Source organism: Candidatus Poriferisodalis sp. (genome assembly GCF_965198245.1).
In the GTDB taxonomy this organism is placed as follows: domain Bacteria; phylum Actinomycetota; class Acidimicrobiia; order Acidimicrobiales; family Poriferisodalaceae; genus Poriferisodalis.
In genome coordinates this window covers 515,621-630,963 of the sequence record NZ_OZ240249.1, presented here as the reverse complement: position 1 = coordinate 630,963, position 115,343 = coordinate 515,621, and the positions used below count along the sequence as shown (strand labels likewise).

93 protein-coding genes and 2 tRNA genes (2 of these 95 running past the window's edge) are annotated in these 115,343 nt (G+C 66.8%); 19 read left to right on the top strand and 76 right to left on the bottom strand.

Going from position 1 to position 115,343, the window contains the following annotated elements:
• The 6 genes from ACOCMM_RS02910 to ACOCMM_RS02885 all read right to left on the bottom strand — a co-directional run.
• Nucleotides 1-303 carry the 5' end (the start) of an enoyl-CoA hydratase-related protein gene (locus tag ACOCMM_RS02910; protein ID WP_419551699.1) on the bottom strand. Its footprint begins 528 nt before the window's first position, so the window shows 303 of its 831 coding nt (coding positions 1-303); it begins with the start codon at nucleotides 301-303; the stop codon falls past the left edge of the window.
• 78 nt (nucleotides 304-381) lie between these two features.
• Nucleotides 382-1,962: a S1C family serine protease gene (locus ACOCMM_RS02905; RefSeq protein ID WP_419551698.1), complete on the bottom strand. Its 1,581-nt coding sequence runs from the start codon at nucleotides 1,960-1,962 to the stop codon at nucleotides 382-384.
• Nucleotides 1,963-1,981: 19 nt separating this feature from the next.
• The gene (locus ACOCMM_RS02900; protein WP_419551697.1) at nucleotides 1,982-3,001 is read right to left on the bottom strand and encodes a phosphotransferase family protein; all 1,020 of its coding nucleotides are present in this window, start codon (nucleotides 2,999-3,001) and stop codon (nucleotides 1,982-1,984) included.
• On the bottom strand, nucleotides 3,002-3,856 hold the full coding sequence (locus tag ACOCMM_RS02895; protein ID WP_419554811.1) for a 3-hydroxybutyryl-CoA dehydrogenase: 855 nt from the start codon (nucleotides 3,854-3,856) through the stop codon (nucleotides 3,002-3,004).
• A gap of 79 nt (nucleotides 3,857-3,935) precedes the next feature.
• Complete coding sequence (locus ACOCMM_RS02890) at nucleotides 3,936-4,349, bottom strand: cobalamin-dependent protein (protein WP_419551696.1); 414 nt, start codon at nucleotides 4,347-4,349, stop codon at nucleotides 3,936-3,938.
• Between the two features lie 9 nt (nucleotides 4,350-4,358).
• Nucleotides 4,359-8,063: an adenylate/guanylate cyclase domain-containing protein gene (locus tag ACOCMM_RS02885; protein WP_419551695.1), complete on the bottom strand. Its 3,705-nt coding sequence runs from the start codon at nucleotides 8,061-8,063 to the stop codon at nucleotides 4,359-4,361.
• A 102-nt stretch (nucleotides 8,064-8,165) separates the two neighbouring features.
• Between ACOCMM_RS02885 and ACOCMM_RS02880 the strand changes: the two genes are divergently transcribed.
• Together ACOCMM_RS02880 and ACOCMM_RS02875 are read left to right on the top strand one after the other, a co-directional pair.
• Nucleotides 8,166-8,948, top strand: a complete 783-nt coding sequence (locus ACOCMM_RS02880; RefSeq protein WP_419551694.1) for an ABC transporter ATP-binding protein — start codon at nucleotides 8,166-8,168, stop codon at nucleotides 8,946-8,948.
• Between the two features lie 15 nt (nucleotides 8,949-8,963).
• Nucleotides 8,964-11,516: an ABC transporter permease gene (locus tag ACOCMM_RS02875; RefSeq protein ID WP_419551693.1), complete on the top strand. Its 2,553-nt coding sequence runs from the start codon at nucleotides 8,964-8,966 to the stop codon at nucleotides 11,514-11,516.
• Nucleotides 11,517-11,854: 338 nt separating this feature from the next.
• Here the strand turns inward: ACOCMM_RS02875 and ACOCMM_RS02870 are convergent, their stop codons facing one another.
• The 5 genes from ACOCMM_RS02870 to ACOCMM_RS02850 are packed head-to-tail and all read right to left on the bottom strand — an operon-like array spanning nucleotide 11,855 to nucleotide 19,837.
• The gene (locus ACOCMM_RS02870; protein ID WP_419551692.1) at nucleotides 11,855-12,073 is read right to left on the bottom strand and encodes a DUF5615 family PIN-like protein; all 219 of its coding nucleotides are present in this window, start codon (nucleotides 12,071-12,073) and stop codon (nucleotides 11,855-11,857) included.
• Nucleotides 12,074-12,088: 15 nt separating this feature from the next.
• Nucleotides 12,089-12,562 carry a hypothetical protein gene (locus ACOCMM_RS02865; RefSeq protein ID WP_419551691.1) on the bottom strand — a complete coding sequence of 158 codons (474 nt, stop codon included), beginning with the start codon at nucleotides 12,560-12,562 and terminating at the stop codon, nucleotides 12,089-12,091.
• A 51-nt stretch (nucleotides 12,563-12,613) separates the two neighbouring features.
• A complete protein-coding gene (locus tag ACOCMM_RS02860) occupies nucleotides 12,614-17,431 on the bottom strand; it encodes an Lhr family helicase (protein WP_419554810.1) in 4,818 nt (1,605 codons plus the stop codon).
• Nucleotides 17,401-17,604, bottom strand: coding sequence for a CDGSH iron-sulfur domain-containing protein (locus ACOCMM_RS02855; RefSeq protein ID WP_419551690.1), 204 nt, complete (start codon nucleotides 17,602-17,604; stop codon nucleotides 17,401-17,403). Before ACOCMM_RS02855 ends, ACOCMM_RS02860 begins: the two co-directional genes overlap by 31 nt.
• Entirely contained in the window at nucleotides 17,597-19,837 is a 2,241-nt protein-coding gene (locus ACOCMM_RS02850; protein ID WP_419551689.1) for a HelD family protein, read from the bottom strand. Before ACOCMM_RS02850 ends, ACOCMM_RS02855 begins: the two co-directional genes overlap by 8 nt.
• Nucleotides 19,838-20,544: 707 nt before the next feature.
• Here ACOCMM_RS02850 and ACOCMM_RS02845 point away from each other — a divergent pair.
• A complete protein-coding gene (locus tag ACOCMM_RS02845; protein ID WP_419551688.1) occupies nucleotides 20,545-21,096 on the top strand; it encodes a hypothetical protein in 552 nt (183 codons plus the stop codon).
• 53 nt (nucleotides 21,097-21,149) lie between these two features.
• On the opposite strand, the gene ACOCMM_RS02840 is transcribed toward ACOCMM_RS02845, so the two are convergent.
• The 4 genes from ACOCMM_RS02840 to hemE all read right to left on the bottom strand — a co-directional run bounded on the left by ACOCMM_RS02840 (nucleotide 21,150) and on the right by hemE (nucleotide 27,192).
• On the bottom strand, nucleotides 21,150-22,547 hold the full coding sequence (locus tag ACOCMM_RS02840; RefSeq protein WP_419551687.1) for an ammonium transporter: 1,398 nt from the start codon (nucleotides 22,545-22,547) through the stop codon (nucleotides 21,150-21,152).
• Nucleotides 22,548-23,021: 474 nt separating this feature from the next.
• A complete protein-coding gene (lnt, locus tag ACOCMM_RS02835; protein ID WP_419551686.1) occupies nucleotides 23,022-24,491 on the bottom strand; it encodes an apolipoprotein N-acyltransferase in 1,470 nt (489 codons plus the stop codon).
• Nucleotides 24,488-26,056 (bottom strand): protoporphyrinogen oxidase, encoded by a 1,569-nt coding sequence (gene hemG, locus ACOCMM_RS02830; protein WP_419551685.1) that lies wholly within the window; start codon nucleotides 26,054-26,056, stop codon nucleotides 24,488-24,490. Before hemG ends, lnt begins: the two co-directional genes overlap by 4 nt.
• 50 nt (nucleotides 26,057-26,106) lie before the next feature.
• Nucleotides 26,107-27,192, bottom strand: a complete 1,086-nt coding sequence (hemE, locus tag ACOCMM_RS02825; protein ID WP_419554809.1) for a uroporphyrinogen decarboxylase — start codon at nucleotides 27,190-27,192, stop codon at nucleotides 26,107-26,109.
• Between the two features lie 200 nt (nucleotides 27,193-27,392).
• Here hemE and ACOCMM_RS02820 point away from each other — a divergent pair, with 200 nt between their 5' ends.
• From ACOCMM_RS02820 to ACOCMM_RS02810, 3 genes are all read left to right on the top strand, one after another.
• Nucleotides 27,393-28,742 (top strand): glycosyltransferase family 4 protein, encoded by a 1,350-nt coding sequence (locus tag ACOCMM_RS02820; protein ID WP_419551684.1) that lies wholly within the window; start codon nucleotides 27,393-27,395, stop codon nucleotides 28,740-28,742.
• Nucleotides 28,742-29,524, top strand: a complete 783-nt coding sequence (locus ACOCMM_RS02815; RefSeq protein ID WP_419551683.1) for a class I SAM-dependent methyltransferase — start codon at nucleotides 28,742-28,744, stop codon at nucleotides 29,522-29,524. Before ACOCMM_RS02820 ends, ACOCMM_RS02815 begins: the two co-directional genes overlap by 1 nt.
• 86 nt (nucleotides 29,525-29,610) lie before the next feature.
• On the top strand, nucleotides 29,611-30,696 hold the full coding sequence (locus ACOCMM_RS02810) for a prenyltransferase (RefSeq protein WP_419551682.1): 1,086 nt from the start codon (nucleotides 29,611-29,613) through the stop codon (nucleotides 30,694-30,696).
• On the opposite strand, the gene ACOCMM_RS02805 is transcribed toward ACOCMM_RS02810, so the two are convergent.
• The 4 genes from ACOCMM_RS02805 to ACOCMM_RS02790 all read right to left on the bottom strand — a co-directional run bounded on the left by ACOCMM_RS02805 (nucleotide 30,677) and on the right by ACOCMM_RS02790 (nucleotide 32,863).
• Nucleotides 30,677-31,306 carry a class I SAM-dependent methyltransferase gene (locus ACOCMM_RS02805; RefSeq protein WP_419551681.1) on the bottom strand — a complete coding sequence of 210 codons (630 nt, stop codon included), beginning with the start codon at nucleotides 31,304-31,306 and terminating at the stop codon, nucleotides 30,677-30,679. The genes ACOCMM_RS02810 and ACOCMM_RS02805 overlap by 20 nt on opposite strands.
• Nucleotides 31,306-31,737: a GtrA family protein gene (locus ACOCMM_RS02800; RefSeq protein WP_419551680.1), complete on the bottom strand. Its 432-nt coding sequence runs from the start codon at nucleotides 31,735-31,737 to the stop codon at nucleotides 31,306-31,308. Before ACOCMM_RS02800 ends, ACOCMM_RS02805 begins: the two co-directional genes overlap by 1 nt.
• 58 nt (nucleotides 31,738-31,795) lie before the next feature.
• The gene (locus ACOCMM_RS02795; RefSeq protein WP_419551679.1) at nucleotides 31,796-32,299 is read right to left on the bottom strand and encodes a DoxX family protein; all 504 of its coding nucleotides are present in this window, start codon (nucleotides 32,297-32,299) and stop codon (nucleotides 31,796-31,798) included.
• A 63-nt stretch (nucleotides 32,300-32,362) separates the two neighbouring features.
• Nucleotides 32,363-32,863, bottom strand: coding sequence for a GNAT family N-acetyltransferase (locus tag ACOCMM_RS02790; RefSeq protein WP_419551678.1), 501 nt, complete (start codon nucleotides 32,861-32,863; stop codon nucleotides 32,363-32,365).
• A gap of 70 nt (nucleotides 32,864-32,933) precedes the next feature.
• Between ACOCMM_RS02790 and ACOCMM_RS02785 the strand changes: the two genes are divergently transcribed.
• A complete protein-coding gene (locus tag ACOCMM_RS02785) occupies nucleotides 32,934-33,797 on the top strand; it encodes a PAC2 family protein (RefSeq protein WP_419551677.1) in 864 nt (287 codons plus the stop codon).
• Between the two features lie 97 nt (nucleotides 33,798-33,894).
• Here ACOCMM_RS02785 and ACOCMM_RS02780 read toward each other — a convergent pair whose 3' ends face one another.
• The 5 genes from ACOCMM_RS02780 to ACOCMM_RS02760 all read right to left on the bottom strand — a co-directional run bounded on the left by ACOCMM_RS02780 (nucleotide 33,895) and on the right by ACOCMM_RS02760 (nucleotide 40,927).
• Nucleotides 33,895-36,183, bottom strand: coding sequence for a [protein-PII] uridylyltransferase (locus ACOCMM_RS02780; RefSeq protein ID WP_419551676.1), 2,289 nt, complete (start codon nucleotides 36,181-36,183; stop codon nucleotides 33,895-33,897).
• Nucleotides 36,180-36,722: a hypothetical protein gene (locus tag ACOCMM_RS02775; RefSeq protein WP_419551675.1), complete on the bottom strand. Its 543-nt coding sequence runs from the start codon at nucleotides 36,720-36,722 to the stop codon at nucleotides 36,180-36,182. The genes ACOCMM_RS02780 and ACOCMM_RS02775 overlap by 4 nt, the downstream gene beginning before the upstream one ends.
• A complete protein-coding gene (gene larE / locus ACOCMM_RS02770) occupies nucleotides 36,722-37,612 on the bottom strand; it encodes an ATP-dependent sacrificial sulfur transferase LarE (protein WP_419551674.1) in 891 nt (296 codons plus the stop codon). The genes ACOCMM_RS02775 and larE overlap by 1 nt, the downstream gene beginning before the upstream one ends.
• A gap of 51 nt (nucleotides 37,613-37,663) precedes the next feature.
• Nucleotides 37,664-39,529 carry an acyl-CoA dehydrogenase gene (locus ACOCMM_RS02765; RefSeq protein ID WP_419551673.1) on the bottom strand — a complete coding sequence of 622 codons (1,866 nt, stop codon included), beginning with the start codon at nucleotides 39,527-39,529 and terminating at the stop codon, nucleotides 37,664-37,666.
• A gap of 135 nt (nucleotides 39,530-39,664) precedes the next feature.
• Nucleotides 39,665-40,927, bottom strand: coding sequence for an ATP-binding protein (locus ACOCMM_RS02760; protein ID WP_419551672.1), 1,263 nt, complete (start codon nucleotides 40,925-40,927; stop codon nucleotides 39,665-39,667).
• Between the two features lie 435 nt (nucleotides 40,928-41,362).
• On the opposite strand from ACOCMM_RS02760, the gene ACOCMM_RS02755 reads away from it, so the two are divergent.
• Both ACOCMM_RS02755 and ACOCMM_RS02750 read left to right on the top strand, forming a co-directional pair.
• Nucleotides 41,363-42,526, top strand: a complete 1,164-nt coding sequence (locus tag ACOCMM_RS02755; protein WP_419551671.1) for an RNA-binding domain-containing protein — start codon at nucleotides 41,363-41,365, stop codon at nucleotides 42,524-42,526.
• Entirely contained in the window at nucleotides 42,523-43,536 is a 1,014-nt protein-coding gene (locus tag ACOCMM_RS02750) for a ParA family protein (protein WP_419551670.1), read from the top strand. Before ACOCMM_RS02755 ends, ACOCMM_RS02750 begins: the two co-directional genes overlap by 4 nt.
• A gap of 74 nt (nucleotides 43,537-43,610) precedes the next feature.
• Here the strand turns inward: ACOCMM_RS02750 and ACOCMM_RS02745 are convergent, their stop codons facing one another.
• From ACOCMM_RS02745 to ACOCMM_RS02715, 7 genes are all read right to left on the bottom strand, one after another.
• Nucleotides 43,611-44,303 (bottom strand): chlorite dismutase family protein, encoded by a 693-nt coding sequence (locus tag ACOCMM_RS02745; RefSeq protein WP_419554808.1) that lies wholly within the window; start codon nucleotides 44,301-44,303, stop codon nucleotides 43,611-43,613.
• An 18-nt stretch (nucleotides 44,304-44,321) separates the two neighbouring features.
• The gene (gene fdhD, locus ACOCMM_RS02740) at nucleotides 44,322-45,170 is read right to left on the bottom strand and encodes a formate dehydrogenase accessory sulfurtransferase FdhD (protein ID WP_419551669.1); all 849 of its coding nucleotides are present in this window, start codon (nucleotides 45,168-45,170) and stop codon (nucleotides 44,322-44,324) included.
• A 57-nt stretch (nucleotides 45,171-45,227) separates the two neighbouring features.
• Entirely contained in the window at nucleotides 45,228-45,500 is a 273-nt protein-coding gene (locus ACOCMM_RS02735; RefSeq protein ID WP_419551668.1) for a hypothetical protein, read from the bottom strand.
• Entirely contained in the window at nucleotides 45,487-45,693 is a 207-nt protein-coding gene (locus ACOCMM_RS02730; protein WP_419551667.1) for a hypothetical protein, read from the bottom strand. Before ACOCMM_RS02730 ends, ACOCMM_RS02735 begins: the two co-directional genes overlap by 14 nt.
• A 108-nt stretch (nucleotides 45,694-45,801) precedes the next feature.
• Nucleotides 45,802-47,421, bottom strand: a complete 1,620-nt coding sequence (gene groL / locus ACOCMM_RS02725; RefSeq protein ID WP_419551666.1) for a chaperonin GroEL — start codon at nucleotides 47,419-47,421, stop codon at nucleotides 45,802-45,804.
• A 180-nt stretch (nucleotides 47,422-47,601) separates the two neighbouring features.
• Nucleotides 47,602-48,639, bottom strand: coding sequence for a glycerate kinase (locus ACOCMM_RS02720; protein WP_419551665.1), 1,038 nt, complete (start codon nucleotides 48,637-48,639; stop codon nucleotides 47,602-47,604).
• Nucleotides 48,640-48,644: 5 nt separating this feature from the next.
• Entirely contained in the window at nucleotides 48,645-49,268 is a 624-nt protein-coding gene (locus ACOCMM_RS02715) for a LytR C-terminal domain-containing protein (protein WP_419551664.1), read from the bottom strand.
• 223 nt (nucleotides 49,269-49,491) lie between these two features.
• Between ACOCMM_RS02715 and upp the strand changes: the two genes are divergently transcribed.
• On the top strand, nucleotides 49,492-50,121 hold the full coding sequence (upp, locus tag ACOCMM_RS02710; RefSeq protein ID WP_419551663.1) for a uracil phosphoribosyltransferase: 630 nt from the start codon (nucleotides 49,492-49,494) through the stop codon (nucleotides 50,119-50,121).
• On the opposite strand, the gene ACOCMM_RS02705 is transcribed toward upp, so the two are convergent.
• Nucleotides 50,118-51,068, bottom strand: coding sequence for a PfkB family carbohydrate kinase (locus tag ACOCMM_RS02705; RefSeq protein ID WP_419551662.1), 951 nt, complete (start codon nucleotides 51,066-51,068; stop codon nucleotides 50,118-50,120). The genes upp and ACOCMM_RS02705 overlap by 4 nt on opposite strands.
• Before the next feature lie 4 nt (nucleotides 51,069-51,072).
• A complete protein-coding gene (locus tag ACOCMM_RS02700) occupies nucleotides 51,073-52,224 on the bottom strand; it encodes an aromatic ring-hydroxylating oxygenase subunit alpha (protein WP_419551661.1) in 1,152 nt (383 codons plus the stop codon).
• A 91-nt stretch (nucleotides 52,225-52,315) separates the two neighbouring features.
• On the opposite strand from ACOCMM_RS02700, the gene ACOCMM_RS02695 reads away from it, so the two are divergent.
• Nucleotides 52,316-53,437: an alcohol dehydrogenase family protein gene (locus tag ACOCMM_RS02695; RefSeq protein ID WP_419551660.1), complete on the top strand. Its 1,122-nt coding sequence runs from the start codon at nucleotides 52,316-52,318 to the stop codon at nucleotides 53,435-53,437.
• Between the two features lie 21 nt (nucleotides 53,438-53,458).
• On the opposite strand, the gene ACOCMM_RS02690 is transcribed toward ACOCMM_RS02695, so the two are convergent.
• The 4 genes from ACOCMM_RS02690 to ACOCMM_RS02675 all read right to left on the bottom strand — a co-directional run bounded on the left by ACOCMM_RS02690 (nucleotide 53,459) and on the right by ACOCMM_RS02675 (nucleotide 55,779).
• A tRNA-Thr gene (locus ACOCMM_RS02690) sits at nucleotides 53,459-53,531 on the bottom strand.
• Between the two features lie 33 nt (nucleotides 53,532-53,564).
• The gene (gene rlmB / locus ACOCMM_RS02685; RefSeq protein WP_419551659.1) at nucleotides 53,565-54,497 is read right to left on the bottom strand and encodes a 23S rRNA (guanosine(2251)-2'-O)-methyltransferase RlmB; all 933 of its coding nucleotides are present in this window, start codon (nucleotides 54,495-54,497) and stop codon (nucleotides 53,565-53,567) included.
• Nucleotides 54,494-55,072, bottom strand: coding sequence for a 2-C-methyl-D-erythritol 2,4-cyclodiphosphate synthase (gene ispF, locus ACOCMM_RS02680; protein WP_419551658.1), 579 nt, complete (start codon nucleotides 55,070-55,072; stop codon nucleotides 54,494-54,496). Before ispF ends, rlmB begins: the two co-directional genes overlap by 4 nt.
• Before the next feature lie 11 nt (nucleotides 55,073-55,083).
• Entirely contained in the window at nucleotides 55,084-55,779 is a 696-nt protein-coding gene (locus tag ACOCMM_RS02675) for an IspD/TarI family cytidylyltransferase (RefSeq protein ID WP_419551657.1), read from the bottom strand.
• Nucleotides 55,780-55,946: 167 nt separating this feature from the next.
• On the opposite strand from ACOCMM_RS02675, the gene ACOCMM_RS02670 reads away from it, so the two are divergent.
• Nucleotides 55,947-56,873, top strand: a complete 927-nt coding sequence (locus tag ACOCMM_RS02670; protein WP_419551656.1) for a hypothetical protein — start codon at nucleotides 55,947-55,949, stop codon at nucleotides 56,871-56,873.
• 852 nt (nucleotides 56,874-57,725) lie between these two features.
• Here ACOCMM_RS02670 and ACOCMM_RS02665 read toward each other — a convergent pair.
• The 6 genes from ACOCMM_RS02665 to ACOCMM_RS02640 all read right to left on the bottom strand — a co-directional run bounded on the left by ACOCMM_RS02665 (nucleotide 57,726) and on the right by ACOCMM_RS02640 (nucleotide 66,102).
• Nucleotides 57,726-59,321, bottom strand: coding sequence for a fibronectin type III domain-containing protein (locus ACOCMM_RS02665; RefSeq protein WP_419551655.1), 1,596 nt, complete (start codon nucleotides 59,319-59,321; stop codon nucleotides 57,726-57,728).
• A gap of 460 nt (nucleotides 59,322-59,781) precedes the next feature.
• Nucleotides 59,782-60,216 (bottom strand): retropepsin-like aspartic protease, encoded by a 435-nt coding sequence (locus ACOCMM_RS02660; protein WP_419551654.1) that lies wholly within the window; start codon nucleotides 60,214-60,216, stop codon nucleotides 59,782-59,784.
• Between the two features lie 12 nt (nucleotides 60,217-60,228).
• A complete protein-coding gene (locus ACOCMM_RS02655; RefSeq protein ID WP_419551653.1) occupies nucleotides 60,229-60,471 on the bottom strand; it encodes a hypothetical protein in 243 nt (80 codons plus the stop codon).
• Nucleotides 60,472-60,867: 396 nt separating this feature from the next.
• Nucleotides 60,868-62,400: a fibronectin type III domain-containing protein gene (locus ACOCMM_RS02650; protein ID WP_419551652.1), complete on the bottom strand. Its 1,533-nt coding sequence runs from the start codon at nucleotides 62,398-62,400 to the stop codon at nucleotides 60,868-60,870.
• Nucleotides 62,401-62,593: 193 nt separating this feature from the next.
• Entirely contained in the window at nucleotides 62,594-63,517 is a 924-nt protein-coding gene (locus ACOCMM_RS02645) for a hypothetical protein (protein ID WP_419551651.1), read from the bottom strand.
• An 83-nt stretch (nucleotides 63,518-63,600) separates the two neighbouring features.
• Complete coding sequence (locus ACOCMM_RS02640; RefSeq protein WP_419551650.1) at nucleotides 63,601-66,102, bottom strand: ATP-dependent Clp protease ATP-binding subunit; 2,502 nt, start codon at nucleotides 66,100-66,102, stop codon at nucleotides 63,601-63,603.
• Nucleotides 66,103-66,267: 165 nt separating this feature from the next.
• On the opposite strand from ACOCMM_RS02640, the gene ACOCMM_RS02635 reads away from it, so the two are divergent.
• Together ACOCMM_RS02635 and folP are read left to right on the top strand one after the other, a co-directional pair.
• Nucleotides 66,268-67,287: a polyprenyl synthetase family protein gene (locus ACOCMM_RS02635; protein ID WP_419551649.1), complete on the top strand. Its 1,020-nt coding sequence runs from the start codon at nucleotides 66,268-66,270 to the stop codon at nucleotides 67,285-67,287.
• 2 nt (nucleotides 67,288-67,289) lie between these two features.
• A complete protein-coding gene (gene folP / locus ACOCMM_RS02630; RefSeq protein WP_419551648.1) occupies nucleotides 67,290-68,180 on the top strand; it encodes a dihydropteroate synthase in 891 nt (296 codons plus the stop codon).
• A gap of 859 nt (nucleotides 68,181-69,039) precedes the next feature.
• On the opposite strand, the gene ACOCMM_RS02625 is transcribed toward folP, so the two are convergent.
• The 15 genes from ACOCMM_RS02625 to ACOCMM_RS02555 form a co-directional block, all read right to left on the bottom strand.
• Nucleotides 69,040-69,639, bottom strand: a complete 600-nt coding sequence (locus ACOCMM_RS02625) for a hypothetical protein (protein ID WP_419551647.1) — start codon at nucleotides 69,637-69,639, stop codon at nucleotides 69,040-69,042.
• 341 nt (nucleotides 69,640-69,980) lie between these two features.
• Nucleotides 69,981-71,243 (bottom strand): hypothetical protein, encoded by a 1,263-nt coding sequence (locus ACOCMM_RS02620; protein ID WP_419551646.1) that lies wholly within the window; start codon nucleotides 71,241-71,243, stop codon nucleotides 69,981-69,983.
• Nucleotides 71,240-71,962: a hypothetical protein gene (locus ACOCMM_RS02615; RefSeq protein WP_419551645.1), complete on the bottom strand. Its 723-nt coding sequence runs from the start codon at nucleotides 71,960-71,962 to the stop codon at nucleotides 71,240-71,242. The genes ACOCMM_RS02620 and ACOCMM_RS02615 overlap by 4 nt, the downstream gene beginning before the upstream one ends.
• Nucleotides 71,934-72,398, bottom strand: a complete 465-nt coding sequence (locus tag ACOCMM_RS02610; protein ID WP_419551644.1) for a hypothetical protein — start codon at nucleotides 72,396-72,398, stop codon at nucleotides 71,934-71,936. Before ACOCMM_RS02610 ends, ACOCMM_RS02615 begins: the two co-directional genes overlap by 29 nt.
• Nucleotides 72,367-73,623 (bottom strand): glycine betaine ABC transporter substrate-binding protein, encoded by a 1,257-nt coding sequence (locus ACOCMM_RS02605; RefSeq protein WP_419551643.1) that lies wholly within the window; start codon nucleotides 73,621-73,623, stop codon nucleotides 72,367-72,369. Before ACOCMM_RS02605 ends, ACOCMM_RS02610 begins: the two co-directional genes overlap by 32 nt.
• Before the next feature lie 77 nt (nucleotides 73,624-73,700).
• Complete coding sequence (locus ACOCMM_RS02600) at nucleotides 73,701-75,239, bottom strand: hypothetical protein (RefSeq protein WP_419551642.1); 1,539 nt, start codon at nucleotides 75,237-75,239, stop codon at nucleotides 73,701-73,703.
• On the bottom strand, nucleotides 75,236-77,641 hold the full coding sequence (locus tag ACOCMM_RS02595; protein WP_419551641.1) for a DVUA0089 family protein: 2,406 nt from the start codon (nucleotides 77,639-77,641) through the stop codon (nucleotides 75,236-75,238). The genes ACOCMM_RS02600 and ACOCMM_RS02595 overlap by 4 nt, the downstream gene beginning before the upstream one ends.
• Before the next feature lie 85 nt (nucleotides 77,642-77,726).
• Entirely contained in the window at nucleotides 77,727-79,181 is a 1,455-nt protein-coding gene (locus ACOCMM_RS02590; protein WP_419551640.1) for a hypothetical protein, read from the bottom strand.
• Nucleotides 79,182-79,462: 281 nt separating this feature from the next.
• The gene (locus ACOCMM_RS02585) at nucleotides 79,463-82,378 is read right to left on the bottom strand and encodes a hypothetical protein (protein WP_419551639.1); all 2,916 of its coding nucleotides are present in this window, start codon (nucleotides 82,376-82,378) and stop codon (nucleotides 79,463-79,465) included.
• Nucleotides 82,379-82,533: 155 nt separating this feature from the next.
• On the bottom strand, nucleotides 82,534-83,094 hold the full coding sequence (locus tag ACOCMM_RS02580) for a hypothetical protein (RefSeq protein ID WP_419551638.1): 561 nt from the start codon (nucleotides 83,092-83,094) through the stop codon (nucleotides 82,534-82,536).
• Between the two features lie 51 nt (nucleotides 83,095-83,145).
• On the bottom strand, nucleotides 83,146-84,432 hold the full coding sequence (locus tag ACOCMM_RS02575) for an IS256 family transposase (protein WP_419551637.1): 1,287 nt from the start codon (nucleotides 84,430-84,432) through the stop codon (nucleotides 83,146-83,148).
• 60 nt (nucleotides 84,433-84,492) lie between these two features.
• Complete coding sequence (locus ACOCMM_RS02570) at nucleotides 84,493-85,584, bottom strand: hypothetical protein (RefSeq protein ID WP_419551636.1); 1,092 nt, start codon at nucleotides 85,582-85,584, stop codon at nucleotides 84,493-84,495.
• Nucleotides 85,585-85,928: 344 nt separating this feature from the next.
• Nucleotides 85,929-87,494: a hypothetical protein gene (locus tag ACOCMM_RS02565; protein WP_419551635.1), complete on the bottom strand. Its 1,566-nt coding sequence runs from the start codon at nucleotides 87,492-87,494 to the stop codon at nucleotides 85,929-85,931.
• Complete coding sequence (locus tag ACOCMM_RS02560; protein WP_419551634.1) at nucleotides 87,491-91,252, bottom strand: hypothetical protein; 3,762 nt, start codon at nucleotides 91,250-91,252, stop codon at nucleotides 87,491-87,493. Before ACOCMM_RS02560 ends, ACOCMM_RS02565 begins: the two co-directional genes overlap by 4 nt.
• A gap of 176 nt (nucleotides 91,253-91,428) precedes the next feature.
• Nucleotides 91,429-92,757 carry a 3-hydroxyacyl-CoA dehydrogenase family protein gene (locus ACOCMM_RS02555; RefSeq protein WP_419551633.1) on the bottom strand — a complete coding sequence of 443 codons (1,329 nt, stop codon included), beginning with the start codon at nucleotides 92,755-92,757 and terminating at the stop codon, nucleotides 91,429-91,431.
• Nucleotides 92,758-92,991: 234 nt separating this feature from the next.
• Here ACOCMM_RS02555 and ACOCMM_RS02550 point away from each other — a divergent pair, with 234 nt between their 5' ends.
• A complete protein-coding gene (locus ACOCMM_RS02550) occupies nucleotides 92,992-94,170 on the top strand; it encodes an ATP-binding protein (protein WP_419551632.1) in 1,179 nt (392 codons plus the stop codon).
• 31 nt (nucleotides 94,171-94,201) lie between these two features.
• On the opposite strand, the gene ACOCMM_RS02545 is transcribed toward ACOCMM_RS02550, so the two are convergent.
• Nucleotides 94,202-95,356 carry an acyl-CoA dehydrogenase family protein gene (locus ACOCMM_RS02545; protein ID WP_419551631.1) on the bottom strand — a complete coding sequence of 385 codons (1,155 nt, stop codon included), beginning with the start codon at nucleotides 95,354-95,356 and terminating at the stop codon, nucleotides 94,202-94,204.
• 87 nt (nucleotides 95,357-95,443) lie between these two features.
• Between ACOCMM_RS02545 and ACOCMM_RS02540 the strand changes: the two genes are divergently transcribed.
• A complete protein-coding gene (locus ACOCMM_RS02540; protein ID WP_419551630.1) occupies nucleotides 95,444-96,145 on the top strand; it encodes a PaaI family thioesterase in 702 nt (233 codons plus the stop codon).
• 32 nt (nucleotides 96,146-96,177) lie between these two features.
• Here ACOCMM_RS02540 and ACOCMM_RS02535 read toward each other — a convergent pair whose 3' ends face one another.
• From ACOCMM_RS02535 to ACOCMM_RS02495, 9 genes are all read right to left on the bottom strand, one after another.
• Nucleotides 96,178-96,492: a type II toxin-antitoxin system PemK/MazF family toxin gene (locus tag ACOCMM_RS02535; protein WP_419551629.1), complete on the bottom strand. Its 315-nt coding sequence runs from the start codon at nucleotides 96,490-96,492 to the stop codon at nucleotides 96,178-96,180.
• Complete coding sequence (locus tag ACOCMM_RS02530; protein WP_419551628.1) at nucleotides 96,479-96,718, bottom strand: hypothetical protein; 240 nt, start codon at nucleotides 96,716-96,718, stop codon at nucleotides 96,479-96,481. The genes ACOCMM_RS02535 and ACOCMM_RS02530 overlap by 14 nt, the downstream gene beginning before the upstream one ends.
• A 24-nt stretch (nucleotides 96,719-96,742) precedes the next feature.
• A complete protein-coding gene (folK, locus tag ACOCMM_RS02525) occupies nucleotides 96,743-97,258 on the bottom strand; it encodes a 2-amino-4-hydroxy-6-hydroxymethyldihydropteridine diphosphokinase (protein ID WP_419551627.1) in 516 nt (171 codons plus the stop codon).
• A gap of 27 nt (nucleotides 97,259-97,285) precedes the next feature.
• Nucleotides 97,286-97,723, bottom strand: a complete 438-nt coding sequence (folB, locus tag ACOCMM_RS02520; protein ID WP_419551626.1) for a dihydroneopterin aldolase — start codon at nucleotides 97,721-97,723, stop codon at nucleotides 97,286-97,288.
• A gap of 8 nt (nucleotides 97,724-97,731) precedes the next feature.
• Nucleotides 97,732-98,250: a hypothetical protein gene (locus ACOCMM_RS02515; RefSeq protein ID WP_419551625.1), complete on the bottom strand. Its 519-nt coding sequence runs from the start codon at nucleotides 98,248-98,250 to the stop codon at nucleotides 97,732-97,734.
• An 80-nt stretch (nucleotides 98,251-98,330) separates the two neighbouring features.
• Nucleotides 98,331-98,882 carry a hypoxanthine phosphoribosyltransferase gene (hpt, locus tag ACOCMM_RS02510; RefSeq protein ID WP_419554807.1) on the bottom strand — a complete coding sequence of 184 codons (552 nt, stop codon included), beginning with the start codon at nucleotides 98,880-98,882 and terminating at the stop codon, nucleotides 98,331-98,333.
• 91 nt (nucleotides 98,883-98,973) lie between these two features.
• Complete coding sequence (gene tilS / locus ACOCMM_RS02505) at nucleotides 98,974-99,906, bottom strand: tRNA lysidine(34) synthetase TilS (protein WP_419551624.1); 933 nt, start codon at nucleotides 99,904-99,906, stop codon at nucleotides 98,974-98,976.
• On the bottom strand, nucleotides 99,890-100,975 hold the full coding sequence (locus ACOCMM_RS02500) for a zinc-dependent metalloprotease (RefSeq protein WP_419551623.1): 1,086 nt from the start codon (nucleotides 100,973-100,975) through the stop codon (nucleotides 99,890-99,892). The genes tilS and ACOCMM_RS02500 overlap by 17 nt, the downstream gene beginning before the upstream one ends.
• Before the next feature lie 8 nt (nucleotides 100,976-100,983).
• Nucleotides 100,984-101,118 carry a hypothetical protein gene (locus tag ACOCMM_RS02495; RefSeq protein WP_419551622.1) on the bottom strand — a complete coding sequence of 45 codons (135 nt, stop codon included), beginning with the start codon at nucleotides 101,116-101,118 and terminating at the stop codon, nucleotides 100,984-100,986.
• Nucleotides 101,119-101,197: 79 nt separating this feature from the next.
• Between ACOCMM_RS02495 and ACOCMM_RS02490 the strand changes: the two genes are divergently transcribed.
• Nucleotides 101,198-101,269, top strand: a tRNA-Thr gene (locus tag ACOCMM_RS02490).
• A 37-nt stretch (nucleotides 101,270-101,306) separates the two neighbouring features.
• On the opposite strand, the gene ACOCMM_RS02485 is transcribed toward ACOCMM_RS02490, so the two are convergent.
• From ACOCMM_RS02485 to betC, 7 genes are all read right to left on the bottom strand, one after another.
• Nucleotides 101,307-102,590: a hypothetical protein gene (locus ACOCMM_RS02485; protein WP_419551621.1), complete on the bottom strand. Its 1,284-nt coding sequence runs from the start codon at nucleotides 102,588-102,590 to the stop codon at nucleotides 101,307-101,309.
• A gap of 10 nt (nucleotides 102,591-102,600) precedes the next feature.
• Nucleotides 102,601-103,323, bottom strand: a complete 723-nt coding sequence (tmk, locus tag ACOCMM_RS02480; RefSeq protein WP_419551620.1) for a dTMP kinase — start codon at nucleotides 103,321-103,323, stop codon at nucleotides 102,601-102,603.
• Complete coding sequence (locus ACOCMM_RS02475; protein WP_419551619.1) at nucleotides 103,320-104,774, bottom strand: MFS transporter; 1,455 nt, start codon at nucleotides 104,772-104,774, stop codon at nucleotides 103,320-103,322. Before ACOCMM_RS02475 ends, tmk begins: the two co-directional genes overlap by 4 nt.
• Before the next feature lie 85 nt (nucleotides 104,775-104,859).
• Nucleotides 104,860-107,661, bottom strand: a complete 2,802-nt coding sequence (gene topA / locus ACOCMM_RS02470; protein WP_419551618.1) for a type I DNA topoisomerase — start codon at nucleotides 107,659-107,661, stop codon at nucleotides 104,860-104,862.
• A gap of 66 nt (nucleotides 107,662-107,727) precedes the next feature.
• Complete coding sequence (locus tag ACOCMM_RS02465; protein ID WP_419551617.1) at nucleotides 107,728-108,636, bottom strand: DUF368 domain-containing protein; 909 nt, start codon at nucleotides 108,634-108,636, stop codon at nucleotides 107,728-107,730.
• A gap of 101 nt (nucleotides 108,637-108,737) precedes the next feature.
• Entirely contained in the window at nucleotides 108,738-110,111 is a 1,374-nt protein-coding gene (locus tag ACOCMM_RS02460) for an ammonium transporter (RefSeq protein WP_419551616.1), read from the bottom strand.
• 193 nt (nucleotides 110,112-110,304) lie between these two features.
• Nucleotides 110,305-111,855, bottom strand: a complete 1,551-nt coding sequence (betC, locus tag ACOCMM_RS02455; protein ID WP_419551615.1) for a choline-sulfatase — start codon at nucleotides 111,853-111,855, stop codon at nucleotides 110,305-110,307.
• A 235-nt stretch (nucleotides 111,856-112,090) separates the two neighbouring features.
• Here betC and ACOCMM_RS02450 point away from each other — a divergent pair, with 235 nt between their 5' ends.
• Together ACOCMM_RS02450 and betA are read left to right on the top strand one after the other, a co-directional pair.
• Nucleotides 112,091-113,125: a glycine betaine ABC transporter substrate-binding protein gene (locus ACOCMM_RS02450; protein ID WP_419551614.1), complete on the top strand. Its 1,035-nt coding sequence runs from the start codon at nucleotides 112,091-112,093 to the stop codon at nucleotides 113,123-113,125.
• A 123-nt stretch (nucleotides 113,126-113,248) separates the two neighbouring features.
• On the top strand, nucleotides 113,249-114,922 hold the full coding sequence (gene betA, locus ACOCMM_RS02445) for a choline dehydrogenase (RefSeq protein WP_419551613.1): 1,674 nt from the start codon (nucleotides 113,249-113,251) through the stop codon (nucleotides 114,920-114,922).
• Here betA and ACOCMM_RS02440 read toward each other — a convergent pair.
• On the bottom strand, nucleotides 114,874-115,343 hold the 3' portion of the coding sequence (locus tag ACOCMM_RS02440) for a TetR/AcrR family transcriptional regulator (protein WP_419551612.1). It continues 223 nt past the right edge of the window; the window shows 470 of its 693 coding nt (coding positions 224-693); its start codon lies off the right edge, out of view; the stop codon is at nucleotides 114,874-114,876. The two genes, betA and ACOCMM_RS02440, sit on opposite strands and share 49 nt — an antisense overlap.

Genomic DNA, 115,343 nt, shown 5'->3' with positions numbered 1-115,343 from the left:
GCTGCGCCGCTGATTGTGCACCCGGGCGTCGTACTGCAGCGGGCTGCCGCCGCCCTCGCCGCCAGCGGCGGCCATGCCCTTGACGTCGCCGCCGGCGCAGAAGGCCCCGCCGGCCCCGGTCAGCACCAGTGCGCCCACATCGGAGGCCACCTCGGCGTCGGCGATCGCAGCGATCAGTCCGTCCATCATCGGAGTGGACATCGCATTGCGGCGTTCGGGGCGGTTCAGCGTGATGGTCATCACGCCGTCGGTCACCTCGACGATGATGTCGTCGGTTCCGGTGTCGAAGACTCGATCTGTCATGACGCTCCCTTATTGGTCGTGGCCTGCAGTATCGCGAACAGGTGCGAGACGCGCTGAGCGACTCACCGGCCGGAGCATCTACTCCTCTGACTCGAAGGAACCCAGTTCCAGCTCGACCGACCGCAGCCTCCCGTCGAGGCCGATCACGCCCATCTCGACCCGATCCCCCGGCAGCCGCGCCAAGATCTCCACCACTAGGTCGTTGCTCGTCCGGATTGTCTCGCCTTCGAATTCGACAATCACGTCGCCCCGCTCGATACCCGCCCGACCGGCAGCTTCGCCAGGGTCGATGCCGACGACGAGCGCCCCGTACGTGACCTGGGGCGCAACCTCGATATCGGCGAGCTCGTCGTCGGGGTCGGGTCCCGGCTCCACCGTCTCCGGACCCAAATCGCCGATCCCGCCGTCCGGCTCCGGCTCCGTGTCGTCGGCATCGGGCGGGCCGTCCCGGTTGATCCAGTCCTCGACCGAGACGATGCGCACACCGAGGTAGGCCTTGGCCTGCACCACGCCCTCGAGCAGCAGGTCGATGATCGGTCGAGCATGATCGATCGAGATGGCGTATCCAATGCCTTCGGCGAATCCGATGCCTGCGGAGAGCCTCCGGGCAATCGCCGTATTGACCCCGATGACTTCTCCGGCGGCGTTGACGAGCGGTCCACCTGAGTTGCCGGGGTTGATGGCAGCGTCGGTCTGGATGAGACGCACCAACCGCTTCCCGTCCTCGAATTCGATGTAGCGGTTGAGACCCGACACGATTCCCGACGTGACGGTCGGCTCGCCGATGATGTCGAGGGCATTGCCAATGGCAATCACCTCGTCGCCGACTTCCACGCCGTCAGTGGAGCCGAGCCGCACCGTCGGCAGGCCGTCCCGGTCGACTTGAAGCACCGCGAGATCCCGCGCGGGATCGGTGACCATGACCCGAGCAGGCACCAGCTCGCCCCCGAAGAACCGCACGTCCACCCTGTTCGAGTTCTCGACCACGTGGGCGTTGGTGACGATGCGCCCCTGCGGGGTCACGATGAAGCCGGAGCCTGTGACGTCGCCCTCATCGGTTGTGACCTTCACGATGACGACCGATTCCTGGACCGCCTCGAGAACGGCCTTGATGTTGATGCCTTCGATGCGGCTTCCCAACGGCGAGCCTGGCTCGATCTCCTCACCGGTGAGCAGCCGCGCCCAGTACTCAGCGACGACAGTGGGTTCAAGCGCCGGGTAGGCATCGTCCCCCAAGACAGGAGCGCTGTCGCTTACCGGCTCGTCATCGGCGGCGGCCGAATCAGGACTGGTCGACTCGGGCGCCGTCTCGGCCCGTGTGGTGCTGGTTGGCTCGGACATCTCGGACGTGTCGGCGGCAGCCGGCGACGCCGAACCGGCCTGCGTCTCGGCCACCGTGACCGTGCCGGTCGGCCTGGCGACATCCGAGTTGTCGCCGCTCAATGCCACCAGCAGGATCAGTCCCGCGATCAGCGCACCCGCCAGCGCGCCCACCGCACCGGCAATTCCTGCCAGCAGGCATCCCGGGCGCGCCAGCGGCTCTTGCACCGACGCACCTCGGGACGGCCCATCCTGCGTCTCGGCTGCCGGCTCAGCATCGGGCTGGGGATCCCGCGCCGGGTCGTCGGGTTCGGGTCGGCTGTCGGGACCCTGTTCCATCAGCGATCAGCCGTCACCGTCACCTGATGGCGAGCCGCTCGGCTGCGCTCGCCGACAGGAAATCGACGTTTTGGCGGAACACGTCTGTGTCGGTTTCTTCAGCGTCGGCCATCACGCCGCGCAGGTACCGGTTCAGCACTCCTTCGGATATAGCAGCCAATCGCCAGTACGAGAACGCGCGGTAATAGTCGATTTTCGACACGTCGCGCCCGGACGCGTCGGCGTACCAATCCAGCATGTCGCTGCGGGCCGCAAAGCCGCCCGCCTGCGTGGGCGCAGACGTGCCAGCCGACTGCTCGTCGGGTGCCACCCAGTTGTTCATCAGGAATCCCACGTCGGCCATCGGGTCGCCCAGGGTGCACAACTCCCAGTCGAGCACCGCCACGATGTCCCCGGCGCTCGACAGCATGTTGCCCAGCCGGTAGTCGCCATGGACGATGGCCGAGCCGATCTGTTCGGGCTTGCGGGCGTCCAGCTCGGTGGCCAATTCGTCCATGATCGGCAGCTCGCGCGTCTTGGACTGCTCCCATTGACGGGCCCAACGTCGCATCTGCCGCCCGAGGTAATCCTCCCGGCGCCCCAAGTCGCCCAGGCCCACGTCATCGGGTTCGATCGCGTGCAGTTCGGCCAGCACGTCAGCCACCCGGCGACTCAACGACATGCGCTCGGCATCGAGAACGAGCTCGGATTCGTCCGCCGAATGGAGCACGGCGCCTTCTTCGTAGCTCATGAGGTAGAACGGCGCCCCGTTCACCTCCTCATCAGTGCACAGCGCGATCGCACGAGGCACCGGTACGTCGGTCTGCCCCACTCCCGAAATGATCTTGTGCTCACGGGACATGTCGTGCGCTGTGGCCAGCACGTGCCCTAGCGGCGGGCGGCGCAGCACCACCGAATCGCCGTCAGCGCAATGCACTCGGTAGGTCAGATTCGAATGCCCGCCCGCGATGAGCTCGAAGCGAAGCGGCTGGGCAGCCTGCGGGACATGGCGGGCGAACCAGCCGCTCACCGCCGGGGCATCGATACCAGCGGGAGACATCTAGCCGCCGTAGGTGTAGAAGCCCCGGCCGGTCTTGCGACCCAGCAGGCCGGCGTCGCACATGCGGCTGAGCATCGGCGGCGGTGCGTAGAGCTGCTCGCGGAACTCCTCGTACAGCGACTCTGCCACCGCCTGCGTCGTGTCGAGGCCGATGAGATCGCACAGGGCCAGCGGGCCCATCGGGTGATTGCAGCCCAGGACCATGCCGGCGTCGATGTCCTCGGTCGAGGCGAAGCCGGATTCGAGCATCCGGATGGCGGACAGGATGTAGGGGATCAGCAGGGCGTTCACCACGAAGCCGGCCCGGTCCTGGCTGTCCACCACTCGCTTGCCGAGCCGATCCGAAGCGAACTTCCGGCACTTCTGGGCAGTCTGCTCGGCTGTCAGCAGCGACGAGATGACTTCGACAAGCCCCATCACGGGCACCGGGTTGAAGAAGTGCATGCCGATGACGTGCGAGGGCCGGTCGGTTGCCATCGCCAGCTTCATGATCGGGATGGCAGAGGTGTTGGACGCCATCACGGCGTTGGGATCGGTGAGCACTTTCGACAGCCGCCCGAACACATCCAGCTTGGCCGCCTCGGATTCGACGATCGCCTCGATCACGAACTCTCGATCGGCCAGATCGTCGAGGTCGAGCCCGAACGACATGGCGCCGAGCGCTGTTTCCCTCCCGGCGTCGTCGAGCTTGCCGGCGTTGACCGCACGGTTCAGGCTCTTTTCGATGCGCGCCATGCCGGCCGCGAGTGCAGCCTCGTCGACTTCGACAATCTTGACGTCGCAACCGCTGCGAGCAGCTACTTCGGCGATGCCGGACCCCATCAGGCCGCAGCCCACCACCCCAATTCGCTCCATAGGCACGACGGGCAATCTACCGGTCTGTTTGCGTTTGCCTGCCGGTAGGTCGGTCTTTGCTCAGCCAACGCTCGGGTTGTCACCCGCGAGATCGGTCGATGGCGCCACGAACGGCGGCCACCACTTCATCGGAGGTGGCGCCCGGGGTCAGCACCGCTGCCACGCCGGCCGCAGCCATCGCCTCGAGGTCAGCACCGGGCACGATGCCGCCAAGAATGACCGGGATGCCCTCGGCGCCCGCTTCGCGCAGGCGTTGGACAACCAGCGGCATCAATGCCTCATGGGCGCCCGACAGCATGGAAACCCCGATGGCGTCCACGTCCTCGTCGATGGCAGCCGCGACCACACTCTCGGGGGTCTGGAACAGGCCGGTGTAGATCACCTCGAAGCCGGCGTCGCGCAGCATCCGGGCCACGACCTTGACCCCGCGGTCGTGGCCGTCGAGACCGAGCTTCGCAATCAGCACCCTTCCGCCCTGAACCTGCGCAGACATGCGGCGACCCTACAGGTCCGTCTCTCCGGGAAACGGAATCGCCTCGGGCAGCGGGCCGGTGATAGCGGGTGCCGCTGCTTCGAGGCCCGCGGCCAGCCGGAACGCCGTTTCCCAGCCGCTCGGGCGTGCACCGAGCTGGGCCATCGCCACCTCCGCTTCGGAGCGCAACGCAGTCGTGTCGGGCGCTTCGAAAGACTCGTGGCCGATGGCGCGGGCCAGCCGCACCACCGCTTGGCTGAGCCGGCTGTCGGTGGCGTCGATGAGCACCAGGGCCTGCTCGAACGCAGCCTCCATCGCCGGGCGATCGGCGTCCCGGGCATGCGCCAGAGCGCGGGCCACGAGGGCGGTGCGCATGTCGAGATAGGTGCCGGTGCCGCTTGCCATGGCGAACCGGGACTGCTCCAACGCATCGATGGTGCGCCCGACGGCCGCATACGCGATGGCCAAGCTGGAGTGCAGGTAGGTGGACGGCAGGTCGTCCGAGCTCACGGCTTCGAGTGCTGTGATCGCGTCCTCCGGCCGGCCCAGCTGCAACAGCGCGAGCCCTAGGGAGACCTCCAGGTCGAGCAGGCCGATCACTGCGGTCCGCTCGGCTCGCTTCGTGGGCTCAGGCTGGCTCGCCCCAGCGTGCGGATCGCGCCCAGACGTCCGGTCCCAGCCGGCGCGCACCAGATCGTCTGTGACCGTCTCTGGGTGCCCCATCTGGACCGCTGCGCCCGCTCGGACCGCCCGGGCGAATCCTTCGAGCGGACGACCGGGCATGTCGCTGGCCCGCTGGAAGCACTCCGCCAGCACCGCCCGGCTGCGCTGGAGTTCGCCCACTGCGGCGTACGACCGGCCCAGCAGTCCCAGCGCCTGCACGACGCCGAAGTCGCTGTGGACATCGCGGAAGACCTGTTCGGCGGCACGGGCCCGCTCCACAGCTGCAAGCGCCCGGCCCGACCACAGCCCGAGTGACGCCAGCAGCAGATCCATCATCGCCTCGGTGAACCGCTCACCCCGCTCGTGGGCAATGGTGTACACCGAGCCGGCCAGCTCCTCGGCCTCGTCGCGATCGCCAGAGTGGAAGCGCAGGAACGCCAGCAGGCCTTCGGCGGTTGCCAGGCCGACGGTGTCGCCCAGGTCGATGAATCGTTCGATTGCGGTGGTCAGCCGGCGACCGGCCTCGGAGATCAAGCCCTGCTCGAATGACAGCCACGCCAGATTCTGCAAGCACCACGCCACGCCGCTCTCGTCGCCCAGATGGGCGAACGTGCCGTTTGCCTCGTTGATATAGCGGTCGGCACGTGCGTAATCGCCGGCCCGCAGCGACGCAAGTCCTCGCAGGCGCAGCGACTCGGCGGCCTCGCGCACTTCGCCCATGGTGCGGAATTGGTCCAGCGCGTCCGCCAGCAGCTTGTCGGCGGCGCCATGTTCGTCGCCGGCGAGCGCAACCTCGCCCAGCACACGCAGACCATGCGCCGCGGCGATCCGGTTGCCGTTCAGGGTTGCCATGGCCCGTGCCAGCTCGGCATCGGCCCGGGCGCCATGCAGCTCGCCGAGCCTCAGCCGGGCCGCGGCCCTGCCCAGTGCCATGTCGATGAGCCGCGGGTCGGCGTCACCGAGCATTTCGATGGCGCGGCGGTAGAACTGCGCCGATGCGTAGTGACTGTCGCGGGCCGCGGCCCACCGGCCGGCCCGGCCGAGCCACTCGATCGCCACCTCAGTCATGCCGCCTTCGAAGGCGTCGGCGTCTCGGTTGTCTCGATCGTCGGCACTTACGCCCAGCTCGACGGCCGAAGCGAAGTGATCGGCGATCAGCCCGACCGACTCGCTGGAAGGATCCTCGCGGTTCTGTGCCAGCCACAGCGCGACATCGAGGTGCCGCTCTGCCCGCCCGGCCTTGGTCAGCATGCTGTAGGCGACATCGCGGACCACGTCGCTGCGAAATGTCCAGCCGTCTGCCTCGCTCGTGAGGATGTCCTTGTCGACCAGACGCTGAAAAACCGCTGAGTCCAATTCTGCGTTGGGGTCGGGTTCGGGTGATGCCGTCATCTCCAGCAGCTCGCTGATCGAACCGCCGCCGCCGATCACCGACGCGGCGTCCACCAACCGACGTTCGGGTGGGCTGAGCGTGTCGAGGCGAGCTGCAACCAGTCCCCGCAGCGTGTCGGGCATTTCGGCCAGCGAGCGCTCCTCGTGGTCTGGCCGAGCGCCGGGACCCACCACGCCCGACTCACGCAGCAGCACGCACATTTCCTCCAGGAAGAACGGGTTGCCCCCGCTGCGCTCATAGAGCTGCTCTGCCACGTGATTGGGAACGCTCACGCCCAGCAGCTCGGTCACCAGATCGGCGGTGGCCTCGCGGCTGAGCGCGTCGAGGTTCAGCACCACCGTGCTGTGGCGGCCCGGCGGGACCGTCCAGCGATGCTCGTCCATGTTCCAGCGGGCCGTCGTGATGACGATGAAGGGCTGGTTGGCCAGTGCCGCCAGCAGCTGTTCGAGCACCTTGAGCAGTCGTTCCTCTGCCCAATGCACATCGCTGAGCAGCAGCACCACGGGCTGGCGCCGCGCCAGCGCACCAAGGAATCGGCGCAGGGAGCGGAACGTCGCCTCTGCGCGCCATTCGATCTCGGCGGGATCGCCGGTGCCGACCCGCCCGAGCACGGCCAGCACCACATCGGTGATCTCGTCGATCTCCTCGAAGGTGACGGCGTCGGAGGAGCTGGCAACGCCGTTCGGGTTGCCGTTTGTGCTCTGCAGGACATCGGCCACGAGCGACGAGATGCGTCTGGTGGCCAGCACCGTCGAATCGCTGGCGTTCACCCCCGCAGCGGCCGCGATGGCATCGCCCAGGCAGCGCAGCGGGTTGGTCTCGTCATAGGGCAGCGCCATGCTTTCGAGCACCATCGCGTTATGGCGCTCCACGGTGCCCTCCGCCGCTTCACGAGCCAGGCGTGTCTTGCCCATGCCGGCTTCGCCCACGATCTGGCACAACTGAGCGCGCCGGCGGGCCACGGAGGTGTCGATCGCGGAATCCAGCAGGGCGCTCTCGAGGTGACGTCCCACCAGCGGCGACAGCGACGCGCTGCGGCGGCGGCCGGGCGGCGCCAGCTCGCCGCTGGCCGCGAACACCGTCACGGGCTCGTCGCGACCCCGTAGGCCGATCTCGCCCCGCGGCGTGTATTCGACGATGCCAACGGTGGCTGCTTGGGTGGCGTCTCCCACCAGCACCTCGCCCGCTTCGGCGATGGTCTGGAGACGGCTCGCTATGTTGACGGTGTCACCCATTGCCGTGTAGTCGCCGCCGGCTCGCAGGGCGCCCACCAGCACTTCACCCGTGTTGATGCCGATGCGCATCTGGAGGTCCATGCGGCGCTCGGCACTGAACGCCTCCAGCGATCGACGCATCCGGAACGCGGCGCGCAGCGCCCGCTCGGGATCGTCCTCGTGCGCTGTGGGCGCGCCGAACAGGGCAAGGATCGCGTCGCCGATGATCTTGTCGACGGTGCCTCCGAACGCGGTGACATCGCCCACGAGCCGCCCGAAGCATTGGTCGACGAGATGCTTCAGTGCTTCGGGGTCAGCCGACTCGCCCATCGAGGTGAACCCGACCAGATCGGCGAACAGCACCGTGACCACACGACGTTCTTCGGTCTGCACGAGCAGGTTGCCGCAGCTCGGGCAGAATCGTGCGCCCTGCGGGACCTCAGTAGCGCAAGCAGGGCACCTCATCACGGCATTCTAGAAACGGCGCAGGAAACGGACGGCATGAGAGTCTGCTGAGAACGCTGTGGCCGCGAAGGACGCTGGTGAAACGCGCAGTAGCGTTCCGCCATGCCTCGCCCTCGAACAGCCACTGCACCGCATCACGCCGTGCAATTCGCCGACGATTCCGCCGTTGCCGCGCAGGCGGTGGATGCCGTGAAGATCTACGGCTCGGGCCCCACGGCGGTGCGAGCCCTCGACGGGCTCGACGTGAGCTTCGCACGGGGCGAGTTCACCGCCGTGATGGGGCCATCGGGTTCGGGCAAGTCGACGCTCATGCACTGCATGGCCGGCCTGGACGCGCTGACCTCGGGCGGGGTCGTCATCGACAACGTGCCGCTCGCCGAACTCTCCGAACGCGAGCTGACGCTGCTGCGACGCGACCGGGTGGGCTTCATCTTCCAGGCCTACAACCTGGTCCCCACGCTGACGGCGTACGAGAACATCGTGCTGCCGCGCCGGCTCGGCGCGGGCGAAGTCGACCGTGAATGGCTCGACGAGGTGGTGGACGCAGTGGGGCTGACCGACCGCCTCAGCCACCGGCCCAGTGAGCTCTCAGGCGGCCAGCAGCAACGCGTCGCAGTGGCCCGGGCGCTCGCAGGACATCCTTCGATCGTCTTTGCGGACGAGCCCACCGGCAACCTCGACAGCCGAACGGGCGACGAGATTCTGCAATTCATGGGGACCGCCGTGCGGCGATTGGGACAGACGATTGTGATGGTCACCCACGATCCTGTGGCGGCGTCATACAGCGACCGGGTGGTGTTCCTCGTCGATGGTCGCATTGTGAACGAGATGAGCAACCCACAGGCCGACGACGTGCTCGACGTGATGAAGCACCTCGGCGACTGAGGCTGCGCCAGATCGATGCTGAAGCTCACCCTCAGGTCCTTCTTCGACCGCAAGATCCGCCTGGCACTCACGACGTTCGCCGTGGTGCTCGGTGTGGCCTTCGTGTCAGGATCGTTCGTGCTGGCCGACAGCCTGCGAGCGGTCTTTGACGACATCGCGGAGGAAGTGGGCGCGCCGATCTCGGTGCGGGTGCGCGGCATTTCTGCGATCGAGAGCATCGACCTCACCCGCCCTCCTTCGCCGGACTCCCTCGTCGATGAGCTCGCAGGCGTCGACGGGGTGGCCAGCGTCAGCGGCATCGTCGAGGGCTTCCCATTCGTCAGCACCGCCGATGGCGAGTTGGTGCGCAGTCAGGGACCCACGCTTGCCTACAACTACGAAGCTGACGCCGTCTCAGCAATCGAGATTGTGCGAGGCGATGCACCGGGGACCGGCGAGGTTCTCTTCGACGAATTCGCCGCCGATCGATACGACATTGCCATCGGCGACGTCGTCAATGTCCGCACCCTTGCCGAGCCCGAGGACTTCACGGTTTCGGGCATCGCGAGCTTCGGCGAGGAGGATTTCGGCGCTGTATTCGTGCTGTTCGACACGCCGACGGCCCAGCGACTGTTCGGTCTTCCCGACAGCTTCTCCTATATCAATGTGAGTGCAGCGGGGGCCTTGAGCCCCGACGAGTTGGCCGAACGGGTCAATGCAACCCTGCCCGCAGACTTCGAGGCCGTCACCGGCGAGGTCGTCTCCGACGAGTTCAGTGCGTTCTTCGACGTCATCATCACGGTATTCCAGAGCGCGCTGCTGGCGTTCGCGGCCGTCGCGCTTGTGGTCAGCGCCTTCATCATCAACAACACGTTCTCGATTGTGTTGGGGCAGCGCATCAAGGAGTTGGGACTGCTGCGCTGCCTGGGCGCGTCGGGCCGACAGGTGCGCACGTCGGTGCTGGTGGAGGCACTGCTGATCGGCGGCGTGGCCTCGGTGGCAGGTCTGTTCGGCGGTCTCGGCGTGGCGGCGCTCATCAACCAGATCATCAGTGCTGCCGGCGATGGCGGCGGGTTGCCGAGCGGGGGGATCATCTTGGCGCCGCGTACCTGGATCGTGGCCATTGTTGTGGGTGTCGGAGTGACACTGCTGGCATCGCTGTCCCCGGCGCGACGGGCGGCCAGCATCCCGCCGATTGCCGCCCTCACCGACGACTTCGTACTGTCCGCGACGCGCACCCGCCGACGCGTGCTCGTTGGCCTGGCATTTGCCGTTGTGGGCGGGCTGGCAGTGATCCTGGGAGTGCTCGGTGCAGGAGACACCACGACACGCCTGCTCGCGCTGGGAGCTGGGGCACTCTTGCTTTTCATTGCGGTGGCGCTGCTCAGCCCGCAGGTTGCCGCGCCGATCGCTCGGGCGGTGGGTGCGCCCATCGCCTGGATAGGCCGCATCTCGGGAACGCTGGCGCGCAACAACGCTGCGCGCAACCCGCATCGCACCTCGGCCACTGCTGCCGCGCTCATGGTGGGCCTGGCGCTGGTCACGATGGTGCTGGTGGTGGGGACCAGCTTCAAGAAGACGGTGACCTCGCTGCTGGAGACGTCGATCACCGCCGACTACTACGTCGCACCCGCACAGCAACAAGGACCGAGCGTGTTCAGCCGCCAGCTCGCAGTCGAGTTGAACGGGCTGCCAGAGGTAGATCTGGCGATCAGCTTTCGCGGCGGGCCGGGCACAGGCGCGCGGGCGCTGATCGGCGGCGCTGGGCGTGACATTGTCGGGGTCCCCCGTGCCGCCTTCGGTTCGGTCGTGCATGCGGGCATCGTCGATGGCGCCTACGACGGACTCGAGAACGACGGTGTGCTCGTGCATGCCGACCCGGCGACTGATCTCGGGCTGTCGCCTGGCGACACGTTGACCGCGGTATTCCCTGACACCACGCGAACCCTCACCGTTGTCGGCGTCTACGACGACGCCAGCATCGTGGGCAACTGGGCGGTTGACCTGTCGACCTACGAGGAGGTGTTCGGGTCATCAATGCAAGATGACGTCTTCGTCGCCGCCTCGGTGGCGCCTGGCATCGATCCCGCCAGCGTCCGTCCTGCGATTGAGACCGTCACCGATCGCTACCCCGAAGTGACGCTGCGGGACGCCGACGAGTTCGCCCAGAACACCGAGGACCAGCTGAATCAGCTCCTGCTCACCGTGAACGCCTTGCTGCTCTTTGCCGTCGTCATTGCAGCGCTCGGCGTGGTCAACACGCTCATGCTGTCGGTGTTCGAGCGGACACGCGAGATTGGGCTGTTGCGGGCCGTGGGCATGACGCGTCGCCAGACACGGCGGATGATCCGCTGGGAAGCCGTGATTGTGGCGGTATTTGGCGGGTTGATGGGCATCGTGCTCGGCCTGGTGCTCGGCGTCGTCTCAGTGGCGGCGATGCCCGAGTCGTTCGTGAGCGAGTTCGGCGTTCCCATCGGACAGTTCGTCGTGATCTTGCTGCTCTGCGTGGTGATGGGCATCGTCGCGGCAATCCTGCCCGCCCGCCGCGCCGCCCGCATGGACGTCCTGCAGGCCATCTACCACGCTTGATCAGCGGTTCGCCGCGTCGCGCTAGCTCAGATCGCTACGGGACGATGTGACACCCTGAGGCGAGACTCACGTTGTCCATTCGCGATGTCTCGGCGCAAATCTCGATGCCGAAGAGGAAAGCGAGCAGCTCCAGCGGTACCGCGAGGCACTGCCCAATCTCATCCTCACCGACTACTTGGAGTTCCGTTGGTTCGCGAACGGACAACTGCGCGCCAAGGCAAGGCTTGGACAGCTCGACACACTCACCCCACGCTAAAACGCGAAGAGCCGGTTATCTGGCAGATCGCCTAGCGATGGCCGGCCCGGGAGCCGGCAGTCCCGATCTGTGCCGGTGTTGTTCAGGACCGCTGGTCCACGTGCGGAACACGCAGGCGCCCACGCTTCGCTAACTCGTCCTCGGTCACCACAATTCGAGCTTGTTCGACGGCAGTTGCGTACACGCTGTCATCGGAAGCAGTTCGCAAATCGATGTCCACGACGCTCACGGCATCGTGGCCTCGCTCGTTGAGTGCATCTACGGCAGCGCGAGGCAGCATTTCGTCGAGCAGCCACCGCATGGCTCGGTCAGGACTTCAGGTCCGCGGAGCGACATCGTGCGGCGGCCTGAATCGCTGCACGACCTGTCCGCCTGCAATTGCTCGCTCGCGTTCTGAGATCATCTCGTCGATGCGCTTTGCGGCAGCGCGGTTGTCGGCGATCTTTGCTTCGACCTCGTTTGGGTATGCCTCGTAGAACTGCATCGCAAGTCTGACCTGTCGAACACACAAATCGGCCTCGATGCACACTGTTTCGACAGGGTCGTGCTCGTCGGAAGGCACTTCGTGCAGTGCTCGAATGACCTGCCAAACATCGGGACCGTCGGCCAAGCTGGCCCGGCGTCCCGACGGACCGTCCATGTACACGATGCCGGGGAACTGGCGGGTCTTCAGGCCCTCATCCATGAGCGAGGCGGCCAACACAGGCGGCGGTAGGTCGCTCGCCTCACCCTCGGCGCGCAGACGTTCAGCGAGATCCTCGGAAATCGGAAGAGACACCGCGCGTGCCATGACAAAGAGCGTAGGCGTGTGCCTCGTGCCTCAGCTAACGGTTTTTCGCGATCAAGCGCGCAGGGTGGGGCCTCGGTAGCCGGGGGTGAAGCCGTTGGCCGTCAGGGTGTCGTGGATCGGGTGCTCGGCGGCGGGTGTGGCATCGATGCGTGCCAGCTCGACCCTGGTGAGTCGGCCGGTGGCGAGGGCGTCGCGCAGTGCATCGATCCAGCGCAGGTCAGTGTTGGCGTGCTCGAAGGTGTGCAGGGTGCGACCGCCCCGGTCGAGCATGACGAGCGGGAATCCGTCGCAGAGCACCACATGGCCGCCAGCGGTTCGGCTGGGACGGCCGTCGCTGGGTGGCCAGCCGAGGGCGGCGCCGTAGGGCTGGGCCGGGTCTGCCGCTCCAAGGACGACCATGTCGCCGGATCCCTCGCGGTGGTCTCGCAGGCGCTCCACTGCCGCGGCGGTGGCGAACTGGGCGGCACCGAGGCCTTCCACGAAGTGACCCCGCCGCACGCTGCCCCGCTCCTCGAGCGCACGCAGGATGCCGTAGGCCGCGGCGAAACCTCCTGGGTGACCCTCAGCCAGCACGCCGGGGCGGGTGACGATGCCGTGGCGTTCCAGCAGCGCTTGCGCCGCGCCGTGGGCACGCTCGGTCGGCGACGGTGCGGGTTCGCGCAGCAGCAACACCAACGACCAGCGGCCCGCCGCGCTCGGCGGTCCCCCAGCACGCAGGCGTCCCGGGCGGGGCCGATGACCAGGACCCGAGCGTGTCAGCACACCCGATCGGCCTCGTGACGCACCAGCTGCGCGCCTGCCGGGCCGTTTGGCCTTCGCCGCTCGGCCCCTGCGTGGACCGAGCGCTCGCAGCGGGGCGAAGGTGTCGTTGGTGACCAATCCCGCCCACACCAGGTCCCACAAAGCTGCCAGCACCCGCTCGGACAGTCCGGACAGATCGGCTGGCGCATCGCCTGAAGTGGCAGCGTGCACTGCTGCGAACAGGTCAGTCCAGAACGCGGCGCCGCGCTCTGCGAGGTGGGTGAGCACGGCTGCCGCCACAGGGTCATCGGGCTCGTCGTCGGGCGGCGGCACCAGGGTGGCGATCTCGTCGCGCCAGTAGAGACGGATGCGGCCGTCGTTGGGGCCGAGCGATCCCGCGCCGATCCACACCAGTTCTCCGCTGGCCAGCAGCGCGTCGAGATCGGCCCCGCCGTAGCGGGCCAGGCGAGCCGGCAGCACGTCGGCCTCCAAGATCGACGCTGCGACTGGCGCACCCGCCAACTGGGTGATGGCATCGGCCAGCGCATCGGCACCCCGCCGGGGCCGGTCGATACTGTGCCAAGCGGACAGGAAGCGAGCGTAAGCCTCGGGCGGCACCGGTTCCACCTCGCGACGCAGGCGGGCCAGCGAGCGCCGCCGCACCGTTCGCAGCACCGACATGTCGCACCATTCAGTGCCGGTGCCATCGGGCCGGAACGCGCCCCGGGTCACCCGTCGGGTCCCCTCGAGGCGGTTGAGCGCCGCGGTCACCCGGACCAGCGGGATGCCCAATCTTTGCGCGGCCGACTCGGTCTCGAATGGCACATGCGTTGCTGCGAAGCGAGCCACCAGCTCGTCAAGTGGATCGGTGCCTTGATACGCATCGACTGTCAGCGCAGCCGGCAAGCCCACCGGCAAGGCGCATCCGAGCGCGTCACGGCAGCGCGCTGCGTCCTCGACGGCGACGTAGCGGGTCTCATCGGCGATACGGACTTCGACCGCACGGCGCTCGGCCAGCAGCTCGGCCAGCCAGCGCTCGCCCGGCGGCGAACCCGACGCGTCTGGTTCGCAACGGTGCGTGATTTCCAGTGCCGTGAGATCGCCAACTCGGCTCAGCACATCAGCGAGTTCGTCGGCATCGCGGGCACGGCGATCATCGGCCAAGCGCTGAAGCTCCAGTTCGAGGGTTGCCAGCACCTCGGCGTCGAGCAACTCGCGCAACTCCTCGGCACCCAGCAAGTCGGCCAGCAAGTCGCGATCCAGTGCCAGCGCCGCGGCCCGACGCTCGGCCAGCGGGGCATCGCCGCCGTACATGAACACTGAGATCCAGTCGAAGAGCAGGCTCTGGGCCATCGGTGAGGCACCGTCGGTGTCGACAGTCACCATGCGGATCTTGCGGGACTTGATGTCGCCCAGCACCTCCGACAACGCCGGCACGTCAAACACCTCCTGCAGGCACTCGCGGGAGGTCTCCAGCAGCATCGGGAAGCTCGGATACTTCGCCGCAACCTCCAGCAGTCCCGCCGAACGCTGACGCTGCTGCCAGAGCGGGACCCTCTCGCCCGGCCGTCGGCGCGGCAGCAGCAGGGCGCGGCCGGCAACCTCCCGGAAGCGGGACGCGAACAGTGCCGTCGACGGCAGGTGGTTCACGATGGCTTCGCGCACCTCGTCGGGATCGAGCGCCAGATCGGGAGCATCGAGGCCAGGCCTGCTTTGCAAGGCCGCCTCGTCGTCTGGAGACCAGACGTCACCCAATCGAAGCACGATGCCGTCGTCGCTCCACAACAGCTCGACTGGTCCTTCGCCGCTTGGGGCAGCCCCTTGCGCGAACTTGGCCTGCAGCGCGATGCCCCACGGGGCATGCACCCGGGCGCCGAACGGGGTGAGGATGCAGATCCGCCAGTCGCCGATCTCGTCGCGGAACCGCTCCACGACGATCGTGCGGTCATCGGGCACAACGCCAGTCGCAGTCCGCTGCGCGTCCAGATACCGCAGGATGTTCTCTGCCGCGGTTCGGTCCAGGCAGTGCTCGCGCTGCAGACGGCTAATCAGCCCAGTGACCGCATCGTCAGAGCTGTCCGTGGCGAAGTCGGGCGTCAGCGGGTCGGGCAACTGGTCGCCGACGGTGCGGATGAACGCCCCTACCGCCCGGCCCAGCTCGAGCGGTCGGCCAGGGCCGTCGCCGTGCCAGAACGGCATCTTGCCCGGCTCGCCCGGCGCAGGCGTGACCACGACACGGTCGAAGGTGATCTCGGCAATCCGCCACGTCGACGCCCCCAGCAGGAACGTCTCGCCCACGCGGGCCTCGTACACCATCTCCTCGTCCAGCTCGCCCACACGCGATCCGTCGGTGGTGAACACCGCGTACAGACCCCGGTCGGGAATGGTGCCGGCGTTGGTGACCGCCAAGCGGCCGGCCCCCTGGCGAGCACGGAGCATTCCGGTGGTGCGGTCCCAGACGATGCGCGGCCGCAGCTCGCGGAATTCCTCTGACGGGTATCGGCCGGCGAGCAGGTCCAGCACCGAGGAGAACACCTCTTCGCTGAGCTGTTCGTAGGGAGCGGCACGGCGCACGACGCCAAGCAGGTCGTTCACCGACCAGTCGTCGACGGCGACCATCGCCACAACCTGCTGGGCCAGCACGTCGAGCGGCTGGCGGGGGAAGCGGATCGATTCGATCTCGCCTGTGCCCATTCGCTGTGCCACCACTGCCGCCTCGACGAGGTCGCCGCGGTGGCGGGGGAAGATCTTCCCCACACTCGGCGCACCGACGTGGTGACCCGCGCGCCCGATGCGTTGCAGTCCTGCCGCCACCGACGGGGGCGAGGCCACCTGGATCACCAGGTCCACCGCTCCCATGTCGATGCCCAGCTCCAACGATGAGGTGGCCACGATGGCGCGCACACGGCCCGACTTCAGGTCGTCTTCGATGGTCAGCCGCTGCTCGCGGCTGAGCGACCCGTGATGCGCTCTCACCAGCTCCTCACCCTCCGGCGGCGAGGTGCCTTCGGCCTCGGCAGCGCGGTTCAGCCCGTCGAGATGCAGTTCGTTCAGCCGCGAGGCCAGCCGTTCGGCCAGCCGGCGGGCGTTGGTGAAGATGATCGTGGATCGGTGCGCGTAGACGAGTTCCAGCAGGCGCGGATGGATGGCGGGCCAGATGCTGTTGGAGCGGGTCTGCGGTGCTGGACTGCCTGGGACTGTCGGCGCTGTGTCTGATGGCGCCGCCGCAAGCTCCGGCGCTGTGTCTGATGGCGCCACCCCACGCGGCGCTGCGAAATCATCGTCGTGATCGACTCGCACGTTGCCGTTGGGCGTTCCCGCAGCGCTGGCGACTGCCAGGTCGCCCATGTCGGACACCCCGACGATGACCTCCACGTCGAGCTGAGAGCTCATGCCCGCATCGGTGATCACGACGTGTCTGGAGGCCGGCTGGTCAGGATCGTTGCCGCCGAGGAACCGGGCGACTTCAGACAGGGGTCGTTGGGTGGCCGACAAGCCGATCCGCTGCGGCGGCTCGACGGTCAGCTCGCACAGCCGCTCCAGCGACAGCGTCAGGTGCGTGCCCCGCTTGGTGGCGGCCACCGAGTGGATCTCGTCGACGATGACCCAGCGCACCCATCGCAGCGTCTCGCGCGCCTGCGAGGTCAGCATGAGATACAGCGACTCAGGCGTGGTGATGGCGATGTCGGGTGGCCGGGTGATCAGCCGCCGCCGCTCAGCGGCGCTGGTGTCACCGGTGCGCACGCCCACGGTCGGTGTGTGCACAACGGTGCCAAGGCGCTCGGCGGCCAGGCCGATGCCAGCCAACGGCGCTCGCAGGTTCTTGTCGATATCGACTGCCAGCGCCCGCAGCGGCGACAGGTACAGCACCCGAGTGCGTTCGGCACGTGGCGGCTCGGGCTCGGACATGACCCGATCGATGGCCCACAGGAACGCGGCGAGTGTCTTGCCCGAGCCGGTCGGCGCAGCGATCAGGCAGTGGCTGCCCGCCGAGATGCTCTCCCATCCCGAGACCTGACATTGCGTCGGCGCGGCAAATGTTGAGGAGAACCACGCCGCAGTGGACGTGGAGAATGCCGCGAGCGAAGGGTGCGTGTCTAGCTCGGGGGGTTGAGGGAGCCGTCGAATCCCTGATTGTGGCTGCCGTCGCACATCGGCTTCGTGCCCGACTGGCCACAGCGGCACAGAGCCACGACCGAATCGCTGTCGGCCACCGAGTTTCCTTCGTGGTCGTCGATCTGGCACAAACCGCGGACCAGCAGCGGTCCGTTGTTCAGCACTGTCACCGTGACATCAGCCATGTGATTCTCCCGAGTTCACCTCAACCGCATCGGCGTTTGCGGCGGTGCGGCCAGTGTTGCACGACTCGGCACCGCGCATGATCTCCGCCCGGAGCGGATCGGGCAGCGGCTGTGAGTACACCACCGCAACTCTCTTGGTCGCGCGAGTCAGCGCTACGTAGAGAGCCCGCAGGCCCTGGGGTTCCTCATCGACCATCGCGCCGGGTTCCACCACCACGACTCCGTCGGTTTCGAGGCCCTTGCACAGGCGCACGGGCGCCAAGGTGACGCGCGGGTGCAGCGCACCGGTGGCGTTGCGGCTGGCCGCGGTGGCGCGGCCGAAATCCACACCAGCATCTGCCAACAGCGCCGCGATCTCGTCCATGAACTGGGTGGGCGACACCACGAGCATGCTCCCGCCGTCGAGCGCGACAACCTCGGAATTCACCGTCTCCAGCACGGTGTGAGCCAAGCTCTGGGACGCCGAGACAAAGCGAGGCGGCGACCCGTCGATGCGCACGGCAGCTGGCGGCGCGAGACCGGGCGCAGCTGCCGCGAGCACACGATTGGCGAGTTCAAGGCTGGGCTGGGGAATGCGGTAGCTGAGGGTGAGCTCAGCCAGCCGCGGAGGCACCGGACCCGACGGCAGGTGAGCGAGGATTTCCTGCCAACCCGATGGCGCGTGCGCAGACGTGGCCTGGGCGATGTCGCCGACCAGCGTCATCGAGCCGTTGAGCGAGCGCCTGGCAATCATCCGCAGCGCCATCGGTGGCTGGTCCTGGCACTCGTCGACCACGATGTGCCCGTACGTGCGCATCTCGGTGTCGCTGCGTCGCTTGCGTGAGCGCGACCGGGGCCCCAGCACGGCATAGGCCTCATCGAGCAGCGCAACGTCGGCATCGCTCCACTCGTAGTCAGCTTCGCTGTCGCCGCGGGGCCGATGCAGCGATTCCCATTCGACCTCACGCAGCACGCCGGCAGCCGCTGAACGAAGCAGCGCGCGTGAACCGAACAGGTCGCGCAGCAGCTGTGCCGGCGTCAACAGCGGCCACATGCGCTCGAACGCCGCCATCACCTCAGGGTGACGGGCAAGTCGGTCACGCAGCTTGACGGGGTCGGGCCGACGCCGGTGAGAGGCCGACATGGCCGCGTAGACCTCCTGCTCCACGAAGGCACGACCGGCGTTGTGATGGCGGAACCGGCGGCGAGCCTCGGCCACGATGGCGCGTGACGTGCTTGCGGCAAGGGTGACGTAGCTCAGCCCGAACTCCAAGCGAAGGTCGCTGCGGAGAGCTCGTTGGCGGTCCCGCACGGCGTTCACGATGACCTGCGACATGCGGGCATCGCCCTTGGCGCGGGCGACGTCGGGTGCGTCTGCAAATCGGATCCGCACCTCGGGGAAAATGTCGTTGAACAGATCGGCCAGCACGAACAGGTGCACGCCGACCTCGCCCAGGCTGGGGAGCACGCGCTCGACGTAGCGCAGGAAGAGTCGATTGGGGCCGACAACCAGCACGCCTTGGCCTGCGAGCGGGAAACGGTACGTGTAGAGCAGGTAGGCGGCACGGTGCAATGCCACGATCGTCTTGCCGGTACCGGGGCCGCCCTGGCAGACCAGGATGCCTTTGCGTGGGCTGCGGATGATCTCGTCCTGCTCGGCCTGAATGGTCGACACGACCTGCCGCAGCTGGCCGTCTCGGCGCTCTTCGAGGGCCGCATAGAGCGCCCCGTGGGCGTTCAGCCGCGGTCGGCCATTATCGGAGCCATCGCCGTCGAGAGCGTCGAGGTCGAAGACCTCGTCTTCCAAGTCTGCGAGGACGCGGCCACGGCACACGAAGTGGCGGCGCCGCAGCAGTCCCAGCGGGTCGCCGCCGGTCGCACGGAAGAACGGCTCCGCGACCGGGGCCCGCCAGTCCACCACGACGGGCTCCTGCCGCTCGTCGGCAACGGCCAGCCGGCCGATGTAGAAGGTCTCGCTGGGACCGGTGGCATCGGGCTCGGGGGCGTCGTCGCTGGTCTTGGCCGGCCGGTCGATGCGGCCGAACACCAGCGACGACGAACCCAGCTCGAGCTGGCTGAGGCGACCTGCCACGGCGTCCTCGATGACGTCGCGTTCGAACCTCGCCTGCCGGGTGCCACCGCGGCCGACCTCGACCATGTCGCGCAGCCGCGTCGCTCGCTCCCGGGAAGACTCCAGAAGCGCATGCGCGCGGTCGATATGTGCTTGTTCTGCCTGGATTTCCGGATGGCTCACGCTTGGCTCGTCACCGTTTTTGAGGCTGATCAAGGCTACTGGGGGCGGGTGGTACCGGCGCGCCTCTTGGCGCGCGTTCGGGCTCAAGCCCCATCTGGTGGACGACTACAAGGCGTCCACCGACCTGTTCGCAGCCCTCGACACCGGCGCCGGCTCTCCGAGCCCGCCACCAAATGGCTCCGCCGCGCAACCCACCGCTGCGCCGCCGAGCCCAAAGACTCCATCAACCAATTGTGTCGCCACGGCAGTGCGCAGGGTGTTGTCGAGCATCTGGCAGTGCTGGCGGGGGAATCGCCGCTAGTCGGCCAATCGTCAAAGGCTGCAACGGCTGATCACCGGGCACGTGAGACATAGCGCATCCGAACCGAGTGCGGCCCGCTGGCCCATCGCTCGGAGTCATCTATGTCTGCTTCATGTCTCACCGGGCGACGAGCGGCCCGTTTCTGGGACTTGCCAGCTGCGGCCGGTCCGGAACGAGCGACGTGACCTCATAGGAACCTGTGCCCAAAGATGCCTCATCACTGCATTGTCCGTCCCGTCCAGGCACGCGAGCCGCTCCGAGCCGACTCCGCCACCCTCACAATCCGCACTTGACAACCAGAGAAACGTCCCGGGGTGAATCAAGGCTGGGCACTCCGGCATTCGTCGAGTCGTAGTCAAGCGTCTACTGTTGTTCGCCTCAGCCATCCAACGAAGCCGGGATCGACATGCACCTGTTCCATGATCTTGAGCGAAAGGCGTCCGCAGGCGGCTACGGCGTCGACGGTCGAGTCATCAGCCGCGTCACGGTTGCCGACGTCCATCGCCTCAGCGCAGGACTCGCGCGCGCAAGCGGAGGAACGACCCAGGCGGCCTCGCTTGCTGCCGCAAGTCTTCGCCGCTGGATGGTCCACGGAGACGGGAAACTGCCACCGGTGCGGGGTGCCGGCTATGTCCACGCGAATCGCGAGGTGTGGATTGCATTCACCGACTGCGAGACCCCGGCGCTGTTGCGGGGCCGACCTTCGGCGTTTGCCGAGTTGCGCCGCTGCTTGTCGTTGTCTGCCAATCCTGACTATCGTGGACACTTGCGCGTCAAGACGAACCCGCCTGTCGACGTCGACGGCGACGGCGACACGGTCACGCTGCGATCAAGGGAAGGAATCGCTCGCCTGAGCATGCAAGACGCGATACACATTGATCACTGGGTCTCAATCACCCTGAGGCCGCGAGACAGGCTCGGAGTGTTGCTTCTGCCCGGTCCTTGGATAGCCGGCTGAGCTGGGCCTCGTCGGCATGTCGTCGCATCTGAGCATCTCAGCTCTGAGCGGGCCTACATGTCGCCAACATCATCAGGCATGAGCATGAACTCAGGCTGCGACTCGATGCCCAACTCGCCGACATCCTGTCCAACCCGTTCGACATCGGAGTCGACGCGCACACCTACCACTAGATCCAAGACCTTCCACAGCAACAGCGAAGCGCCGAATACGAAGGCTCCGATCGACAACACGCCCACGAGCTGAGTCCCCAGATCAGCGCCAGCAGCGATGCTCGCGGCCAGAGTTCCCCAGATGCCGGCCACGAGATGCACGGGCACCGCGCCGACGACATCGTCCACCCGATACCTCTCCAGCGCCCGTGTCGATGCAGTCGCCAGTAGACCACCGACGGCACCAATGATCACAGACCACCAGAACTCCACGAGATCCGGACCGGCGGTAATGGCAACCAATCCGGCGAGAGCGCCGTTCAGACATACAGCCAGGTCGAGCCGGCCGCAGAACCGGCGGACGACTAACAGTGTCATGACGAAACCGGACGCGCCAGCCAAGTTCGTATTGACCAGGATCATGCTCATTGACACGGCGTCCTTGGCACTTGCCAATGCCAACTGCGATCCGCCGTTGAACCCGAACCATCCGAACCACAGGATCAGCACCCCCAAGGTGACCAACAGCACATTGGACGGAGGCGTGGTCTTGACGGTGCCGTCTGCTCGGAACTTGCCCAGACGCGGACCGATGACCAAGAGCCCGGCGAGTGCCGCCCAGCCACCCGTGCTGTGAACCACGGTGGAGCCGGAGAAGTCCTGAAAGCCTCGCTCGGCGAGCCAACCTCCGCCCCACGTCCATGCTCCCACGATCGGGTAGATGAATGCGGTCAGCACTGCGATAAACGCCAGGAACACCCACAGTTTGATTCTCTCTGCGATTGCGCCCGACACGATCGATGCCGCCGTCGCGACGAACACCATCTGGAAGAACCAGAACGCCGGCTCGGAGCGACCGGTGCTGAGCAGGTCGCCGATCGCTCCTGTGCCGCCCGACATAATCGAGACTTCAGCATCCGACGGACCGACGAGCAGTCTGAACGTGCCGAGAAATCCGCCCTCAACGTCGCCGTACATCAGGTTGAAGCCGATCACGAAGAACATGAGCCCGGCTACCGAATATAGGCCGACATTCTTCAAGCAGATCATCGACGCGTTCTTCGAACGGACGGAACCAGCCTCCAACATCGTGAACCCAGCGCACATCCACATGACGAGCGCTCCCCAAATGAGGAGCGAGAACGTGTTGAGCACGAATTGGGTCTCGTCACCGATCCCCTCGGCAGCCGCCTCTGAGGCTTGGAACGCACCCGCAGCCGAAGGCAGCAAGAAGAGGGCCGCCAACGCCAACAGGACAGTTGTTGCAAGCTTGGCGCTCGCAGGGACGGTAGCTGCCATGACATTGGCTCCTTGAGATCGCCGGTCCGCTGTCCGACGGCACACAAGCCTGAAACGAACGCGGCTCACCCCTCGGGCGACATGCACCCTAACCCTGATTGTTCATACTCTAACCCTGATGGTTCATGAGGTGGGCGGGTTTGGGTGCGTGAGTCCGCGGAAAAGCCCCTCTGACCCTCGGTACGGTCGCCACAGCGCCCCGATTCGGACATCAAGCATGGCTGAGCACATGATCACGGACATTGCGACTCGCTCCGAATTCGGTCCCAGGGACCGTCAGATGGATCTCTTCCATGCGGTGGTACATGCGGACGGGTCGTGGGCGATGGCCCTGGCGGACGGTCTCGGGGTCATCCGTACGAGGATGATGCAACTCAGAGGCTGAGCCGATAGGCGGTGAAGCCGTGGCCCGCGCGGCCCGTGAGCGCAGCGAACAAGAGCGGGATAGAAGACGTTCGTCAGACGAAGGTACGCCTATTGTCGCTGCCTCTTCGTGCGCGCAGCTGTCACGGCGCACGATGCCAGAACGACGACAGCAGCCAGCATGAGGGGCCACGAGCCCAGCACCGTCGCCGGGGTGGATCCCGAGCGAAGGTCCACATTGGCGGCCAGAACGACGGATTCGCGTAGCTCGCTGCGATGTGTGATCTCGCCCTTCGGGGACACGATCGCGCTGTAGCCGGTGGTGGAGGATTGCAGCACCCAGCGACCCGATTCGACGGCTCGCAGCCGGGCGCTGGCCAGCGACTGCGCCGGTACCACCGACGTGCTGTACGACGACGCGAGCGTGGGGTTGGCCACGATGCGCCCGCCCGCACGGACACCGTCGCGGACCAACTCGCTGAAGTACACCTCGTAGGACGTGACAGCAGCAATGTCGCCCAATGAGGTCGTCAGCAGGCCCGGACCGGCACCTCCGATCGCCTCCCGGGAAATCAGCGACAGGTCGGCGAACCGCTCCACCACGCTGCGCAGCGGCACGTACTCGCCGAAGGGCACCAGGTGGGCCTTGTCGTACCGGTCCGACAGTCCGGTGTTGGGATCGATGGCGACGGTCGTGTTGCGGAAGCGCTGGCCGTCGGGGATCCGCTCGTAGAAGTTGGCCACGAGCACCAGATCGCGTTCAGTGGCTAACGCCTCAAGTTCTGCCAGACGGTCAGACGCCTCGAGGGGACCGTCGCTGGACGTGCTGCTCTCGCTCCACAGCATCAGATCTGCGTTGCCCTCCCAGGCCGCGGTGGCCTCAAGGTGCCGAGTCCGCACGCTGCGCTGGGGCGTGTCGACGTTCGTTCCCAACTCGCCGCCGGCCTGCACGACCGCGGCGGTGATGGTGGCATCGACGGTCGTCGCCGGCCAGGCCAGTGCCGCGAGGGGAAGGCCGATCGCAGCCACCGCTGGCCACGCCACGTCGCACCATTCCCGAGCACAGAGCCGCTCGACGATGACAGCCCCCACGCCGACCAGCGCGATCACGCCCAGCGGGCCGGCCAGGACGGCGACGCCCAGCCATGGTCCCTCGACCTGTCCCAGCGCCAGGTTGGACATCGGGACGCCGCCGAACGGGACGCGCCAGCGCACTGCCTCGCCCAGCACCAGCGCTGCGGGCACGCCGAGGGTCCGCCGCCAGCCGCTCGGGGCGACGAGCGAGACCGGGAGCGCCATGATCAGCGCTTCGACCGGCACGGCCGCGATCCATCCGGGCACCGTCAGCTCGGTCATCCAGAACAGCCCGAGCACGTACGCGCCGAGCCAGAAGGCGCCTGTTGCTTCGAGCCGATCGCGCCAGCGACCTGCGCCCCGGTTGCAATAACGCAGCCACAGGCCCAGGCCGATGGGCCCGAGCGGCCACAGCCCCCATGGAGGCAGCGACAGCATGGTGAGTGCGCCCAAGGCGACGGCCAGGCCGTCGCGCAGCAGCCGACCCGACACGGCTGGACGGCTCACGGCGAGGTGATGGGCGGGCCTGAGCCGAGGTGCTGCACCACTGCTGCTGCCGCTTCATTGCCTTGCCGGATGCAGGCGGGGATGCCAAGTCCCCGGTAGGCCGCACCGGTCACGAACACACCGGGGAGTTCGCGGGCGAGTGCGCTCTCGATGCGCTCGACGAGATGTCCGTGACCCGGCACGTACTGAGGCAGCGACCGCTCCCAGCGCGAGACGCGCCACGACGTGATTGCCGCGGGATCGCGCAGCCCTCGCAGGGGCGCCAGGCCAGACAGTTCCCCCACCACGGTTTCCAGTAGCTCGCTGTCACTCAGGCGCGTGTGGCGGTCGTCGTCATCCCGGCCGACCGAGACACGCAGGATGGCGTTTGGGATGCCCTCGTTGCCCCCATTGCCGGCGTCGCAGTTGCCGACGTCGCTGTTGCCGCCGCCAGACCAGTTCGGCCACTTCGCCGACCCGTAGCTGCAGGCCGTCGTCAGCCAGCCGATGTCTCGGGTGACCAGGAAGCCGGCCTCGGCCGGCGCTTCGATGGCATCGGGGCGCACGCTGAGCGTCGTCACCGCCACCGACGCGTAGCCGATGCGCGAGAGCGCAGCGGCAGCGTTGGGCGCGCCCGGCAGCACCTCCGCCGCCGCATGAGCGGGTGCAGCAATGATGACCGCGTCTGCGGCGAGCACCTCGGACCCGGTGTGCACGGCGAACCGTGTTCCGGGGCGCCGGATTGCTTCCACCGAGTGGCCGAGCCGCAAGATGCATCCGTCGAGCCGCTGCAATAGCGCTTCGACCAGCCGACCCATCCCGCCTTCGAAGCTGCCGAAGATCGGTGCCGGACCGTCGGCACCTGGGACGGGGGCCGGTTGCATCCGGCGCAGTCCCCGCATGAGCGAGCGGCTGCGTCCGAGCGCTTCGATCAGGATCGGCGCCGACATTGCTGCGTCCAGCCGGTTGGTGTCCCCCGCGCTGATGCTGCCGAGCAGCGGGTCGACCACCTGGGACGACACCGCCGCTCCGAGCCGAGAGCGCACGATGTCGCCCACGCTGGCGGACTTGAGCCGTAAGCGCGCGTTCTCGCCCGGGTCGGATGTCACCACGTCGATCCCGTCAGGACCCAATCGGCGTGCGGTGAACCGGCGCGGCAGCACATAGTCGGCTGCGGCGCGCAGCGTGCCCGCCGGACCCAGAAGCGGGGAACGCAGCAGCGGTCCGAGCCGGGTCGGCACCCCGCCCACTAGTCCGTCGGGAAGGGACGTGAGCTGCGGACCGTCTGGGCCGGCGTGAACGACCGAGGCACCGCCGATCGATGGCGAGATGCGCTCGGCCGAGATTCCCAGCTCGTCGCAGAGTTCGATCGCCCAGGGCACCCGCAGCAGGAATGCATCGGCGCCCTCGTCGACCGGCACGCCTTCGAATGGAGTGGTGTGGATCTTGCCGCCCAGGCGCTCGGCGCTGTCGATCAGCACCACCCTGGGCACCGCAGTTCCGGCGTCAGCGGGATGCAGCAGGCGGTACGCAGCAGTCAGCCCGGAGATGCCGCCGCCGACCACGACGACCCGCTTAGGTGCCATGACTACAGGTCATCATGACTAGTGGGTGCCATGACGAGGCCCCCGCTCGCTCACTCGTGCTGGCTTGCGTTCGCCGGCTGGTACTCATGCACATGGTCTGTCAGGCGCTCCAGCACTGATGGGTCGGTTTCGGGCAGCACGCCGTGGCCCAGGTTGAAGATGTACCCGGGCTGCCGGGTGCCCTCGGCCAGGATGCGGTCGGCCGCTGCGCGCACGGCTGGCCAGCCGGCCAGGCACAGCACCGGATCCAAGTTGCCTTGCAACGCCACGCCTGGCCCGACTCGCCGGCGCGCCGCGCTGAGCGGTATCCGCCAGTCCACTCCCACCACGTCGGCGCCCACCTGGGCCATCTGGTCGAGCAATTCCCCAGTGCCGACGCCGAAGTGCGCTCGTGGCACACCGAGATCGGCCAGCTCGTCGAAGACACGCTTGCTGTGGGGCGCCACATATGCCGCATAGTCGGCCGGCGACAGTGTTCCAGCCCATGAGTCGAACAGCTGCACGGCGCTCGCACCCGCAAGCACCTGCGATCGCATGGAGGCCACGGCGATGGCAGCGAGACGCTCCATGAGGTCGTGCCAGAGCGCCGGGTCGGTGTGCATGAGCGCCTTGGTGATCTGGTGCTGGCGGGCCGGGCGGCCCTCGACCAGGTAGCTCGCCACCGTGAACGGCGCCCCCGCGAATCCGATGAGCGGCACGTCGAGCTCGGCTGCCAGCAGTCGCACCGTCTCGAGCACGTAGGGGGTGTGAGCGTCCGCGTCCAGCATCGGCAGGCGGTCCAGGTCGGCCCGGCTGCGCAGTGGCTCGGCTGCGACGGGACCCACGCCGGGCACCACGTCGATCCCGAAGTCGACGGCAGCGGCAGGCACCACGATGTCGGAGAACAGCACCGCCGCATCAACCCCGTAGCGGCGCACCGGCTGCATGGTGATCTCGGCCGCGGTGGCCGGGTCGGCGATGGCATCGAGAATGCTCCCGTCGCCGCGCAGCGCCCGGTACTCCGGCAGCGAGCGACCCGCCTGGCGCTGGAACCACACCGGCACCCGCCCGGTCGGCTGGCAACGGGCTGCACGCAGGTAGAGGCTGTCGCCCAGCCGGTGAATGGGATGGTCAGCAGGCAGCGACCCAGCGGGCATCGTGACGGTCTCGGGAGCACCAACCATGCGCTGCGAACGGTACCGGGACCGGCTCGTGGTGCTCTCGTTCTCCGACAGGGGACATAGTCGGCGGGGACAGACCGCCCAGTAGCCTCACGCAACCTCGACGAACTCGCCTGCCCGCTCCCGCTTTGCCGGGTTGTCGCTCGCTGAGTTCTCGCTTGCGGATGGAGGCTGCGATGGGTCCCGACATCGGGCCAGCAGACATGCGGTCTAGTGACGCGTCGGCTGACAGCGGTCCGCCGTTGCGTATCGCGCTGCTGACTTACCGCGGCCACCCCTGGGTCGGCGGACAGGGCGTCTACGTCCGCCACCTGGTGCGCGAGCTGTCAATGCTCGGCCACAGCGTCGAGGTGTTCAGTGGACCGCCCTACCCGCACCTCGATGAGGGCATCAAACTGACCGAGCTTCCAAGCCTCGACCTGTATCGCATGCCCGACCCGTTCCGGGTGCCGAAGCTGGCGGAGTTCCGTACTCCGATCGACGTGCTGGAGTGGATCATCACCTGCACGGCCTCGTTCGCCGAACCGCTGACGTTCAGCCTGCGGGCATTTCAGGCGCTGCGCAGCCGGCTCGACAACTTCGACCTGGTGCACGACAACCAGTGCCTGGGCTACGGCATCGACTGGCTGCGACGGGCCGGCATGCCAACGCTGGGCACCATCCACCACCCGATCACCGTCGACCGGCGACTGGAGATCGCCCATGCGCCCACGCGGGGCAAACGGCTTGCCATGCGGCGTTTCTACGCCTTCACCCGCATGCAGAACCGGGTGGCTCGGCGTCTCGATCGCATTGTGACCGTGTCCACCAACAGCTTCGACGACATTGTGTCCGACCTGGGCGTGGATCCTGCTCGCCTGAACATCGTCACAGTCGGCGTCGATCCCGACCAGTTCCGACCCCTGCCCGACGTGACGCCGGTGCCGGGCCGGCTCATGACCACCGCCAGCGCGGATGTGGTCATGAAGGGTCTCGCCTACCTGCTCGAGGCACTGGCGAAGTTGCGAGTCGAGAACCCCGCACTGCACCTGGTGGTGATCGGCCGACCGAAGGACGACTCGGCGGCAAGCCGGCTCATCGACCAGCTCGACTTGGCCGGCAGCGTCGAGTTCGTGAGCGGCGTGCCCGACGAGCGCATCGTCGAGCTGTACAACGAGGCACAACTGGCCGTGGTGCCGTCCCTGTATGAAGGGTTCTCGCTGCCCGCGGTGGAAGCGATGTCGTGTGGAGTGCCATTGGTGGCGACCACCGGCGGCGCCCTGCCCGAGGTCACCGGCCCAGACGGCGAGACGTGCCTGCAGGTGCCCCCCGGCGACTCGGAGGCCCTCGCAGCCCGCATCGGCTGGGCGCTGTCTCAGCCCGAACTGCGATCGACCGTGGGAGCGGCCGGACGAGCGCGGGTGAAGGCCAACTACTCGTGGGCGGCGACGGCCCGCAAGACCGTCGAGCAATACCGGGCATTACTGGCAGATGTCCCGGCGAGGCAGCCGCGCACATCTGCGATCAAGGCGCTCGCCAGCCGCTGATGCTTACGGTCGACTACGAACGTCTCGGAGCCCAGCGTGGCGACCGGGTGCTGGATCTCGGTTGCGGCGCGGGCCGCCACGCCTTCGAGAGCGCGCGCCGTGGCTGCGTCACCGTCGCCTCGGATCGTGATCCCGACGAACTGCGCTCCGTCACGGACATGTTCGCGGCCATGGACGACACCGGGGAGATCGCCTCGCAGTCCGCGCAACGGCTCGCCCACGCGGTCGTGGCCGATGCCACGTCGTTGCCTTACGCAGACGCCAGCTTCGACCGGATCATCGCAGCGGAGGTGCTCGAGCACATCGTCGACGACGAGCGGGCCATCGCAGAGCTGGCACGGGTGCTGCGGCCCGGCGGCACCATCGCGGTCACCGTCCCGGCGCCCGCCGCCGAGCGAGTCTGCTGGGCGCTCTCGGGCGACTACCACGCACCCAAAGTGCCCGACGGCCATGTGCGCATCTACAGCTCGGGCGAGCTGCGGGCGAAGCTGGCAGCGGCAGGCCTGTACGTCTCCGACAGCCATGGCGCACACGGCCTGCACACGCCGTACTGGTGGCTGCGCTGCCTGGTCGGCCCCCGCAACGACAGCCACCCGCTGGTGCGGGCCTACCACCGGCTGCTCGTGTGGGACATCACGGCGGCGCCCCCCCTGACGCGCACGCTTGACCGGCTGCTCAGCGCCGTGCTGCCCAAGTCGACAGTGCTCTACGCATACAAGGCGTCGGCACGTACCAACGCGGCGAGCGGTGCCGAGTTGGTGGGAGATTCGCATGCCTCCTGAGTCCGCGCTGCCCGACACGGCGCTGGCCGGCGTCCGCACAACGCCGTCGGTTGGCGGGCCGCTCGCCGAACCGGTGGGGGCCGCAGATGCCGCCTGAGTTCGCACCATCGGGAATCGCTGCGGCTCCCGACCACGGCCCGAACCATTCCGGGCAGCTCGCCGTCGGCACCGCGCCGCTGCTGTCGCCTCGACAGGTCGCTGCTACGGCTGATGCCATCGATGCCTGCCAGCAGCCGGGCGGCCTCATCCTGTGGTTCGAAGGCGGGCACGCCGACCCGTGGAATCACGTCGAGGCCGCCATGGCGCTGGCGTCAGCGGGCAGGCACAGCGCTGCGGAGACCGCCTACGAGTGGATGCGGGCGAATCAGCAGGCTTCGGGCAGCTGGCACAACTACTACACCTCGCATGGAATCAAGGACGCCAAGGTCGACACGAACTGCTGCGCCTATGTGGCCGTGGGCGTGTGGCATCACTGGCTCTCGACTGCAGACCGCGGGTTCGTCGAGACGATGTGGCCGGCGGTGGCACGTGCCCTTGACTTCGTGGTGGGGCTGCGAACCGCCAGCGGGCACATCCCGTGGGCTGTGCACGCCGACGGCACACCGTGGCCGTATGCGCTCCTGACCGGCTCGTCGTCGATCGTTCATTCGCTGCGATGCGGGCTGGCGCTGGCGAGCCTGCTGGGACACGAGCGTCCGGCGTGGGCTCGCACGCTGGCACGCACCGAACGCCAGATCCGCCACCGACCCGACGGCTTCGAGCCCAAGGATCGCTGGGCGATGGACTGGTACTACCCAGTGCTGTGCGGAGCCGTTGACGGCGCGCAGGCCCGGGCCCACCTCGCCGCAGGCGCACCGAAGTTCCTGCTCGGCAACCACGGCGTGCGCTGTGTGGCCGATCAGCCCTGGGTGACCGCCGCGGAGACCTGCGAGTGCGCGCTCGCGTACCTGCGCGCCGGTGAGGAGGCCACCGCCCGCCAGCTCATTGAGGCCACTGAGCCACTGCGGACGGCCGACGGCGCCTACTACACAGGCTGGGTCGTGCCCCACGGCAAGACCTTCCCGCACGAAGAACAGTCGGCCTACACGGCGGCGGCTGTGCTCCTGGCCACTGACGCTCTCGACCGCCGGACCGCGGCTGCAGAGGCACTCATCACTGCGCCTCGGCCCTGATCGGTCTGGCCAAGATGCGCAGGCTGCCTTCGGCGGCGTGCTCAGTGAAGCCGTCGGCGAGGGCCCGGAGCCAGATCTCGTAGGGAGGACGGCCGCCGTCGGCGGGATCGGGAAATACGTCGTGGATGGCCAGCAGGCCGCCGGGCATCACTTTGGGGGACCAAGCTTCGTAGTCGGCGTGGGCAGGGGCCTCACCATGACCGCCGTCGATGAACACCAGGGCGGCATCGCCCCAGTGGGCCGCGATCGTGACCGAGTCGCCCACGACGGGCACCACGGTGTCTTCGAGGCCGGCACGCTCGATGGTCTGGCGCAGCAGCGGCAGCGAGTCCATGCGACCGGTGCGGGGATCGACCATGTCCGCGTCGTGATGCTCCCAGCCGGCCTGCATCTCTTCGGATCCGCGGTGGTGGTCGATGGTGAACAACACGCCCCCGACCTCCGCCGCGCCAGCACCCAGGTACACCGCCGACTTGCCGCAATACGAGCCGATCTCGACGAGCGGTCCGCGTGGAGCCGCCTCGACGGCGGCCCGGTACAGCGCCAAGCCCTCGGTGTGGGGCATGAAGCCCTTCACCTGCTGGGCCAGCGCAGCCAGCCTCGGGTTCATCAGCGCTCCGGGGTGCCGGTCACCCGATGGGTCGCTGGACGGGCGAACAGCACACGGTCGAGCAGCAGGAACTTGCCAACCCACAGAGCGCCGAATCCGACCAGGTTGGCTCCCGAGACGGCGACGGTGGAGTGCCACCACCCCTCGGCCAGCGCCACGAACAGCGACGAGACGCCCAAGCCGGCGAGGCTGTAGCCCCAGAACGGCAGGATTTCTCGGGTGACCGAGTGCCGGTCGGTGCGAGCCCACACCCAGCGCCGGTTGGCGTAGTACGCGGGCCCGGCCGCCACGCACACCGCCACGACGTTGGCGACCACCGCGGGCCAGCCGAGCACCGCGTACGCAACAATCAGCACGCCTTGAGTCACGACCACCGTGCCCGCTGACACGGTGCCGTAGCCGGCCAGCCGACCCAGCAATCCCCAGCTCATCGCTTGGGTCTCATCGCCGAGGTCTCATGGTCTGGGCCTCACGGACGAGTTCCCAACGTCACGTCTCCGCCAGCGCATTCGGTCGGTAGAACGCGGCCAGCAGCAGGATCGTCGAGGCCAGCCCGCCTGCAATGGCGACGACGAACCACACAGGGCCGCTCCAGTCGAGACCGAGCGCGTTGTCGAGCGACCAGTCGCCGGGCCCGGCTGCCGCCACTGACGCCGCAGCCACGGCGAGCACGAACACGTACTCCCAGCCCTCGCGAATGATGAAGAACCCGTTGCTGCGGTGGCCGACCCACCCAGCCGTCGTCATCACGCCGATGAACGCCATCGCGCTGAGTGGCGTCACCAGCCCGAGTGCCAGGCCGAAACCAGCGCAGATCTCGGTGAGGGCCGCGAGGTAGGCGTGCAGCAGACCGGGGCGCAGACCCTCAGATTCGAACCAATTGCCGACACCTTTGATGCCGCCCCGGAACTTGGCGATGCCGTGCAGCGCCAGGGTGACGCCCACGATGACTCGCAGGACGAACAGGCCCAAGTTGATGCTGTCAGGATCCATGATTCCGGGGTCCCCCAGTGGTGTGTGGCAGTGGCGGGCGAGACCGTCGCGCCCGAACGGTAGTCATAGGTCAAGCCGGTAGACGTTGGTGGTGCGCTGCGCGAAGCCGAGCCGGTCGTAGAGGCGGTTCGCGGCCTCCCGGTCAGGTCGCGACGTGAGGTCGACGGTGCGCGCGCCCGCCTGCCGGGCGATCTCGATGGCCCGCCGGTTCAGCGCTGCTCCGATGCCGCGGCCGCGCGCGGCTTCGTCCACCACGACGTCTTCTATCCAGGCCCGCAGGCCGCTCGCCAGCGGGAACAGGACGAGAATCATTGCGCCGACAATCTCATCGGATCCGGCCTCACCAGACCCTGCGCGGGCGACGAGCACCGTGTTGGCCGGATGGCCGACGATGCCCTCGAGCGTCTCTGCATCTGGCGGCGGCGAGCTCGACAGTTGCGGATGCAGCCGCGCAAAGGCGGTGACCACGTCGTCGTCGACACGCTCGCACACCTCGATGCGAACATCGGCATGGTGCGTGCCCGCGTTGACGGCGCCGCCTCGAGCACTGGCGAGATCAGCCACAGTGCGCATCGTAGGGGCAGACCCGAGCGTCGGGGTCGGCCTGCGTGGGGCTGCCGGTAGCCTCGCCGCCGTGGGCCATCTCGAGTGGTTCGAACGACCCGAACCCAGCAGCGACTCCGTGCTCATCGCAGCGTTCTCTGGCTGGAACGATGCTGGCGATGCGGCCACCGAATCGGCCAAGTACCTGCGGCGACGCTTCCGCTGCCATCCCGTGGCCCAGATCGATCCGGAGTACTTCTACGACTTCGCCTCAGTGAGGCCCAGTGTGCAGGTCGTCGACGGCGAGCGGCAGATCGACTGGCCCACGCCAGACGTACGGATCGGCGAGGCCGACGACGGCCGGACGGTGATCACCGTGCTGGGTGTGGAACCCCGGCTGCGCTGGCGCACCTTCTGTGACGTGATCATCGAGATGGCGAATTCGCTGGGCGTCTCCACCGTTGTCACGCTGGGCGCCCTGCTCACCGACACCCACCACAACGCCCCGATCAACGTCGTGGGCGCCTCCAACAACGCCGCCCTCAGCCTCACCATGGGCTTGCGCCAGTCCACCTACGAGGGTCCGACGGGCATCATCGGCGTGCTCAACGACGCTTGCCATCGAGCCGGCTTCGCCAGCGTGTCGTTCTGGGCGACCGTTCCGACCTACGTGCACAACTACCCCTCGCCAAAGGCCGCCTTGGCACTGGCTGAGCGGGTCGCCCGATTCATGGGCATCACCCTGGGAGAGTCGGAATTGCACAGCGCCGCCGCCAACTATGGCCACCAGATCGACGAGCTGGTGGCGGGTGACGACACCCTCGCCCAATACGCACAGCAGATTCTCGAGGAGTCCGCCGCCGAAGCCGTCGAGGACTTCAGCGAGATGGTCGAGAACCCCGACGGCCTCTTCGACGAACTGGAGCAGTTCTTGCGTCAGCAAGAACCAGACTGATCAGCTGCGTCAGCAGGAACCAGACTGATCAGCTGCGTCAGCAGGAACCAGACTGATCAGCTGCGTCAGCAGGAACCAGACTGATCAGCTGCGTCGCTCAGGCCAGGATGTGGCGCAGGGCCAGCTCCACCTCTCGCTGGTGCGCCTCGTCGATGACCGGACCGTCGGGACCGACCACGTAGAACGCGTCGACCACCTCGTTCGCCAGCGTCTGGATCTTGGCAGACCGGATGTCGAGACCCATCTCGGCCAGCACGCGGGTCACCTTGTACAGCACGCCGATGTGGTCCTCGGTGCGGACCTCCACGATCGTTGCTCCCGTGGCCGACTCGGCGTCGAATGTGACGCTCGTAGCCGCCTGTGTCGCCGAGAGCGCTCGGCGCCGCCGGTACACCCGGGCACGCTCCGCTATGCGCGCTTCCAGCGCCAGGTGGCCCCTCAACGACCGCCGCACGTCGTAGGTGACCCGGTCCCAATCGACCGGCGTGTCGGGCGGCACGACCCGGAATGACGACACCGCCATGCCCGCAGGGCTGGAATAGGCATCTGCCTGCAGCACGTCGAGCCCTCGCAGTGCCAGCACGCCTGCCGCTCGGCTGAATAGGCCTCGCTCGTCGGGTGCGACCACGGTGAGGACGTTGCCATCGACCCGCAGGGCGGTCTCGCCAGCCGCCATCAGATCCACGACGTCAGTGGTGAGCAGGCGGCGGTGAGTCGACGGCGTCGAATCGGAACCGCTCAAATGTTCAGTGGTCATCTCCACAAGTGCGGAAACCAGGTTGGCGGTCCAGTCCCCCCACGCCATGGGTCCGGTGGCCAAGCAGTCGGCCTCGGTCATGACCGCCAGAAGCTCCAGGAATTCCTGAGTCTGGGCGGCGCGGGCGACGGTAGCGACGGTCAGCGGATCGTCGAGGTCGCGACGGGTTGCGATGTCGGTCAGCAGCAGGTGGTGCTGCACGAGGCGCACCAAGGTGTCAGCGTCGGTGGAGCGCCAACCGCAGCGCTGGGCGATCGGGCCCGCCAGGCGCATGCCGGCCTGGGTGTGATCGCCCGGATAGCCCTTGCCGATGTCATGCAGCAGCGCTCCCATCAGCAGCAGGTCGGGGCGTGCCACCCGGTGAGTGAAGCGGGCCGCCTCGGCAACGGCCTCGAGCAGATGGCGGTCCACCGTGAAGCGGTGGTAGCGGGAGCGCTGAGGGCGATTGCGGTTCGGCGCCCACTCGGGCAGCACCCGGGTCCACACGTCGAAGTAGTCGAGCGTCTCGATGACGTCGATGGCGCGGTGTCCGCAACCCAGCAGCTCGACGAACAGCGCTCGCGCGCCGTGGGGCCACGGGTCCGGGAACTGCGCCTGGCGCTCAGCCAGCTTGTCGAGGCTGGCTCGGCTGATCGGGATGCCCCCGCGGGCCGACTGCACCGCCGCGTGCAACACCAGGACGACGTCGGCGGCAGGATCGCCGTCGATCACCAGCTCTCCGTCGCGGACTGCCAGTCCGGCAATGTCGACATCCGGCGCCGCAAGGGCGGTGCTCTGGCGGGCAATGGTTGACCACAGCTGGTCAGACAGGAACGTGATGATGCGCCCCGCCCGCGCGATATCGGCCATGAAGGCATCGGCGTCGACTGCGCCGGATCGCTCGGCCACCGCATCCTGGTCATCCGCGGAGAGCACATCGCTGCGCAGACCGGTGGTGCGGTGCAAGTCCACACGGGACCGCAGCAGCGTCTGGTAGGCCTCAGCGAGGCGTTCGGTGTCCGCAGCGGGCAGTTCAACCCCCGCCAGTCGCGCCCACCTGATCGCGTGGGCGTCGCGCAGCCCGCCGCGGCCCGTCTTGAGATCGGGCTCCAGCAGGAAAGCCACCTCACCGCTCTGGCTGTGCCGGCGGCTGACAGAACGGTGCAGCTCGTCGAGTCGCTGTGCTGCGTTGTCGCGCCAGTCGGTCTGCACGCCCTCGATGAGGCGGGCTGTCAGAGTCGCGTCGCCAGCCAAGTGGCGGGCATCGGCGAGTGCCGTGGCCGTGTCTGTGTCGGATGCCGCCAGTTCCAGCGTCCCCGACATCGAGCGCACGGCGTGGCCGAGCTTGAGCTTCTCGTCCCAAATCGGGTACCAGAGGCGGTCGGCCAGGTTGCCCGTATCGACATCGTCGTGCAGCAAGAGCAGGTCGATGTCGCTGCCGGGGCACAGCTCGCTGCGGCCGTAGCCGCCGACGGCCACGAGGGCGACACCCGTGCTGGCGCCGTTCGCGCCGCCCAGTCCGCACTCGGCGGCCTCGGTTGCGTAGCTCTCGGCCAGCCAGGAATCGGTGAGCGCAGACAGCGCCGCGGGCAGTTGGTCGGCGGCTGCCGTTTCGATCAACCCGGCGCGGCGCTCGCCGAACGACGTCATCGTTGTCCCTCGGCATTGATGCGCCTCGCAGGCTCGGCCGCGCGCCGACGCTGCAGCACCTCGTATGCCTTCGCTGCTCCCCACCCGATGCCGATCGGTCCCAGCCCCGGATCGATGTCGGCGAACGACGCCGGTGTCAAACCGTAGGGATCGTCGGGGAAACGGGACGCATCGAAGTCGTCCCGGTCGGGCTCGGGCACGCCGCCGTCCGCGAGCACCTGTGTCGGGAATCGCACTGCGGTGCGAAGCACGCTCAACGGCGTGGATGTCTGCGCGTCGACATCGGTTGCCAGCAGATCGCGCAGCGCAGGGCCAGTCTCGGCTGCGCACTGCAAGCCAGCGGCACGCGCCGGTCCGCCGAGTTCTGCTGCCGTGAGTCCCCCGCGCTCGCACGCATCGGTCACACATCGCTCGACCCAGCCGGGCAATGCTGCGATGGCGAGATCGGCCAATAGATCTGCGGCTTCCTCTACTGACCCAGGCACGGAAATGTCGGGCGGCACCGCCGGGGCCTCGGCACCGGTCCCGGCTGCGCTCATCAGTCGGCCTCTGGGGCCGAAGAGGCAGAGTTGGGCGAGGTGCCGCTCGTCAGCGCGCCGTTGAGATTGCCCGAGCGGAAGCCCTCCAGGTCAAGCGTGACGTAGCGATAACCGACGGCGCGCACCGCCTCCACCAGGGCTTCACGCTGGCGGATCGCCTCGGCAAGATCGTCGAGCGGCAGTTCGATGCGTGCCGTGTCGCCGTAGTCGCGGACTCGCAGCTGGCGGAAGCCCAGCCGGCGCAACGTTGCCTCGGCCCGATCGAGCCGCGCCAGCAGCGGCACCGTCACCTGCGTGCCATAGGGCACTCGCGAGGCCAGGCATGCCGCAGCGGGCTTGTCCCAGGTGCGCAAACCCAATTCGGCGCTGACACGCCGGACGTCGACCTTGGCGAAACCGGTTTCGACGAGCGGGAATCGCGCTCCCCGTTCATGTGCCGCGTGCTGGCCGGGCCTGTGATCCCCCAGATCGTCGAGGTTGACGCCGAGCACCACCACCGCGCCGCGTACCGATGCCAGGGGCTCGAGCTGGTCCATGAGGGCTGATTTGCAATGAAAACAGCGGTCTGGGTCATTGGCGCGATATGCGGCGCGTGCCATCTCGTCGGTCTCGACGGTCTGCCACGCGAGTCCCCACTCAGCAGCCAGTGCCGCGCAGTCCCCAGCCTCATCGCTCGCGAGGCTGTCCGAAACCGCCGTCACGCAGAGCGCATCGTCTCCGAGAACCTCGTTGGCCGCCCAGGCCACCAGCGCCGAATCGACGCCGCCGCTAAAGGCCACGATCACTGGTCCCGACTGTTTGAAGAAGGCACGCAGCCGGTCGATGGAGGCTTCGGCCGACGCCGACGCGTCCTGCACGCTCAGCCCTCCGTCAGCATGCGAGTCGGCCATGTCGTCGCTCCCAGTCCTCGGCCACAATCATCGGTGCGGCATCTCCTCTGCTTAGAGCCGCTCGGCTGGAATGGCGAAGAAGAGATCGGCACCGCCGGTCACGGCGGGCACCAGTCCGCGAGCGGTCGGCAGGATCTGGTCGGCGTAGAAGCGAGCGGTGGTGATCTTGTCGGCCAGGAACTGCGGCGATGCGGAGCTGTCTGATCCTGGGGTTGACCCTCCTGGCGCAGCGTCCCGAGCCTGCTCAGCCGTCAGCCCCTGAGCCTGCAGGAGGCCCGCTGCTGACTGCGCGCTTCGAGCCAGCAGCCAGCCGCCCACCACCACGCCCGCCAGCCGCATGAACGGCGTCGAGCCGGCGGCCACATCGTTCGGCGCCGCGGAGAGCTGACCGCCCAGCCACATGGCTGCGTCGCCCATCGCGGCGACGCCATCGCCGAGCGCAGCCCCGATGGCGGCCAGATGGGTGTCGTCACTGGCGCCCAACTCGCCGGCTGTCGCCCCCATGTCGCCGATCAGGCGTGCCATGGCCTCGCCGCCTCCAAGGGGCAGCTTGCGGAACGCCAAGTCCGCGGCCTGGATGCCGTTGGTGCCCTCGTAGATCGGGGCGATCCGGCTGTCGCGCCAATGCTGCGCGGCGCCGGTTTCCTCGATGTAGCCCATGCCGCCGTGCACCTGCACGCCGAGCGAGGTCATCTCGACGCCCACGTCAGTGCCCCAGCCCTTGCTGATCGGCGTCAGGATCGCCGTGAGCTCATCAGCCCGTTGGCGTTCGTCCGGATCGGTCGTCACGATCGAGCGATCGATCGCCGCGGCGTTCAGGTACATCACGCACCGCATGGCCTCGGCGTTGGCGCGCATCGTCAGCAGCATGCGTCGCACATCGGCATGATCGACGATCGGCGAGGAATCGCCTGGGGGCAGCTCGGCGCCGATCGCCCGCCCCTGCTTGCGGGTCAGTGCGTATTCCCGTGCCTGCTGGTACGCCCGCTCGGTGAGTGCCAGGCCCTGCAGGCCCACCGAAAGGCGAGCGTTGTTCATCATCGTGAACATGGCGCGCATGCCGCCGTTGGGGGGGCCGACGAGATAGCCGACGGCACCCTCGTCGTCGCCGTAGGACATCACGCAGGTCGGGCTGGCGTGAATGCCGATCTTGTGCTCGGTGGATACCGCGCGCAGGTCGTTGCGCCGCCCGAGCGAGCCGTCTGGGTTGACGAGGTACTTAGGGACCAGGAACAGGCTGATGCCGCGGGTGCCCGGAGGTGAGTCCGGCGTGCGCGCCAGCACTAGGTGGACGATGTTGGAGACCAGCTCGTGTTCGCCGTAGGTGATGAAGATCTTCGTCCCGGTGATGAGGTAGCTGCCGTCGGGCTGCGGGATGGCCCGGCTCGTGAGGGCGCCCACGTCGGAGCCGGCGTGCGGCTCGGTCAGGTTCATGGTGCCGGACCATTCGCCGCTGATCATCCTGGGCAGGAAGGTCTGCTGCAGGGTTTCGTCGGCGTGGTGGGTAAGAGCGTCGATGGCGCCCTGGGTCAGCAGCGGGCACAGGCTGAACGCCATGTTGGCCGCGGTCAGCATCTCCTGGACGGCGAGTCCCACGCACCAGGGCATCCCACCGCCGCCGAAATCGGCATCGAAGGCCATGCCGTTCCAGCCGGCGCCGACGAACTTGCGGTAGGCCTCTGCGAAGCCGGGGGGATGAGTGATCACGCCATCGTCGAAGACGAGCCCCTGCTGGTCGCCGGTCACGTTGAGCGGCGCCAACTCGGCGGACATGAAGCGGCCGGCTTCATCGAGGAGTGCACCTGCGGTCTCCAAGTCGGCATGCGCGAACCGTTCGTGGGCGGCCAGAGCTTCCAGATCGGCCACATGCTCGAGCACGAAGAGCATGTCGTCGATAGGGGCGGAATAGTCGGACATGGCGGCCTCGCATGGCGGCTTCGCTTGTGGGGCGGTGCCGGGCCGTCGCGGTGACGAACCGGTCTGCGCACAGACTACGACTCGCCCCCCACGCCACGCGAGGCCGCCCGCGCAGAGATACCCGCTGGCTTGTCGCTACGGAGCGAGAGAGGTGACAGGCGCGACGGAGACACCGTCGGGGCGTTCATAGCCGTAGCCGGTGGAGGTGATCACCAGCAGTTTGGCTGGTGGGCCAACGAAGCTGGTATCCACGGCGGCTTCGACACGTTTGAGCGATGCTGCGGCGGCATCGACCGCCTCAGCGCCGCCGAGTCTCACTTCCACGGCGATCCATGCGCCGTCGGAGCGCCGCTGGATGATCGCGTCTGCTTCGAGGCCCGTCTTGTCTCGGTAGTGATGCGACCCGCAGCCGTTCGCTTCGGCGTACACCATCAGATCACGCATCACCAGGTTCTCGAAGATGCAGCCGAAGTAGCCGACTTCGTTGCGAAGTCGATCAGGGCCGGCTTCAAGTGCCGCTGCGGCCAAGGACGGGTCGACAAACACTCGTTTAGGTGCCTGTCTCAGCGGAACGCGAGACCTCAGACGAGGCTGCCAGGCCGGTACCCGCTCGGCAACGAAGAGCCGCTCCAGCGCTTCGAGATATGCCTTCACCGTTGTCCGGTCAAGGTCAGCGTCCCTCGCCAGAGTGGACATGCCGGCCTCGGTTGAGACATTGCGCGCAAACGATCTCATCAGCGTCGAGACCCCCCTCGGATCTCGGTGCGCCCGGTCCACAAGCGCGACATCGGTCCTCGCAATCTCGTCCAGATACGCGACCAGGTTCTCTTGCGCGGCGGCGGGCGGCAGGTCGATCAAGCCGGGCCAGCCGCCGTTGACTGCGATCTCGACGATCTCCTCGAATGGGATGTCTGGTTTCGTGGCAGAGACCTCGTGACCAGTGAGCAACGCGCTGAGCGGGACCTCGCACGTCGATCGACCGGATTCGGCCAAGGTCATGGTTCGCATCCGGACTCGCCGAACCCGGCCTGCGCCGGAGTGTCGGGTGATGTCGTCGGGCGGGATCGCTGATCCTGTGAGCAGGAAGATGCCCTTGTCTCGCCGGTCGTCGCAGGCTCGGCGCATAGCGTTCCAGACTCCGGGCACCAAGTGCCACTCGTCGAGCAGGCGCGGCACGTCGCCGTCGAGCGTCCGTGCCGGGTCCACTGCGAAGGCCATTCTCTGCTCGTCGCTGCCGTCGAACAGCACTTCGCTGCGAGCGAACTGCCGCGCCGTCCACGTCTTGCCGCATGCCCGCGGCCCTTCGATCACCACGGCGCCCACAGCGCTCAAGGCTGTGTCGATGGCCGATTCGGCGATGCGCGACTGGTAGCCCGGCGTGGGGGTCACCGCGCTCATGCACAGCTCGCAAGGTCAGCACTGAGCGGTGGCTGCACTGCGAATCGACAATTTGGCATGGCGACAATCTACAAAATGGCGACCGCCTAGTCCACAATTCGGGAGCTGAACGCGCAGACACCACAGCCGCGGAGAAGATCAGACAGCATGTCGTCGATGGGGGCCGAGTACTCAGACATCACAACCCCGCATGGCGGCCTCGCCTGTCTCACGATGCCGGGACGTCGCAGCGACGATCCGACCTGCGAACAGACTACGACTCGCCCCCGTCAGCCCGCGAGGCCGTGGCTCGCCATCGCAGCCGCCACACTGCGCCGGCTGGCGCAGGCCGAACTTGGAGAGACTCGCGGAACAGACCTCGGCCGAGCCTGTATGTACGAGGGATACCCTGCGAGGGTGACATCCAGCGGATTCACCGACGCAGAGCTTGCCGCCATGATGGGCGACATTGAGTCGGACCTCGTCGAGCGCAAACGGTCGCTATCCGACAGCGCTGCAGAGAAGATCCGAAGGTCCATCTGCGCTTTTGCGAACGACCTGCCCGCACACGGCACTCCTGGGATCATCGTCGTGGGCATCACCGATGATGGCGAGTGTGCTGGGCTGCATGTAAACGACGATCTGCTCAAGCGGCTCGCGGACATGCGAGGCGACGGTCTCACGTTGCCGATTCCGTCTATGGACGTTCAACGCCGCTCCATCGATGGCTGCGACGTCGCCGTCGTTACAGTGCAGCCAGCAACCGACCCACCGGTTCGATATGACGGAAGAGTGTGGGTCCGAGTTGGTCCCACTGTTCGGCAAGCTGCCCCATCCGACGAGCTACGACTCGCCGAACGGCGGCGCGGGCGCGATATGGCCTTCGATCTAAGGCCACGAGAATCGGCCAGCACGGCTGATCTGGATGTTGGATATATCGAGAGGGAATACCTTCCGGCATCAATTGCTGCCGATGTGATTGATGAGAATCAACGCTCAATTGAGGACCAGATGCGCTCACTTCGGCTGCTCGTTGGCGATAGACCGACCAACGGCGCCCTGCTTTCGTTCGCCCGCGATCCGCTGTTCTGGATGCCCGGTGCATACCTACAATTTGTACGCTTCGACGGAACTGAAGTTACCGATCCCATCCGGAATCAGTCGACGCTAAGCGGCCGACTCGCCGATGTGCTCAACCGCCTCAGCACTCTCATCGGACTCAATATCGAGACGAGGCTGGAGATCGGGCGAGGACCGCGGGAACGCCGGTATCCCGACTACCCCTTGGAGGCGCTGCGCCAACTCGCATTCAACGGTGTAATGCACCGCAGCTACGAGGGGACCAACGCACCTACGAGACTGTACTGGTATACGGACCGCGTCACGATTGAGAATCCGGGTGGCCTATATGGTCTCGTCACGCCTGAGACACTAGGCAAGGGTGCCACCGACTACCGAAACCAACTGATCGCAGAGACGATGCACAATCTCGGCTTCGCCCAGAGGTTCGGCTACGGCATTCCCCTAGCGTTACAGCTGCTCAGCGAGAACGGCAATCCGGCCCCGGATTTCAACGTTGACCATAATCGAGTGCTCGTCACCGTGAAGTCTGCGCGATGACTGCCGTTGCTTTCTTCAACAACAAGGGCGGCGTCGGCAAGACATCACTGGTGTACCACTTGGCGTGGATGTTCGCGGACCTAGGCGTCGGTGTCGTAGCGGCCGACTTGGATCCACAGGCAAACCTCACGAGCATGTTTCTTGACGAGAACGAAATGGAGAGGCTGTGGGCGTCCAAGGCGCCACGCGACACTGTGTCGGGCGCGCTCGTCCCACTTATCGAAGGCCTCGGCGACATTTCGCCGCCGAAGACGTTGATGCCGAGGCCGGGGATCAGTTTAGTTCCAGGCGACTTGTCGTTGTCCCGAGTGGAAGACCAGCTGTCGAGTCAGTGGCCGCTGTGTCTCGATGACGACCAGCCGCGTGCGTTCCGAGTCATTACTGCATTGAGCCGCATCCTTCAACACGCCCAGCGTGAATCCGAGGCAGATCTTGCGCTCATTGACGTGGGACCAAACCTTGGTGCCATCAACCGTGCCGCGCTCATCGCGGCCGACCACGTAGTGGTTCCTCTCGCGCCCGACTTGTTCTCGCTGCAGGGCTTGAGGAACCTCGGGCCCACGCTCGTGTCCTGGCGGAACGGATGGAAGGAGCGGCTCGACAAGGCTGCCGGCACCGAGGGTCTTGACGGTGTAGCGATGCCAAGCGGAGCCATGCAGCCGATCGGATACGTGGTACAACAACACGCTGTTCGCTTAGATCGGCCGGTCAAGGCATACGCACGCTGGATGGACGCGATTCCAAACGAATACCGCACGGCCGTACTCAAGGAAGCCGATGGCCATCAGCTAGTGGTGGAGAACGACGAGCATTGCCTTGGACTGCTCAGGAACTACAGGAGCTTGATGCCCTACGCCCAAGATGCACGTAAGCCGATGTTCTTCCTGAGAGCCGCTGATGGCGCCGTCGGCGGACATGTGAACGCGGTTCGCGACTGCTATGACGACTTTCGCAACCTCGCGTGTGCCATCTCCGATCGAATCGGCGTCCGCTGCCCGCAACTTGACTGAGCGCCGACGCATAACCCTAGGGGAGAGTGTGACCGGGTTGAAGCGTCAGTTCGCAGGCTGTGTCCTTGCGCCTGCTAGCACAGGCCGATGCGGTCGAGCACCGTGGGGGCGTCGGCCAACAGCCCCGTATAGAAGGTGCCGAATTCGCCATAGATGGCGCTGGCCTCGTCGTAGCGCATCGTGTACACGACGTCTTTGAGGTCGTCGAGGTGCTCGCCGAACAGCGTCACGCCCCATTCGAAGTCGTCGACGCCGGTGGAGCCGGTGACGACTTGCAGGATGCGGCCCCGGAAGCGCCTGCCGGATTTGCCGTGGTTGTACATGAGCTCTCGGCGGGTGTCATAGGGCAGCGTGAACCAGTTGCCGCTGCCTTCGCCCACCGCGTCGCGGCGCTTCGACATGGGATAGAAGCAGAAGGCCTGTTTGCCCTCGGGCGGGAGCTGGGGGTAGAGGCGTGGGGTCTTCATCTCGGCCGGCAGGTCGGGTGCGTACTCGCTCACCTCGGTCATCGACACGTAGCTGTTGACAACCTTGAGGCCGGCCTTTTGGAGTTGCGTCTGGAGGTTGCGCAGTCGCCACAGGTCAGGTCCGAGTGCCATGAAGCCGACATCGGCCTTGTGGCCCAGCACGGCGACGGTCAGGACCTGGTGGTCGTCGTCGACGGTCGCTTCGACCGCGGCGAGCACGTCGGCGCGGTAAGCAGCGGACGTCAGCTTGCAGAACAGGTGCAGCACACCCCATCCGACGGACGTCGTCACTTCCGGCATCTGCGACACCCGCGCAGCCTATGAATGAACTTCAGCGTTTGCGGGGGACTCGCCGAGGCGCTCTGGAATCCCCGCCAAGCTGCCGCAGTAGACGTTGAGTTCGTCGCCGCGTGCGAAACCCGCCAGCGTGATAGCCGCAGACCGGGAGGCCTCGATGGCAAGCGAGCTGGGGGCGCTGACGGCAATGAGGGTGCCGATTCCCGCCGCCCACGCCTTTTGCACCATCTCGAAGCTGGCGCGTCCGCTCACGAACAGCGCCGTGTCGCCTGCGTCATCGCGCCCGTCGAGCAGGCGCCGGCCGATCACCTTGTCGACGGCGTTGTGCCGCCCGATGTCCTCGCGCACGATGTCAATGCGTCCGCTGGTGTCGAAGGTCGCGGCCGCGTGCAACCCGCCGGTGCGGCCGAACATCTCTTGGGTCGCGGGAACTGCGGCCAGGGCTGCGTGAACCGCATCGACGCTGAATTGACCTATGCCTGCCAGCGGGCCTAAGCGTGCGGCCATGTCGGTGATGGTGGTGCTGCCGCAAATCCCGCAGGCGGCGCTGACATTGCCGAGGCGGGGCGTGGGCACTGGCGCCTTGCCTCCGGTCTCGACGGTCACCATGTTGTATTCGAATTCGGCCGCCGGCCCTTCGCCGCAGTAGCGCACTCCTGTCACGGTTGCGTCGCCGAGCAGACCGTCGCCTGCACAGAACCCGACGGCGAGTTCGTAGTCGTGGCCCGGCGTGCGCATCGTGGTGGCCACCATGTGGCCGTCGAGGCGGATCTCGAGCGGTTCCTCCACCACGACCTCATCAGGCGACCGCGTCCAAGTGCCCTGTCGCAGCCGGTCCACCAGCACCCGCATCGTGCGCCCCCGCCGCATCCGGTCAGGGTACCGGCGGCCCTTGCTTCGGTTCGTCCGTGCCGGCGCGGTGGCGCCTCAGTCGGCGGTGCCGCGTTCGACGATCCACTCGGTGGGTTGACCGGTGATATCTGAGATGAGATCGAAGTCGGCGGCTCGCATCATGATCTCGTCGTACTCGGCGGCATTGCGAGCGCTGAACCCCAGTTCGAAGATCACCGGAGCGCACAGCGCAACCCGTCCCGACGCGACCATGGGAATGGCCGCTTCGCGGACCTGAGGGCGTTGGAAGCGTCCGAATGCGCTGGTATCGGCGAGATGAGTGGCGCGGGCCACCTCAGTGCTGCCCACCCCACGCGTGTTCCGCTGCCGCGAAGCCGAAACGGTCGGGCTCGGACAGTATTTCAACGAGTTCGAGGCGAAGTTTCACATTCACGATCTCGCGCAGCGAGGCATCGATGGTCTCGCTCAGTGTCGCCGTCCCAAGAATCTCCGCAGCCTGAGCAGCGATTCCTCGATCGACTGCGACAAATGTCTTTGCCATCGGCTGAAGTTACCAAGCGGCACTGCGGCGGGGACGCGAAACGGCCCGGGTGCTGGCCCGGGCCGTCTCGTTGGGTTGGGCTGTTCGTGGGGTCTGTGAAGGCTCCCGCTAGAAGTCCATGTCCGGCATGCCGCCGCCGCCACCACCGGAATCAGGCTCCTCGCAGATGACTGCCTCGGTCGTGAGGAACAGTGCGGCGATCGAAGCCGCGTTCTGCAGCGCCGACAGCGTCACCTTGGCGGCATCGATGACGCCGGCCCCGACCAGGTCCTCGTACTCACCGGTAGCAGCATTGAGACCCATCGGGCCCTCAAGCTCACGGACCCGGCTGACCACCACGCCGCCCTCAAGGCCAGCGTTCTCGGCGATCTGCTTCAGCGGTCCCGCCAAGGCACGCTCGACCAGCCGCGCACCAGTGGACTCGTCGCCGTCGAGGCTGTCCGCAACTGCGCTGACCGCCTCTTCGGCCCGAACGAGCGTGACACCGCCACCAGTCACCACGCCGGCCTCGATAGCCGCCTTGGTGGTGCTGACCGCGTCCTCGATGCGGTGCTTTTTCTCCTTCAGTTCGACCTCGGTGGCCGCACCGACGCGCAGCACTGCGACGCCGCCGGACAGCTTCGCCAGCCGCTCCTGCAGCTTCTCGCGGTCGTAGTCCGAGTCGGTGTTCTCGACCTCGTTCTTGATCTGCTCGATCCGGCCCCGCACTTCGGACTCGTCGCCGGAGCCTTCGATGATGGTCGTCTCGTCCTTGGTGACGACCACTCGGCGGGCGGTGCCCAGCAAGTCGAGCGTGGTGTTCTCGAGCTTGAGGCCCACGTCCTCGCTGATGACCTGGCCGCCGGTCAGTATCGCCATGTCGGCCAGCATGGCCTTGCGGCGATCGCCGAATCCGGGCGCCTTCACGGCCACCGAGCGGATCGTGCCGCGGATCTTGTTCACGACGAGCGTGGCGAGGGCCTCGCCTTCGACGTCCTCGGCGATGATGACGAGCGGCTTGCCTGCCTGGGTCACCTTCTCGAGCACCGGCAGCACGTCACGGACTGCCGAGATCTTGCCCTGCATGAACAGGATGTTCGCGTCCTCGAGCACGGCTTCCTGCGTGTCGGGATCGGTGACGAAGTACGGCGAGATATAGCCCTTGTCGAAGCGCATGCCCTCGACGAGATCCATCTCGAGACCGAAGGTCTGCGACTCCTCAACGGTGATCACACCGTCCTTGCCGACCTTGTCGAACGCATCGCTGATCAGCTGGCCAATGTCGCTGTCGGCGGCAGAGATTGCCGCCACCTGGGCGACATGGGTCTTCGAATCGGTGACGCTGATCGCCATGTCGGTGATGGCACCCACTGCGGCATCGACGCCGGCCTCGATGCCCCGCTTCACGGCCATCGGGTTGGCACCCGCAGTCACATTGCGCAGGCCGTCGCGCACCATCGTCCACGCCAGCACGGTGGCAGTGGTGGTGCCGTCACCCGCAACGTCGTCGGTCTTCTTGGCGACTTCCTTGACGAGCTCGGCCCCGATGCGCTCCACCGGGTCTTCCAACTCGATGTCCTTGGCGATCGACACGCCGTCATTGGTGATCGTGGGTGCACCCCACTTCTTGTCCAGCACAACGTTGCGACCCTTGGGGCCCAACGTGACGCGCACTGCGTCGGCGAGCTGGTTCATGCCCGATTCGAGCGCGCGGCGGGCCTCGTCGTCGAACGTGATCATCTTGGCCATATCAGGTGGCTCCTGTCTTCGGTGACACTGTGTTGACTGGTCAATCGGGTTGATTGGTCAATCGGGTTGATTGGTCAATGGGCCTATTGGTGCATGGGCGACTGGGTGACGGGACGTCACGTCGCTGCTGCACCTCATGCAGCGGTTAGCACTCTAGAGCTGAGAGTGCTAACCGCCAACTCAAGAGACGAGATTTGCGGCCAGATCCGCGGCGGCATCGCGCACCGCCGACAGCGTGTCGCCCATCGACCGCTCGGCCCCGTACCGCTCAGTCAGCACCACTAGGCGCGTGAGGGGGGACGCGCCTGCGGGCGAGCGCCAATCGGCAGGATCGGTACCTGGTTCTCGAGCACCCACGACGACGCCCGCTGGCACTCCGGCCTCGGCAGCCATCTCCAGCACGCCGCCCACCACTTTCCCGTCGAACGAACCCGCATCGAGCCGTCCCTCGCCGGTTATGACCAGATCGGCGCCTTCGATCGCTTCGGGCAGGCCGACCTCCGTTGCAATGACCTCAAACCCGGGGGCCAGCTCGGCCCGCAGGCCCGCCGCCAGGCCACCAGCCAGGCCACCAGCGGCGCCCGCGCGGGGCATCTCGCTGACGTCGATCCCATAGCGCTCGTGGTACAGGTCGACGAGTCGTTCCAGGCGGCGGGTCAGCAGCTCGATCTGCGGCGGCGAAGCACCCTTCTGAGGTCCAAAAATGCGTGCGGCATCACAGAAGCGGGTGCGTACGTCGCAGGCCACCACCACCGAGACGCCGGCGAGACGGGCCAGCGGTGACATGGCGTCAAGCGCGCCGAGACCGCCATCGGTGGTGGCAGAACCGCCCACTCCCACGATCACGCGCCGGGCACCGCTGGCCACAGCCTCCGCGATCAGCTCACCGGTGCCAGCAGTTGTTGCCGCGAGCGGATCGTTTCCCTCAGCTCCGCCAGCCAGCAGCAGTCCACTGGCGCGAGCCATCTCCACAATCGCGGTGTCGCCCACGAGCCGCCATTCGGCTTCTACCAGTGCCCGCAGCGGCCCGGTCACCAGCGAGGTGCGATTCGGTCCGCCCAGCGCTTCGAGCGTGCCCTCGCCGCCGTCAGCAGCAGGCAGGCATGCCACCTGGGCATGAGCTCCGGCGTGCCGACGCACCCCCGCCTCGATAGCTGCTGCTACCTCTGCGGCGGACGCAGTGCCACGGAACTTGTCCGGGCACACCACGACCCGCATGTCGCCTACTCAGCCAGATCGGTCCCCAGCGCCACCAGCACGTCGGGCGTCTCGAAGTCCGACACGGCCGATGTGTCCGCCAGCATCGGGAACACGTCGTTGTCGGCGTCGAGCTCCATTACTCCGGCGATCGCTCGCGCTTCGAGCAGGGATCCCGGCTGGTAGTAGATCCGCGTCCGGTCGAGCGGCGTACCCACGTAGTTGGTCGGTGTATTGGTGATGTAGCTCAGCGTCTTGAACCGGTCGGTGAGCCGCCCCGCAGCTCCGCGCACGGTCGTGGAGTTGGCGACCTGGACCGATACCTCTGCCGCCGGTCTCGGCTGGAACGGTTCTGCTCCCGCCGCGGTGGTGTCGGTGGCGGGGTCCGCCGTGGCAGGCGGCGCGACGGTGGTGACCGTGTCGGACCCGGCTCCACCGGTACCGGGAGCGGCGGTCGTCGCCGTCGGCGCCTGTGTCGCGGGCGGGATCGTGTCCCCCAACTCGACCGGCGGCGTCGTGTCGGTCACAGCCGCGTCGTCGGGATCGTCGACCGAACGGAGCAGGAGCACGCCCACGACGACGGCCACCAGCACCAGCAGCAGTCCGCGCACCGCTGCGCCGCTGTTGGATTCGCCGGCTTGGCTGTTCATCGGGTGACCTCCCGTCGGTGTACGGCCCGGGTCCCTCCCGCCGAGGCCGGCGTGCGCTGCAACTCACGTTGGTTGGTCGCGCTTATAAATGACGAAGAACCGCTTGGCAGCGGCAGTGTTGTGAGCGTAGGGCCAAACAAGCGCAGCGGGGTGTACCCCTCAGCACCTAATTTGCGCACGGACGAGTGCCACCCCACCAAGATCAGCCCGTGAAAGTGAGCCCATGAGCATCAGCATCGTCGACCATCCGGTAGCCGCAGCCCTTCTTACTCGGCTACGCGACAAGAACACTGCCGTCGAAGAGTTCCGTCAGCGAATGGACGCGCTGACGTTCTTGCTGGTGTCAGAGGCACTCGCCGACGCGGCATGTGTCCCTGTGCCAGTAGAGACACCGCTCGGACCCGCTGAGGGCTCGCGGCTCGAACCGATGCCAGCGATCGTGCCCGTCCTGCGAGCTGGGCTGGGAATGCTCGATGCGGCGCTGAGACTCTTGCCTGCCGCACCGGTGGGGTTCATAGGGATGCGAAGGATCGAGACACCCGGCGGTGTCGGCCACGAGCGCTACCTCGAGTCGCTGCCGAGCGTGCTGGAAGATCGACCAGTGCTGGTGCTCGATCCGATGCTGGCGACGGGTGGCTCGGCGGCCGAGGTGATACGAGTGCTGGCAGCGTCGGGTGTGGGCCCGGTCACGATGGTGTGCGCACTCGCTGCGCCAGAGGGAATCGCTGCACTGCAGGACAGCGCCTCCAATGTCCGCGTGGTGACGGCGGCCGTCGACAGCCATCTCGACGAGCGGGCGTTCATCGTGCCCGGACTCGGCGATGCCGGCGATCGTCTCTACGGTCTGGCTTAGGCGCCAGCGTCACCCACGTCCTGCAGCTGCGCCATCGTCGGCAAGCTCGGCTGCGCACCAGCGACCCCCACCGCCCAGGCACCAGCCCGCACGGCCAGATCGGCCGCGTCCAGGGGATCAGTACCCGATGCCATGCCGACCGCGAACGCCCCGGCAAATGCGTCGCCCGCGCCGGTGGCATCGACAACGTCGGCCTGCGGCGCCGGCACGGAGATCTGCTCTGGGATGTCGCCTGAATCCTGCGCTCGCAGCGCCGGCTCGGCCGGCCGAGACGCACGCACGACGCATCCCGCCGCTCCCCGAGTCTCGACGAGCACCGCATTGGCGCGCATCTCGGCGGCACTGCCGCCCGAATTCGACTGATGCAACTGCTCGGCTTCGGCCCGGTTCACGATGACAACGTCTGCCAGCGGCAGCACTGCTGGAGCGACGTCGTTGAAGGGGGCTGGGTTCAGCACCACGATCACGCCGTGTCGGCGCGCGATCTCCGCTGCGGCGCGGGCCGCACGAGCGCTCACCTCGCCTTGGAGCAACAGTGCGTCGGCTGCTGCAATCTCAGCGGCGGCCGCCTGCACGCCGTCAGCATCGAGAGACGCATTGGCACCGGCGGCCACCACGATCGACACGTCTTTCGGATCGACAGTGATCACTGCCAGGCCGGTGGGAACGTCGACGGTCGCCACGTGGCGGCAGTCGATCCCCTCGGCCTCGAGGCCCGAGCGCAGCCACTGTCCCTGCTCGTCGTCGCCGACCCGGCCGACCATGACCACGCTGGCGCCCAGCCGGGCCGCAGCGACCGCCTGGTTGGCGCCCTTGCCGCCGCGGAACCAGGCGATGCGCTCAGCGTGCATCGTCTCGTCAGGCGATGGGCGCCTTGGCACCCACAGCGTCACGTCGGCGTTCAGGCTGCCGATCACGGCGATGCGCGGCGCGTGAGACTCGGTCACCGGATCAGCGCTCGTTCGGTGGTCGCTGGTCGCCGAGCGCCGACAACAGCAGTCCCCCAAGATGGGGCACCGCATCTTCGCTGTGCACTGAGGCAACTCCAGACGGCTCGGTGATGAGCGGCCCGGGGCGATACCCGCGGCTTCGAACGCCACGCTGAGTCGACTCGACGAGCCTCAGGTCCTCGGACACCGTGGTGTTCCAGTCCAAGTCGATGATCTCGCGTTGCACATCGGTCGGCTCGGCACTGTCGAACCACCACTCCCGCACCAGCAGCGTCTGGTCCGGCCCCCTCGGCACCCAGCGGTAGGTGTTGAGCGCCTGGCCGGGATAGCACTGGATCGATGATGCCGGCCAGATGTAGAACGCGGCATAGGCGTCGCTGGCCGCAGGGCGCGTATAGAAGGAGCGATCGCTGTCGACGCCTGTGGCCGTATGGCGGATCACGGTGCCTTCCGGCCTGATGTGGTAGCTGGCCGGGTCGACCACACCCGATGTGAACGACAGGTGCACGTTCGGGCAGTGGTAGCACTCGTTGTAGTTCTCGACCGCAATCTTCCAGTTCGCGGCGATGAGGTGCGTTCGGCGCCAAGTCAGCACACGGGTCGCAGACTGCGGGATGATCGCGAGGATCTCGTCGGCGACGCGGGGCGCGTACTGCGCCAGCGGCACCGCGTCGGGATTGACATTGACGAAGAGGAATCCGGCGAGCTGGTCGACTGCGATGCGCGGGATGCAGAGCTCGCCCACATCGCGACTGCGCGCGTTGAGCAGCCGGCCGTCCAGCCCGTACACCCAGGCGTGGTACGGGCACATGATGACACCTGGGGTGTCTGCAACGTCACCGCCCTCAGACTGCGGCGGAAACAGCTCGTGACCTCGGTGCTGGCAGACGTTGAAGAACGCGCGGATCTCGCCGCCGTCGTTGACGACGAAGATGGGCTCGTCGCCGACCACGGTCGTGAGGACCTGGCCGGGCCTGCTCACCTGGGAAACGTGACCGACAAGCTGCCAGGACCGCGCAAACACGACAGACAGCTCCGCAGCGTGGATCGCTGGATCGGTGTAGTAGCGAGCCGGCAGCGCGCGCTGCCGCGGACGTTCAGCAACCCCACGGTCATCGCCATGGGTCGGAACGGCGCCGTCCGGCGAATTCATGCAGCGATGCCGATCACCTGTGACTTGGCGGCGTTCACTGGCCGATATTCTGCCGCGCACTCATGGCCATACATGTCCATCGCGAATCCGCATGACCGTCGTCACCCCACTGTCGGGTGACCCATCGAGTCCGACCATGCGCGCAGCGCTGCTCACCGGCAGCGGCGGACCCGAGATGCTGGAGGTGCGAGACGACGTGCCGACCCCCATCCCGGGGCCCCGAGATGCACTGATCCGGGTGTCGGCGTGCGGCATGAATAACACCGACATCAACACCCGGGTGGGCTGGTACAGCCGTGCGGTGAGCTCGGCAACCAGCGAAGGCGGCTTCGCTGAGGCAAGCGCCGACGAAGCCAGCTGGGGCCGCCGGGGCCTCCAGTTGCCTCGAATTCAAGGTGCTGACGTCGTAGGACATGTCGTCGCAGTCGGCACCGAAGTGTCGGACGCGCAGCTCCTCGGGCGAAGGGTCATGGTGGACCCATGCCTGCGCGATCCCGACGATCCGTCCGATCGCAGCGGGGCCGGGTACCTCGGCAGCGAGGCCGACGGCGGGTTCGCCGAGTTCACAGCCGTGCCGGCCGTCAATGTGCACCTCGTCAACTCGGAGCTCTCCGATGCCGAGCTTGCGACGTTCCCGTGCTCGTCCGTGACCGCAGAGCACATGCTGTCGCGCATCGGTCTGCGAAACGGCCAGAGCATCGCGGTGACCGGTGCCAGCGGCGGGGTGGGCAGCGCCCTGGTGCAGCTCGCGAAGCGACGCGGCGCACGCGTGGTCGCAGTGGCTGGCAGCTCGAAAATCGGCCAAGTGCTCAACATCGGCGCAGATGCCGCCGTAGCCCGGGAGACCCCATCAGTCGCCGACGCGGCTGTCTCGGCCAACGGCGGTCGCTTCGACGCTGTTGCAGATGTGGTCGGCGGGGACAGCTTCGCGGGCTGGCTCGATGCGCTCGTTCGAGGAGGGCGATACGTCACCGCGGGCGCCATCGGCGGACCGATCGTGCAACTCGACCTGCGGACCTTGTACCTCAACGATCTCGAATTCTACGGAGCGACCATCTACGAGCCGGGCATCTTCGCAGACCTCGTCGGGTACATCGAACGAGGCGAGATCCGGCCGATTCTCGGCGGCACCTATCCCCTTGAGGAAATTCATGCTGCCCAGGAGGCCTTCGGCCGCAAGGAGCACATCGGCAACCTGGTGATCACGCTGTGAGCAGGTCGTTCCTGTGGGGCGAGCCCGAGGTGGGAATCGAACCCACAACCCCCGCTTTACAAGAGCGGTGCTCTGGCCGTTGAGCTACTCGGGCACCTGCCCCAGCGTATGGCTGAGCGCCGCGGATTCAGCCAGGCTGCTGGCCGCGAGCGCGAGCGATGTCGAACAGGGCAACGGCGGCGGCCGCCGCCACGTTGAGCGATTCGATGCGGCCCAGGACCGGGATCGACACCACTTGGTCGCAGCGGCGTTCGACCAGGGTCGACAGCCCGCGACCTTCGGCACCGAGCACCAGCACCAGCGGCTCGTCGCCGACCCGCAGCGACTCGAGACCATCGGGAGCATGGCCGTCGAGACCGATGGCCCACAGGCCGCCATCCCGGAGCTTCGCGAGTGCGGCAGGCAGTCCGCCGACCAGGGCGATCGGCAAGTACTCGATGGCGCCAGCAGCAGCCTTCACCGCGGCCGGGGTGAGGTTCGCCGAGCGGTGGCTGGTGAGCACGACTCCGGTCGCACCGGCGACCTCTGCTGTGCGGAGGATGGCGCCGAGGTTGCCCGGGTCGGTGACACCATCGGTTGCCACGACGAGCGGTGGTGCGTTCCCCTTGGGCTTCGCCAGCTCTTCGAGCGGCGCAGGTTGGACGGCTGCGGCCTTGGCGATCACGCCCTGCGGTGCGGCGGTGAGCGCTGCTTCGTCCAGCTTGCGGCGGGTGACTTCGCGCAGCGGCACCCGGCGATCGCCAGCAAGGTCAACGATCTCGGCGAGCGTGGCGGCTGAGTGCGCGTCTTCGCAGATCAGCACCTCGTGCACTCTGCGCTTGCCCGCCCGCAGCAGCTCACGCACGGCCTGTCGGCCTTCGACGTGATCCCCGCCGAGTCCTCGCGGGCGTGACTGCGGCCGAGCGGACTGTTCGCGGTCCGCAGGACCCCGACCGGACCTGGATCGGTTCGTCGAACCTGCGCGCCGCTGCTGCCCGCCTCCCCCGCGAGCCGGTGTCCGAGCACCCCCGCCGCCACGCGGAGGGGGCGCACCACGACGTCGGCCTCTTGCCGCGCTCATCGATCGCCTGCGCTGACGACCTGCGTTGATCGTTGCTCGCCGCTAGCGACCTGCGTTGATCGTTGCTCGCCGCTAGCGAGCAGGAGCGCTACGGCATGGGCCACGATCCCGTCAGCCCCGCCGAGCCCCTCGGTCCGCTTGCCGCACACCGTGACCGGTCCGCCCGCGGCGCCACTGAGACATTCCTGCATCTGGTCGCGGTGCGGAGCGATCATCGGCCGGTCGCAGATGACCGTGCAGTCGGCATTCGCCAACTGCCAGCCGTCTTCTGCGAGAAGGGCTGCGACTTGGGCCAGCATCTCGATGCTGTCGGCTCCGCGCCAACGCTCATCGCTGTCAGGGAAGTGCGTGCCGATGTCACCGAGTCCAGCCGCGCTGAGCATCGCATCGATCACCGCATGGGCAACCACATCGGCGTCGCTATGGCCTGCCAGCGGACGCTCCCCCACAAACTGGATCCCGCCGAGCACCAGCGTCCGCCCCCCGAGATCAGCAGCATCACCAAACGGATGCGCGTCGTAGCCGTGCCCCACGCGCATCGCCGGCCCAGCCTTGCCCCGATCAGCAGCACTCACGCCAGTTGACGCTAGAGCCCGCCGCCCGAAGTGCGGTTTGTGAGCAGGGCCTCCACGACGACGAGATCGGCGGCCGTGGTGACCTTGTGCGCGGCAGCCTCGCCCGGAATCGCCAACACCGTGCCGCCGTTCTCCTCGATCAGGGCCGCGTCATCGGTCGCTTCGGGCTCGCCGACATGTGCCGCCATCAAAGCCTCGCGACGAAATGCCTGTGGTGTCTGCACAGCAAACAGCCCCGAACGATCCACGGTTCCCACGACCAAACCCCCATCATCCCCCCAGTCCGGCACTCGCTTGAGCGTGTCGCTCACTGCGAACGCCGGCACAGCAGCATCCGTCCCGCCCTGAACAGCCGCTATCACGGCCGCAAACAACTCCGCCGAAGACCCCGGCCGTGCGGCGTCATGACAGACCACAACGTCCACATCATCCGGAACCGTCTCAAGCCCAGCCCGAACTGACCCCGACCGGGTCCTCCCACCAGCCACCACGATGTCAGCGCCCCCCGTGCTGTCAGCAAGATCAGCGACCAACCGTACGGGCACCACCAGCGTCACCCCGTCGCACGTGGCCGACGCCGCCTCGACGCTCCAAGCAAACATCGAACGTCCAGCAACAGGAACCATCACCTTGGTCGTGCCATCCACAGCAGTCCCAAAGCGGGTCCCGGCCCCAGCAGCCAATACAAGTGCCCAAGCCCGAGCCACCCGCCCAGTCTGCCCGCCCAAAGCACCCAGGAAGCAAGGGCTGGGGTGGGCAGAGATGCCCGCGCGCAGTTGGCGGGAATCGCCGGCGAACGCCCAAGCCGGCGGGATTCCCCGGTTGCCACTTCTAGCCTCTCGTAGCCGCGTCACTTGTATCCGCAGGAGCGCCCATGGCCCCGACCGTGTACTTCCCCATCTACAGGCGCTACAAGGCGACGCGGCAGCAGGCCAACAACGCAATGGTGTCGCTGCTCGCAGGGTCAGCGCTGGCATCGCACACTCTGCAGTTGACAGAAGGCTCAAGCCGGCTACTGCCTGAGATCTTTCCAGCCGTGCCACACATCGCGCGCTTCAACCTGCGCCCTGACGCCGCCGCCGACGTGCTCCGCTCAGCCGGTCCGCATCTCGCGACTGTGACCGTGCCGTACGCGCTTGCCATCCACGAGGATTACGTCACCCAGTGCATCGAGTGGGTCAGGGATCAATTCAACTTCGGCTTGCCGACCGCTGTGTCAAGCGTCCGGACATGGGGTGACATTGGCGCTTCCAATATGCATGAGGCGCTCGAATCAATGTCGGGCCGTACGTATCCACCCAATTCATCGGTGGATCTTGAACTCTTCCACCTATATCGGATGATGCGGAATTTCCACATTCACAGTGGTGGAAGCTCGTCCGCGGCATTGCGGGGCCATGTACGGGGCCTGAGTACGGACGCCCAGGCCAGATTTCAGAAGCTCACCAAGAGGGATGCCCGCGCTCTGCTTCAAGGAACTCGGGTCGAGTACAGCTTGCTCGATGTATTTTCGATCTTCGCCGTGACCAAGGAACTCGGACATGGCATCAACGCGCTTCTTCTGGCTGGGCTCAGTCGGGAACAGTGGGCAGATACTTGCGTAGACGACTTTCACGAGCAAACAACGAGGTACCGCAACAGCGATTCATGGGGCCGAGGTCTCATCGGCCATGCTCATGATCGCTACCAAGCGGTTGGCATGTCACGCAGAACCATATTTGAGTCAGCATTCAACAAAGGCCTGTGGCCCGATCCCACCCGAGTTCCCGCGACGAGCACGAGGACAAGATCGCCGCAATAGGTCAGTTGCGCACAACAAGTCCGACGCGGAATTGAACGCGAAAGAAAATGGACGCTCTTCCCATTGAGCTATACCTCGTACGAGGTACCAGGACTCGAACCCGGGTCTCCCATTTTTGCGAGCGACCCGGTCTTGCTCCGGGACGGACTCTGCGTCAATCGCCCGAGGCCTTCAACTCTATCGGGGCCCGCGCGCGAGGTGCCACGCACATCGGCTACAAGCGGCGCTTGCTTCAATGCTGAGCGGGCGGCGACGAACGAAGGCTCAGGACCCAGGAGCGTCAGCGACAGGTTCAGAAACGTACTGCCTCGGTCGCAACCCCTTGGGCGAGCAGGGTCAATCTGCGGACCCTCAAGACCGAATTGTCCGGTTAACGCCGTCGCTGACGCCCGCCCTCAGCCAAGCGATGTGGCAGATGCACCACCAAGCGCTGGAAAGCGCTTGGTGCGGTTCGACATCGCCCCAGCAGCCAAAACGAGAGCCCAAGCCCGACCCACAGCCAATACGCAGGTGTCGGTCACACAGAGCCGCCGATTCCGCTGACATCGGGGTATTCAACGGGTTCGAGCGATGGCTCAAGGGCTTGCACGACACGATTCGACACGCCAGTCCCCTGAGTGCCAGTGTCAACTAGCCCGAGGAACCTTCGGACTGGTGCTTCGGGAGTGACCGCGACCAACGTTTCCACCAGAACCTGCCGGTCCCAGATTGGCACGGTTAGCTCACTCAACGCTCCTGTCCCCAGAGGGGATAGCTGGCAAAGATCGGCTTGGCACCAATCTCTTCGAATGAGAACGCTCCGAGCCCGTATGCGCCTCCACGACCCTCGGGCCGATTCAGGGTCAGTCCGGGCTAGGGGAGCGGGTCGTAGTCGGGCAGATCGCGGTAGAAGTTCAGCGCCAAGGCTCTCCTCACTTGGAAGTTCCCTGACGTCTGACGGCCCCAGCGCCAGAAGACGTATCTCCACGGGCCGTAGTTGTCGTTGATGAAGAACCGGACCCGCGCACCGACGACGTACGCCACGCCGTCGGGATTGTCCAGACGCGGGTTGCGATCGGCGTCGACACCGAATCCTTGGGTGAAGCTCCCGGGGGAAGTGGTCCAACCCCAACTGGAGGAGGTCGGTGCGGGAGCGTGCGAACCATCGGCGGTGTTCGTGCAGTGAAGAGTGATCAGCATCACGCAGACCGGGGTATCGTCCGGACCGCCGACGCTGCCCTTCTCCACTTCGAAGCTCGCACAGCTCGGCTGGTTGCCCCATTGGGGCGACAGGGTGTAGATAGCACCGATGCGCTGACCGGCTTGCATTGACCACCTCGCGGACACGGTCGCGGACACGGAGTACGCCATGGACGGTGCCGGTACTTGGTATCCGGGTCGGAGCTGTTTGTCGTCGAGGTTGGCTGTCTTCCACGGGCTCTGGCCGTCGCTGCCGTATACGGCGCGCACGCGGTACCGGTTGAGGCTGCACTCGCGTGGGTGCGGTGAGGTGAACACGACCTCGTGGGGATGGCTGCCCGTGTAGTCCGCGATTTGGGTCCATGTACTGCCGCGGTCGGTGCTGTGCTGCACCTCAAAGCTGGTGATCTTGAGCGGCTTCATCGGAGGGTTGTCCCACCCGATCTGGGTATACCCCTGGTCGGTGTAGGTCATCCGCAGATCGATCGGCGCCAGGTACTTCCTGAAGGCTGAGCGCCTGCACCAGTACTTGCTGCTGTGCTTGGCCAGCGAGCACGGATTGAGATCGGCACGCGCCGGCACGGGATTGTCCGGTGCGACTACTACGTCCCTCGCCACCACTTCGGAGGTGTCCGGAATGAGGGTCTTGTCAATGAGGGTCTCGTCGGATTGGCCGTCATCACCGCCCTCGACTTTAGCTGTCGTGACCGACGACGCCCCAGCGACCGGCGGCACCGTGTCCGGCGGCACCGTGTCCGGCGGCGGCGGTGTCGTGTCCGGCGGCGGCGGCGTGTAGCTGGCCGGCAGGTCGATACGGGTCCAGCGGGACCTGCCGCTCAGAGCGGTGTCACGCCACGCTTTGACCCGGTAGGTGTAGGCAGCGCCGGGATCGTTGGCGCTGAAGTCCTCGTAACTGGTGTCAGTTGTGGAGGTGTTGTCCACAAGGGTGTGGAAAACGCCCACGGCATCGACGCCGGGCTGGCGCCGCAAGACCTGGTAGCCGGTCACGCTCGACGCATCCCGCGCCGGTGCGTTCCACGTCAGCGTGACCACACCGTCGTACTCGTCGCCAGAGTCGGCATCGACCAGCGCAGCCGCGAGTCCCGTGGGTTTCGATGCGCTGTTCGTGGCGCTCGCAGACGACGGCAGGAACAGAATCGCGGCGAACAGTGCCGCAGCAGCGCAAGCCGCCAGGACACGCCAGCTGCCTCCTAACCGAGATGACCGGTCAGGGGGAGGTCCATGCGAGGGGGGGGGGGGGTATGGCATGACGTACCGCTTCCTTGATTGAAGAGCCTTTTCGGGCGAGCATCCGCCAGTCGCCTGACGCGCACGGCATCACCGGCGATGGGCTTGACCCGGCTTCGCTGCAGGCTAGTCAAACCTATTGTGCTCATGCAACAATGAACACCGACGATGCACATCGCCGCGTGAGACTGCCGGGGTCACCCGGTGTCCCAGCTCAGCGGAACATGAGCCGCCGTCCAGCGACAGGAACCATCACCTTCGTGCTGCCATCCATGGCTGCGCCGAACCGCGTCCCCGCCCCAGCAGCCAAAACGAGAGCCCGAGCCACCCGCCAAGTCTGCCCGGGTTCGACTAGCCGAAGGTGAGCCTGCGATGGCCAGCCTCGGCGTGCGCCTTCAGCGAGCCCGATGACCTCAGTTCGGCCAACAAGTTCTGCTGTTTGTGATTCTCCTGAAGGAGACCGATGCTCGCCCGTCTGCGGCTAGTTGCTGAGCAGGAACAGCCCGTTGTGCATGGTGATGTGGAACTGGCGGAGGAAGTCCAACCCGAGCAGGACGTCAAAATTGTGCGGCTGGAACGGCAGCATCATCACGTTGAGATCTTTGCCGGTCGCAATGGTGAGGCTGCGGTCGCCCGTCTGCGGGAACGGGATGTTGACGCGAAGACGGAACACTTCGGTCTCTTGGCTCTCGCCGTTGGCCGACAGGAACGACCCGACATCGACGGGCACAGCCCCTAGGCGCGAGACGACGTTGGACGAAATGAAAGTGCGTTGCGCGCCGGTGTCCACAAGAGCGTCGAACATCTCGTGGCGCATCCCGGCGCTGACTGTCATGCCGCCACCGGAACTCGGCTCTTCGACCGTGACCTTGAGCAGGATCTGGTGGTCGACCTCCTGGATTTCGAAGGTGGGCACGGATCGGTAGTGCTACGTCGTGGCCGCTGCGACGATGCCCATTTGCACAGGCCGGTCGCCGATGGTCTTGATCGAGAAATTCCCCAGCCCGAACTTGTCGCAACCGATGGCGTACGCGTCGCCTTCGTCGTTGTAGATCTCCACGAGTTCGCCGTCGTGCATCAACGCGACACGACCTAGATGGTCACGTTCAAGATCGCGCTGGTACTTCTGCTGGTACGCCTCATGGTTGATCTGCGCTTGAGAAGGATCCATGCCTGCTCCCCTCCCAACAATTCCAGTATCACACCATCGCAGCGACCTCGCTGACTGCCCTGTGAGGCCGCTCAGCCAATCCCTGACGGACGCACAGTCGACAGCGACGCTCTCTTCGCAGCGATGTTCGTCGGTCGACACATCCAACGAGGAAACCGTCGCGTGTCCAGACGAAGTGCCGAATTCGATGGACACCTCGACATCGCCGAAGGACCACTCCATCGAAACCCCGCCAGCGGACGCTCCCCCACAAACTGGATCCCGCCGAGCACCAGCGTCCGCCCGGCGAGATCAGCAGCATCACCAATTCGATTGCGGCACGGGTGCCCCTGCTCTCCTCAGCGCGGACCCCTCAGAGCCTTCACGGCCCTCGGGCCGATTCAGGGTCAGTCCGGGCTAGAGGGGCGGGTCGTAGTCGGGCAGATCGCGGTAGAAGTCCAGCGCCAAGGCTCTCCTCACTTGGAAGTTCCCTGACGTCTGACGGCCCCAGCGCCAGAAGACGTATCTCCACGGGCCGTAGTTGTCGTTGATGAAGAACCGGACCCGCGCACCGACGACGAACGCCACGCTGTCGGGATTGGCCAGCCTCGGGTTGCCATTGACGTCGAGAATGAACTGTCTGGTGAAGCTCCTGGGGGTATCGGTCCAACGCCAACTGGAGTCGGTCGGTGCGGGAGCGTGCAAACCGTCGACGCTGCCCCTCTCCACTTCGACGCTCACGCAGTTCGGTTGATTCCCCCAGACGGGCGACAGGGTGTAGTCAGCAGCGACGCGCCGACCGGTTGACAATACCCACCTCGCGGACACGGTCGCGGCGACGGAATAGTTCATGGTGGGTGCCGGTACTTGGTATCCGGGTCGGAGCTGTTTGTCGTCGAGGTTGGCTGTCTTCCACGGGCTCTGGCCGTCGCTGCCGTATACGGCGCGCACGCGGTACCGGTTGAGGCTGCACTCGCGTGGGTGCGGTGAGGTGAACACGACCTCGTGGGGATGGCTGCCCGTGTAGTCCGCGATTTGGGTCCATGTACTGCCGCGGTCGGTGCTGTGCTGCACCTCAAAGCTGGTGATCTTGAGCGGCTTCATCGGAGGGTTGTCCCACCCGATCTGGGTATACCCCTGGTCGGTGTAGGTCATCCGCAGATCGATCGGCGCCAGGTACTTCCTGAAGGCTGAGCGCCTGCACCAGTACTTGCTGCTGTGCTTGGCCAGCGAGCACGGATTGAGATCGGCACGCGCCGGCACGGGATTGTCCGGTGCGACTACTACGTCCCTCGCCACCACTTCGGAGGTGTCCGGAATGAGGGTCTTGTCAATGAGGGTCTCGTCGGATTGGCCGTCATCACCGCCCTCGACTTTAGCTGTCGTGACCGACGACGCCCCAGCGACCGGCGGCACCGTGTCCGGCGGCACCGTGTCCGGCGGCGGCGGTGTCGTGTCCGGCGGCGGCGGCGTGTAGCTGGCCGGCAGGTCGATACGGGTCCAGCGGGACCTGCCGCTCAGAGCGGTGTCACGCCACGCTTTGACCCGGTAGGTGTAGGCAGCGCCGGGATCGTTGGCGCTGAAGTCCTCGTAACTGGTGTCAGTTGTGGAGGTGTTGTCCACAAGGGTGTGGAAAACGCCCACGGCATCGACGCCGGGCTGGCGCCGCAAGACCTGGTAGCCGGTCACGCTCGACGCATCCCGCGCCGGTGCGTTCCACGTCAGCGTGACCACACCGTCGTACTCGTCGCCAGAGTCGGCATCGACCAGCGCAGCCGCGAGTCCCGTGGGTTTCGATGCGCTGTTCGTGGCGCTCGCAGACGACGGCAGGAACAGAATCGCGGCGAACAGTGCCGCAGCAGCGCAAGCCGCCAGGACACGCCAGCTGCCTCCTAACCGAGATGACCGGTCAGGGGGAGGTCCATGCGAGGGGGGGGGGGGGTATGGCATGACGTACCGCTTCCTTGATTGAAGAGCCTTTTCGGGCGAGCATCCGCCAGTCGCCTGACGCGCACGGCATCACCGGCGATGGGCTTGACCCGGCTTCGCTGCAGGCTAGTCAAACCTATTGTGCTCATGCAACAATGAACACCGACGATGCACATCGCCGCGTGAGACTGCCGGGGTCACCCGGTGTCCCAGCTCAGCGGAACATGAGCCGCCGTCGCCGGCTGCGCAGAGCAACAACGACCGCAACAACAACGACGAGGCCAAGAACGATCCACCAGATCACAGCAATACGAGCCCCACGACTAGCTCGCTCGGCCAACCGTTCCGCCTCAGCATCAGCACCAGCAATCTCAGCATCGAACAGTTCGCCGGAAACCCGAAGGACCCGCGTACCCCCCTCGTTCAGCGTCATCACGCCATCGACAGGCAACCTGCCCGCCCCCTGGGGCACGGTCGCCTGAACCACCAGCGTCACCAGCTCATCAAGCGGAGCACCCGCACGAGCCTCGATCTCATCGATCGGCAACCCGAACAGCTCGCCCTCCAACGCGTCGGCTGTCGCCGGATTCACCAGCCCGGCGACGGGTCGATCCAAGCCGACGGTCACGGTCAGGTCGTAGAGCACCCGTGCCCCGTCCCGTGCGGCCACGAATGAGACACCCCGAAACAAGCCGGGCGATCCATCCGGCGATTGATCGACCTCCGTCAAGATCTGGCTGAGCTCGTCAGGGTCGGCAAAGCGCCGAGATGTAGTCACGCGCTGGCATTGGCCATCGGCAGTCCGCAGCTCGTTGACAACTTCCATCACAAGCTGCTGGGCAATGACGGCTGGAGCATCCTCTTGGAAAGCTTGCACCGCTGTCTCCGCCATTTCCCTGAGCTGAATGTCGCTCAGGCACAGGCCTTCGACGCTCTCGAGTTCCTGCTGGCGAATGTGCCATTTCGTCAAGTCATCGGTAATCAGCAAGTCGCCCAGATCGGGCACCCATCGCATCACCTCTTCGTCGAAGGTGATCTCGACGGTGACTGTGCCGGCTCCGTCATGAGAAATGTCGATGTCGACGACGATGTCGGCTCGGCAGCCCGCGGCCAGCATCAGCACGCCCAGGGCAGCCAAGACAACGCCGCTTCGCGGCCATGGCGACTTGCAACAGGATTCAAGCACCGGCGAACCGCGAGAGGGTGCCGGCCAGTGCACGGCTATTCGACCGCTGCGGCCTCTTCGAGCTCGATCGGCCCGGGGTCGAAGCCCTCGATGGCGCGGAACACGATCTCGTCGTCCTCGACGTCCACCACGATGATCTCGCCAGCGTGGAATTCCTTGTAGAGGATCCGCTCGCTCAGCGCGTCCTCGACGTTGTGCTGCAGCGCACGGCGCAGCGGTCGGGCTCCGAGCTGCGGGTCGTACCCGGTACGGGCCAGCCATTGCTTGGCGGCATCGGTGAGCTCCAACCCCAAGCCCTGTGCCCGAAGCTGGTCAGAGGTGCGCTTGATCATCAGATCAACGATCTGCACCACCTCGTTGACGCTCAGCTCGTGGAAGACGATGGTGTCGTCGATGCGGTTCAGGAACTCGGGCCGGAAGTGCGCCTTGAGCGCGTCGCTGACCTTCTCCTTCATCCGGTCGTAGCTGGCGCCCTCATCGGCGGTGGCGAAGCCCACCCGAGCCTTGCGCAGGTCGGCGGTGCCCAGGTTGGAGGTCATGATGAGCACGGCGTTGCGGAAGTCGACTGAGCGGCCTTGCGCATCGGTCAGCCGGCCTTCTTCCAGGATCTGCAGCAGCGTGTTGAAGACGTCCGGGTGGGCCTTCTCGATCTCGTCGAAGAGCACCACCGAGAACGGCTTGCGACGCACCGCTTCGGTGAGCTGGCCGCCCTCGTCGTAGCCGACATACCCGGGCGGCGCGCCGACGAGGCGGCTCACCGTGAACTTGTCCATGTACTCGGACATGTCGAGGCTGATCAGCGAGTTCTCGTCGCCGAACAGGAACTCGGCCAGCGTCTTGGCCAGCTCGGTCTTGCCGACGCCCGAGGGGCCCAGGAAGATGAACGAGCCGCCGGGACGCTTGGGGTCCTTCAGGCCTGCACGGGTGCGGCGGATGGCCTGGCTGACGGCCTTGATGGAATCGTGCTGGCCGATGACCCGCTTGTGCAGCTCGTCTTCCATCTTGAGGAGTTTCTGGGTCTCTTCCTCGGTGAGCTTGTACACCGGGATGCCCGTCCAGATCGACAACACCTCGGCGATGGCCTCCTCGTCGACCTCATCGAACAGGTCGTGGCCCTCGGCTTTGGCCTGCGCGAGGACGACGGTGCGCTGCTCGAGCAGCTCCTTCTCCTCGTCGCGCAGCGCGCCGGCCATTTCGAAGTCTTGCGATTCGACCGCCTGCTTTTTTCGCTCGGTGACATCGGTCAGCTTGGTCTCGATCTCCTTGAAGTCGGGCGGCGTCGACATGCGCTTGATGCGCAGTCGCGACCCGGCCTCGTCGATGAGGTCGATGGCCTTGTCGGGCAGGTGGCGGTCGGCGATGTAACGGTCGGCGAGGTTCGCCGCGGCCACCAGCGCCTGGTCGGTGATGGTGACCCGGTGGTGCTGCTCGTAGCGGTCGCGCAGCCCCTTGAGGATCTCGATGGTGTGGCTGAGGGTGGGCTCGTCCACCGTGATCGGCTGGAAGCGGCGTTCAAGCGCTGCGTCCTTCTCGAGATACTTGCGGTACTCCTCGAGCGTGGTGGCGCCGATGGTCTGCAGCTCGCCGCGCGCCAGCATGGGCTTGAGGATCGACGCCGCGTCGATTGCGCCCTCAGCGGCACCGGCACCCACCAGCGTGTGCAGCTCGTCGATGAACAGGATGATGTCGCCGCGGGTGCGGATCTCCTTGAGGACCTTCTTGAGGCGCTCCTCGAAATCGCCCCGGTAGCGGGAACCGGCCACCAGCGCGCCGAGGTCCAGCGTGTAGAGCTGCTTGTCGCGCAGCAACTCGGGGACGTCGTTGTTGACGATCTTCTGGGCGAGGCCCTCGACGATGGCCGTCTTGCCCACGCCGGGCTCGCCGACAAGCACCGGGTTGTTCTTGGTGCGGCGCGACAGCACTTGCATGACGCGTTCGGTCTCGCGCAGCCGCCCGATGACCGGGTCGAGCTTCTTGGCCCGCGCGTCGGCGGTCAGGTTGCGCCCGAACTGGTCGAGCACCAGCGAGCCGCTCTGACCACCCTGCTCGCTGCCTTGCCCCGACGAGGCGCCAACGGATTCGCGGCCACCGCTGGAGCCGCTGTAGCCGGATAGCTGCTGGATGACCTCTTGACGGACCTTCGACAGGTCGGCGCCCAGCTTCACCAGCACCTGCGCTGCGACGCCCTCGCCCTCACGGATCAGCCCCAGCAGCACATGCTCAGTGCCGATGTAGTTGTGGCCCAGCTGCAACGCTTCGCGCAGCGACAGCTCCAGCACTTTCTTGGCGCGCGGCGTGAAGGGAATGTGGCCGCTCGGCGACGAGCTGCCCTGTCCGATGATCTCCTCGACCTGGCTGCGCACGGCCTCGAGCGAGATGCCCAACGACTCGAGCGCCTGGGCTGCGACGCCCTCGCCCTCGTGGATCAGCCCCAGCAGGATGTGCTCCGTGCCGATGTAGTTGTGATTCAGCAGGCGCGCTTCTTCTTGCGCCAACACCACCACTCGGCGGGCCCGATCGGTGAAGCGTTCGAACACTGGGCCTCCTGGTCTGAGCCACCCACACGGGAGCTTCGGGTCAGGTGAGCGCAGTGTAACGCTGCCCTGCAAGATCGCTCCTTTGCGGTTCTGGGGCCCTCGCGAACCGCAGACGGGGGGTGTTTCGAGCGCGGCCACCCTGCCGTTGTCGTTTACGGTTGCGCCGTGGCGCCGCTTTCCCCGTTGCAGGCCCGACCCACCGCAGACGATGACCTGGCCCGTGTCGAGACGGCGCTGCGGGCCGCGGCGGTCACTGGCGACGAGTTTCTCACCGAAGTGACCTCGCACCTGATCCCCGCGGGCGGCAAGCGACTGCGGCCTGCGTTCGTCATTGCGTCGGCGCTGGCGCTGAACCCACAAGGGGCTGCACCTACTGCAGTCACCGACGAGATGGTGTGCGGCGGTGTTGCCGTCGAACTGGTGCACCTGGGCTCGCTGTACCACGACGACGTCATGGACGACGCGCAGACACGGCGCGGCATCGAGGCGGTGAATCATCGCTGGGGGAACCTGAAGGCGATCCTGGCCGGCGACTTCCTGCTGGCCAAGGCGTCCGAGCTAGCGGCGTCGCTCGGCACTGAGGTGGCAGCCCTGCTGGCCGCAACGATCGGGCGTCTGTGCGAGGGACAGGTGCGCGAGCTGCAGTTGATCTACGACACGAGCCGCACTGAAGACCAGTACTTCCTGGCCATCGGGGGCAAGACCGCCGAGCTGTACGCCACGTCGTGTCGCATCGGCGGTCTGGTGGCGGGCGTGGACTCCGCGACTCTGGAGTGCCTGTCCGCCTTCGGGCTGGCGTACGGCACGGCGTTCCAGATCGTCGACGACGTGCTCGACCTGGTGGCCTCCGACGAGCAACTCGGCAAGCCGTCGGGCAACGACCTGCGCGAGGGCGTCTACACGCTGCCGGTCATCCGGATGCTGGCCAACGGGCATCCAGTTGGCGATCTGCTCGGCCGACCCCTCGACGATGCCCAGCGGGACGAGGCACGGGCGGTCGTCGTGGCAGGAAGCGAGATTGCTACCTCGGTGGAAACGGCACAGTCGTACATGTCGCAGGCCCTTGACACTCTGGCACCGTTCGACGCGACAGCCGGGGTTGTCGGCCTGCGGGCCGCTGCGTCGAACCTTCTCGGTGTCTTGCCCCCGGTCACGACGGGCAGCCCCACAGCGGACTTCAGCTGACGGTGACCGGACCCGGGGCGCAGCCAGGCTGGCCGATCCGGCGCCGCTATCGCCACGGCCGGTGGGACCCCGGGCGCGGACCGTGCTGGAAATGGGGCACCCGCACGTACGTGATGGGCATCATCAATGCCACTGACGACTCGTTCTCCGGCGATGGCGTCTCGGACCGGCTTGACGATGCGCTCGCGCTGACGCACGAACTCGTAGCAGGCGGGGTCGACATCATCGACATCGGCGGCGCTTCCAGCCGGCCGGGCGCGGAACCCACCCCCATAGAGGTGGAGCGGCAGCGGGCTGTCCGAGTCATCGAGGCCGTTCGAGCCGAGCTGGACCGCCTAGGAGCCGACCTGCCGATCTCGGTGGACACGACATGGGCGGAGGTGGCAGGACCTGCGGTTGATGCCGGTGCCACGGTGGTGAACGACATCACGGGCTTTCGCCTCGACCGCCAGATGGCACCGCTGGTGGCCGAGCGCAGTGCCGCCGCCGTACTCATGCACAACCAGCGGGGCCGCCCGCATACGGACCTCGTCGCCGATGTGACAGCCGGGTTGAAGGCCAGTCTCCAGATCTGCGCGGAGGCCGGTGTGGGCACCGACCGCCTGGTGGTCGACCCGGGCTTCGGCTTCGGCTTCGGCGTTTCGCAGAACCTGGAGATGATGCGGCGACTGCCGGAGCTGTGGGCGTTGGAGCTGCCAATGCTCATCGGCACGTCGCGCAAGTCGACTATCGGGGCGATCACCAACGCCGAGATCGACGATCGCCTCTTCGGCACCGCGGCTACCATCACCGCCGCCATCTGTGCGGGCATCGACATCGTGCGGATCCACGACGCCGCCCAGATGACCCAGGCCATCCGCATGACCGACGCCATCGTCCGTCCAGCCTGCTGAGCGCGGACCCGACCGAAGGCTCGGCGACTCAGCCCCAGACCCGTCTGGTGTCGCGCCGCTGAGCCGGCCGCGCAGCACACCGCCGTACACCGCAACCGTGTCGGGCAGCACCCGCACCTCAGCGACCGGAGCATCGAACGGCGCGAACTCGACACTGAACAGCGAATGGCTACGAGCGAGCCCGAACCCGTGCACATTGCGCGGCAACCCGGTGCTCTCGCGCTCGGCGCGTTCGCGTGCCCCGTAGTGCTCTACGCGGCGTTCCGCGAGCCATGACTCGACCTGGTTTCGCCAGCGGAAGTAGCTGCGCTCGTTCTCTGTCCACGCGCTGCGCGCTATGGCCATGAACCGGGACTGGCTGCAGCCCTTGTGGAATCGCCGCGCTGTGTCGTACCCGTAGCGGTACACCACCGACGCGAAGTCCACGCCCTCCCGGAAACTGGCCTCGGTGCAGCCGCACATGTCGTAGACCCGAAACAGCCCGACGCCCGCGTAGGGAATGTCGAGCAGCGGCCCGGGGATGTCGCCGGGGCCGAGAGGCTGCTGCAGGCCGGTGGCTGGGGGTCCGGCACCGATCCACAGATCGGGGTCGCTGAGGGGGCCTGCGGCGTCTGCGGTACGCGACGCCATCGCGAGCGGCACTTGTGTCTGCTTGTCGGGTGCTGGGACGGCTGTGTCGGTGGGCGGTGCCTCCCGGTCGCCATCCGCTTCAGCGGTGCTGCTGAGAGCCGTCACCGTCGGGGTCGGTTCGGAGGTTTCGGGCTGCGTTTGAGTCGAAGGCGTGGCGGTGCATGCAGCAGCGAGCATCGACAAGCCCAGCACGACCGCCATTGCGGCACAGCCACGGCGCCAGCGATGCTCAGTCCGCATCGAAGCCCAGCCGATCAGCGAGACGCGTCTCGTTCGCGCTCAGCCACCCACACGACCTGTTCGCACCATCAGCGAGCACCCAGCCGGCGTCGCCGCAGATCTCGATCTGCAGCACCGAGTCGTCGGTCTCGACCGTTGTGGTCCCCGCCCGATCGTAGTCGCCGCTGGACCACAGCCCGGCGCCTTCGGCGCGCACATTCTCGCCTTCGGCGACCGCTTTGACCCACGTCGCGAAGACACCCGCAGTCGCATGCCCCGCCGGCTTGAGAGCGGACGTGACCGGCCCGGGGAACAACGCCATCCGCTTCGCGTCGAAGGTGAACGACACGAACGGCGCCGCCAACTGGCTCTGGCCGGTGTCATAGCCCCACTTGTCCGAGTCCGCCATGTTCCCCTCGGGCCGTTCAGTGTCATAGAAGAAGCACCCGAAGTCATCGGACCAGTTGTCGTGCCAACGGCAGCGATGCCCGCTCACACCGCCGTCAGTGCTGCACTCCCTGTGATTGCGCGCCGCTGTGACATGCAGATCGTCGATACCACCCGTATAGAGGCCGCGCGGATAGGTGACGTCCTGGAATGTTGCTGTCACGCTTTCTTTGTGCAATTTTGCCGTCTGTGGCGGCATTTCTGCGCAAAGTCCGGGCCGTGGGTCTGCCGGACGTCGCCACCTATCCGCTCACGCTCATAGGTGAGCAGGATTCTCTGACAATCCCTGGCCCGGGACACGGGGGTGAGCTGTGGGATGCCTTGGGTGGCTTGGGCGCGGCATCGCGCCGCGGCTGGGGCGACGTGCGCACCCTGAGACGTGGCGGCGCATGCGGCGTTGCGGGGGTGACGGTGAACGCGTCGGCCACGGCGGCGATGGTCACGCCGGGGCGCGGTCGATTCGCAGTCGCGCGCCGGGAACCGGTCGCGACCATTGTGCCCAGTTCAACCCGACGGCGGGTGGGCGCCGCCGATCCAAAACATCCAATCGGTGTCATATGAGAACGCGAACGCGAAACTCACATGGGGCATCGGCAGCTCGCCGAGCTCGGACTCGATGGGTGGATAGGAGCGCATCACGATCGGCGGGGCGTCGGCGTGGCCGTCCCGGAACGGCGTGAGCGCGCTGACCGCCACCAGGTGCCCGTCATGGTCGACATGGGCCACATAGCCCCACAGGCGCTCCACCACACCGGGCGCCCACAGCCCGTTCAAGCTCGGGTGCGAGACATCAAGCGTGTACGGCGGGCGCAGGCTCACCGACAACGGCCAGCTCCACACCCGATCGCCCGCACGCACCTTCACGCCGTATGCCCACAGCGTCCGCGACCGGTTCCGCACCAAACCACGCAACACACCACCAGACACCGAAACAGACCCGGACAGCACCCCCACCCCCTCAACCGGGGCATCAACCGGCGCATACCGAATCGCGTACTCCTCAGCGCCCGCATACATCGCCGTGTTGAGAAACCCCAGCGGTGACGTAAACGGCGGCAATGTGTCCTTGTGCTGCTCTCGCCAAGCAGCAGCCCTCTGCTCGTACCACTCGACCGCCTCATCGCGGTTACGGAAAGACGGGCTCTCGAAACCGAAGTCGCCAAACGTGAACCAGCGATTCGGGCTATAGCCATTCAGCGGCTGTTCGAACGCGACCTGCCCGCGGCAATCCACTCTGGCGCGGGAGCCGTTTACCTCGGAACGTTGCTTAGGGGTGGGTTCGCCGAAACGAGAATCGGGGTACCTGCCGTACCATCCCACGAATTCATCCTCGTAACGGCATCTGTCGAAGATCTTGCCCGCTAGCTCCGCTTGCCAACTGAAGGACCCGATGTCTCGGTGCAGCGCGCCGGCGGTGTCGTTGTCGGTTTGGGGGATGCGCAGCGTCTCGTGCACTACCGGCGGGGGGACTTCTTTGAATTCGATGAACCGTTCGGAGGCTGCGGAGATGAACCGTTCTTCGTCAACGGGCAGCTCCCAGGGAAGCGTTCTCGCCGGGGCTTGGTCGACCGTCTCAGGCTCTGCTGCTGTCTGGGTGCTCGCAGCGGTGTCAGCGACGGGCACAGATGTCGGGCTGCCGACAAGCTCCGGGGTCGGGCTCGTGCATGCAGCGCCCAGCGCCAGCACCGCACACGCCATCAACATCGCGCGCAGCAGCACACCCCGCTCGTCGGCTCCTCGCTGCTGCAGGCGCCGTGGGCGGTTCATGGATTCTTGTTGGGGTTTGCGTCGGGGAACTGGCCGCGGATGCGGGCCTTGAAGTTCGGGTCCGAAGCGTCGGTCCATGTGCACACCTGCCCAGCCGGCGGTCCCGAGCAGATATTGACCTGCAGTCCTCCGCTGTGGGCGTCGGTCCGCCAGGTGTTGGTCGTTTCGCTGCGCGCGAGCTTGGCGGTGCTGACGAATTTCATGCGGGTGATGGTGCCGCCGGTGAACGACTCGGGGAACACCGCGTACCTGTTGTCGCCGTGGGTGAACGACATGAACGGCGCCGCGTAGGGGCTGATGGCGGTGGCGGGGCTGCGGTCGCCGTTTTCGCGGCCGGTCTCGGCGTGGCCTTGGTAGCTGTCGGTGTCATAGAACCAGCAGTCGAATGGGCTGCCGCTGTCGCCCCAGCGGCAGCCATTCCTCATCAGCTGCGCGCCGCCGGCGACGCTGTCGTGGCCGCTGTTGTGCGTTGTGGCCACGTAGAACGCCTCGCTGCCGGTGCCTGTCACGAACCCCAGATACAGAAGTGCGGCGGTCTCGTAACACACGTTCAAGTGTTCGTTCTCGGCCGTAACGACATCGACACATGCCTCCCACTGGCTCGCGAGCTTGGTCTTGAGGCCCTCCTCGCCGCCGGTGCAATACGCTGTACGCAGCACATCGGCGACCGCCCTGCCGCCGACGTCGACGTCAGCGCGTTCGGCGTGATTCCGCTCCACGGGCCAGTAATCGAGCTGCCAGTAGCCGACCCCGGGATGCCAGAACGCCCGCCGGGGCAACCCGGCCGTCGGCGTCGCCGGTCTGGAAGTTGTCGGGGTACAACACCGCGTTGTTGCCCGTGGCGCCGTGCTGGTGATAGTCGCCGCGCGAAAGCGTCATCAGCGACCGCGCCGGATCGCGCTTGACGTCGCCGACGTCATAGAGCAAATCGGCCGGCGCCGATGTTGCGGTCACCGGGGTCTCCCAGTAGCCCATCGCCATCATCGCAGCCGCGAGCCGGCCCGGCCGCATACCGCACTCGCCCGCATACGCATCCAACGATTGCTGCGCCACCCGCTGGGTGCCCTCCAGCAGCGCAGGCGTGACTCGATAGCGGCCCTTGGCGCCGCGTTCGCCGAACAGCTCAGCGTCGCTCTTGAGAATGCACGTCCCCACCGGAGGATGCGGGTTCGGCTTCTGCGGGTACGGTACGGGCTGCGGTGAGCCACTGATCGACCAGCAATCGGTTGGCAGCGATCCATTCGGCGGCAAGCGCGGCGGGATCGCTGCCGTCGGCCTGCCGTGCTAGGGCCTGCGAGACGTCGACCGGGGACAGCGTGACGGCTTCGAGCAGCGCTGCAGCTGCGGCGTTCGCGGCCAAGAAATCGTTGCGGGCCGCGACTGCAATGTCGTTGGCGGCCCAACCGAGCGGGCACAGCCCGTCGGGGCGGGACGCCGCCGCAGGGCACTCCCGGGCGCTGATCGCTGCGTAGCCGCCGACGCCGTCGTGTCCGCGGGTCACCTGGGAGAACAGCTCTCCCTCGAGATGGCCCAACGGGTTCGAGTCGTCAAGAAACTCCTCCACGCCCAGCCAGTACACGTCAACGCCCGGCTCCAGCATCGCTGTCAATGCCAAGGGAGTCCCCACAAACATGGCTACGGGTGCGTCTGCGGTCACCGCGCCCACCGCGCGTTCGATCATCTCCGCATCATCGAGCCTGACGAATGCGATGTTGTCCCAACCCGAGAACGCCGCCTGCGACTCCGCAATGTTGCCATAGGTGCCCCACAGCGAGAAAACGTCGGCCTTGCCGTCGCCGGGCACAGCATCGGCGGCGTCGAATGCCGCCAGCGCGGCCGGGTCGCTGTTCAGCTCGTCCATCGTGAACACACCGTGCTCGTCAGCGAAGGTCTTGGAGATCAGCCAGCCCAGCACATTCCCCACGGGCATCTGCTCGCCCACCACCGACACGTGATCCCCCACCCGCGACCCGTCGTAGCTGTCGCCGTCGAGCCAGACCTCATGGGACGGGAACCGCCCGTCGGTCCAGTAGTCCAGATCGCCGGCGGCCATCCACAGGTAGGCGACATTGGGGCCTGCCTCCCAGGGATCTGAGACCTCATAGCCCAGCTCACCCAGAAGCTGCCTGTACAACTCGGCTCGGAAATGCCCCCACTGCCCTTCCGTGCCTGCGGTGACCTCGACCCCCTCCCCCGGCCGCAACGGCGCAGCCACAGGCGCTCGGTCGCCGACCAGCCCTGCGCCCGCCGTGCCGTCCGCGCCAGCTGTATCGGTCGGCTCGCTGGCAGCGACCGCTGTCGGCGCTGCCGAACTGCCCACCGCAGGGATCTCGCTGCTGGAGCATCCCGCGGCGGCCAACCAGACCGCCCACACAGCCACAAGCAGCACCTGCGGCACAGCGCCGCTGCGCGACTGACATCGTCGCGCCCGCCCATTCGTCATCGCAGCGACTGGCCTCATGACGCCGGTGCGCCATGGTCGGCGCCGATCCACATCACCCAGCGATCAACGGCGGTGCCGCCGAACAAGACATGCACCTCCCGCACGCCCAGTTCTGGGACCGGGAACCGCCGCACGACGAACGGGCGATAGTTCACGCGGCCGTCGCGCTCGCCGTAGGAATCGACCGAGTACTCCGCGCCGGGGGGCAGCACCCCGCCCGGAGGGGCGAACAGCCGACGCCCCCTGTCGTAGGGAGTCGAAGCAACCACGTCGGCCACAGTGCCGTCGTCGCCGAGGAAAGCCACGAACAAGGCCAACTCGAAGTCGAGATTCTCGGCCAGTTCACCGTGCAAGCTCGGATGAGAATCAGGATCGTTGTAGGAGTTGTAGAAGGCGCCGGCCGACACGAGCCGCTCGGCGTCGGGAGGCAGCTCGTCGAGGACTTCCCGAGGCGGCGGGCGGTACCAGGCGCCGGGCTCGATGACTTGCGGGTAGGGCAACATCCACCAGGCACGAGAGATGTCGGCGTCGTTGGACATATCCGCGACCACTGAGATGTCGCGCTGCGATGGATCGGAGGGGCCGTCCCAGCCGTCGATCTCGAACGGCGCCGCCTCGCCGGGCTGGATCGACAACGGCCACGAGAACCCCTGACCCCCCGCTTCGACCTTCACACGGTACGCCCACATAGTTCTGGACCAGTTCCGCACCAGACCCCGCAGCACTCCGCCGGTAGCGCTCACCGTGCCTGCCAGCACCCGCACCTCATCGACCGGATTGTCGCGACCCGAATACTCGATCGGATACCCGAAGCTGCCGTACAGTTCCGCATCGGGCGCCAGCGTGTTCTCGTAGCGCACCTGCTGCGCTGCAGCATGCTGCTCGTACCACGCTGCAGCTTCCCCGCGGGTACGAAAAAACGTGCCTCCCAGACCATGGGTGCCAAAGACCCGATAGCGGCTTGCCCAGAATCCGAGCAGCGGCTCAGCAAGAGCGATCTCGGCTCCGCGGCAGTCGCGCCCGAGCAAGCTGCGCGCCAACTGTTGTCGCTCCTGCGGGGAAAGCTCGCCCATCTCGGGCACCTCGTACGGCCAATGCTCCGCAACCAGCGCATCCTCCAGGCGGCACAGATCCAAGATCGTCCCTGCCGCCTCACGCTCCTGCGGGCTCTGCGACGACGCCCTGTCAATGTCGAACAGGGGGCCCTTGACGTCGCCGTCGCCTTGAGGCACACGCAGACTGTGATGCACCGCCGGCTCGGGCACCGTCTCGAACACCACCCGGGTGACCGTCGCCGGCGGCCGAGCCGACACCGGATCGCCAGCCGCTAGCCGCAGCGGTGCCGTCGTTGATGAGGGCACCGTTGTGTCCGCTGACGACACCTGAGCCGTGATCGCGGGCACGGAACCGGCCCTGGACGGCACCTCCGGCGATTCTGTGCGAGGCGAAACCCCCGAGCAGGCCGCGCCCGCGAGCAACGCCGTGACACCCGCTGCTGCCGCCGAGCGCCGCAGCACGTCGGTGGCTCGCGCCATCGACGCCCGAATGCTCACCGCCCATCTCCTGGGGACTGTCCCGGGTAGGCCTTGCGGACCGTCGTGGCGAACAACGGGCTGGTAGTGCTCAACCGTTCACATCGGTCGGGCACGCCAGTGATGTGGAGTTCGCAGATATTCGCGTGCAGCTCGTTGTCGTTGTTGCTGTCGTCGTCGTCTTCGTCGTAGTCGTCCTCGTGCCACGAGGACGCTGCTGTGTTGCGGACGCGAGCGCCAGTGGGCACGACCTTGATCCATGTGATCTTGGTGCCTGTTGCACCAGCCGGGTAAGCGAACGACTGCGGGAACACCGCAAACCTCTTCATGCTGGCCTCAGGACCGTGGGTGAACGACATGAACGGCGCCGCCAACGGACTGTCGCCGCCTGTAATCCCGCGCTTATTTCCGCCGCTGAACGCGCCCTCGATCGACGCACTCTCGGTGTCGTACAGCCAGCACGGAAAATCCGTGCCGCCGGAGCCGAACCGGCAGGACATATCGTGCACTCCCCCGCCTCGTGCGTGATCGTCACCGGAGTTCTGCGCAGTGGTCACCCACAGCCGCTCGGCGCCGCTGAACGACTCCACACCCAGATACATCTTCTGGAACGTCTCATAGCACTGGTCATCCCCGGTAGTCGCGCCCTTGCATCCACTCCAGCCGCCTCGCATCGTCTTTGCGTCCAGGAAGTTCTTGAGGCTCTGCTCCGGTGTCTCGCCCGGCCAAGGGCTGCAATACGCCCCTGCGAGCTTTGTGGCGACCGCGTGGCCGCCCTCGTCGATGTCGGCGCGCTCAGCGTGATTCATCCCCACCGGCCACCAGTCCAATTGCCAGTAGCCGACGCCGGGATGCCAGAACGCGCCCACATCGACGGTTTCACTAAATACGTTCTCGGGATACAGCGGAGGATCGCGATCGTGGGACGAGCGCGACAGGGTCATCAACGACCGTGCCGGAACACGCTGGTTGGCGCCACCGACCTCAATCGGATACTCCCAGTAGCCGATCGCGATCATGACCGCGGCGAGCTGACCTGTGCGCATGCCGCACCCGGAGTTCTCGGCCAAGGCCTGCACTGCGACCCGCTTGGCACCCTCCAGCAGTGCTGGAGTCACCTCATACAGCTGACTGCCGCGGGTTTGGTCGCCGATCTCGATAGCGGCGAGGTTCTCGTCGGTGTCCCATATGCAGGTGCCGTTCGGGTGCGGCCCCGGCACCTGGCCAGCTGGGCAGGTGGAGTCGACGGTGACGACGTAGCTGGCGGCTGCGGCCGCTCTCGGCGTGGCGGAACGCGTCGAGCGCGTGCCTCTGTCCGACGCGCCCGAGAGGCGGCTGAAGGACAAGGTGACGCTGAACGCACCGGTGCGCGACGGCGTCACCGACAACGACGCCGCCGGGCCGGACTTGGTCGCCGACGCAGCCAGCCCCGACACCGGCACCGACGCGGTGGGCGTGAAGTCCCCGGTCTCGAAGTCGATACGCAGTTCGCGGCCCACTGTCGCGTCGTAGCTGGCTTGCAGGCCGGTGAGGGTCGCTTCGACGGTCAGGTCGTAGTCGCCGGTGGTGCGGGTGGGGTTGTTGGTGCTGTGGGCGTGGTAGGTGGTGGTCTCGATGGTGTAGTCGCCGGGTTGGAGGAACACGTCGACCAGGCGGCTGTTGAGACCGTGGGTGCCGTATCCGGAGCGGTGGTCGTCGTTGTGGGTGATGTAGGTGCCGGTGCCGTCGGGTGTGTGGCCTCGCAGGAGTACCAGGTAGGTGTCGATGCGCTGGGTGTTCGTCGCTGCTGACTCGAGGGTGATGGTGACCCAGCCCGGGCTGTTGAGGGTGAAGGTGTGCCGGCGGGCCTGATAGGTGCTGGTGGCGGTCTTTCGGGGGTGGCGGGTCGAGGTGCAGCCGTCCGTGGCGGCGAGGGTGCCCGTTGTCGGCGGGGTGGCTGCGGTGAGTGCGCCCAGGGGTGTGTCGCAGTCGTCGCTGTTCGCGGTCGGTGTGGTGGTCGTCGGCGGGGTCGGTGTGGCGGCGGGCGGCGTGGTGTCTGTGTCGGTGTTTGTGGGTGCGGGGTGGGCGGTGAATCGTGTGGCGGCGAGGTCGCGGTTGGTGTGGTGGTTGCAGATGACGATGACCCATACGGTGGTGCCGGCGGCCACGTCGAGGGTGACGGTGCGCGACGCGCCTGTGGCGGGTGCGACCTGGGGGGTGCCTGGGGTGGCTTGGGCGCTGCATCGCGCTGCGGTGGGGGTGATGGTGAACGTGTCGGACACTTCGGCGCTGGTCGAGTCTGTGTCGGGGGTCGCAGAGGCGTGGTCGAGGCCGCTGATCTCCACCTCGGCGGTGAACTGGGCGTCGGCGGTGGCGGTGCTGGTGCTTGTTGTGCAGGTGACCGTGACCGTGACGGTGGTGCCGGCGGGCACGGTGTGGGTCACGGTGCGCGATGTGCCTGTGGCGGGTGCGACCGCGGCGCCGTGGGGCGTCGCGGTACTGAGGCCGACCGCAGCCGGGTAGCCGTCTTCAGTCGTCCGCGAAATGCGCGCCGCCGATCCACAACAGAAAGTCCTCGCTAAATGCGTCTATGTCGAGCAGAAGATCGACAGACGCCCATGATCTGTTGCGGGGCGGGAACTCGCGCAACACCTCAGCCGACATCTCGATTCGATCGCCGTCGTCATCGAAGACTGGGTCGCCGTTGCCGTCGATCAGGTATCCGCCAGACGCTGTGTAGGGGGTCGCCTGAACCAATTCGATGGCATGCCCAGTGCGGTCGAAACGAACGTAATACGCGCGCAGATCGCTGATGAGTCCCGGTGCGAGACGGCCCTCGACACTGGGATGGGATGGGCCACTGAGGCCCACGTGAGCAGCGCCCGAACTCGGCTGGCCACGCAGCATTCCAGCACCCGTCACTTCGAACAAGCAACCCTCCTGGGCGACCTCAGGCGGGAAGTCGTCGAGCACTTCTGGCGGCACAACCGAAGGGCGCGGGCCTTCGGGATCGTGATCGTCGGGGACGGGCGGCCCGCGGTCTTTGGCGCAGCTCCAGTAGGCACGGGAGTTTGCGCGCAGATCCGGTATCTCGAATCCTCGTGAGAGATCCATGTCGTTGGACAAATCTGCCGTCACCGTGAACTCAATGAGCGCCGTATCGGCGGGCCCGTTCCAGTCCTCAATCTCGAACGGGGCGACCTCGCCGGGCTGAATCGTCAACGGCCAGCCATAGCTCCGATCGTCGGCATGAACCACAGCCCCCCACGCCCATAAGGTACGTGACCAGTTCCGCACCAAGCCCCGCAACGTCCTCCCGCTGACCGCCACCGACTCAGGCAGTACCCGCACCTCGTCGATCGGCGACGCCGGTTCGGAATAGATGATCTCGCCGTAGCGGCGTTCATCAAGTGCCTCGCCAAACGTCCACGCCAAGAGTCCCAACGGCTTCGCGAACACCGGCAACGTGCGCAGGTCTCGGTCTCGCGCGGCGGCATTCAGAGCCTCGCGCCGTGTCCGGTACGTCTGGCCGAACACGCCCTCGGCCGCATCGTCAATCACCAACCAGCGGCCTTCGCCGTCAACCTGCGCTATCGGCTCCAGACATGGCTCCCGCGTCCCGTCAGCCGAAATCCGAACGCAACGAACCACATCGCCAGCGATGCCCGTTCCGCGGCCGGGGCACTCGGCTTGCGCGACCCGTTCCAGCAGCCACCGATTGCCCGAATCCACCTCATCGGTGTCGACGGCGCACAGATCTTGCACCAGCCAGGGCACGATGGCCTCTGCCACCGTGATCTTGCCGTCGCCATCGAAGTCTTCATCGCTCTCGCGTGCCGAGGGAAAATAGCTCCAATCGAGCCAAAAGCCTGCCCCTTTGAGGTCGGCATCGGCCTGTGGGACCCGCACGCTGTCCAACGCCGTCCAGCGCGGCGCCTCGGGCTCGGCCTCTTCGAAGATCACCCAAGTGCTCGTCGGCGCCACGGACCGGTTGCTCTCGCCCGGGCCCACAGGCGCACGAGTCTCGACCCGTTCGAAGGTACTCGGCGGTGCAGCCCCAGCAACATCCCGGCCAGTGCCCAAAGGTGTGGCCGTCGGCGCGACAACTGCATCCCTCGCCTCGGCCGCGACGGCGACACTGCTCGTCGGCACGCCAACCGTCGACTGCTGCTGGTCATCAGAACAAGCGCCCGCTGTCAGTGCCACAGCAAGAACGACAGCAGCACGCAAGCTGTTGCATCCAGGACACAGCCACCAGCATGGGCTCACGGGTATCTCGCCCGTACGAGAGTCTGGAACCGGTCATGGGTCGAGTCCAGCCACGAGCAGTCCTGATCCTCGTTGACTGCGTCGGCAGAACAGACCAGCACCATCAACTTGTCACCCTTGTCCTCGCCGGTCTTGGTGTTGCGCGTCCATGTATTGCCCGAGACGCTGCGCACCAGCGTGCCGATGGGGGCGTACTTGATCCATGTGACGGTGTCGCCGGTAAACGACGCTGGGAACACCGCGTACCGTCTCTCGTTATTTACGGTCCCGGAGTTGAACGAGATGAACGGGGCCGCGAGCGGACTCTTCGTCATTGTGCCGCCGAGCTGTTCTCCTGGTGGGCAGCCGTGTGGATCGCTGTTGTCGTCGACGCAGTCGATGTAGCCCTCGGGGTTGTCGGTGTCTTGCAACCAGCAATCGAAGCGGTCCCCAGTCGAACCCCACCTGCATCCGTTCGAGCCCATTCCCAGCGGCTGCGCGCCGCCGTCGCTGTCGAGGTGTCCCGTATTGCTTGCCGTGGTCACATATAGACCCTCGATGCCGCTGAACGGCTCGGGCCCCAAGTACATATTCTCGTAAGTTCTCTTGCAAGGATTCGGTTCCGCTCCCTTGCAGCCCTTCCATTGGCTCTTGAGATAGTTGGCAAAACTGGACTTGTCGGTCGAGTTGTCGCCGCAGTGGGAACTTGCCAGCCTCCTCGCAACTTCGAGGCCGCCCTTGTCGAGGTCGGAGCGCTCAGCATGGCCCATGCTCAGCGGCCACCAGTCGAGCTGCCAGTAGCCGACGCCGGGATGCCAGAAAGCACGGGTCACGGGCCAAGTCTTGTCATTGTCCGGATACAGCCTGTAGTTGTCCTCTCGTCCGACCCGCGCAGGGATTCTCTGCGGATTGGGGTCGTAGTAGTCGAACCTCGAAAGCGTCATCAGCGACCGCGCCGGATATCGCTTGTTCCACCCGATCTCATACAACACCGGCCGCATTCTCGGCCCTTGTCCCGCCACACGGTTGCCCTCGTCATCCAGCGGATACCCGTGCTCATCCACCAGGTTGCCGTACTCATCCACCGGATTCCCATCCAAGTCGACCGCCTTCTCGACGGCCATCGCACCGACCGGGATCTCGCGTATGCCGATCGATATCATCCATGCCGCAAGCTGAATCGCGGTCATGCCGCACTCACCGCGGTAGACTTCCAATGCTTGTCGCGCGACACGCTTTGTGCCGTTCAGCAGCGCCGGTGCGACCTCATAGCGCGGGTACCAGTCCTGCGACTCCAGCAAGGCTGCTTCGCCCCAGATACATGAACCGTTGGGATGCGGCCCGGACACATGGCCCTTTTTGCGGTCGCACTGTGCCGGGACCTGGAATGTATACGCCCAAGCGCTGGCCGCGGCTGATCTTGCCGTGCGCGTCGATCGCTGCGCGCCTCCACTGCTGCTAGCAGCGGGCTTGGTGAACGCGACGGTGACCGAGCGCGTCAGCGCTCGCGACGGTGTGACCAGCAGTGTGCCGGTGGTGCCGGTGCGCTCGGCTCTCACGGCCAGATCGGCGCTTGAGGAGGTCGCAGCGGCCGCGAAGCCGCCGAGGGTGAACTCGATCGCGAGCTCCTCGCCGACGATGGCGTCGTATGAGGCTTGCAGGCCGGTGAGGGTCGCTTCGACGGTCAGGTCGTAGTCGCCGGTGGTGCGGGCGGGGTTGGTGGTGCTGTGGGCGTGGTAGGTGGTGGCCTCGATGGTGTAGCTGCCGGGTTGGAGGAACACGTCGACCAGGCGGCTGTTGAGACCGTGGGTGCCGTATCTGGAGCGGTGGTCGTCGTTGTGGGTGATGTAGGTGCCGGTGCCGTCGGGTGTGTGGCCTCGCAGGAGTACCAGGTAGGTGTCGATGCGCTGGGTGTTCGTCGCTGCTGACTCGAGGGTGATGGTGACCCAGCCCGGGCTGTTGAGGGTGAAGGTGTGCCGGCGGGCCTGATAGGTGCTGGTGGCGGTCTTTCGGGGGTGGCGGGTCGAGGTGCAGCCGTCCGTGGCGGCGAGCGTGCCGCTGGTGGCGGCGGTGCCGGTGAGGGTGCCGAGGGTGTCGTTGCAGTCGTCGTCGTTCGCGGTCGGTGTGGTGGCGGTCGGCGGGGTCGGTGTGGCGGTGGGCGGTGTGGTGTCGGTGTCGGTGTTTGTGGGTGCGGGGTGGGCGGTGAATCGTGCGGCGGCGAGGTCGCGGTTGGTGCGGTGGTCGCAGATGACGATGACCCATACAGTGGTGCCGGCGGCCACGTCGAGGGTGACGGTGCGCGACGCGCCTGCGGCGGGTGCGACCTGGGGGGTGCCTGGGGTGGCTTGGGCGCTGCATCGCGCTGCGGCGGGGGTGACGGTGAACGTGTCGGTGACTTCGGCGCTGGCCGCGTCTGTGTCGGGGGTCGCAGAGGCGTGGTCGAGGCCGTCGATCTCGACGTCGGGGACGGGCGCGGCGTCGGCGGTGAACCGGGCGTCGGCGCTGGCGGTGCTGGTGCTTGTCGTGCAGGTCACCGTGACCGTGACGGTGGTGCCCGCGGCCACGGTGTGGGTCACGGTGCGCGATGTGCCTGCGGCGGGTGCGATCGCGGCGCCTGGGGGCGTCGCGGTGCACGTCGCGTCGGCGGGCGTGACACCGAAGGTGTCGGACGCCGCGGCGGTGGCGGCGCCCGCGGCGGGGGTCGCCGACGCGTCGGCGAGGCCGCTGATGACCACCGCTGGGGGCGGGTCGGGGGCGTCTGCGATGGTGAGGGTCATGGTGAACGCGCCGTCCTGGCGGGGCGCGGCGGTGGTCGCCTCGACGGTGTAGCCGGCTGCGGCCAGGGTGACTGCTGACAGCAGCGCGTCGCCGCTGTGGGCGCCTGAGTCGTCGTCGTGGCGCGACAAGCTGCGGTCCGCGTTGGTGAGGTACACATAGGCGTCGGCGGGAGTGTCAGACGCTCCCGTCCAAGCTGTCGCCTGAGAGCACTAGGCAGGTGTCCAGCCGCGTCACCTCGGCAGCATCGGATCGCAGGTCGACGGTCACCCATCCCGGTCCGGTGAGTGCGAATTCATGGCGGCGGGCGTAGTCACTGCGCGCTGGTGTCGAGCTGAGGATCCGCGGCGCCGATCCAGAAGATGTAGCCGCCCTCGATGTACTCCCACTGCCAATCGCCGTCCTCTGGGAACGCCCTAATCATGCCCGGGTAGTCGCTGGGAGGCAGCCGCCAGTTCAGGACTTCCAGATCGGGCCACGGCGCATGCACGTCAAGGCGGACACCAACCTGGATCAGACCGAGGTGGCGGTGGGGCAGGCTCGGCACCTCCTCCCAGCGCCGCCGCTGCCAGATGTCGGTTTCGCCCTCGTCGTGCGCGTACCAGACCCGCCCCACCGGAGCCGCAGCGATGTCCACGATGCGGCCATCGCGGTCGAACAGCGCCCCATAGCCGCGCAGATTCCCGATCTTCAGGTCTTCGATGTCATCAGCGAGGCTCGGATGCGAGTTAGGAACGCTCAGGGTCATGTCCGTCCACTCCAGCACTCCCGCCGACACTGCGTCGGGAGCGACATCGGCAGTGACCTGTGGGTAATGCTCAAGCACCGCGTTGGCCATCGGACTCTGCGCATACTGGCCTACTAGGAGGTTCACGTCACGGGAGTGTCCGATGTTCTGTGTAAGCGGGCCGGTCGGTTGGTCATTTTAGGTGAGCGGGAGTCGTCCTGGGTAGCGGACGGCGAGCTGGTTCAAGCAGCGTTTCCATCCGATGGTTCCTGTTCCTTGTGGTCCTCCTCTGTTGGTGGTGATGTTCCTCACGGCGAGGTAGAGCAGTTTGAGGGCGGCTTGCTCGTTGGGGAAGTGCCCTCGGTTCTTGGTGACCTTTCTGAGCTGGCGGTTGATGGACTCGATCATGTTGGTGGTGTAGATGACCCGGCGGGCTTCTGGGGGGTAGTCCAGGAACGGGATGAACTGTTCCCAGCTCGACCGCCACAGGCTGACCACGGCGGGGTATCTGGCGCCGATGCCGGCTTCGAACTCATCGAGCGCCGCCTCGGCGGCTTGGGCGTCGACGGCGGCGTACACGGGCCGCAGTTCCTTGGCGACTTGTTTGCGGTCGTTCCAGGTGACGTAGCGGTGCGAGGCTCGAAGCAGGTGCACCACGCAGGTCTGCACGGTGGCCGCGGGCCAGGTCGCCTCGATCGCGTCGGGGAGGCCTCGCAGGCCGTCGCAGCACACGATCAGCACGTCTTGGACGCCTCGGTTGCGCAGCTCGGTGAGCACCCCCAGCCAGTACTTGGCGCCCTCGCCGTCGCTGTCGCCGATCCAGATGCCCAGCACATGCTTGCGGCCGTCGAGATCGACGCCCACGGCGAGATAGGCGGGCCGGTTGGCGACGTGGCCGTCGCGGATCTTCACGTTCAGCGCGTCGATGAAGATGATCGGATAGACAGCATCGAGGGGCCGGCTGCGCCACGCCTCGAGCTCGTCGAGCACCCCGTCGGTGACACGGCTGATCAGGTCATGTGACACCTCCACGCCGTAGATCTCGGCCAGATGGGCCGCCACGTCGCGCACGGTCATGCCCCTGGCGTACAAGGCGATGATCTTGTCGTCGAACCCTTCCAGGCGCGATGTTCCCTTGGGCACGATCCGAGGCTCAAAGGAGCCGTTGCGGTCCCGGGGAGCGTCCACGTCCACGGTGCCGACGCCGGTGTGCACCCGCTTGGGCGTGACGCCGTTGCGCGAGTTGCCCGACCCCGCTCCCGCAGGGTCGCCCTTCTCATAGCCCAGATGATCGGTCAGCTCCTCCGCGAGCGCCCGCTCGAGCACCGCCTTGGTGAGCTGGGTCAAAAGCCCGTCCGCGCCCAGCAGCTCGGCGCCCTCGGCGCGGACGCGTTCCATCACCGCGTCCAGCGCCCCCTCAGGCACCAGCGGCGTCGTGTCCGCCGCCGGCCTCGCCGGCAGCCTCTCTCGATAATTCTCAGTCATTGCGGTCCTTCCTGTCGCCTCGGCATCCATCACCGACACGACACTCTCAGACCAACCCCCTTACACAGAGGATCTGACACTCTCCACGTCACTGCCGTACCGATGGAATGCCCGTGACAGGTCCGCGTGCCACGACATCTCAGCCAAAACGCTGAGTTCGATCAAATCGGGATCGGTCGGGCCGTCCCAGCCATGAATCTCGAACGGGGCGATCTCGCCAGGCTGAACCGACAAGGGCCACACGAACTCACGCCCCCCAGCTGACACCGTCAAGCCATACGCCCACAGATGCCGGGACCAGTTCCGCATCAGGCCACGCAGCACTCCGTCGCGCACCGCGATCGTCTCTACCAGCACTCGGACTTCGTCGAGCGGGGCGTCCCACGGCGCAAACCAGATCCCCCCGAGCCGCTCGGGATGAGCATGGTCGCTGCTCAAGAAGCCCATCTCAGCCGCGTCGTAGGGCAGCAACCTGCTGCGCTCAGCTTCACGCTCCAGTTCCCGCAGCCATTCCTCTGCTCTCGAGCGGTCCCGGAAATACCTGCCTTCGATTCCGTAATAGTCCACTCCCTCGGCTTCCGCCAAGTAGCGCCTCCATGTGCAGTCCGTCACGGCCTCCTCCAGCGGTCTGCGCGTCCACGCGGAGTATCGAAAATACGGCATGACCGCACTCGGACCGCCAGCCTGCCAAACCACCAACAGGTCCAGGCGTTCGCATCGGTCCGTCAGCCGATAGGTGTTGCCGACGGGTTGAAGTGCGTACCCCGGCGACGATGTTGCCATCAGCGGGCCGGGACGGTCGCCGCGCTCCAGACGGCGCTGTAGACCCGTCGGAGGCGGGCTTGCCCCCAGCCATGTATCGGGTTCGCCGAACGGTCCCGCTGCGTCGGCGGTGCGACTCGGCACAAGCTGCATATGCCGTTGGGTGTCGTCAGGGCCGGCGTACTGAGTGGCGGCATCTCCTGTGTGCAGTGCCGCGTTCGCGGTGCTGCTCGTCGTGTCGCCGGCTAAGAGCGACGGTAGCGAATGGGGGGCTGCATCGGCAGACGGGGCCAGCGGCGTGGTACTGCACCCCACCATGAGCGCCAGCAAACAGAAGGCCGCCAAAGGGGGAGTCCGCCAATACCTCTCAGTGCCGACCTCAGCTTCCATCTTGGGCACCCATTAGAGAAGCGAAGCGGGCGTCGCTGACGCTCACCCAATCGCATGAGCCCCCACCGTCGATCACCCATTCAGGCTCGTCACAGATCTGCACTTCCATCACTGCGCCGCTGTACGCGGCGGTGGACCATGTGTTCGCCTGTCGGCGAGCGTTCGCTCTCAGGGGCACGGCTTTGTAACGCGTCGAGTCGACCGAGTCAGCGGTTCCGTTGAGAATTCGGTCGGGGAACGCCGCGAACCGTATGTGGTCGCCTCCACCGTGTAATCGCCCGGCCCCAACTCCACGCCAGTGATCCACCGCAACCGCGCCCGAATCGTCGTCCTCGACCACAGAGTCACCGCATGCTGTCGTCGAGCTGGGGATGCGAAGCGCCGATCCACACGATGAACCCCCCGAGATGGCCGACATAGCGACGGAAATCGCCGGTGAGCGGGTCGTAGTCGTGAAACCAATCGACCAGCTTTGCTTCGGACAAGTTGTCGGGAAGGGTCTCGGGCAGTTCCTCGAACGCCCAGAACATGAGTTCGACCCTGTCAGGTTCGCCGTCGCGAAGCTCGGTCACGTCCGTGAAGCTCAATTCGACCGGTTCTGAGTCTGGGTCAGAGCGTGGTACCAGCCGAGAGTGACCCACCCAAGCGGGACCCACTTCGAGCACGCGGCCGTCCCCGTCGAGCATCGCGCCGTAGCCGCGCAAGTCCCGCACCGACAGCGTCTCGATGTCATCGGCGAGGCCGGGGTGAGAATCGGGAACGATCAACGGAACACCCAATTGCCACCCGAACGCGCCCACCGACACCCTGCCGGCCTCCGCGTCGGTCCACACATCGGCATAGCGGTCCCAGCCCTCCCCGTCCACCTCGAAACGGTGCTGCGGGTAGCTGCTGTAGGACTCCGAATAGCTGTAGTCACCGAACGCCCTCGACGGGTCTGCATGCCACGACATGTCAGCATCGACCCCGAGACCCATCAGCTCGGGGTCCATGGGACCGTCCCAGCCGCGAATCTCGAACGGCGCGACCTCGCCTGGCTGGACCGACAACGGCCAGCCGAATTCACGCTCCCCAGCGGTGACGGTCACCTCATATGCCCACATCTGCCGTGACCAGTTCCGAACCAGGCCCCGCAGCACTCCGTCGCGCACCAGCACCGACCCCGGCACCACCCGCACCTCATCCAGCGGTGCGTCCGCAGGTGCAAACCTGAGCGTCAGCCAACCCGTTTCGCCCCGCTCACTCGCAGCGAACCCCAGCGGCTTCGCGATCTCGACCAAGTCGGCACCGCCGCGTGCACGCTCGTGCGCATCCCGGTGGGCCAATACCCATTGCTCGGCGTCCCGACGCCAACGGAAGTAGCGCTCTGCGTACTGCATCCAAGGCCCACTGGCGACGCCGAAGAACCGCTTGTCCGAGCAACCTTTGTGCTTACGCTGCGCTGCACTGAAACCAATCCGGCGGCCCAGCGATCCGTAGTCGCCGCCGCGTCGAAACGACGCCTCGGTCCGACCGCACATGTCGTACACGCGAAAATGCCCCACGATCCCGCCGGGAACGAGCAGAAACGGCCCCGGCAGGTCCCTTGGACCCAGCGCTCTCTGCAGCCCCACAGGCTCGGGACCCGAACCCATCCACAGATCCGCTTCGCCGAACGGGCTGTTCGACATGGCACTGCGCGAGGGCATCGCTGTTGGTGAGCTCGAGACCACAGCAGAGGGTTCGACCTCAGAATGGATGCCGTCGGGTTCCTCGGCCACGGCCTCGGTCGTCGTCGCCGGGGCCGTGACTGCCGGCTCGGACGCGAGGAACTGCACGGGGTCGCTGTCGACAGTCCCGCTGCAGCCCACCGCGAACGAGCACAGCAACCATGCTGCTCGGGACCGGCGCAGCGCACAACGAGTCCTCATGGCGAGTCCACGCCCATCGTCTCGGGAAACTGCCCATCGTCCACGCTGTGCCAATCGCATCGCCTGTCGACCGACGTCACCCACTCGGTCTCCTCGCACACCTCGATCTCCAAGGTTGCCGACAGCGGCGTTGTCGTCGTCCCTTGGTTGTAGGTGCCAGACGACCACACACCCTGCACCCAGCGCACGTTGCTCGCCTTGGGCACGGACTTGTATCGCGTCGAGAATGATCCCGACTCGAACATCTCCAGGATCTCGCCGGGGAACACCGCAAACCTCTTCTGGCTGGTCTCGGGGCCATAGGTGAACGAGATGAACGGTGCAGCCAGCGGACTCGTCGCGCCCACGATGTTGGTCGGGGCCCAATTGCTCAGCCATCCCTCATGACCACCACGAGTCGGGTCATGGAAGAAACACGGGACCGGCTCCGCGGCGCGGGCGACATCCCAACGGCACCGGTGCGACGTGATACCGCCCGACGTGCTGTAGTCGTCCCGATTCTCGCTGACCGTCACATAGAGGTCGTCGCTGCTGTCCAGATAGATGAGACCCGAACTCGCGTAGCAGCCCCCGCTCTGGCACCCGTACCACGTATTGGACTCGAACAGCATCTGCATCTCCGCGTCCCCGCCTGAAAGGTCGCAGTATTTCCCTGCCATCATCTCGGCGATGGCCTCGCCACCGGAGTCCTCTTCGTCGTCATCAGGACCGAGACCAGTCTGCGAGCGCTCGCCGTGATTCAGATGCGGCCACGAGCCCTGGTCGTCGATCTGCCACCAGCCCACGCCGGGATGAAAGAATGCCCGTTTCGGAGTGCTGTTCCGTGCGCCGTCGGAGTACATGAAATCTGAGGTGGTGTCGCCACGAGACAACGCCATTGCCGACCTTGCCGGAGTGCGGGGCCGAAAGATGTGTCTGCTCTGCGAGTTCTCTTCGGTCTTGCGGATCTCGTGATGGCCGACCGACAGCAGGTACGCGGCGAGCTTGTTCACGGTCAACCCGCAAGTGAGCCGATCCGCGCGTGCGTTCAATGCCGCTCGAGCGGACTCGAGGATGCCGTTCAGCACACCCGGCGCCACTTCGTACCGGTAATCAGTGCCCCACGGTCCCGTGTCAGTTTCGGGCGCCGCGTCGGTGGTGCCGGCTTGGATGCAGAGCACGCTGTTGTGGGTGCTGGCCGCGAGGCTGGGGCCGCCGGGCAGCACCGGCGCGGTCGGGCAGGCGGCTGTGAGGCTGATGGGGATCTGTCGTTCGCGTGCGCCGCTGTTGCTCGTGATGCGGATGGTGATGTGGTGGTCGTGGACGAGGCGAGGGGTGAGGGTGACGGTCGCGGTGCCATAGGCGGCGTGCCGGGCGGTCGTGACGGTGAGCCCGAACTCCTCAGCCGCCGCAGTCTTCACCGCGATCTTGGCGTCGGCGGGCCAGTAGTCGAAGCTGACGGTCTTGGGCGCGTCGACGGTGGCGGTGTGGGATTCGGTCAGGCCGGCGGCGGTGACTTCGGCGGTGAGGGTGTAGCTGCCGGTATCGCCGATCCCGTACGTGGTCGCCTCCGCGACATAGTCGCCTGCGGGCAGCAGCAGCGGCCCAATGCGCGAGTCGTAGTAGTGCCCGTTGGGGTCGCGGGCGTCGTCGTTGCGGATCGGCCGGTCCAGGCTGTCGCCTGAGAGCACCAGGTAGGTGTCCAGCCTCGGCCGCTCGGCCGGATCGGAGTGCAGGTCGACGGTGACCCATCCGGGCGCGTCGAGGGTGAAGGTGTGCCGGCGGGCGTAATAGGTGCCCGAGCTCGACGAGCGCAAGCTCGACGTGCACCCGGTGTCGTTGGTGATCGAGCCGGTGTGGGAATCGGCGCCGGGCTCGCCGGGGCTCAACGCGGTGCTGCACCGGTCGGCAGGCTCGGGCGCGGGGCACGACCCGCCCCCAGAGCCCGGCGGCCCCGACGTGGCGCTGCGCGTCGTCGCGCCGCCCGAGGCGCCGCCGCTGGGACACGCCGGCGCGGCGACGGGCGGCGTGGCGGGCGGGGTCGTGGTGGGCGGGGGGGTCGTTGTGTCGGTGTTTGTGGGTGTGGGGTGGGCGGTGAATCGTGCGGCGGCGAGGTCGCGGTTGGTGTGGTGGTTGCAGATGACGATGACCCATACGGTGGTGCCGGCGGCCACGTCGAGGGTGACGGTGCGCGACGCGCCTGTGGCGGGTGCGACCTGGGGGGTGCCTGGGGTGGCTTGGGCGCTGCATCGCGCTGCGGTGGGGGTGACGGTGAACGTGTCGGACACTTCGGCGCTGGTCGAGTCTGTGTCGGGGGTCGCAGCGGCGTGGTCGAGGCCGTCGATCTCGACGTCGGGGACGGGCGCGGCGTCGGCGGTGAACCGGGCGTCGGCGCTGGCGGTGCTGGTGCTTGTCATGCAGGTCACCGTGACCGTGACGGTGGTGCCGGCGGCCACGGTGTGGGTCACGGTGCGCGATGTGCCTGTGGCGGGTGCGATCGTGGCGCCGTCGGGCGTCGCAGAACAGGCGGCGCCGGCGGGCGTGACACTGAAGGTGTCGGACGCCGCTGCGGTGGCGGCGCCCGCGGCGGGGGTCGCCGACGCGTCGGCGAGGCCGCTGATGACCACCGCTGGGGGCGGGTCGGGGGCGTCTGCGATGGTGAGGGTCATGGTGAACGCGCCGTCCTGGCGGGGCGCCGCGGTGGTCGCCTCGACGGTGTAGCCGGCTGCGGCGAGGGTGACCGCTGACAGCAGCGCGTCGCCGCTGTGGGCGCCTGAGTTGTTGTCGTGGCGCGACAAGCTGCGGTCCGCGTTGGTGAGGTACACATAGGCGTCGGTGGACGAGGACACCCCCACCGTCGCGGTCGCCGCGCCGGCGACAGAGAACGTGTACCGCACCGCCCGGTAGGGCACCTGCGCGGAGCCCCGGTTGTCCGAGGTGCACCCCGCGGCCCATGTCCCGCTGCGGGTCACCGTGCCCGCCCCCAGCGCCCCCAGCGCCACCGAGCACCCCCCGCCGCCGCCGTCGTCTGCGTCGTCGTCGGGGCACGGGTTGGCCTCGTGGGTGCCGTCAGCACGGTGGGTGCGGCAGTCGCCGTTCGCCTCGGTGTGGTCCAGATGGCACCACGAGCCGCTGTAGGTGTGCTCGTGGCGTCCCGACACGCACGCGTCGTCGTCATCGTCGTCGTCTGCGCTGTCGTCGGGGCACGGGTTGGCCTCGTGGGTGCCGTCGTCGCGGTGGGTGCGGCAGTCGCCGTTCGCGGCGGTGTGATCGGGATGGCACCACGAGCCGCTGTAGGTGTGGCGGTGGAGGCCCGACACGCACGCATCGCTGCCGCTGCTGGCGCCGCCGCAGCTTCGCGCGCGGGTGTAGCGGTCGTGGTAGTAGTGGTCGCCGTCGCCGCAATGGCTGCGGTCGGCGTGGTTCGCGTGCCAGTAGCCGTGCGGCGCAGAATGCTGCCCGCTGCGGTCGATCGGGGTCAGGCTCTCAGGATCCGACACTCCCCCATTCGACGGCGGCGCCGTCGTCGGCGTCGTCGGCGTCGTGGACCGCACCCCGCAGAAATGGCCGTGGCCGCTGTTCGCGCCCTCCGCCTCGCCGTAGCTGAACGCACCCGACCCGTAGCGATCCACGCAGTCATGGGCCTGCGCCGACGATCCCCCCAACAGGCCCTCCGCCAGCCACCACGCCCCCACCAGCACAGCCCCGGCCAGCACAAGACGCACCCACAGCCGCCACGCCTCGCCCCGCCGCGGCGCCCCCGACCCCGACACACCCATGAGCACAGCACATCAGACAATGAGACACACTGCAACACAGACCCCCGAGCCCAGGACTCCCACAAGCCCACCACACAGCCCCGCCCACACGAGCACCCCCGCCGCAGCGACACAGCACACACCGCACCGCAATGGCAGCCCGCCGTTACCGCTGAACGCGGGCCGTCCCCAACGACTCAGCCGTCGGCAGGAGCGCCAGCCACCGGTGCAACAGTGCCGTCAGGCATCAGCTGCTGGCGGGCGCCATCGGCGGCCTGGCTGTAAAAGGTCGACCGGCCGGACGCCTCGAGCGTGGCGAGCATGGCCGGCAGCGGAGCGCCGACACCGTGCAGGAAGTCGATGACCCGGGCGGGTCCGAGGTGGTCGAGCATCTCGAACGGTCCGTGCACCCAGTTGAAGCCCCAGCGGATCGCGTTGTCGATGTTGGCAATGTCGTCAGCGATCTCGGGCACCAGGTCTGCCGCGTACGCCAGCGTGCCGCCGAAGATGTGCCGAGCCAGCTCGCCCTGCGGCGAATCGGCGAACAGCACCTCGCCAAGCTCGGCGGGAACGCCTTCGAGATCGGGTTCGGTGGCCGCTCGCCACTCGCCGGTCACGAGATCGAACGTCTCGGTCTTGCGGGTGCCGTCGTCAAGTCTCAGGCGCCGACTGAAGCCGCCGCCGGTCTTGCGCCCGAGCTGGCCACGGGCGACCATCGCCTGCTCCGCAGCGGGGAACTGGGCGAATTCGAGTCCCCGGTCGCCCGGCGGCAGGTTCTGGGCCAGGTTGGCGCCGACCAACTCCATCACGTCGAGGCCGATGAGGTCGATGAGCCCGTACAGGCCTGTGGGGGGCAAGCCCACCGGTGCGCCCAGCACTGCGTCGATGGTCTCGGGGGTCATGCCGTCGGCGAGGAACGGCTTGGCCTGATGCAAGCCGGACAGCATGAAGTAGCAGCCGATGCGATTGCCGATGAAGTTGACGGTGTCCTTGGCATGCACGACGCCCTTGCCGAGCCGCTCAGCCCCAAAGCGTGCGAACGCCTCGATGACCTCGGGCTCGGTGTCGGAGCCGGGCACCAGTTCGAACAGCTTCATCACCTGCACGGGGTTGAAGAAGTGCGTGATGGCCACGTCGCGCCGGAATCGCTCGCTCATGCCCTCGCTGATCTGCCGCAAGGGGATGCCCGACGTGTTCGATGAGATGACCGAGCCGTCGCTGCGGGCGGCTTCGAGGCGCTCGAACAGCTCACGTTTGGTGGCGAGGTCCTCGATGACGGCCTCGCACACCCAGTCGTAGCCGGCGATGTCGTCGAGGCGGTCGTCGACCGAGCCGATGCTGACGAGTTCCTGGAAGTCGGCGTCGACCGAGTCGCACGCTCGCTGCGCCGCGGCCTCGTCGACGTCGAGCAGCAGCACGCGGCAGCCGGCCTTTGCCGACACGGCCGCAATGCCGGCGCCCATCGTGCCCGCCCCGATGATCGCGACTGAGTTGATGCGCCTCGCAGGCCCAGTTCCGTCGTCCATGTCCTGCTCCTGTGCGGTCAGCGTTCAGTGAGTCTGGCAGGCACTGTGAATCGAACGGCCCCTGCATCTGGACGCTGTCTCGAGACGGTCCCCAGTTTCAGACTGTCCCGCAGAAAAAAACTATCCCGCAGAAACATACTGATTTCACTACGCTCTTGTCGACGTTCAGTCTGGCCGCAACGCGAACAACCGTCAGCATCGCGGCATCATCCACCCCCAAGAAATGTGAGTGCCATGGTTCGACCGGCTAACCCGTTCTCCCCATCATTCGGCATCAGCCCGCCTGTGCTCGCCGGGCGGCGTACGCCGCTGAGCGACTTCGAGACCATATTTGGAAATGTGCGCAGCCCCAGCTACGCCACGCTGTTGTGGGGCCTGCGGGGAACCGGCAAGACCGTGCTGCTGAATGCCTTCGAGGACCGTTCTGCTGCTCACGGCTGGTTGAGCATTGCTGTTGCCGCTGCGACGCCGATGGGGCTGCTGAACGACATTGCAATCAAGGCAATCCGCCAACTCGAAGCGTTCGAGGCTGAACATGGCAGCCCGCCGGCCCGAGTCGTCAGCGGAGTATCGCTCGGCATGATCGGCATCCAGACCGAATCTGCAGTCACGCCCGAGCCGGTTCCCCAAGGACACCACGACCTCGAGACGGTGCTCTCGAGACTGGGAGATGTCCTGGCCGAACAGGGCACGGGACTGCTGATCACCATCGACGAGCTGCATGTCGCTGAGGTTGACGAGATCAAGCAGTTCGGAAGCATCTTTCAGCTCGTGTCCCGCCGCGCCGAGCGACCGATCGCATTCGCTGGCGCAGCGTTGCCCGAGTTGGAACGGCGGCTGCTGTCAGGGCCTTCCGGCACCTTCCTACAACGCTGCCATCGTCACGAAATCGGCAATCTGACGATGCCAGAAACAGAGGTCGCGCTCCTGGATCCGATCGTGAGTGCCGGTGCGCGCATCGACGCCAACTCGCTGCGGACCGTCGTCGACGCCTCGAATGGGCAGCCGTACCTCGTCCAGCTCATCGGTGCCAGCCTGTGGGACGAGTCCGAGGATCCGGTGGCCGGCATACGCGCTGACGAAGCCGAGCGGGCAGTCGCTAACGCAAGGAGCCTGTACGGCCAACATGTTCACGCTCCGGTTTGGCACCGGCTCTCAGACCTCGACAAGCGGTTCCTCATTGCCATGCTCGAAGACCGGGGATCGTCCACCATCGCGGACATCGGCACGCGCTGGCAGCACGACAGCCGGAGCTTGAGCAGGTATCGCCAGAGGCTGCTCTCCGCAGGGCTCATCCGGTCGGTCGGGCATGGCAGGGTCGCCTTCGTGGACGACGCTGCACGTGCCTTTGTGAGTCTGCAAGCGCTGGCAGAAGGGTGGATCGAGCAAGTCCAATCAGGCGCCGACCGCTGAGTCTGGCCGGACACCGCCTTCTGCCTGCTGCCTATCGGGTGCCGGTGACTTCGCGGCCGATGATCTCTTTCATGATCTCGGTGGTGCCGCCGTAGATGGTCTGCACCCGGGCATCGGCGTACGCCTTGGAGATGGGGTATTCGGACATGAAGCCGTAGCCGCCGAACAGCTGCAGGCAGCGAGTGATGAGCTTCAGCTGCATCTCGGTGACCCACCACTTGGCCTCTGCGGCGTCGGTCGCCGTCAGCTCGCCCTCGTTGAGGGCCTCGATCTGGCGGTCCACGAACACCCAGGCGATATCGAGCTCAGTCTTCATCTCGGCGAGCTCGAAGCGGGTGTTCTGGAACGAGGCGATGCTCTGGCCGAAAGCCTGCCGTTCTCGCACGTACTCGACAGTCCAGTCGAATGCGGCCTGCGCGTGTGCCACGCCAGTCACCGCGATGGACAGCCGCTCCTGGGGCAGGTTGCGCACCAGACTCGTGAAGCCGTTGCCCTCGCCGCCGAGAAGGTTTTCTTCGGGCACGAACACGTCGTCGAAGAAGAGCTCGGCGGTGTCCTGAGACTTCAAGCCCAGCTTGTCGAGATTGCGCCCCCGCTCGAATCCCTCCATGCCCTCGGAGAGCACGATCAGCGACATGCCCCGGTGCTTCTCGCTGGGATCGGTCTTCGCCGCCACGATGACGAGGTCGGAGTTGATGCCGTTGGTGATGAACGTCTTCGAGCCATTCACGACGTACCCGTCACCGGAGCGGATTGCCGTCGTGCTCATCGAGGCCAGATCCGAGCCGATGCCCGGCTCGGTCATCGCAATGGCGCTCATCAGCTCACCGCTGCACAACCCCGGCATCCACCGCTCGGCCTGGGACTCATCGCACAGGTTGATGAAGTACGGCAGGCAGACGTCGTTGTGCAGCGTCATGCACATGCCCGAGCCAGCCACGCCGGCGGACATGATCTCCTCGTTGAGGATGGCGTTGTAGCGGAAGTCCGGCACTCCGCCGCCGCCGTAGCGCTCGTCGACGGCAGTGGCCAGCAGGCCCACGTCTCCGGCCTTGCGGAACATGGCCTTGTCGACCTTGCCGTCGGATTCCCACTTCTCGTGGTTGGGGACAATCTCGCGCTCGGCGAAGGCCCGTGCCGTTTCGCGGAACATTTCGTGCTCTTCTTCAAAGATGGTGCGCCGCATGCTCCGAGCGTATGCCCCGACGGCGATGCAGGCCACGGCACGGCGCGGCGGGCGTACATCGGGGCGGCACAGATAGCGTCTCGGCCCGTGACCCAGCAGGATTCGCGCAGCGATCCGGCCAGCACCGTCGGGCCTGGACATGACTGGAGCGCCGTCGAACGGGCAACCGCTGCGATGCGCCGGCTGAACCAGGCATTGGCGGGGAGGCGGGTCAAAGACGAGGTGCTCGACGAGGTCACAGCGGCTGTCACCGCTGCTGCTGACCGGCTGGAGCAGGGCACGCTGCGAGTGAAGCTCAACGACATGTTGAGCCGGCCATACCTCCGCGAGATCTACGAAGGCCAGTTCTTCCCGCTGCCGCTCGAGGTTGGCGACGAGATCGAGTTCGACCCCTTCTCCATCGGCGGAGGGCAGTTGCATCCGGCGTCGGTGGACGTCAGGTACTTCAAGGAATCTGACGATGCAGTCACCGGCCTAGCCGTTGTCGACCCCATGTTTGCGGGACCTCCCGAACGCACCCACGGCGGCGTGGTGGCGCTCATCATCGACGAGCTGATGGGCGCGCTGAACCGGATGCGGGGCCGCCAGGCCTATACCGGCCGGCTCACCGTCCACTACCGCGCCGCGACTCCGCTGGGCGAGCCGCTGCATCTGCGGGCGTGGATACATGACACCTCGGGACGCAAGATCATCCAGCACGCCGAGGTGCACGGCCCCGAGGGACTCTGCGTCAACGCCGAAGGCCTGTTCATCCTGCGCGCCGACGCACCCCCGGTCCCGAAGGCCTAGCTCAGCGGGTGAGGTAGGCCGTGAGTCTCAGGTCACAGGTCGAGCACGGTGCCGAGCGCTATGTCGATACCCCAGAGTTCTTCTTGTGTGAGGTGGCTGACGAGGTCTCCGAGCCGGCTGACATCGACTGCCCCGACATGCTCTACGAGCACGAGCGTGCGCTGTCGGTTGAGCTCCACGCCTGGACGGAACGAGGCCTGTCGTGCGCTTGTCGAAGTCGGCGCGACCAGGACAACCGACCGGGGCAAGAGTGCGTCCGACTGCACCACCACGCCGAACCGTTTTCCTTGCTGCTCGTGGCCGATGCCCTCGGGCAGGCGCAGTTCATAGACATCACCCCGGTGCACGCAAGTCTTCCATCAAGCTCGCGACGGCGGCCATCTCTGCTCGATCTACATCGTCGGCCTCTAAGGATGCAACTTCGGCAGCGAGCGCTTGCCGTTCGCGCAAGCGCTCCGCTTCGTGCACGATCGACGTGCGCACGGCCTCGGACTGCGTCAAGCCCTGGGCCTCGACCTGCCGCAGAGCCCGAAACGCCTCATTATCGAGTCTGACCGAGATCGCGTGTGGCATCGTCAAAATGTATCACAAATCGTACTACGAACATCCGGCTGGCGAGGCTGCGGCCAGGTCTCGCAGCCGGTCTGGGCCAGCGATGCGCTCGCAATCCTGGTCGGCCACGGCCGCCAACTCGCCGACGGTGACCATCTCGGGTGCGAGCTCCACCAACGGGTCGAGCACGAATCGGCGCTCCCGCAGGCGCGGGTGCGGGATCACCAGTTCGGGATCACGCAGGACGAGGTCGCCGAACAGCAGTACGTCGACGTCGAGCGTGCGCGGTCCCCAACGCTCCCGCCGCACGCGATGGGCAGCCGCTTCGAGAGCCTGGCACCGTGCAAGCAACTCATAGGGGCCCTCAGCCACGCGCAGCTCGGCCACGAGATTCAGGAACGACGGCTGTGATGGGCCGATCGGCGCGCTGCGATACACACCCGAACTGGCCACCAGCACGCCAGCGTCTGCCAAGGTCTCGAGCGCATCGGCCAGTTGCGCGGCGGGGTTGCCGATATTCGCGCCCATGCCCACGAACGCCCTCACAGCGACGTTGTTCATCGGCTCACGCCGGGTTGACTCATCGGCTCACGCCGGGCGGCGGCGGGTGATTCGCACAGCGGTCGTGGCCAGATCGGCCGCAACGGGCGGGCGGAGCTTGGTCACCGTGACCGTGGTTGCCGTCACAGCGTCGAGGCTGCACAGGTCCGCTGCAATCAACTCGGCCAGCCGTTCGAGCAGCTGGGGCGCTTCGGTGGCGCACAGCGCGACGATGCGATCGCATGCGCCGCCGTAGTCGATGGTGTCGGCCAGGTCGTCCGATGCACCCGCACGGCTCAGGTCGGCGTAGAGATCCACGTCGATGCTGAGCGGCTGCGGCGCGGTGCGCTCGTGGGCAAGCGCGCCAACCACGCACATCACCCGCAGTTCCCGCAGCTCAATGCGGTCGCCGTCAGGCGACGCATCATCGACACAGCGGTCGCCGTCAGGCGACGCATCAGACACAGCGGAGCTGGGTGCAGTCACGACCGAGTTCAGCCCTCGGCTTTCCGATCAGCGAGGATGCCCAACGCCACGTCAACGACGCGGCGCCCCTCGGGCCCGACACGCTGACCGAAGATCCGCTCGGTGATGGCCGTCGCCTGCGGACCGGTGGGCACCTTGCCTGACAGCAGCAGGTACGAGGCCATGAACCCGCAGACGTCCTCGCCGACCCGTTCCTTGTGCAGCACGACCCGCTTGCGTTCGCTGGCCAACCGCGCCAGATCGTCGTGGACTGCCTGCAGGTATTCGGCCATGTCGTCGAAAGCGGGCCACGGCCGGTGCAGATACCGCAGGCTCAGCTCGTCATAGTTGTGAAGGTTGTGCGGCGCAGCGATCAGCGAGACGACCATGTCGAACCCGTTGCGGCGCAGCCAGATGATCTCTTCCTGACGACGGACGCGCCTGTGACTGGCGCCATAGCCGCCGGGACGCTCGCAAACGGCGAGGCGCTCGGCGACGACCCAGTTGAAGTTGCGGGGCTGAATGCCCTCCGCCCACTTCCCTCTCATAGCTCGCCGTCCCTGCAAGCGTGTACGGAGCCGAATTTACCGGTGCCGAACCGGCGCTGCACGGCGAACGCGCAGGAGTTTCAGGCGTCTTCGGCGGCAGAAGCGTCGTACGCGCGAATTTCGGCCAAATTGCGGTATTTCTGAGCCAAATCCAACCCGTAGCCGATGACCCACACAGGCGGCAGGCGGAAGCCGATGTAGTCGACGAGGCCGTTCAAGCTGCCGTTGTGCTCGCGGGTCAGCAGTGAGCACACTGCCAGGCTGGCGGGGCTGCGAGCCAGCAGGCTGCGACGCAGGTACGACAGGGTGAGACCGCTCTCGACGATGTCCTCCACCAAGATCACGTCCCGCCCTGCGATGTCGATGTCGAGATCCTTGAGAATGCGAACAACCCCGCTGGAACGGGTGCTGCTGCCGTACGACGACACGGCCATGAAATCCATCTCGACCGCCAGGTCAATCGCGCGGCTGAGATCGGAGGCAAACATCACAGCGCCCTTGAGAACCGCCACCAGCAGCGGTTCACGGCCGGCGTAGTCGGTGGTGATCTGCGCGCCCAATTCGACGACCCGCTCGGCGATCTCGGGGCCAGAGACAAGTACCTCCCCGACAGCCGGATCGCCCGCGAGCATCGAGTCGAGGTCGCTTTGAGGCGACGGCGAAGCCTGTGCGGGCGTCACGTGAGTCGAACCTACTGGTTCCGCGTTGCGGACGGCGGAACGGTCACCCTTCCAGCCGGAGCTGGTCGGCTGATCGGGTCACCCGGCGGCCGCCTCCGACCTCGGTAGCCCGGTGGGTGTGCCGGGCCACCTCCAGCACCCGCTCGACGGTGGCGGCATCAGGCGGATGATCAGTGCGCAGCCAGGCGCGCACGGCTCGCCGAGCCAGAGCCAACGGTGCGGTCCGCAGTTCGGCGGCGCTGGTGGGATCGATGTCGGCAGCCAGCACATCGAGCAGGTCGGCGTCAGTGGCCGCCAGCCCGGCTGCACGCGCCAGCAACGGCACGACATCGCGGCCGGAGATGTCGCACAGCAGCGGGATCAGCTCGTGACGGACTCGGCTTCGCCAAAAGCGCGGGTCGGCATTGGAGGGATCCCGGATCGGCTCGTAGCCGGCGATCTCGCAGATCCGATCGGTGTCCGCCCGTCGCAGCACCAGCAGCGGCCGGCGGTCGGCTCGCATGGCTGCGAGCGCATCGAGTGCTCCGCCGCGCAGCAACTGCAGCAGCACCGTCTCCGCCTGGTCGTCGGCCGTGTGGCCCACCAGCGCCTCGGGGCCCAGGGCGGCGTTGCGGGCTTCGCGAGCGCGCGCCTGCAGGTTGGCCCCCGGGGCGAGCCCGAGCCGCTCGACTCTCAGCGAGGCACCGAGTTGGTCACAGAGCGCCCCGACGCGCTCCGCCTCCACAGCCCCGTCGGCGCGGATGCCGTGATCGACATGGACAGCAGTGACAGCGGTGACGCCACTGCCGCTGCGCTGCGCGAACCGGCAGGCCAGCACCAGCAAAGCGGCCGAATCGGCACCACCCGACACCCCACAGACAAGCTCGCGACGCTCGATTTCGCCGAACGTGCAACGGTCGATCAGCTGATCGAGTTCGTCGGCCCCCGCAGCGGGCGCCGTCGGTTCGCCGTCGCAGGCTTCAGGCTGCCGGGACACGCTCCAGCCACGCTGTCGGGTTGCGAATCTCCGTCATGGACGGCAGATGCTCGACGCGCTCCCAGATCCGGTTGACGGCCTTCGGTCCGCGTTCTCCTTCGATCGCGGCGATGAACTCCTCGCCCGCCCGGTACTGGGCGAGCTTGGCCTCGATGCCAAGCAGGCGCTGGACCAGCCGGGCCATGCCGCGGGCGTTTCGGCGCCGGTGCGCCATCACGAGGGCGAATCGCTCCGCATCGGGAATGTGCCCGCGGGCGGCTCTGGCCATGGTCACGTCACCGTGTCCCTCGACGAGGCTCATCATGCCGCCGACCTGGGCGATCAGGCTGCGCTGTTGCTCAGTGGCGAACACAGCGGCCAATCCCCCTTCGCCCAGAAGGTCCTGACCGCCGCGGCGCTGCGCGACCAGCGCGCGAAGGCCTTCGCGCAGTCGTTCGGGATCGGGCTGAGCCTCGTCGACAAGACCGTTCACGAGTTGCAAGAAGTGGGGGCGCAGCCACGGCACACCGGTGAACTGCGAACGGTGCGTCAGCTCGTGAAGCGCCAGCCAGAGTCGGAACTGCGCTGGGGGGAATGCGTATCGCTTCTCGGTGACCAGGATGTTCGGACCGACGAAGTAGACCGTGTCGCCCGCTGTCTCCGCGGCGGTGCCGGTGGTTTCATCGTCGGAAGCCCACAGCAGGTCGTACTGGCCCAGCACCCGGCGGGACATCCAACCGAGCACCGAGCCCAGCTCAACGGCGCCCAGCGTGCGCGTCACCCGTGATGTCTCCGCCGGCTCATCGGGGGTAGCCGGGGCACCGAGCAGCGGCTGCAGCAGCCGCCGGAACGCTGCGATGTTGGCGTCAATCCATCCCGCCCGATCGATGATCTCAGCGTGAGCCTCGCCCGGCGTCTCCAAACCCGTCTCAATGGCGACCAGCTCGGCCGCAACCGGCACGAACCGGGCGAAGTCCGCACGCAGCGGCTCAGCCAGATACGACTGGTACAGCGGCTCGGTGCCAGCGACGCGCACGGCGATGCGGCGCGCCAAATCCCAGTCGACGTGCTCGTCGGCGGGAGCGCTCACTTGCCAGCTCAGCGCTTGGGGTAGCGCGGAGCAACCACCTTTTGCACGTAGCCCGCGACCAGCTTGGCGACGGTCAGCACCGTCACGATGGTGAGCGGTACCGCCAACCAGTAGTGCCAGACCTGCGCAGCAAGTGCGTTCATAGCGCAGATATTAGTGGTCGGTTGCGCCGGAACCCCCTCGTGGGGCACCACCGCCCGCTGGTACCGTGTGCCGCCGGTTGCCCGAGTAGCTCAGTGGCAGAGCGGCTCTCTCGTAAAGAGCAGGTCGTGGGTTCAATCCCCACCTCGGGCTCGTTCGCCGGCCGCAGCGTCCGATCAGCGGCGAGGTCTTACGGACTTGTCCGCCCGAGCCGGATGAACAGGCAGCTCAGTGTGAGTCGCTGGTTGGCGTTGAAGCGCAACGCCTCTGCAGCATCGCCGACGGCTGCCAGCTGCTCCGCTGCGGTCTCCGCTGCCAACTTGGCATTGCGAGCCTCATCGCGAATCTGTGCCGAAAGCACTGCGAATCCCATCGTGAGCTCGTCGGTGCGCACTCGCCGCAGCTCGCGGCGGTGCCGCTCGTCAAGCGAGCTGCGGCCGAAGTTCGTCCCGTACAGCTCGGCCCGCTCATCGGCGTCCGCACGTTCGGTCTCGTGGCGGGCTTCAAGTGGGGCCGCTGCCTGCTCGGTCGCCTCCAACGCTGTGTCGACAGCTGCCATCGCGGCAGATGCCGTGCCATCGAGCGAGCTGCGCAGTCCCCGCCAGGTGTCGATCCTGGAAGCAGCGTCCGCATCGGAGGCAAGCAGGCGAGCTCGATCGATCGAGCCTCCGGCGGCGACCGCTGCGAAGTCGGCGCGGCTGTCGTCGATGCCCTCGGCAACGAGCAGTGCTCGCAGGTCGGCTTCGCCCAGCGCCTCGAAGTCGATGCGGACGCAGCGGGATGCCAGGGTCTCCATCGGCCGGTTGATCTCCTCGGCGAGCAGCACGAACACGCACGACGGCGGCGGCTCCTCGACCGACTTGAGCAGGATGGGCGCGATCAGTACGGCTCGATCCACTTCAGGAAGCACGATGACTTTGAGCTCACCGGCTGCCGGGGCAACCGCTGCTGCACGCACTGCGTCGCGGGCCTGCTCGGCAGTCATCGCAGCGCCGACGCGGTCGAAGATCAGCAGGTCGGGATGCTGCTCGGCGAGGGCGAGACGCCGCTCCCGCTCGGGCGTTGCACTGCGCGCCGCGAGCAGTTCGCCTGCGAATCGGCACGCCGCACTGCGCAGTCCCGCACCAGCGGGACCCACGAACAGGTACGCCGGAAGCGGCGATTCGAGCGCCGACTGCAGACGGGAGACCGCAGCGGACTGCCCGACGATGCCGTCGAGCAGGTTGCCGACCGGTGGTTCGTCAGCCGGCGGTGCGTCGAACCGTGACTCGGCGACGGGGGCTGGAGGCGGGCTGGGGGCCTGAACTCGCGCGGATTCGGTCGCGGGCGCCGGCAGGTCAGGTTGCTCCGCCGCTTCGTCGAGGGGGGGAGGCGGTTCCGGCGGCGGCGCTGGCGGGTCGTCGAAGTCGAAGAGCGACAGCGCGGCGGGCTCTGTCGTGCCCGGTTGATCGTCGCCGCCGGACGCTGAGGCCACGATGACCGGCCTAGTCCCGCATCGCGGGATGCCCAGCGACGGCGTCGATGACCCGCGCAGCAACATCATCGACGCTGCCGGTGGCGTCCACACGGACCCACCGCTCGGGTTCCGCCTCGCAGAGCTCCCGATAGCTGCGCCACACACGCAGCGCGAACTCCAGCGCTTCGCCCTCCAACCGGTCCGGCTCTCCGCCTTCGGGCTGGTCCGCGTGGGGACCAGCCTCCAGCAACGACATCTGCTCACCGCCGATGCGATCAAGGTGGTGAACCCGACGATCGGAATCGACCAGCGGCACATCGAGCAGCACGACGACATCGGGAAGGATGACCTCGGGCAACTCGATTGATGCGCCCGCTGGCCGCCGCGAGGCGTAGTCGATCAGCGCCCGCAGCTCGTCGAGTGGCAGGCCCCGGCCGTAGCCCTGGTAGGCCAGCGTCGAACCGTACGAGCGATCGGTGACGACGTCGCGGCCCGCTTCGAGTGCGGGAGCCACCACTGTGGCGATGTGCTGGGCCCGATCCGCAGCGAACAGCAGCGCCTCGGTGCGCGGCGCAGGCACGGCGTCGTCGGAGGCGTCGAGCAGCAATCCCCGCAGCGATGCGCCGAGCGGTGTTCCGCCGGGCTCTCGGGTGAGCACGGCGTCCCGTTCTGTTGCCAGTCGCTCGGCCTGAGTCGACTTGCCGCTGCCGTCGAAACCCTCCAGCGCGATATAGCGACCGCGGGCGGTCATGGCCCGTCCCCGACGTCGCCCGCCCTTTGCGGCGCGCGGCGTCCTTCGCCCCGGCGGCTGCGCAGAGACAGACTGGCCAGCACGCCCGCCATCAGGATCAGCAGTGCTCCCAGCCACAGTGCCCCGCGCACGCCGGGCAGCGCGAGCACCGCGTTGCCGAACGTGATCTGGTTGTCGAAGACGACATCGAACAGCCAGTTGAAGCCGTCGGACAAGAAGCCGCCGGCTGCCATGGAGATCAGCAGGCAGAAGCGCACCAGCGTGTACATCGCGGCAAACACCCGCCCGCGCAGCACTTCCTCCACGTTCTCGTGCAGCAACGTCAGGCCCGTCACATACACCGAGCCCGCCGCCAGCCCGAGCAGCAGCACCCCGGCGAACACCAGCAGCGTGATGGACACCGAGGCGGCGAACAGCAACGAGCCGCCGGCCACGAACACCGACAGCACGAAGAGGCGGGCACGACCGGCTCCGGCGAAACGGGAGTGATGGCCGAAGCGATTCGCCGCACTCTGCAGCAGGGTGACCAGAGCAACCCCGCCGCCGACGCCGAGGCCCATCGCCACGAGCATCGAACTGAAGCCGGCACTGCCTGCGCCCAGCACCTCGTCGTTGTAGACAGCGCCCAGCGGCACGAGCATCCCCCCGCCGATCATGCCGGTGCCCAAACCGACCAGCACGGCGCGCACTTGTGGGCTCAGGAAGATGAAATCCCAGCCTTCGCGCAGCTCGCGGAAGCCCTGACCCCAGTTGATGCGGCGCTCGCTGTCGCGCTTGCGATGCGCAGCAGTGATGTGCGGGGACAGCGGCAGCGTGGCGATGAGCGCCGCGGCCACCAGGAATGTGGCGGAGTCGATAACCAGCGACATCTCCACCTGGCCGATGTCGGTCCAGCCGAACACCGCGCCGAGCTTGGCCATGCCCGCGAAGGCGGCGGCACCGAGGGGGAACGTGCCATACGCGGCCACGAGCCCCAGCGAGTTGGCGGCCGTGAGGTGCTCGGTGGGCACGATGTTGGGAACGATGGCTTCCTTGGCCGGACTCCACAGCGAAGTTGCCAGCTCCAAGACCAGCGATGCCACCACCAGGCCCCACAGTCGGTCGATGAACGGGATTGTGAGCAAGACACTGGCGCGCACGATGTCGCATATCACCAGCAACCGCTTGCGGTTGAAGCGGTCAACGATGATGCCCCCGGCCGATGCCAGGAAGAAGCCGGGAAGCACCCGCGCCGTGACTACAAGCGCGATCGCAGATCCGGGCTGGTCACCGCCGATTCGCCGCGCCACCTCAATGGTCGCCAGCAGCCCGATCCAGTCGCCGAATGAGCTGACCACCTGCGCGATCCACAAGCGCAGGAAGCCCGGCGCAGCGAACAGCCCCGATCCCGATGCAACGGGGCCGGACGCATCCGAGCCGTCGAACGACGGGATCGAGTGATCCGAATTCATGACACTCAGCAGACTAGGAGCAAGGGCGCGCAGCCCTCTCGCCCTGAGCTGGGGGCGGCTGCGTCGCCGGAGCGGGCGAGCGTCATCAATCGCTAGATGGAGGAGATTGCTTGCGTGGCGCTGATTTCTTGCGGGCAGCGGATTTCTTGGTGGCGGACTTCTTCGCGCTCGCCTTCGTTGCCGCCCTCTTCTTGGCGCTGGATTTCTTCTTGGCTGGCTGCTTGCGCCGGGCTGCGCTCTTCTTGGCCGGCCCCTTGGCGCGCCGTATCGCCAGCAGCTCGGCCGCACGCTCCAGCGTGAGTGACTCAGCATCGTCGCCCTGCCTCAGCGACGCGTTGTACTCGCCGTCGGTCACATATGGTCCGAACCGCCCGTCGCGCAGGGTGATCGCCTTGCCGCTGTCGGGGTCCTGACCGATCTCGCGGCCTGCATTCGCGGCTTGCTGGCCGCGCCGTCGGCGGGGCTGAGCCAGCAGCGCCAATGCTTCTTCCAGGCTCAGCGTGAAGAGCTGCTCCTCGGACTCAAGACTCCGGTTTTCTGCGTTCGTTCCGGAATCCGGGCCCTTGGTCAGGTACGGCCCAAAACGGCCGTTGCGAACGACGATCTCTTCCCCGTCAGAGGGGTCAACTCCCACCGTGCGCGGCAGTGTCAGCAACTGCAGGGCATCTTCGAGCGTCAGCGTCTCGGGCGATTGGTGTCCCAGCAACGATGTCGTGCGAGGGCGCTCGTCGGTCTCGTCGGGCCGTCCCACTGAGACATAGGGGCCGAAGCGGCCGGGTCGCACGAGGATGTCGAGTCCGGTATCGGGGTCGGTACCCAGCACCCGTTCGGTGGGCTCAGACAGCAGCTCGAGTGCTCGCTCGATGGTGAGCTCGTCGGGGGCAAGGTCGTCGGGCAGCGGCCGTGTCGCTTCGCCGCGCCGCAGGTACGGACCGAAACGTCCCACTCGGGCGACCACCGATTCGCCGTCGGCATCGATGCCAATGGGGATGCTGTTGATCTCCGCCGGATCGATGTCCGCGAGCCGGTCATCGGACACCAGGTAGCGCAGACCGCGGGCGTCGGAGGGCGTCTTCGCATCCTGATCGCCGAAATAGAACTCAGTGAGCCACGGCTCGGCGTCGCGCTCGCCGCTCGCGATCTCGTCGAGGTCTTCCTCCATGCGGGCAGTGAGCGCGTAGTCGACCAGATGGTCAAAGTGCCGCTCCATCAGTCCCACCGTCGCGAAGGCAGTGAACGCCGGCACCAGCGACGACCCCTTCTTCCACACGTAGCCACGCGCCTGGATTGTCTCGATGATGCTGGCGTAAGTGCTCGGGCGGCCGACGCCGAGTTCCTCAAGTCGTCGCACCAGTGAGGCTTCGGTGAACCGGGCCGGCGGGCTTGTGCTGTGTTCGGCCGGCTCGACGGCCATCGCGGTGGCTGAACCGCCAGCGTGGAGGTCGGGCAGGATGCGCTCGGGCTCCTCGTCGGGACCCGCTGGCGGCGGCGCGTACACCAGCCGGAAACCGGGGCTGCGCACCACGGTGCCCGCGGCAGACAGCTCAAGGTCGTGCTGGCCAGTTGCCGATGAACCCACTGAGAGTGCCGGTGCCAAGTCGCAGTTCGCCGTGCCAGCCAGCCGGATCGTGACGGTCTCGCCAGTGGCGTCGATCATCTGGCTGGCGATCGTGCGCTGCCAGACCAAGCCGTACAGGCGGGCAGCGTCACCACCGAGATCGGTCACGCCGCCGGGCGCAGGCCAGTTCTCACCGGCGGGGCGGATCGCCTCGTGCGCCTCCTGGGCGTTCTTGACCTTGCGGGTGTAGATGCGCGGTTTGGGTGGCAGGTTCTCGGCCCCATAGCGACCGGCCACGATGCGCCGTGCCGCGTCGAGCGCTTGATCCGACAGCGTGGTGCTGTCCGTGCGCATGTAGGTGATACGGCCGTTCTCATACAACCGCTGGGCTGCTGCCATCGTGCGCGAGGCCGAGAAGCCCAGCCGAGCGCCCGCAGCCTGCTGCAGGGTCGAAGTGATGAACGGTGCTGGAGGCCGGCGACGGTACGGCTTGGACTCACGAGAGCTCACCGCGAACCGCGCGCCGGTCATGGCATCGGCGAGCGTTGCGGCGGCGCCGCCATCGAGCACGACGATTTCGCCCGAACGCAGCTCTCCCTGCTGGCTGAAGTCACGACCGGTCGCTATCCGTCGTGCATTCAGCGAGATGAGCGTCGCATCGAACTGCTCCGCCCCCCCGCCGGCCGCTGTGCGGAGCTCAGCATCGAGCGTGGCGGTGATGCTCCAGTACTCGGCGGCTCTGAACGCCATCCGCTCTCGCTCGCGCTCGACGATGAGGCGGTTGGCCACGCTCTGCACCCGCCCTGCGGACAGCCGCGGCGCGACCTTGCGCCACAGCACCGGCGAGACCTCGTAGCCGTAGAGACGGTCGAAGATGCGCCGGGCCTCCTGTGCGTCGACGAGCCGACGATCGAGATCTCGGGGATTGTCGATTGCCTCCCGGATGGCCGCGGCGGTGATCTCGTGGAACACCATGCGATGCACCGGAATCTGCGGGTTGAGCACCTCGAGCAGATGCCAGGCGATGGCTTCGCCCTCGCGGTCCTCATCGGTGGCGAGATACAGCTGGTCCGCTGAGCGCAGCAGGGATTTCAGACGCCGTACCTGGTCGCGGGCCGTCACCACGTAGACCGGCTTGAAGCCGTCGTCGGGGTTGACGCCCAGCGTCGCCCACGACTCGGACCTGTAGGCGGCAGGCACCTCGGAGGCATTGCGCGGCAGGTCACGGATGTGACCGACCGAGGACTCGACCACGTAGTCGTCGCCCAAGAAGCGCGAGATCGTGCGCGCCTTCGCGGGCGACTCGACAATGACAAGAGAAGTGGCCATGTGCATCCGGGGTGGGCGGAGCCGGACGGTAGCGGAACGATCCCGACTATCGGCGGCGAAGTGCCGTCACGCAGGCCTCTGGCGTGCACCGAAACGGTGCAGGCCCGCGGCAACGGCCGCAGCCACCGTAGCGACAACGATCGCGCTCAGGAGGTCTGACGCGGGCGGGGCGCCAAGCGCGGCATTGCCGAAGCCCTCAGCGTTGGCATCACCGACCGGCCATGGCCACAGCACCCGCAGGGACCCGGCCATCAGGCCCATGAGGACCGTTATCACGGCATCTCGCCACCGCTCCAGCACGTATTGCAGAAGGCGGGAAAACAGCCCGAGTCCCAGTGCGGCACCGAGTGCGAACAGCGCGACGGTCCCGAGTTCTCGCTCGGCCACCGCCTCGGTAATCGGGTCGTAGAGCCCCAACAGCAGCAGCACGAAGGCGCCGGAGATGCCGGGCAGGATCATGGCGCAGATCGCCAGAGCGCCGGCTGCGATGATCGTCCCCGCAGCGGGATCGGTGACGCTGCCCGCCCGGACGCCCAGCAGCACGAACACCACGACGGCGACGGCCACGAACACCACGACGAGCCCCGCTCGCCAGTGGCTCACTTGGTGCCTGGTGGTCACGACGGTCATGGCAACGAGTCCGAAGAAAGCCGCCGACAGACCGACGGGCTGTTCATCGATTCCGAGCCGCACCAGCTCGACAAGCGCCAGGACCGCTATGGCGATGCCCGCCGCCAAGGTGGCGAGAAATGTCCAATCGGCTCGACGAGCCATTGCAAGCCCCGGCCGCAGCCGGCCGCGCAGCACCTGTCCGGCAGCCGAGCTCAGGTGTGCGATCTGGGCCACCAGCCGGTCGTAGATCCCCAGCAGAAGCGCCACCGTGCCGCCCGACACGCCCGGCACGACATCCGCGGCACCCATCGCCAGTCCACGCGCCACGTTCGCCAGCGCATCCACTAGGACTCGGGATTGCATCGAGCCGAAGCTAGACGCGGAGAGTCCCCGGGCCTAGACCCGGGGACTTCCGCTGACAGCAGAGCAGGTGGTCGCTGGGCGACTCAGCCCATGGTCGAGTGTCAGCCGCTCGATACCACGTCGTCCAGTGCCATTCCGGGGCCCCCGTGTTCGGAAACGTCGAGACCCAGCATTTCCTCCTCTGCCGTCACTCGCAGTCCGATGGTGGCCCGCAGGATCCCGAACAGGATCATCGAGGTCACGATGACCCAGACGGCCACGATGACCACCATCAGGAACTGCACGATCAGCTGCTCGATGCCGCCGCCGTAGAACAGGCCGGCGTTCTCCCGGCCCAGGAAGGCATCGTCGTACCGGGCGAACAGGCCGATGGCGAGCGTGCCCCACATGCCCGCAGCGCCATGGACGGCGAAGGCGCCGACGGGATCGTCGATCTTCAGCTTGCGGTCCACGAATCCGACCACGAGCACCACGATGAGGCCTGCGAAGAACCCGGTGATGATGGCGCCCCAGGGCGTCATCGTGCCGCAGCCGGCGGTGATGCCGACCAGGCCCGCCAGAGTGCCGTTTCCTGCCATGGGCACGTCAGGTCGGCCGGTGCGCAGCCAGTTCAGCGCCGTGGCCCCGATCGTGCCCGCGCATGCCGCCAGCACCGTGTTCAGTGCCACGAACATCACGAACTCGTCGGCAGCCAGCTCGGAACCGGGGTTGAAGCCGAACCAGCCGAACCACAAGATGAACACGCCCAAGATGGCGAGCGTCACGTTGTGGCCCGGAATGTTCCGCGACGTCCCGTCGGGGCCGTACTTGCCGATGCGAGGCCCGAGCATCCAGGCACCCACGAGGGCGGCCCAGCCGCCCACGCTGTGGACGATGGTGGAGCCGGCGAAGTCGCTGAACACGGCGTCGCCGATCGAGATGCTGGCGATGAGGCCACCGCCCCAGGTCCAGTGGACCACGATCGGGTAGATGATCGCCGTGGTCACCAGGCTGAAGATGAGGTAGGTGCTGAACTTCGTGCGCTCGGCCATGGCGCCTGAGGCGATCGTGACCGCCGTGGCCGCGAAGACCGCTTGGAAGAAGAAATCGGTCGAACCGGACAGGCCCTCGGAGATGTCGAACAGATCGATTCCCGATAGCGCGAACGCCCCCCAGCCGAACAGGTTGTTGCCGTCGCCGCCGTAGGCCAGCCCGTAGCCGACCAGGAAGAACGCCAGAATGCCGATGGATGCATCGGCAAGGTTCTTGGCCATGATGTTGGCCACGTTCTTCGAGCGCGTCAGTCCCGATTCGAGCATGGCGAATCCGGCCTGCATCAAGAACACCAGCACGCTGGCGATGAACACCCACAGGTTGTCCATGACAGCTTGAACGACCTCGGATGTGACTGTGTCGTCCTGTGCGCCAACTGGCCCCGCAAACAGGAGCAGGCCGCCGATGGCACCCGCGACAGAAACAAGGACCTTGCGTTTCATGGCCAATCTCCTAGGACTCGGCTCTCGACACTTGGCTGACTCCGGCGAACTTAGGAAAGGCGTGTTGCGCGGGAGTCACCCCGTTGTGACCGCTCGATGCACAGTGCGGGTCGGCGCTGTTGCCGAGATGTTTCGGCTGCGTTGCGGGCCCTGCCCGACGGCACCGCCAGCCCGTTGGGAAGTGCCCGTGGCGCTAGCTCTGCTCGTGGGGAAAGCGCAGCCGGGGGCCAGCTTCGGCCCAGTCCATGTGATCGCGGATGTAGGTGTTCGCGGGATCCGAGGGAGGCGAGAAGTCCCAGCCTTGCGGTGCCGCGGCGTGCACAATCCGCCGAGCGCGCTGGGATGCGAGCACCTCCGAACGGATCGCCTCGGAGTCCCAGCGCTCTGCCACCTCCTGCGCGAACGACGTCGCCAGGTCGGACTCGTTCGGTGAACTATCGCCAGCCCCCTCGGCGGGATCGGCCAGGTTCCGATGCTCGGCAGGATCGGCCAAGTTGTGATGCTCGGCCGGATCGGCCGAGATGTCATACAACTGCGGCGGATCGGTGTCGCAGTGGATGTACTTGTAGCGGCCGCGGCGGATCATGAACATGGGATGGGAGGTCATCTCCCCCATGTACTCGCCGATGGTCTCATCGACCGAGTCGTGACCCCCGGTCGCCGCGGGCCACAGGCTGCGACCGTCGAGCGGAGCGCCGAGCTCAGCCGGCCGACCCCCTGCGATGTCCGCCAGCGTCGGCGCCAGATCCAGCAGGGAGCACACGTTCGGCACAGCACCCTGGGTGATGTCGGGCCCGGCCATCACCAGCGGGACACGGGCGGACCGCTCCAAGAACGACATCTTGAACCATGCATCCCGGTCGCCGAGCATGTCGCCGTGATCGCTGGTGGCGATGATCACGGTGTCATCGGCACGGCCAGTCTCTTCTAACGCTCCCAGCAGCTCGCCCAGCCACCAATCGAAGTAGCTCGTGTTGGCGTAGTAGGCGTGGCGGGCAGCGCGGCACTGCTCTTGGGTCCAGCCGATGGTGTCGGCCTCGATGCCGGCACGGATGCGCACCGTGTGCGGGTCAAGCTCGGCAGGGGTCGGGCCAGGCAGATCGATCTCGTCGTGGTCGTAGAGGTTCCACCACTCGGGGCGCGCCACGTAGGGATCGTGCGGGTGGATGAAGGCCACAGCCAGGAAGAACGGGCGGTCATCAGCCTCGCGGGCCAGGTCGTACAGGCATCGGCGTGCGGCGAAACCCACCTCGGAGTCGTAGTCGATCTGGTAGGTGGCGAGCGCCTGGCCGGCCTCGGAGAGGCTGTCCATGTTGTGGTACCACTTGCCGATCCGTTCATCCGCGTTATCCCAGTTGGGAGTCCATGCGAAGTTCGACGGGTAGATGTCAGTCGTCAGGCGCCGGCTGAAGCCGTGCAGCTGATCGGGACCGACGAAGTGCATCTTCCCCGAGAGCACCGTCCGGTAGCCGGCCAGATTGAGCCAGTGGGCGATGGTGGGCGCTGACGCACTCCATTCAGCCGAGTTGTCCCATGCGCCGATCGCCGACGCGCGCCTGCCGGTCATCATCGAATACCGCGAGGGTGCGCACAGCGGCGAATGGCAGTACGCAGCGTCGAACCGGACCCCCCGCTCTGCGAGCGAGTCCATCGCGGGCGTCTGGACAACAGGATGGCCGTAGGTGCCGGTGAAGTGCGGCGCAAGCTGGTCGGCCATGACCAGCAGAACATTGGGAGTCGTCATCGGACCGCACAGTACGCCCACCTGTACGGGGGCTGAGCGATGAGGTTCGGTGCTCGCCGTCTTCGGGTCGTGCGGTACGCGCACATGTGCGCGGTAGCGGCCCGTTTTCGGCGTGCTATGGTTTTCAAAACCGTCCAAATGGCCTGTTTTTGGTCGGGGAAGGCCGGGACAGCCGGACCCGCAGCAGGTCGAACCTCTACAAGCCGGCGCTGGTGACAGGCGCCGGTGAGGGGCAGTGCTGACGGGCGGGGAAGGAAACCGGGGGGTGCCCATGTCCGAAGTACGCAAGACCGACGCACGAACGCGTCGGCATCGAAAGAGGAGCAGCTGGAAGCTGCTCATCGCATTGATTGCAGGTCTCGGGCTCTTCGCAGCTGCATGCACGGGCGGCGACGATCTTGGCTCGCAAGAGTCGATCACGCTTGCCGCCAATCCGTGGAACGGCTCGGCCCTGAACGTGGCAGTCGCCGCGCAGCTGCTCGAGAGCGAACTCGGCTACGACGTCGAGATCGTCGAGATTGACGAGAACGCCCAATGGGCGGCCATCAACACCGGCGATCTGAGCGCCTCGCTCGAAGTCTGGCCGTCGGGTCACGCACAGAACGTGATCGACTTCATCGACAACGCGGGCGCCAACGTGGACAATGCTGGTCTGCTCGGCCCGATCGGCAAGATCGGCTGGTTCATCCCGACCTACATGGTCGAGCGCCATCCGGAGCTGGCTACGTGGGAGGGCTTCGCCGATCCTGAGCTGGCCGGCTTGTTCGCCACCGCAGAGACCGGCGACCTGGGACAGTTCCTGGGAGGTGATCCCAGCTTCGTGCAGTACGACGAAGACATCATCAATAACCTGGGCCTGCCGTTGCAGGTTGTATACGCCGGGTCCGAAGCTGCGATCTTGGCTGCCGTCGACGCCGCGTACAGCCGGGAAGAGCCGATCCTGGTGTACCTGTGGACACCGCACTCAGCGTTCAACAGTTACAACCTCACCAACGTGCTTCTGCCTGACTACAGCGACGATTGCTACGGCACAGCTGATGCCGGCGGTGTCGACTGCGACTACCCCGCCGATGTCCTGTTCAAGATCATCGATGCCAGCCTCGCTTCCAACGCCCCCGCAGCAGACAACTTCCTGCGAGCCATGAGCTACGACAGCGCCGACCAGATCGCGATGCTTGCCGCCGTCGAAGGCGAAGGCATGTCGGTTGATGACGCCGCTGCGCAGTGGATCGCAGACAACGAGGCAACCTGGAGCGCCTGGCTCCAATAGCCGGGCAGCGCACAGGTTGCAGCCCGACGCTGACCCGTCGGCGTCGGCCCACCGGGGCCGGCGCCGGCGGGGTTCGTCTGGCATGTCACAGTTCTGTGCATCACATCATGAACAATACGGTCTATGGAAGATTCTGTGTATGACTTCGTGATCGTCGGCGGCGGATCGGCTGGCTGCGCGCTTGCCAATCGGCTGAGTGCGGACCCCAGCACCAAGGTGCTCGTGCTCGAGGCCGGACGCCGGGACTATCGCTGGGACGTGCTCATCCACATGCCTGCGGCGCTGGCGATGCCGATCGGCAACCGCTTCTACGACTGGCAATACGAAACCGAGCCGGAACCGCACATGAGCGGTCGGCGGGTGTACCACGCTCGCGGCAAGGTGCTCGGGGGCTCCAGCTCCATCAACGGGATGATCTTCCAGCGAGGCAATCCCGCCGACTACGACAAGTGGGCCAGCCAGCCCGGCATGGCGGCGTGGGACTACCGGCACTGCCTGCCGTACTTCAAGCGGATGGAAAAGTGCTTGGCGGGCACCGACGAGTGGCGCGGCGGCGATGGCCCGCTGGTGCTCGAACGGGGTCCGGCGACGAGCCCGCTGTTCGAGGCCTTCTTTGAGGCCGCGCAGCAAGCCGGCTACGAGCTGACCGATGACATGAACGGCTTTCGCCAAGAGGGCTTCGCTGCGTTTGACCGGAATATTCACCGCGGCCGGCGGCTGTCTGCGGCACGGGCGTACCTGCATCCAGTGATGGACCGCCCGAATCTGGAGCTCCGCACCGGTGCGCTGATCGGCCAGGTGCGCTTCGATGGGAACCGGGCGACGGGGGTTGCCTACCGCCAGCGGGGCCGCCAGCGTGTCGCCCGCGCAGGGCACGTGATCCTGTGCGCGGGTGCATTCGGCTCGGCGCAGCTGCTGCAGCTGTCAGGCGTCGGTCCTGCGGCGCTGCTCAGCCAGCACGGCATCGAGGTCGTCTCCCCGCTGGAGGGAGTCGGCGAGAATCTTCAGGACCACCTCGAGGTCTATATCCAGTACGCCTCGAAACTGCCGGTCTCGATGCAGCCGAATCTGCAACGCTGGCGCCGGCCGTGGATCGGGCTGCAATGGCTGGCACGGCGGGGACCGGGGGCAACGAATCACTTCGAGGCCGGGGGCTTCGTCCGCAGCAACACGGACGAGGCCTATCCGAACCTGATGTTCCACTTCTTGCCGCTGGCCGTGCGCTACGACGGCTCGGCACCGGTCAGCAAGCACGGCTACCAGGTCCATGTGGGGCCGATGCACTCCGATGCCCGCGGCTGGGTGCGCATCAGCTCGCGTGACCCCGCTGCGAAGCCGGCGATCCGCTTCAACTACCTGTCCACCGCCCAGGATCGGCGAGAGTGGGTCGAGACCGTGCGGGTGACGCGCCACATCATGAACCAGCCGGCCTTCAAGGCATACAACGATTGCGAGCTGTCGCCCGGCCCGACCACCCAGACGGACGACGAGATCATGGACTGGGTGGCACGCGATGCGGAGACGGCATTGCATCCCGCAGGCACGGCGCGGCTCGGCACGGACGATTTGGCCGTCACCGAACCCGCAACGATGGGTGTGCGGGGCACCTCGGGTCTCAGCGTCGTGGATGCCTCGGTCATGCCGACGGTCACGAATGGCAACATCTACGCGCCGGTCATGATGATCGCCGAGAAGGCCGCCGACCTGCTGCTCGGCAACGTGGCGCTCGCGCCGCTGGATGTGCCGGTCTATGGGCAGGCTTGCGGGGGATCTGCGCCGACCTCGCTGCCATCGTGATCGGAGATCATCGCCGAGACCAGGTCGAGCACTTCGTGGCGCTCAGCTTTGGTCGGCGGGGCGAGTCCGAACAGGTCGATGAGCCACAGGCCGTCACCGACGATGCGTGCGAGCAGCCCAGTGGTCTCCGCCAGTCTGTCGTTGCGCATGAGGCGCTCCTGCCAGCGCTCGAACGTTGCGCGGGTGTTCGCGAGCAGCTCGTCGTCGAGCGCAGCAGCCGCCAGGATCGACGCCGAGGTGTCATCAGCTGCCTTGTACGGCTCGCGCACATAGTCGAGGTACGCGAGCGCGAACGTGCCCCGGGCAGCGGGATCAGCGGCACGGAACCTGTTCTCGCGTTTGTCCAGCTCGTCGTCGAGGACCGCGAGCGTCTCGTCCAACAGGCCCGCCATCAGGGCGTCCTTCGAACCGAAGTGGTAAA

What these genes read in the sequence shown, in the direction of transcription:
- ACOCMM_RS02905 (WP_419551698.1), bottom strand. Translation starts at nt 1,962, where the DNA reads ATGGAACAGGGTCCCGACAGCCGACCCGAACCCGACGACCCGGCGCGG.
- ACOCMM_RS02900 (WP_419551697.1), bottom strand. Translation starts at nt 3,001, where the DNA reads ATGTCTCCCGCTGGTATCGATGCCCCGGCGGTGAGCGGCTGGTTCGCC.
- ACOCMM_RS02895 (WP_419554811.1), bottom strand. Translation starts at nt 3,856, where the DNA reads ATGGAGCGAATTGGGGTGGTGGGCTGCGGCCTGATGGGGTCCGGCATC.
- ACOCMM_RS02890 (WP_419551696.1), bottom strand. Translation starts at nt 4,349, where the DNA reads ATGTCTGCGCAGGTTCAGGGCGGAAGGGTGCTGATTGCGAAGCTCGGT.
- ACOCMM_RS02885 (WP_419551695.1), bottom strand. Translation starts at nt 8,063, where the DNA reads ATGAGGTGCCCTGCTTGCGCTACTGAGGTCCCGCAGGGCGCACGATTC.
- ACOCMM_RS02880 (WP_419551694.1), top strand. Translation starts at nt 8,166, where the DNA reads ATGCCTCGCCCTCGAACAGCCACTGCACCGCATCACGCCGTGCAATTC.
- ACOCMM_RS02875 (WP_419551693.1), top strand. Translation starts at nt 8,964, where the DNA reads ATGCTGAAGCTCACCCTCAGGTCCTTCTTCGACCGCAAGATCCGCCTG.
- ACOCMM_RS02870 (WP_419551692.1), bottom strand. Translation starts at nt 12,073, where the DNA reads ATGCGGTGGCTGCTCGACGAAATGCTGCCTCGCGCTGCCGTAGATGCA.
- ACOCMM_RS02865 (WP_419551691.1), bottom strand. Translation starts at nt 12,562, where the DNA reads ATGGCACGCGCGGTGTCTCTTCCGATTTCCGAGGATCTCGCTGAACGT.
- ACOCMM_RS02855 (WP_419551690.1), bottom strand. Translation starts at nt 17,604, where the DNA reads ATGGCTGATGTCACGGTGACAGTGCTGAACAACGGACCGCTGCTGGTC.
- ACOCMM_RS02845 (WP_419551688.1), top strand. Translation starts at nt 20,545, where the DNA reads ATGCACCTGTTCCATGATCTTGAGCGAAAGGCGTCCGCAGGCGGCTAC.
- ACOCMM_RS02840 (WP_419551687.1), bottom strand. Translation starts at nt 22,547, where the DNA reads ATGGCAGCTACCGTCCCTGCGAGCGCCAAGCTTGCAACAACTGTCCTG.
- hemG (WP_419551685.1), bottom strand. Translation starts at nt 26,056, where the DNA reads ATGGCACCTAAGCGGGTCGTCGTGGTCGGCGGCGGCATCTCCGGGCTG.
- hemE (WP_419554809.1), bottom strand. Translation starts at nt 27,192, where the DNA reads ATGCCCGCTGGGTCGCTGCCTGCTGACCATCCCATTCACCGGCTGGGC.
- ACOCMM_RS02820 (WP_419551684.1), top strand. Translation starts at nt 27,393, where the DNA reads ATGGGTCCCGACATCGGGCCAGCAGACATGCGGTCTAGTGACGCGTCG.
- ACOCMM_RS02815 (WP_419551683.1), top strand. Translation starts at nt 28,742, where the DNA reads ATGCTTACGGTCGACTACGAACGTCTCGGAGCCCAGCGTGGCGACCGG.
- ACOCMM_RS02810 (WP_419551682.1), top strand. Translation starts at nt 29,611, where the DNA reads ATGCCGCCTGAGTTCGCACCATCGGGAATCGCTGCGGCTCCCGACCAC.
- ACOCMM_RS02805 (WP_419551681.1), bottom strand. Translation starts at nt 31,306, where the DNA reads ATGAACCCGAGGCTGGCTGCGCTGGCCCAGCAGGTGAAGGGCTTCATG.
- ACOCMM_RS02800 (WP_419551680.1), bottom strand. Translation starts at nt 31,737, where the DNA reads ATGAGCTGGGGATTGCTGGGTCGGCTGGCCGGCTACGGCACCGTGTCA.
- ACOCMM_RS02795 (WP_419551679.1), bottom strand. Translation starts at nt 32,299, where the DNA reads ATGGATCCTGACAGCATCAACTTGGGCCTGTTCGTCCTGCGAGTCATC.
- ACOCMM_RS02780 (WP_419551676.1), bottom strand. Translation starts at nt 36,183, where the DNA reads ATGACGTCGTTCGGCGAGCGCCGCGCCGGGTTGATCGAAACGGCAGCC.
- ACOCMM_RS02775 (WP_419551675.1), bottom strand. Translation starts at nt 36,722, where the DNA reads ATGAGCGCAGCCGGGACCGGTGCCGAGGCCCCGGCGGTGCCGCCCGAC.
- larE (WP_419551674.1), bottom strand. Translation starts at nt 37,612, where the DNA reads ATGGCCGACTCGCATGCTGACGGAGGGCTGAGCGTGCAGGACGCGTCG.
- ACOCMM_RS02765 (WP_419551673.1), bottom strand. Translation starts at nt 39,529, where the DNA reads ATGTCCGACTATTCCGCCCCTATCGACGACATGCTCTTCGTGCTCGAG.
- ACOCMM_RS02760 (WP_419551672.1), bottom strand. Translation starts at nt 40,927, where the DNA reads ATGAGCGCGGTGACCCCCACGCCGGGCTACCAGTCGCGCATCGCCGAA.
- ACOCMM_RS02755 (WP_419551671.1), top strand. Translation starts at nt 41,363, where the DNA reads ATGATGGGCGACATTGAGTCGGACCTCGTCGAGCGCAAACGGTCGCTA.
- ACOCMM_RS02750 (WP_419551670.1), top strand. Translation starts at nt 42,523, where the DNA reads ATGACTGCCGTTGCTTTCTTCAACAACAAGGGCGGCGTCGGCAAGACA.
- ACOCMM_RS02745 (WP_419554808.1), bottom strand. Translation starts at nt 44,303, where the DNA reads ATGCCGGAAGTGACGACGTCCGTCGGATGGGGTGTGCTGCACCTGTTC.
- fdhD (WP_419551669.1), bottom strand. Translation starts at nt 45,170, where the DNA reads ATGCGGCGGGGGCGCACGATGCGGGTGCTGGTGGACCGGCTGCGACAG.
- ACOCMM_RS02730 (WP_419551667.1), bottom strand. Translation starts at nt 45,693, where the DNA reads ATGGCAAAGACATTTGTCGCAGTCGATCGAGGAATCGCTGCTCAGGCT.
- groL (WP_419551666.1), bottom strand. Translation starts at nt 47,421, where the DNA reads ATGGCCAAGATGATCACGTTCGACGACGAGGCCCGCCGCGCGCTCGAA.
- ACOCMM_RS02720 (WP_419551665.1), bottom strand. Translation starts at nt 48,639, where the DNA reads ATGCGGGTCGTGGTGTGCCCGGACAAGTTCCGTGGCACTGCGTCCGCC.
- ACOCMM_RS02715 (WP_419551664.1), bottom strand. Translation starts at nt 49,268, where the DNA reads ATGAACAGCCAAGCCGGCGAATCCAACAGCGGCGCAGCGGTGCGCGGA.
- upp (WP_419551663.1), top strand. Translation starts at nt 49,492, where the DNA reads ATGAGCATCAGCATCGTCGACCATCCGGTAGCCGCAGCCCTTCTTACT.
- ACOCMM_RS02700 (WP_419551661.1), bottom strand. Translation starts at nt 52,224, where the DNA reads ATGAATTCGCCGGACGGCGCCGTTCCGACCCATGGCGATGACCGTGGG.
- ACOCMM_RS02695 (WP_419551660.1), top strand. Translation starts at nt 52,316, where the DNA reads ATGACCGTCGTCACCCCACTGTCGGGTGACCCATCGAGTCCGACCATG.
- rlmB (WP_419551659.1), bottom strand. Translation starts at nt 54,497, where the DNA reads ATGAGCGCGGCAAGAGGCCGACGTCGTGGTGCGCCCCCTCCGCGTGGC.
- ACOCMM_RS02670 (WP_419551656.1), top strand. Translation starts at nt 55,947, where the DNA reads ATGGCCCCGACCGTGTACTTCCCCATCTACAGGCGCTACAAGGCGACG.
- ACOCMM_RS02665 (WP_419551655.1), bottom strand. Translation starts at nt 59,321, where the DNA reads ATGCCATACCCCCCCCCCCCCTCGCATGGACCTCCCCCTGACCGGTCA.
- ACOCMM_RS02655 (WP_419551653.1), bottom strand. Translation starts at nt 60,471, where the DNA reads ATGGATCCTTCTCAAGCGCAGATCAACCATGAGGCGTACCAGCAGAAG.
- ACOCMM_RS02650 (WP_419551652.1), bottom strand. Translation starts at nt 62,400, where the DNA reads ATGCCATACCCCCCCCCCCCCTCGCATGGACCTCCCCCTGACCGGTCA.
- ACOCMM_RS02620 (WP_419551646.1), bottom strand. Translation starts at nt 71,243, where the DNA reads ATGAACCGCCCACGGCGCCTGCAGCAGCGAGGAGCCGACGAGCGGGGT.
- ACOCMM_RS02575 (WP_419551637.1), bottom strand. Translation starts at nt 84,432, where the DNA reads ATGACTGAGAATTATCGAGAGAGGCTGCCGGCGAGGCCGGCGGCGGAC.
- ACOCMM_RS02570 (WP_419551636.1), bottom strand. Translation starts at nt 85,584, where the DNA reads ATGGAAGCTGAGGTCGGCACTGAGAGGTATTGGCGGACTCCCCCTTTG.
- ACOCMM_RS02565 (WP_419551635.1), bottom strand. Translation starts at nt 87,494, where the DNA reads ATGAGGACTCGTTGTGCGCTGCGCCGGTCCCGAGCAGCATGGTTGCTG.
- ACOCMM_RS02560 (WP_419551634.1), bottom strand. Translation starts at nt 91,252, where the DNA reads ATGGGTGTGTCGGGGTCGGGGGCGCCGCGGCGGGGCGAGGCGTGGCGG.
- ACOCMM_RS02555 (WP_419551633.1), bottom strand. Translation starts at nt 92,757, where the DNA reads ATGGACGACGGAACTGGGCCTGCGAGGCGCATCAACTCAGTCGCGATC.
- ACOCMM_RS02550 (WP_419551632.1), top strand. Translation starts at nt 92,992, where the DNA reads ATGGTTCGACCGGCTAACCCGTTCTCCCCATCATTCGGCATCAGCCCG.
- ACOCMM_RS02545 (WP_419551631.1), bottom strand. Translation starts at nt 95,356, where the DNA reads ATGCGGCGCACCATCTTTGAAGAAGAGCACGAAATGTTCCGCGAAACG.
- ACOCMM_RS02530 (WP_419551628.1), bottom strand. Translation starts at nt 96,718, where the DNA reads ATGCCACACGCGATCTCGGTCAGACTCGATAATGAGGCGTTTCGGGCT.
- folK (WP_419551627.1), bottom strand. Translation starts at nt 97,258, where the DNA reads ATGAACAACGTCGCTGTGAGGGCGTTCGTGGGCATGGGCGCGAATATC.
- ACOCMM_RS02515 (WP_419551625.1), bottom strand. Translation starts at nt 98,250, where the DNA reads ATGAGAGGGAAGTGGGCGGAGGGCATTCAGCCCCGCAACTTCAACTGG.
- hpt (WP_419554807.1), bottom strand. Translation starts at nt 98,882, where the DNA reads ATGCTCGCGGGCGATCCGGCTGTCGGGGAGGTACTTGTCTCTGGCCCC.
- ACOCMM_RS02495 (WP_419551622.1), bottom strand. Translation starts at nt 101,118, where the DNA reads ATGAACGCACTTGCTGCGCAGGTCTGGCACTACTGGTTGGCGGTACCG.
- tmk (WP_419551620.1), bottom strand. Translation starts at nt 103,323, where the DNA reads ATGACCGCCCGCGGTCGCTATATCGCGCTGGAGGGTTTCGACGGCAGC.
- ACOCMM_RS02475 (WP_419551619.1), bottom strand. Translation starts at nt 104,774, where the DNA reads ATGAATTCGGATCACTCGATCCCGTCGTTCGACGGCTCGGATGCGTCC.
- topA (WP_419551618.1), bottom strand. Translation starts at nt 107,661, where the DNA reads ATGGCCACTTCTCTTGTCATTGTCGAGTCGCCCGCGAAGGCGCGCACG.
- ACOCMM_RS02465 (WP_419551617.1), bottom strand. Translation starts at nt 108,636, where the DNA reads ATGCAATCCCGAGTCCTAGTGGATGCGCTGGCGAACGTGGCGCGTGGA.
- ACOCMM_RS02460 (WP_419551616.1), bottom strand. Translation starts at nt 110,111, where the DNA reads ATGAAACGCAAGGTCCTTGTTTCTGTCGCGGGTGCCATCGGCGGCCTG.
- betC (WP_419551615.1), bottom strand. Translation starts at nt 111,855, where the DNA reads ATGACGACTCCCAATGTTCTGCTGGTCATGGCCGACCAGCTTGCGCCG.
- betA (WP_419551613.1), top strand. Translation starts at nt 113,249, where the DNA reads ATGGAAGATTCTGTGTATGACTTCGTGATCGTCGGCGGCGGATCGGCT.